This is a genomic window from bacterium (assembly GCA_041649255.1).
In the GTDB taxonomy this organism is placed as follows: Bacteria; Hydrothermota; UBA3073; order JACQXS01; family JAQTXJ01; genus JAQTXJ01.
Genome location: JBAZNK010000002.1, coordinates 173,015 through 288,357 on the forward strand (window position 1 = coordinate 173,015; position 115,343 = coordinate 288,357).

Here is a 115,343-nt window from a genome sequence, read left to right on the forward strand (position 1 = left end):
TCTCTTGTAACGTCATAAGGAGCGTTTGTCGGAATTAATGCCGCTCTCGCTGCAGCTTCGGTTAAAACAGAATGCTCTCCACACCTCCCCCTATGCAGATGATAGATTCTTACAGGCTGGCCTGAACGTTCGCCATTCCACATATCTCCCGGGAAAAAATTAAAAACCATAACGTCTCTAATCCATTGTGAAACTTTACCAATAGCGCCGTTATTCGGAATGGTATCTATTATATTATTATAAAGAATTTTTTCACCTGCAAGTTGGTCTCGCAATATAGGAGAAACATATCCTGCATATATGGTATCGGTATCATATCCACCCCAGACGGTTTTTTCGGCAGTATCGGAGTAATTAAATAAATAGTCTCTCCAAAAATAAGCAGGAACACCGCTTCCATTTTTGGGGTCTACATAAGAAGGAGCTTCCATTTGGAGAAGGGGATGAACGATATCCCAGTAATACCTTTCTTTTGGAATCTCTATTTCCGTAGTATCGTTATTATGGTCTGCTATTCTATATTTTGCCGTAGTATAATCCGAATATTCCACAAGTCTGACATAGTCAAGCATACTATCATTTTTATAAATAAGTTTAATGTTATCTATAAATATTTTAGGATCACTTTGGTAATGCTTTAATACTACGGGATCTATTCTTGCAACCTCAAATGCAAGTTCATCCGTATAAGGATAAGGAGTGGAAAGGATAAGCGATGCATAAGCAGCTTGACAAGCAGCTTCCATACGGGCAAAATTATCCCACAGCGGTATTCTAATCCATTCGGGAGACGCTTCAACTGCCTGAGTTGCAAGAGTATTAAGAGTGTCGGACAACACAGGATAAAGTTTTTCGCTGTCAATTTGTACATAATAGCGCCCTTTTGCCTGAATTCTGCCATAAAAAGAGCAACTATCTATAAGAGCCCACTTTATTACTGATTTATCTTTTCTTGAAATTATTGTATTCCCCTTAGGGGCAGAAAAATTACCTATCTTTACTTTATTGGTCTCATCTCCTGCTATTTCCATTTTTTCAGGGGATTTATACCCCCAGTATTGTCTTGGTTGTATATCAGAAGTCGTTGTAATTATAAGCAATAATAGTAATACCATATACTGTGATTATGTACGCATATTAAGCTCTCTGTCAAGTAAAAATCCCTTGATGTCAAAAAGCTTGACTTCTTTTAAAATATCTGTTTAATTTACTCTTATGTTACCCGATAAAATAATCATTAAGGGCGCAAGAGTTCATAACCTGAAAAACATAAGTCTGGAAATTCCCAAAAATAAACTCGTAATCATTACGGGACTTTCTGGATCAGGCAAATCATCACTTGCTTTTGATACAATATACGCTGAAGGACAACGCAGATACGTAGAATCCCTTTCTTCTTATGCAAGACAGTTTCTCGGGATAATGAAGAAACCCGACGTTGACTACATAGAAGGGTTATCTCCCGCGATTTCAATAGACCAGCGCGCATTATCCAAAAATCCACGTTCAACTGTCGCCACCGTCACTGAAATTTACGATTATCTGAGAGTTCTTTTTGCAAGGATCGGAATCCCTTTTTGTCATAAATGTGGAAGACAGGTTACTTCACAGACAGTCGACCAGATTGTTAACCGTATTCTTGAATTCCCTAAAGACACTCAAATTAAGATTCTTGCACCGGTAATAAGAGGTAAAAAAGGTGAATACCACGAGTTGTTTACTAAAATAAAAAGAAAAGGATTCATAAGTATCCGAGTTAACGGCAAAATATGCGATATCGATACACCACCACCTCTTGACCGTTATAAAATACATAATATCGAAATTGTCGTTGATAGATTGACGGTTAATCCTGACATTAGATCTCGTTTGGCTGATTCTTGTGAAATAGCGCTCCATGAAGGAGAAGGAATAATTTTTATTCTTGAAGGCAAGCCTGCCTGCCGAAGTCTTGACGTAGGAAGGGATGAAAAACTTCACATATTCAGCACTAAATTATCCTGTCCTATATGTGATGTCTCTTATGAAGAATTATCGCCAAGATTGTTCTCTTTTAACTCTCCTTATGGCGCATGTCAGGAATGTGGAGGGTTAGGAGTAAAACTGGATATCGACCCGGAATTACTAATCGTAAACCCAACTTTAACAATAAATGAGGGCGTGATAGAACCGTGGGGGGAACCAAGAAAGAAATTGCACTGGGAATTAATGGGGCTTTTCTCAAGGCATTCTATTGATAAAAAAATTCTTGATATACCTTATGAGAAAATAAAGGAAGAAGTTAAAAAGTTGCTTATTTATGGGGATGAAGATTTTGATGGAGTAGTTCCTTTCTTATTGAGAAAATACAGGGAAACAGAATCTGAATGGGTAAGATGGGAAATAGGAAGATATATGGTAACTACTCCCTGCCCAAAATGTAAAGGCACAAGACTAAAGCCAGAATCCCTTTCAATTAAAATAAGAGATAAAAATATAAGTGATATTACCAGGCTTACAATAAAAGAAGCTTATAAAGTCTTTGAGGAACTAAAACTAACCCCTTCGGAAGAGAAAATCGCTCCCGAAATAATAAAAGAAATAAAACGAAGGCTCAAATTTCTGCTTGATGTCGGACTGGATTATCTTACACTTTCAAGAAACGCAGATACCTTATCCGGCGGGGAAGACGAAAGAGTTAGACTTGCTACGCAAATTGGAGCAGGGTTGACCGGAATACTTTACATACTGGATGAACCCACAATAGGACTGCATCAAAGAGACACGGAAAGACTGGTAAATACCTTAAAACATTTAAGAGACGTGGGAAATACGCTCATAGTCGTTGAACATGACCAGTCCACGATTCTTCAGGCTGACTGGATAGTTGATATGGGACCCGGAGGTGGCGAAACAGGCGGAAAAATAGTCGCCCAGGGAACACCGGAAGACATAATGAGAAGTAGAAATTCCTTGACCGGAAAATATTTATCAGGCAGATGTGAAATCGAAAAACCCGAGGTTCGCAGAAAACCCAAAGAATACCTTGAAATAAAAGGGGCAAAACATAATAACTTGAAATCTATTGATGCTAAAATTCCGTTACATTCATTTACTGCAGTAACCGGAGTATCGGGTTCGGGGAAATCAAGTCTCATAAACGATACCCTGTACCCTGCTCTTGCAAGACATTTCTGGCACTCAAGAGTCGTACCCGGAGAGCATACGTCAATACAAAATATTACTGCAATTGATAAAATCGTAAACATAGACCAATCCCCAATAGGCAGGACACCCCGCTCTAACCCGGCTACTTATGCAGGAGTTTTTACCCATATAAGAGAATTATTCGCGCAACTAAAAGAATCTCAAGTAAGGGGATATGATATGGGAAGGTTTTCTTTTAATGTGCGGGGCGGAAGATGTGAAGCCTGTGAAGGGGATGGCCTTATAAGAGTGGAAATGCACTTCTTAGCGGATATTTATGTTGAATGTGAAGCCTGTAAAGGAAAAAGATTTAATCGTGAAACATTGGAAATCAAATATAAATCCAAAAACATATCCGAAATTCTTGAAATGACCATCACTGAAGCGTTGGAACACTTTAGCGAGATACCCAAAATCGTAAATAAATTACAACTTCTTTGCGATGTAGGGCTTGGATATGTCAAACTAGGACAATCCGCGCCTAAATTATCGGGCGGGGAAGCGCAAAGAGTTAAACTGGCAAAAGAATTATCTAAAATGGCAACGGGAAATACTTTGTATTTACTGGATGAACCTACTACGGGACTGCATTTTGAAGACGTAAAGCTGTTACTTTCCGTATTAAACAGACTTGTAAATAAAGGAAATACGGTTGTAGTTATTGAGCATAATCCTGAAGTCATAAAATGCGCTGATTGGATAATTGACCTTGGACCGGAAGGTGGCGACGCAGGCGGGGAAATAGTCGCTCAGGGAACACCTGAAGACATTGCGAAATGTAAATCCTCATATACAGGACAGTTTTTAAAGAAAATTCTAAAAAAATAACTGCCGAATATTATGAAAGTCAATAAACTGAAAAGAAAAACGATTGTGAAAGCAATTGTAGAAACTTTGCAACCATTGGGTTTTGTTCAAGCAGTATGGGAAGGTGGCGCAGCAGCATTCAATCGAATAGATGAATGGAGTGATATTGATATTATGGTTGCCGCAAACGATGACGCCGTTGATAAAGTTTTTCAATATACGGAAAAAATATTAAAAAAATTATCCGGCATAGAAATTGTATGCGAAATGCCTTTAGCCTCTTCAGGAGGTTTCTATCAGAAATTTTATAAGCTAAAAAATACCGATAAGTTTCTTTTGATTGATTTTGCCATAGCAAAAATCAGCAAACCCGATAAGTTTCTCCAGAAAGAGATTCATGGTAAGGCACTGGTTCACTTTGACAAAAATAATATAGTTCAATGTAAACCTATAAAACCTGAGGATTTCAATAGGCAATTAAAAACTTATCTAGACACTTTGAAAATAAAATTTGAGTTATTCCACAATGTTTTTTTTCTAAAAGAAATTAACAGGAAAAATTACATTGAGGCGCTTGATTTTTATATGAATTTTATGCTAAGTTACCTGCTTATAGCATTAAGGATTAAATATGCTCCTTTCCATTACAATTTCAGGGTAAAATACATATATTACGATTTACCGAAAGATATCGTAAAAAAGCTGGAAAAACTCCATTTCGTCAAAGATGTTAATGACTTAAAAGCAAAGCATAAAGTTGTAAAAAAGTGGTTTTATTCCACAGTAAAAGACTTGAATTTATAATTTTTCATCTACCAGTTTCTCTTTTACCGCATTCAAAAAGTCTTCTATCCCTTTCTCTTTTAACGCGGAAATTAGTATTGCTTCTTCTATCGGGGAACGAAACTTCTTCTTGCCTTCTAATAAATCTGTTTTATTGAGTAAAACGATTGACGGCTTTTTTAGAAGATCGGGATTATACTCTTTTAATTCATTTTGTAAATTCATATACTGGTTTAATATATCCTGATTTGCGTCAATTATAAAAACAATCATACCCGTTCTATCTATGTGTCGTAAAAAGTCCAATCCTAATCCTTTCCCGTTATGCGCTCCTTCTATTATTCCCGGTATATCGGCAAAGGTTACTTTTCTATCATTTATCTTTCTTACGCCTACATTTGGAATTAAAGTTGTAAACGGGTAATCTGCAATTTTGGGATGTGCATTTGATATTTTAGATAGTAAGGTGGATTTCCCGGCATTCGGGTACCCGACAAAACCAACGTCTGCGATTAGTTTTAGTTCAAGAAACAGCGCAAAAGCTTCTCCTTCTTTTCCTAATGTTGCCTTACGAGGAGTTCTATTTGTGGAGCTTTTGAATGTTGTATTTCCTTTACCGCCTTTTCCTCCCTTAGCAATTATAAATCTGTCTCCCTGATGAAGAAGGTCTACTATTAAGTTCTTTTTATCATCAAAAACAACTGTCCCTGGGGATACTTTTATTATTTTATCTTCACCTGCTTTACCATAACAATTGTTCCCCTTTCCGTGTCCACCGGACATTGCTTTTATGTGAGGAGTATAAAAAAGATCGGATAAACTGTGCTGTGCTTCGTTAACTTCCAAAATTACGTCCCCGCCTCTACCACCATCTCCACCATCCGGTCCGCCTTTAGGGACATATTTCTCTCTACGAAAACTTACACAACCGTTTCCGCCGTTTCCGGCTTTTACCGTGATTCTTACATGGTCAATAAACATAGATATCCTTTTATATGGGAACAATAAATCCAGTCAATTAACAACTATTGACTTTAAGTAATATTCGCTTTCAAAAACTACTTTTTACTAAATATCCTAAGCTTATGCTGTGAATTTATTTACTTCCTCAGCAATAAAGCGTACCTGCTCTTCCGTTAATTCAGGAAACATTGGTATAGATAACGCATTATCGCAAAATTCTTCGGATATAGGGAAACTACCTTTTTTATGCCCTAATCTGTTATAAGCAGGTTGTAAATGCAAAGGTATAGGATAATGGACACCGGTTAAAATACCCTTAGATTTAAGATATTCTGCAAGTTTATCTCTATTTTTAACCTTCATTACATATAAATGATAGACATGCTTCGCATAACTTTCTTCTGTTGGCTTAATTACATTCTTTAATAACGAATTATATAAGGCAGCATTTCTTCTTCTGTTTTCATTCCATTTTTCCAGGTGTTTTAATTTTACTCTTAAAACGGCAGTTTGTATTGAATCTGCTCTATAATTAAACCCTTCTTCCTGATGTTCATATTTATCTTCCCTGCCGTGATTTGCAAGTAATCTAACTCTATCGGCAGTTTTCTTGTTATCAGAGATTACAATTCCGGCATGCCCATAAGCGCCAAGATTTTTTCCGGGATAAAACGAAAAACAGGCGGCAGCGCCAAATTGACCAACTCTTTTGCCTTTATACTCTGCTCCGTGCGCCTGTGCGGCATCTTCTATTACAATCAAATTATGTTTTTTGGCAATATCAAGTATAGCTTCCATATTGCAGGAATGCCCAAATAAGTGTACAGGAAGTAAAGCTTTAGTCTTAGACGTGATTTTCTTCTCTATTTCTTTTGGGTCAATATTGTATGTTCCCGGCTCTACATCTGCAAAAACTACTTTCGCGCCTACATGAGTTATAGCTTCTGTAGTAGCAATAAACGTACAAGGTGTAGTAATAACTTCGTCGCCTGCGCCTATGCCAAGTGCCAGCAAAGTTAAATCCAATGCGGTAGACCCCGAAGATACTGAAATGCCATATTTTACACCACAAAATTTTGCAAAATCATCCTCAAACCCTGTCATCGGTTCCCCGCCTACAAATGAAACCGTATCAATAACATTTTTAATTGCACTGTTGATTTCATTCTCTATTGTCTTGTGCTGTGCAACTAAATCAATAAGTGGTATTGCCATCCTTCCTCCTTTTTTTATTCTTAAATATTAATTTTTATACCTGCTTCTACAGATGTCCCATAACCATCTAAACCTTTAATTATCTCATATTTCGTATTTGTCAAATTACTTATTTCCCCCCATATTGTAATATTATTAAATTCTTTTGCAATAACCATATTATGAATCCAGTATTCAGGTAAAGTATCCCCCACCAGATAGGCATAATACATACCCCTTTTTCCCATATATTTGCTTTCCATACCTAACTCTATACCATATGGGATAGAAATTGCAAGGAAATTTTTTCCACTGAATTCAGGAATAGAATACATTGCAAAAATTCTTTCCCTTCCAAAATCAGGGAAAGGCAAATAATAATCAGGCTTTGTGGGCATGTATTCAAGAGATACTTTCTCTTTAAACTTTGACACTATAAAACTTAAATCCCAATTCCACTTGTTTAATTTATAAAAACCTATATTCACAGGTTCTAAGGAATCATTTATTTGGCGGAAATAAATTCCATTTTCTACTTGCTTATATTCAAACTCAGTATTTACATTATTGGCAAATAAAAACTTAATTTTAATCGCAGACATGTAATTTTCATTTCTTAAGCCAGGATTTACTTTCGAATAAGGCTGTAAAATATAAATATCTTCGTTCGTATTTGTTGCTTTTTTACTGTTGTAACTGCTGTTTATTACCAAATTACAATTTACATTCCAGTTAATTTGAATAGCCGGTAAAATATAAGGGGCACTTATCCCTACTCCTATAAATATCTTTTCCTTGATATTTCTTCCAAAGAGTATTATTGCATCCCATAAAGCTTCATTTTCATATAACAATGAGCCTGAAGTTTTAAGGATATTATTCCCCATAAAAATCTTTTCATTTAGGTCAAATATACAATTTTTATACCATTCATTATTAAGACTATACGCAAAAGCTTTTGTATTAAATTCGGTTAAATTATTACTACCAATATGGTTTAGCCTAATGTTTCCACCAATTAGGCTTTTATCTTCAACCTTTTCGGCTTTCAAATCAAAGGATTTATTAATCTTTTTACTGCCTAAATTAAGACCATATTCTTTACCCCATTCAGTGTTCCCATATTTGAAATTAATATACGTTTCAAACAAGTGTTTCGGAATAATTATCTTTGTAGTATCGAGTTCTTTTTGCTTGATTTCAGGGGATACCAGTTCTAGTTGAGCTTCAGGTTCATTCCCTTCAATGGCATATAAGCATACAGGTAATAAGAATATAATCATGAAACACCAGTTAAAATTATTTAATACCAACTTGCTAATCCGCCTCTCCTGTTTGTCATTCAGGTGAAAGTCACAGACCCCGCCCTGGCGGTGGTAGGAATCCATTGCTTTATCTGTTTTTCTTTTCATCCCTGTCTGCCTGTTTGGCATAAACTCACTCAACTTATAAGAAGCTCTTTCCGCCTCTGGCGGATTAGAGATTCCTATCCAGCTCCGCTGGACTCAACTCCTTGTTAACGGTTTGTTGCAAATGGTGGTTTTTGTATTCCATTTTCTGTTATAAATGCAGTTATATATTCTGCAGGAGTCACATCAAAAGCAGGGTTAAGCGCTTTTATCTCTTTAGGCGCAATTTCAACTCCTTTTATCTTTTTTATTTCTTCTTCTCCTCTTAATTCAATATCTATTTTATCTCCGGATTCAATAGAAGTATCAATAGTTCCATATGGCGCTGCAACATAAAAAGGAACATTATTTGTCTTTGCCAATACTGCAAGCGCATAAGTCCCGATTTTATTTGCAGTATCACCATTTCTTGTGATTCTGTCTGCCCCTACTATACATAAATCTACCATTCCCTTTGACAACACATACCCCCTGGCGCTATCGCATATTAATGTTGCAGGTATATTATTACGAGTCAATTCCCACGCCGTAAGTCTCGCTCCCTGTAGAACGGGTCTGGTTTCAGGAACAAAAACATTGGATATTTCGTCTCTTGCAAGATAAATCGGTGCAAGCGCAGTTCCAATACCTGCGGTAGCAAGAGCGCCTGCATTACAATGAGTCATACATCTGGCATTTTTCGGGATTAGACTAACTCCATATTCTCCTATTTTAAAACAAGTCTCTTCATCCTCATTTTTTAACTTATCCGCTTCTTCAATAAAAGCTTGTAAATCGGTTGTCTTAGATAACACTTTTTTAACTCTGTTTAGACTATAAAATAGATTATAAGCTGTAGGACGAGTACTTTCCAGTAATTTAATTGCAGATTCTATTTCTTCTTTCTTGTTAGTGTTTTTTACCGCAAGAGCAACTCCATAAGCAGCAGCAATGCCTATTAAAGGAGCGCCCCTGACTCTAAGACTTTTAATAGCTTCTGCCATTTCAGAAGGCGTTTGGATAATTTTGTATGTCTCCTCATTGGGCAATAAAGTCTGGTCGAGGATCTTTACTATTCCATTTTCCCACGAGATTGTGGAAAAATTTAATTTCATATGGCTTTCTTGATCAAATCAGGAATTTCTGATAAGGTTTCCGAAATTATAGCGCCGGCTTCTTTTAATGCAGTTATTTTGCTTTCTACCGTTCCCATATTACCTTCAATTATAGCGCCTGCGTGTCCAAGTCGTTTACCTTTTGGAGCTGCTTTTCCTGCTATGAACGCAATTACGGGTTTATGCATATTCTTAATAAATTTAGCTGCTGTTTCCTCGCAAACACCACCAAGTTCACCTGCCATAACGACTGCATCAGTATCTTTGTCTTCATCAAACAGTTTCAATATGCCGTCAAAATTAGTTCCAAGAACAGGGTCGCCACCTAATCCCACGGAAGTTGATTCTCCCATTCCTGCAAGAGTCAATGAGTTCGCTATGTAATACGTTATCGCTCCACTCCTTGCAACAGTTCCTATTCTTCCTTTTGAAAAAGTTATTCCCGGCAGCATACCGACAAGGGATTCCCCGGGTGAAATAATACCCGGCGTATTTCCTCCGATTACTAGAGTCCCTTTTTCTTCGGCTATTTTTCTTACATATAACATATCGTGAATTGGGATTCGTTCGGTTATCACAATTACAGTTTTTACGCCCGCATCTATAGCTTCAAGGATCGCATCTTTTGCAAATCTCGCGGGCACCCATATAGAGGACACTTCAATATCTGGATGTTTCCGCATACATTCGCTTACAGTATCATAAACAGGAACATTATGAACTTTTTCTCCACCTTTTCCGGGAGTAACACCGCCGACAACTTTTGTCCCGTATTCGAGCATAAATTTAGTATGAAGTTGCGCATTAGCTCCCGTAATTCCTTGAATAATAGTTTCTGTACCTTTTTTTATGATTACCGCCATTTTATTTAAAAATAAGGAGCAGACTTTCCAACACCTGCTCCTAAGTTAATTTCTATTTTATTCCTTATAAATTTACCATTTAATAGCATACGTAACGCCAGCTATTAGTCTTACATTCCATTGAGTGTTTGTTCCTTCTGTTGTATATTCATATGTAGTTGAACCTTCTGTTTCTTCATCAATAAAATTTGATATAGACTTTGTAAAATAATCAAACCTTATCCCGACATCTGCGCTAAGCTTAGGAACTTGAGGAATCCATATTCTTGCTCCGACTTCTCCGGTTATTCCCATATTAACAGTAGCATTTTCCTTATACATAGATTCGTTATTCGATGTATATTTTATACTATGGGTATTAAACCCAACAAACGGTCCCGCACCTATCCACGGGTAAACAGAAGGTATGTTTCTTATAAAAATTCTTCCCAATGCGCCTAATCTTGTAGAACCAATAAGGTATTTATAATCTACTACAGTGTCCATTCCAAAACCCAAATCTATGGTATCATTACCCGAAAACTTGGAATTATAACTTCCTGCGTTTACCTCTATACCTATTGGCAACCCAGGAACTGCTAAAACAAACTCCCCCATAACCTCAAACCCCATTCCCATAAGAGTTTTTGCTTCTGCGAGACTTCCCGTAGGAGCAATTGTAGTATCAACTCCCTTATCTGTACAAGTAATATGAACTTCTTTCAATTGAAGATTTTCATACTGATATCCAAACTTCGCTCCTACGTTAACGCAAGTAATGTCTTCATAAGGAGCAGTAATACATAAAAGTATATTTAATATAATTGTATTCATAATATGATTTAATTAGTTATAATCTTGTATATTGTCAAGTTTTTTTGTGATTTCGTTTTATATTTTATATAATAAAGAATTATTAATTAACTGGCTTTTAAGATTGGATGTCTTATCTCTATAATTTTATAGGTTTTATACATATTCCATATGTTTTAGGTGTAATGAATGCCCTATAAAAAAAAAGTGTTGACAAAAGTCCAAAAATGATACATGTATATACCCTAATTAAAAGTTTGCTTTAAGGAGGTGAGGACTGAATGGTAACTGAACACGTAAAGGATGACGAGTCCTTTGAATCTGCCTACAAAAGATTTAAGAGACGTTGTGAAAAAGAGCAAATTTTTTGGGAATTTAAAAGGCACGAGCATTACGAAAAGCCGTCACAAAAAAAGAGAGAAGCTTTTAAAAACAGAGATAAGTGAAAATTTCCCAGGAAATAATAACCCAAATTAAAGAAGCTAATCCAATTGAAGTAGTATTAGGTTCATATCTGTCCCTGAAGAAGGCAGGGAAAAATTATAAAGCGTTGTGTCCTTTTCATAACGAGAAGACGCCTTCTTTTCTTATATCTCCTGAAAAAGGCATATACCATTGTTTCGGGTGTGGAAAATCCGGCAATGTATTCACCTTTATAATGGAACATAACAACCTTAACTTTAATGATGCCGTAAAAACCCTTGCGGAAAAAGCAGGGATAAAGTTACAAACCACCGCTTCAAATAATGAAAACGACGAATTATACAGGGCAAATGAATTTGCTGCGGAATTCTTTCATTCTATACTTCTAAAAAACAAACAGGGACCTGCGTGGAGTTGGATTAAAAGTCGGGGAATGAATGAATCTACCATAGAAACATTTATGCTTGGGTATGCGCCCGTAGAACCTATACTTTTAGAAAAAGCTAAAACTAATAAAATAAATACTAGAGATTTAGAAAAACTTGGGCTTATTAATAATGGAAGACCATCCTTTAGACATAAAATCATATTTCCTATTAGAAACAGATGGAACAAAGTATTGGGCTTCGGGACAAGGGTTCTTGATGACTCTGAACCCAAGTATATAAACTCTATGGAATCCCCCTTATTCAAAAAGGGAAATATATTATACGGATTATACGAGACGGGCAAATTCCTTAAAGAAGAAGCTATTCTTGTAGAAGGATATATGGATTTAATTACTCTGCAACAAGCCGGAATAAACAATGTAGTAGCAAGTATGGGAACTTCTCTTACTGAGACGCAAGCAAAAGCATTAAAACTCTATACAGACAAGGTAATAATTCTTTACGATGGTGACCAGAGTGGGATTAAAGCTGCAGAAAGAGCTATAGATATTTTATTAAGCGCTTCACTTGAGGTAAAAGTATTAATCCTCCCTGATAATGAAGACCCGGATTCATTTATTAGAAAATTTGGCAAAATAGATTTTTCCAAAGCACAAAGTTTTGAGGAATTTAAATTTAAAAACTGCGCAACTGTTGAAGAAAAATCTGCCTTAATAAAAAATTTCCAGCAAACTTTATCTAAAATACCTGATGAAATAAGGCGAGAACTATGGGCTACGGAAATTGCTCAGAAACTAAATATAAATAAAAAATTTTTATTAGAATCTTCTCAGCAAAATCTGCATCTAATAAAAAGAACAGTATATCATAAAAACATGGAAACTTTAGAAGCTGAATTACTTGGACTTGCATCATCATCGTCTAAAGTATCTGAGATACTCATGAAAGAGTCGTTTGATGCTACAACAGTCGAATTGAAACCCTTTTTTGATATGGTTTACAAAGGAATAAAATGTTCGGAATTACTCAATGAAATATCGGACGAAACCCTTAAAAACACTGTTACAACTGCTAGCTTTTTACTTGAGAACCCGGAAGTAGATTTAGAGAAAATGACCAGAGACTATGTTAACCGTATAATCAAGATGAAAAAAAACATACGGAAAGATGAAATTCGTAAGATAATAGAAAAAGGAACAGTTTCTGAAGAAACTTTAAGAGAATATCAACAACTTATAAATTCTTAATTCTCGTTTATAGAAAGGAAAAATATGATACAATATATAGAAAAAATACTCAAACTTGTGGATGAGAACAATGAAGTAACTTTTAAACAACTAAATGACCTGCTTCCAAGTGATGTAATATCTCCCCAGGCATTTGAGAAAATCATTGCCGAACTGGAAACGGTTGGTATTAAAGTCGTAGAAGAATTGCATATAAAAAACATCCCAAAGAAAGTAGTTGTTGAAACAGAAAAGTTTGAAAACCCTACAAAAACTTATTTCAAGGAAATAGGAAGCGTTTTACTACTATCGCGCGATGAAGAAGTAAGACTTGCAAAATCCATAGAAGAAAAATACAGAACTTTAGCGATGGCAGTGTTTTCAACCACGTTTACTATAAATGAGTTGTTGAAATACCAGAAGAAAGTCGAACAACGAAAGATTCCGCCTGAAGAATTCATCAGGATAACTATACCTGCCCCATCTGCAGAATTCATAGAAAAGGAAAGAAGGCGCATACTGGATACTATGAATCTTGTCAGAAAAAAAAGAAACGAAATTGCTCCATTATTAAATAGAAAGAACGCAAATCCTCTTATTATCAAGCAAAAAAAGCGTGGTATAAAAGAAGCCCTTCTAAAACTTGATTTGCAATACGGATATATAGATGAAATCCTTTCAAGACTTAAAATATTTTCCGAAAAAATAGGACTCAAAGAAGAAAAAGTTAAATGTACAGGTAAAAAGTTACTGCTCAAAAAAGTAATTAAACAATGTGAAGAAGAAATCGGTATGAAAAGACCGAACTTTGATAAACTCCTAAAAGAAATAGAAAATTATGAACTTATATTAACGGGAGCTAAACAACAGCTTGCTTACGCTAACGTCAGATTGGTGATTTCAATAGCAAAACGCTATATGAACAGAGGTCTTGAATTTACCGATTTAATACAGGAAGGTAACGAAGGGCTGATGAAAGCCGTTACCAAATTTGATTATAGAAAAGGTTACAAGTTTTCCACCTATGCAAGTTGGTGGATTAGACAGGCTATTACGAGAGCAATTGCTGACCAGGCAAGAACAATAAGAGTCCCAATTCATATAACGGAAATAATTCACCGCGTATTAAGGGAAACACGTCTTTTATTACAGGAGTACGGTAAAGAACCTACACCGGAAGAGATAGCATCAAGACTTGATATTCCGGTCACTAAAGTAAAATCCGTCTTCCTTATAGCACAGGATATTATTTCTCTTGATCGACCAATCGGTGACGACGGGGATTCTTTCCTCGGAGATTTTATTGCAGACGGAAGCGAAGCATCTCCTACTTATTCCATATCAAGAGTTTTATTAAAAGAAAGATTGGAAGAAGTATTAAAAGACCTTAGCAAAAAAGAACAAAAAGTAATAGAATTGCGATTCGGTCTACACGGGCATCAACCTAAAACTCTTGAAGAAATAGGCTTAATTTTTGACGTAACAAGAGAAAGAATAAGACAGATAGAACAAAAGGCACTCAAAAAGCTAAAATACAAAGAAAGAAGAAAGAAGTTAGAGCCTTTATTGGAATTACTCCAGGATACTCCTTTACCGAGACAGTAATTTTTCTTGCCGGAGTAGTTTATTAAATGCGGTTTTAATTGTGTGGTTTTTTATATCTCTACAAATTCTCTTTTTCTTCCGGTAAATTTGACACTTTTAGTATATCCTACTTCTCTAACCAATTTTGCGGCATAATCAAAATCTGCGCCAACTCTTTCCGGCAAATGAGAATCCGAACCAAAAGTAATAGGCACTCCTTTGTTATGGCACATCTCTAATAATCGCTTCCCCGGGTAAATCTCTTTACAGGGTTTTATTAATCCGCTTGTATTGATATCTATACACACGTTACCCTCTTTGAGCGCTTTGGCGGTTTCTTCCAATATACTATCAATGTTTTTCGTAGGTCTATGCCCAAATTTTTTTATGACATCGGGATGTGCTATAATGTCAAATAATCCTGTCCTGGCAGCTTTTCTGACTAAATCAAAATACAAAACGTATAATTCATATATGTCCCATTTATCGTATCCTTTGACTTGTTTGGGACTGTCGAAACACCAATCATCTATATGGTGAACTGACCCGATTACATAATCAAAGGGGTATTTTTCTATAAATTCTTTTATTTCGTTTTCACGTCCGGGCAAAAAATCCATTTCAATGCCAAGTTTAATTGGGATTCCCGATTCTTCGTTCATATTTTGAATTTTTTCAATCACAATAGGCATATCCGAAGTTTTCATAGTCCATTCGACTTCTTTGAAACATATATGGTCTGAAAATCCGATTTCTGTTACCCCGTTCTTTATAGCCGCTTTTAGATATTCTTCATGCGTACCGCTCCCATCCGAAAAAATCGTATGTATGTGATAATCTATCATATTATTTCGCAATATTTTGATGTGTTATTTTTGCTTTTTAATATTTGATATTTAATTTTCTTCTAACAGCTCACCACTCCAAGCGCTATGGAATTCAGTTTAGTATCTTTCGAATCCGAACGTGACAACATTACGCACGGCAATTTCGCCCCCATAACTGCTCCGGCAATAGATGCTCCGCCAAGATAAATCATAGATTTTGCGGATATATTTCCTGCCGCTATGTTAGGCATAATTAAAATGTCCGCATCTCCGCATACGGAATGCTTTATTCCCTTTAATTCACAAGCCTTTGATGATACCGCAAGGTCAAGCGCAAAAGGTCCTGCCACCTCGCAAACGCCAAATTTCTTGTCCCCTGCCATTTTCACAAGTTCAACAGCATCCATAGTTTCGGGCATATCCGGATTCGGGACTTCTATTGCGCAGACTATCGCTACTTTAGGGCATTCTATACCCAATTTGTGCGCAAAATCAACCGCATTCATTAAAATATCTGATTTCACTTCAAGATTCGGATAAATGTTCATCCCGCCGTCGGTTATGAAAAGCAACTTATCATAAAACTTCGTTGACATAACTGCAATATGAGACATTGTCCTGCCAATTCTGAGCCCTGTAGACTTGTCCAGAACTCCCTTAAGAAATGCCGAAGTTGATACTTTGCCTTTCATAATAATATCCGCCTCTCCCCTACCCGCGATTTGTGCCGCAATTAAAGGAGTTTCTTCGGCGCTTGCAGAAACAACTTCAAAAGAAGTCTGGAATTTTCCTATCTTTTCTTTATCTCCGACGAGAAAAACTTTATTAATAAGTCCGATTCCTTTTGCAACTTGAAGTTCTTCTATCGCAACAGCATCGTCTCCGCCACTTACTACAATATTTTTCGGTCCTTTTGCTTTTGCTTCCTTTAATAAAGCTTCAAAATTCCTTATCATCTTTCCTCCTTTTGAATTTCCCCGCACAATACCAACCGCCAAAGACAACTCTGCCTTTGGCGGATAAGTTTCTAATTTCCCTATCTTCTATATGTTATTTTCGTTTCTCTCTACTCGGAACTCTTTACTCCCAACTCTTTTACCCTTTATTCGTAGGAATTTTCTCTAAAAACGGTCTCACAAGTTCCAACGGTAATGGGAATATAATCGTAGAGTTCTTTTCAGTTGCAATCTCGGTCAATGTCTGCAAATATCTTAACTGCAATGCTGCTCCGGATTTGGCCAAAACGTCCGCTGCTTCTCTTAATTTTTCCGATGCTTCAAATTCACCAAGCGCGTGTATGACTTTGGCTCTTCTTTCTCTTTCGGCTTCTGCCTGTTTCGCCATTGCACGTTTCATCTCGTCAGATAAATCAACGTGTTTTATTTCCACAAGCGATATCTTTATACCCCACGGATCTGTCTGTTCATCTATTATTACCTGTATTTCTTTGTTGATTTTATCTCTATTTGCAAGTAATTCGTCCAAATCTACCTGTCCTAAAATACTTCTTAATGTAGTCTGGGAAATCTGCGATGTTGCATAAAGATAATCCTGAACCGCTATAAGCGCTTTACCGGGGTCAACTACTCTATAAAAAACAACCGCGCTTACTTTTATTGAAACGTTATCGTGAGTTATTACGTCCTGTGGCGGCATATCAAAAGTTACGACTCTTAACGGAATTCTCGTAAGTCTGTCAATACCGGGAAATATAAGTACAAATCCGGGGCCTCTTACTCCAACAAACCTACCGAGTCTGAATACTACGCCTCTTTCATATTCGGGCAGTATTCTTATTGCGTTCGCAAGTATTATAATTGCGAAAATCACAACAAACATTATTGCAGGTGTTAAACCAAACATTTTCCCCTCCCTTGCCAAATTTGCCAAAATTTCTCATTGAAATTTTGCTCCAAATTTGAGCTTCCCGCCTTGGCGGGATTGTCTATCTCTTTTTTATTTTGTTTTATCTTATAACTGTAATCTTTTTCGTTGTCTTAAATGTCCCCGTAGTTAATTGCACAAAATATACCCCTGTTTTAAGTTCTTTCGCGGTCAAATTAATACTATAACTTCCTGCCCCTTTCTCAGCGTTAACTAATGTCTTCACACAACTTCCCGAAATATCATAAATCGCCAATGAAACTTTACTTGTAATCGGAATTTGATAGGTGAGAACCGTTGACTTCACAAACGGATTTTGACTTGCCATAAGCGTAATCGAAGGGGTTTCGATGTTTAATTTTTCTTCCACTCCTACCCCTGAAAGCCTTATTAACCATAAATCATATGAACCGGCTCCGGAAGAAGCTGTCCACCCTGTCATTATGTAACCCTTATCTTTGGTCTCTTGAACTGAATATCCCCTATCCTGAGCGCTTCCGCCAAAAGTCTTTGTCCATAACGTGTCACCGGATGCATCCGTTTTTATAAGCCATGCATCATAATTACCTGCGCCGTAAGATTTTGTATATCCTATTAGTACGTACCCGCTATCAGAAGTTTGTTGAACTGAATAACTTATATCCGAAGAATTCCCGCCAAAAGTCCTTGTCCACAAAGTGTCTCCGTTTGAATCTGTTTTTATAAGACAAATATCTTCGGTATCGGCAATAGTATACCCTATTACAATATACCCGCTATCAAAAGTTTGTTGCACTGCCCGACCCTTGCCCCAGGGAGTTTTGTTCAGGGTTTTAGTCCATACGGTATCGCCCGATGCGTCTGTTTTAAGTAACCAGATAACACCTTCATTATTAATAGTTGTACGTCCTGCTATGATATACCCATTATCAAAAGTCTGTTGAACGGATTCTCCCCAGTTTTGTGCAGTATCGCCAAAAGTCTTTGTCCATAATGTATCTCCTGAAACATCCGTTTTTACAAGATATAAATCATAGTCTGAAGCTCCATGCCAACATCCCGTTACGATATACCCACTATCCGAAGTTTGTTGCCCTGAAAAACCATAATCGCAGTAACCCGGTGTTCCCCAACTCCTTGTCCAAAGAGTATCACCTAAGGAATCTGTTTTTACAAGCCAAAAATCACTTGTGTCGGTATCATAAATATCCGTATATCCTGTTATAATATATCCTCTGTCAAAAGTCTGTTGAACTGTATACCCCATATCGTTACCACTATCACCAAAAGTCTTTGTCCATAAAGTATTTCCGGATGCATCCGTTTTTACAAGCCAAACATCACTGCCACCGGCACCGTAAGAATTTGTACTGCCTGTCATAACGTATCCGCCATCAATAGTCTGTTTAACGGAATAACCCATATCAGTAGATGCCCCGCCAAAAGTTTTTTCCCATAATGTAGTTGGCGCATCGGCAAAACTATAGGATAAAGCTATGCATATACCAATTCCTACAAATAAACCTCTCATCTTTCCCCCTATGCTAAATTTACAAAAATTTCCCATTAAATCTTGCTTATTAAACCATATCTTTTCCCTTTTGTCAACACTTCTCTCTCTAATCTGATCTTCCGATATACTATTTTTTTATGCCTTTTTCTTTTTTATATTTCTTTTCCATCTGTAACCAAAAATTTAATCCGAAAAAGTATCCTCCGATAAGCCCTAATACCAGCATAATTCCTAAGTCTTCTAAAAAATCGTGACTTGTAAAAGATAAAAAAGAAAAACCCTTGCCCTTTATTATAATATAACAAATAGGCATTCCTATTATTGCCATCAAAAGTCCCCATCCCAACCCAATTTTTAATATACATCTATTTTTCCCCTGTGCCCTAAGTTTTTCCCATTTTTTCCCAATATTTCTGTTTTTCCTCTTCTGAATAAGCCATTTTTCTATACTTATTCATCACAAACTTCAAAATAACCATCATTATAAGAAAGAAAATTAGTGTAGCCGTAAGATTAAACATTTTCTCTCCCTGTTTTCTTTTTCCTTTCTACTATTTCTTATCCTGCCTACCTACCATTTTTCTTGTAGTTTCTATTTTTCTATATTCTGCAGCTTTTAGTTCTATGTTAATCTCTTATAGTCTCTTCAAGTCCCTGTTAAAACTCTTTTTGTTATCTGCTTTTCGTTCGTTAATCTTTTAATCCTTCTGTTCTCGTGTGTTAATCATGCCTGTCCGCCATTCTTTTTGGAGGATGCAATCGTGTGGTTTCAATTTTCATTTCTTTTCTATTTTGGTTTTCTTTTCCACCCATCCCCAAAGCTGCATTGCAGAAAAGTATCCCCCGGCAAAAGATACTATCGTAAAAATAATTATTAATCTTATAAAAAAATAGTCCGGGAGAGAGGAATTCTTTTTCAGAACCATCGCAAATATAATAAAACCTATCATTCCACTAACCCCGGATGATAAAGTGTGCTTCAATAGATATCTTTTTTTCCCCTGCGAGCTAAATTTGTCCCACCATTTCTGTTTTTCCTCATCCGAAATGTTTATTTTTTTATTATTTGTCCTCTTTATCACAAATAAACAAAGTACCATAATTATGCCAAAAAAAATTAGCATACCTGTGCGACTAAACATTCCCCCTCCTATTACCTAATCCACTCTACTTTCTCAGGTTTTCATTAATCTTTTTTATCCTGTTAATCCTGTCTAAATTCTCTGTATTCTGTATATCTGCTTTTCTTCTCTCTTGTATTCTCTTTCAATCCCTGTAACCCCTTTTTTATCTTATAACTGTCAGTTTCTTCGTCGTTTTGTAATTCCCCGCATTAAGTGTCACAAAATACACTCCCGTTCTCAATTCTTTCGCGTTTAAATTAATACTATAACTTCCTGCCGCTTTCTCCCCATTTACTAATGTCTTAACACAACTGCCCATTATGTCATAAATCGTTAATCGTGTATTAGTATAATCGTTATTCGGAGGAATAGTATAACTAATAACGGTTGACTTTACAAACGGATTTTGACTTGCCCTGAGCGTAGTCGAAGGGTTTTTGATTTTTGATTTTTCTTCTATTCCTACCGTATTATATACTGCAAGCCCACCATAAGTGCCAACCCAAATATTATTCCCTTCTATCGCAAGTGCAAGTACCCCGTTATGAGGCAACCCGGAATTTGATTCATTGAACACAGTCCAGTTAGTACCGTCAAACCTCACAAGCCCGCCTCCCTGAGTTCCAATCCAGATATCGCCAGTCGTCCCTTCTATTGCAAGAGAATTGACATAGTTAGAAGACAAACCGGAATTTGAAGCGTTGAATACAGTCCAGTTTGTGCCATCAAATTTTACAAGACCGCCACCATAAATTCCAATCCATATATTAGTTCCTTCTACCCCCAGAGCATAGACCATATTATAAGGCAAACTGGAATTTGAGGTGTTGAACACAGTCCAGTTCGTGCCGTCAAACTTCGCAAGCCCGCCATTCAAAGTACCAACCCATATATTGCTTCCTTCTATTGCAAGCGCAAAGACATAGTCATCGGGCAAACCTGAATTTGAGGTATTGAACACAGTCCAATCCGTGCCATCAAATTTTATAAGACCAGCATATGTACCAATCCATTTATTACTTCCATCTATTGCAATTTCAAGGACACCAAGGACATTATCAGGCATCCCGGAATTTGAAGTATCATATAAAGTCCAATTTGTATCGTCAAACTTCGCAAGCCCGCCACCATCATAAATTCCAACCCATTTATCGCCAGTCGTTTCTTCTATTCCAAGAGCATCAATAATGTTACCTGATAACCCGGAATTTGAAGTGTCATAAACAATCCAATTTGTATCGTCAAACTTTGCAAGTCCACCCTTCCAGGTGCCAATCCACTTTGCGCCGCTAGGCATCCCTTCTATTGCAATAGCAACGACACGGTTATTCGGTAACTCAGAATTTGAAGTGTCATATACAGTCCAGCCTGCCCCCTGAGAAAATCCATTACACGCAATTATATTAAAAACAATATAAAATAATAAATTATATTTTTTCCCACCTGAGGCGGATTTCACTTTGTTCAACATTTTTTCCCTCTCCGTTTTTCTTTTCTTTATTTTTTTACTCTATAACCTCAATTGTCTTTCTGCTCTCCGCGTAAGGATTTCAGTTGTCTGCGTTAATCCAAGTCTGTTAATCCCAATCATATCCATTTTTCTTTTCTCTTCGCTACTCCCTGTCCACCAGTCTGTTTGGCGGAACCCATCGCTACTGTATTTTCTTTCCGTTCCTCGTTCCTCGCTACTCACCCCTTGCTACTGTAGTTTCTCCACTTTCAACACCAGTCCTTCCACATCCAAAATCTTCACCCTTTCCCCCGCTTCTATCGTCTCATCTGCTGTTGCATTCCACCATTCCCCGACAATAAAAACTTTTCCTTCTTTTCCCGGGACAATTTTCTCCTTTACCTTTCCTATTTGTCCTATAAGCCCACGTTTCCCGGTTACAGGTTTCTTTTTCATCGCCCGAACTGCCGCACTCAACACAAAAACAAAAAATGCAGTAATTGAGCCTATCACCACAAGAATCGAAACCCACGATATACTCCAGAAACTTGTCTTCACTTTTATAAGCATCATTGAACCAAGTAGCATAGAAATCACCCCTCCTATTGTTAATGGCCCGCTTGTCGGGATAAAAAGCTCAAGTATGAGCAACGCAAACCCCAGCAAAATAAGCCCTAACCCCGCATAATTTATCGGTATTATTTGAAATGCATAAAACGCCATTATTAAAGAAATTCCCCCAAGCACTCCCGGCAATACGGCTCCGGGATGCGAAAACTCCAGTATCAATCCCCAGATTCCCAGCATCATAAGAATATACGCAAAGTTCGGATGCGCAATATGGGATAAAAAACTCTCGCTGAATCCCCATTTTATTTCTTTTATAGGTTTGTTTTTCGTATTCAAAACCACTTTCCCCGATTCCAAATTTACTGTTTTCCCGTTAATGCTGTCCAGAAGCTCAGTTACATTTGCCACAACATAATCAATAACCGTATCTTTCAATGCCTCTTCAGCCGTAATGCTTACCGACTTGCGAACTGCATTTTCAGCCCATCCCTCGTTTTTCCCTCTTTTGTTGGCGATAGATTTTATGTATGCAACGGCATCGTTTTCTGCTTTAGTTCTTGAATCGTCAGCCATAGTTCCGCCAACTCCGACAGGATGCGCCGCGCCAATATTTGTTCCGGGAGTCATTGCAGTTATTGGAGCCGAAAGCAGGATAAAAACGCCTGCGGAAGCGCATCTTGCTCCGGAAGGATGAACGTATACGACTACCGGAATCTTTGCATTCAGAATCGCTTTAGTTATGTTCCGCATAGACTCATCCAGCCCGCCCGGTGTGTCCATTTCAATAATCAGACACTCCGCTTTTTCGGATTCCGCCTGTTGAATCGCCCGCACAAGGTAACCCGCAGAAGCAGGATGTATCACGCCGTCAACTTTTGCTATGTTAATCGCGCCCGTTTGTACCGAACTCAACCGCAAAACTAAACTCAATAAAAATATCATCATTTTCTCCTCCTAAGGTTTAAGATACCATTTGTTGGTATTATCTTTTTTTATTATAAAATATCCGTCTGTGCCTCCATAACAAATAAAATATTCTCCATTCGGAGACCATCTCAACCCAGCACCACTACTAACTTGTAAAGTATCTTGTTTATTAGAAGTAAGGTAAAAGATAATTCCTTGAAACCAAATGTCATTCGCAGAAATAGCGTTTGAATCAGAAGGTCCCCAATCTGGATAGGCTACCTCAATAGTAGAATCTCTTTGCAATAAATTACCAGTAGAGTCAAATATGGATAGGAAACCAAATTCTCCCGATGTATGTTTAATTGCAGCAATTCTTCCACTATTGCTTGACCATGATGGAAAAGTAATGGTTATATCTGTTATTATTTGCTTATCTCCGGTTCCATCTTTATTCATAATCCACAATCCTTGCCCGGTTTTTTCATAAACAAAATTAGATGTATCCGGCGAAAAATCAGGATTTCGTCCGGAGCCAACTTCTCTTAGTTCCGAACCATCCCGTTTAATTACATACATCACAGGATAATGCTCACCACGGTCCCAATCTTCTATACTTAGTGCTATCCAATCTCCAATACTTGATGAACTAATTCCTCCTAAACAAGGTCCATAGTTAAATTCATTTTCTTTTACTATGGCAAGTTTTTTAAGCCCTGTTCCGTCATTGCTAATCTCGCATACTGTTATTTTTTCACTTCCGCCTACCTGAGCATCTCCTGTTGCTGTCTGTTTCCATTTTTGCACATAATAATGTTCTAAAAACACAACTTTTCCATCTGATGTCCAATTTGGCGCTTCCCAGACTGTAATCTTCTCTTCCCACCTTTTCTCACGATTACAACCAAACAATATAGAAAGTAAAAGTACGCCTAAAATAATCTTTTTCATACAGTTCTCTTTATACCTTACAATCTATTTGATTTTTAATTTTTGATATTCCCTCTTACACCATTCTTTCAAACCGTTCGCAAGTATTATTAAATTCTTTTAACGTATGATGTATTTTACACGTTCTTTTTAATCCAACTTTACTGTGCTTACAATAAAGACAAATCTTATACTCATACGGTTCCTTATCCAGAACATCCAAATACTTTGCACTAAATTGTTCGGACAGCGAAATCCCTTTACGGGTAGATTCCCATTTCCGCCATCGCCACATCGTCTCCGGGCTTTTCTTTTCCTCTAATTTATACGTAACAAAAACACCTATTAACGCGATTACCCAAATTAACATCCCGATATTTTCACATTTAGGTAGATGAGATATGCCAAAAGATAACATTCCTATTCCCCAAAGTGCTCTTTTTATAGCAGTATAAAACATATTTGTTCTCTTCCATAACTGTATTGCTTCCACAAAATATCCTATTCCGGCTACCCAAAAGAAAATTATCAAAATTATATGTCCCCACGGTTTCCATAGAGTAAAAAGTAAAACTGTCCCACCTACTACGAGAATAATAGTTAATATTACTATTAGCCAACTCTTACCATCAATACTATCTTCCCCTATTCTTTTATCAAAAAGTCCCATAGTCTCCTCCGGTTTTTTTAAACATTCAAACTCTCTGTTCTTTTTTTAATCTTCTAATCTGCGATAACTTGGAGTTTGTTCCATCAGGAACATTACTCCAAGTTATCCAGCTTTGCTGGGCTATCCATGTAAGAATCTTCTTTTATTTGTTTTTTCGATACTCTAGTATTCTTTCTGCTTTCTTTTTTTTGTTTTAATCCTGTTTTTATCTGCGAAAATCTGCGTCCAAAAACTTTCTGTTCTTTTTTTGTTTCTCTGTTACTATAAGTTACTATGAATTACTATATGTTACCGTTCTTACTATCTCTTCTTTTGTTTTGTGCAATGTTTTGTCTTCTCTTAACTCTCTATCTCTCTCCTCAAATAAATCGGTTCCAGACTATTCACATCATCCTTTTCCCCATCCATCAGTTTCATTCCCCCGACACTCGCTACCCAACTCCCACAGGGGAAACTTGCTACTTTATCAAGAAAATGAGCTTTCGTACCCATACGAGACACAATTAAATCGCGATGTACAAAAACGCCATTCCCAGTAAATATCGTGTTTTTAGAATAATTCTCTTCCAATAATTTGTCAATACTTATTATCCTGTAATCCTCTACCTTCTTTATTCTATTTTCCATTTCTTGTATTCTATTCTTATCTGTATTTTTGATATTTGATTTTTGATATTTAATTTTACTTTTCACTATCTCATAGCTTGCCGTATATACATTTCTGTAACGTGCATCAAGGATAGGAACAATTTTATACCCATCTATATCAGTTTTATGACACACGCTCATCTTCTCTATATTTGCTCTATCTGATACGGATTTACTTTTTAATTTTTGATTTGTATTTTTGATATTTGATATTTGATTTTTAATATTATGCTGGCATATCTTTTCATCTATGGAATCTATCATTACTCCATACGCAAGCGATTCCAACGTACACACCCCGATAATTGGTTTATTCAATCCGAAAGCAAGTCCTTTGGCAACGGATAATCCGACTCTTAGCCCCGTAAACGAACCCGGTCCTATACTCACGGCAATCCCATCAAGGGTTTTAGGCGATTTCACATTCGAACTCATTAACTCAACCAAATCATCACTCTTGCTTTCTGTCTTCCCTGTGGACAGGATTGGTGCATCCACTACCACATCCAACTCCACTGTTATATTTTTATCTTCTGTTTTCTGTTTTTCATATTTTTGATTTTTGATTTTTGATTTTTGATTTCTTTCCAATCCGCAATCCGCAGCCCAAAATCCAAAATTAACAACTCCCAATCCCACTCCCATCGTAGAAGTATCTATCCCTATAATTCTCATTTTCCTATTCTAATGTATACAACTTTATTTGTCAATTATTTCCCAACTTTTGGATTATTCTTCTATGTCCGTTTGGTATACATCATCTATTTCTTTAACCTACAACTTTCTTTATTTTTGGATTCTGCGTTAATCTGCGGTTACTAATTTTTCTTCTCTATTCGTTTCTTCTCTGCATTCTCCACAATTTAATTGACAACCTTATATTTTCCTGTTAACTGTGAACTACTATGTCTCGTATTCTTGTAATAGATGACGATAAAGGAGTATGCGATTTTTTTGACCTATTCCTTAATAAAGAAGGTCATGAAGTCAAAACCATCCAACTCCCCTCCCTCGCAATGTCTGTTCTGCAAAGCTGGACACCCGAAATAATCTTTCTTGACCAGCGGATGCCGGAAATGGACGGTTTAACATTACTCCCCGAGATAAAAAAAGCCTCTCCTTCAACCATTGTCATTTTTATTACCGCCTTTGCTTCCGTTGAATCAGCAGTAGATGCCATACGAAAAGGCGCTTTTGACTACATTACCAAACCCTTCAAAATTGACGAAATAAGACTCGTCTTGAAAAGAGCCCTGGAAACTTATACACTGCGGGAAGAAAATATTACTCTTAAAAAAACTCTGGAACAAGTAACTTCCTATTCCCTAATCGGGGAATCAAAAATCTTTATGGATATCCTTGAACTTGTCCATAAAGTCGCAAACACGGATTCAACTATCCTCCTTTACGGCGAATCCGGTACAGGCAAAGAACTTATCGCAAGAGAAATTCATAATGTCTCTTTAAGGAAAAATAATCCCTTTATTCCCATAAATTGCGGAGCTTTATCGGAAAGCCTCCTGGAATCAGAACTTTTTGGGTATGTAAAAGGCGCTTTCACAGGTGCAGTAAAAGATAAAATCGGTCTATTCCAGGCAAGCGATAAAGGAACGTTATTTTTGGATGAAATCACATCCGCAACTCCTAAAATCCAGGTTGAACTGCTCAGAGTTATAGAATCGAAAGAAGTTACACGCGTAGGCGCTACCGGAACTATCCCGGTAAACGTAAGATTGATTCTTGCCACAAACCAGAAATTAGAACAGCTTGTCAAAGAAGGAAAATTCCGTGAAGATTTGTATTACAGGATAAACGTAATACCTGTGACACTCCCCTCTTTAAGAGAACGCAAAGACGATATCCCCCTACTGGTAGAGTATTTCTTAAATAAGTATTCTACCAAACATAAACTCGGCATCAAAAAGATGCACCCCGATACAATGAAATTGTTGAATAACTATAACTGGCCCGGTAATATAAGAGAACTCGAAAACGTAATAGAAAGAGCGGTAATTTTGGAAAAATCATGCATTATACTGCCAGACAGCTTACCTGATAAAATAAAACAAACGACTGTAATAGCACAAACGCTGTCTTCTGATTATCGCAGGTTTTCCGAAAAGTATGCTCAGGAAGATTTACATAAAACAGAAAGCTTTATCTCCAAAGAACAACAAATACTTGATTATCTGAAAGAGAATTCAAAGATTACCAGTAACACCTGTAGTGAAATGCTTGAAGTATCCCCGCGTATGGCAAGAAACTATCTGCAGGGACTTCTTGATAAGAAACTTATACTCCAACAAGGCACTGCAAAGAAAAACACCTTCTATACCCTCGCAAATTAGATTTGAATCTTTTAAGAAAGACTCTTCTACCCTTGACATATTCTCTCCTATTCCAATTTTTTTGTAGGCACGAATTCAATTCGTGCTTTTTCTCTCTGTAAACGCAAATTCAAATTCTACTTGCTTTATTTTTAATTCGTATTATTTATTTGAAAATAATGATAAATTATAAAATTCGGAAAATTAAACTTAAACGTTTTTACCTGCCGGGAGAGATGTATTTCATTACATGTGTGACTGAAAATAGAGAAAAAATATTCAAGGAAGATAAAAACGTACGAATACTTTTGAGTGTCATAAAATATTATAAAGAAAAATATGAATTCAATATTGCAGCTTATTGTATATTGCCCGACCATTTTCATTGTCTTGTTGTCCCTTCTAAAAAGGCAAACATTTCTATGATAATGAAAGGAATTAAGGGATATTCAACAAGACTTATTAATAAAACAAATAATGCAAATGGTAGTTTGTGGCAACATCAATTTCTCGACCATATAATTAGAGCAGATGAAGATTACCATTCACATATTGATTATATACACGAAAATCCTAAAAAACATCGTATTGTGGATGAAACAAAGAAATATAAATGGTCAAGTTACCATGTTTATTACGAAGAAGAGCACGAATTGAATTCGTGTCTACAAGTAGACAAAATATAATTGAAATAAAAAATATATAAAATCTTTTATACGCCAAACCTTGATGGGGCGTTACTATCCTCAAAGAAAAATCTCTGTAGGCACGAATTCAATTCGTGCTTTTTATTCCATGTGCTTTTCCTCTTTGTAAACACTCAGCCTTGGCAGTGGCTGAGTTCAGCGGGGTCAAAAATCTCTATTTTCTAATGAAAAAAAAATCATTGACAGTAAAATCTTTGTAGGCACAAATTCAATTTGTGCTTTTTTGTGCTAAAATTTTCTAATAAAAAACAAAAAATCATTGACAGTATTGATATATTAAGGATAATTAACTCATTATGAATATTAAAAAGAACATTTTCGCAGGATTAATGGCTTTATTCCCCATAGGCCTTACTGCTTTTGTTATATGGTTTGTAGTTAATAACTTTGGTGGAATATTTAAGATAATATTTCAGAAAATTCCGATATTCTCGACCTTGCCACCTTTTGTCCATTCATTGCTTGGATTTATAACTTTAGTAATTCTCGTTTATATCATAGGCGTTATAACACGGAACTTTATAGGGAAAAAACTTCTCCAAACTGCAGAAAAAGTTATTAGAAAAATTCCCATTATTCAGTCAATTTACAACGCAGGACGTAAGTTAACTGATGGGGTATTTGTAGATAAATCTGCTTTTAAAAGCGTAGTTTTTGTTGAATTTCCACGTAAAGGTATGTACGCTATTGGCTTTAAGACAAGTAAAGAGGACTTCCAAATTGGCGATAGCCCTGACAACGTCAGCGTTTATGTCCCTATCCCGAATGGGTTCTACCTCGCAGCCAATAAATCCGACCTGATTGAGACTTCATTGTCCGTAGACACAGCCTTACAAATAATCATTTCAGGAGGAATAATATCCCCTACAGGCCAAACCGCTAAAGAAACCCCTCCCGAAACCCCTTAAACTTTCTGTATTTTTAATCTGCAGCTATCTATATAAAAATCTTCTTTTACCGAAAATCCTTTCCTTATCTGTAGGCACGAATTCAATTCGTGCTTTGTTTTTTTTATCCGTGTAAATCCGTTTACAAACTCTTGGTAATACCCCTTAGAGTTTGTTATCCCGCTCAGCTGGAGTCTGTCATCCGTGGCTAAAACCTGTATTCTGTTTCCCCGATAAACTATCTCTGTTTTTCTCTTTTGATTTTTGAACTTTGCGTTTTCTGCGATAAGAAGCTCTTGTACGAAGTCATTAGAGATTCCTATCCTGCTTTGCTGGACTCTGCGGTGAACTTTTCTGTTATCTGTTCCCCTATCAAAACCCGTAAAACGTCACCGATACAAACGGCTCCGACAATTTATTGTTCTTAAAAAGAAGCCCTGCCCCGGCATTAAAGAAACTTGTATCCAGATGTAAACCTACAACCGAGCTTTTTTTCGAGAATGTATGTTCATTAAGCGAAAAACCTTTCCACCCCTCCAACACATAATAAGACGTTTCAAAATGAACTTTTGCCTCAACTCCCAACAAGGATATATTCAAAAAAGTAAACCGCGCTAAACCGCCTGTCATAAACATTATTCTTTCCGTAAGCTCATTTCTGCTGTATCCCGGAAAATATTCGGAATCAAACAACTTCAACTGATGACTCCCCGCAATGTTTAGTCCCCCAAAATTATACCGTTCATAATCAGGCGTGTGTTCGGAATATTCCGTTCCTATAATCTGCCCCAAAAAAGTAAATTTTTTCAAAGGCCGCCACGGACAAACTCCAATCATATTCGCCCTTGCATGCAAAAAAGATTTACCATCTGATAAAAAATCTTTCCACTTCTTTAAATCCCCGTAACCCTTAAAATCAACACTACCCTTACACCCGTATTCAGGGAAAATAATCCTGTCAAGGTTATCCCACTCAAATTCAACAGTCCCTTTTGTTTTCCAGTCAAAAACCCCATCCTCATACTTCCCGGCTTCTTCTATACCGGGAGTAAGAATAAAATGTTTTCTGGAATGAATAGGCATTTCTATTTGCGCCCCTAACGTATGAAAACTGTTTTCATACGAAGAATCAAATATCTCACCCCAGTATAAGTTCGCCTGAGGAAGGAATGACCGACACGCCTGGACACCAAAATTAAACTGTTTCCCCATAAGAAGTTCTTCCGCCTGTTTCAAGGGATAATTAGAAGTCCAATTCAGATACGGAGACCATTCTCCATACCCAAAAAACTTGCTCCTTTTAGTTACTATTTCCGCAAAAAAAGTAGCTCCTTCATCATACCAAAAAGTAAGAACGGGAATCCGCACCGTAGAAGTACTCCTTCTCTCTGCCGTTACAAATAAAGAATCTCCCCTGACTCCTTCAACCGCAATTGTCTTGAGAGCAAGAGTTTTATAAGCAGATGAAATCACACCTAAAACATTTGACGGGTTTATCACTTTCAGCGAGTCAAACTCCTTTTTCAAAGCATCCTTTGCTTCGGGATTCCTGCAGGATATTATTATCCCTTTAAGATGAACCCCTTTCCCTATATAAACAAATACCGTATCCTTTTCCGTCGAGCGTACGAAATTAACGCTGTCAACCCTCAAACCAATAGTCCCATTATTTACGGAACTTTTCTCCACTAAATCCTTTATTTCATAAAAATTAATGGCTTTCCTTTTGCTGCAAATTTTATCCGTAAGTATCTCCTCTATTACCGAATTGTGAGGAAATTCAGGCAATAACTTAACGGCAACTCTATTCACGTCGGGCAAACAACTTCTCTTCCCTTCAAAATAAAAAGCTACTTTACAATACCGAATCGAATCATTGACTGTATTTTCAACCGAATCGTATTCCATTTTTGCGGTAATTTTCCCAAAATCTCCAAGCTTATATAGCCTTGCCATCGCGTCACAAATATCGTTCTTCTCTATATAACTTCCTTCTTTTAATCTAATCGCTTTGAGATGCTTCTTTTTCTTTCCCTCTACCCCATTTAATTCAATAGACGAAATACAATAAATGTCGTTCTTGGACAACCCTTCTTTTATGCATATATCCTCTTTTATTTGTCTAATTTGTTTTCCTGCCGTGCTATATCCTGCCTCTACCATTTTATTTATTTTTTCCGAAGAAAAGTCAAAACCTCCTTCCACGTCTAAATCAATTTTGGCATCGGCGTTATTCCAGCTGCTCTGTAAATAGTAATCCCGTGAAATATAAAAAACCTTAAACGCTATGTCTACCATAGAAAAACCTGAAACTTCCCTGTTTATTTCTTTTTTCCCTATTTTATAAGGATACACTGCTATAATGTAATCAAAAAGTTTGTCCCCATTTTTTATGGTGTTTTGGGGTGCTCTGATAGAATCAAAAGGTATAAACGCATCCACAGGAAGGTCATCCAAAACTCCGCCGTCTATATAAAGCTTATCCCCGATTTTCATCGGTTCAAATACCATCGGGTATGAGCCACTGGCACGTGCCGCCGTGGAAACCGTTCCCTTCCGCATTAACTCTATGTTGCCGCCTTTTACATTCATTAACAATGCCCCAAAAGGAATATCAAGATTATCAAAATCAAACCCCGCTTTATAATCGGCATCCAGAGATAACCCTACAAATTTGTCCGTTAATTTTTGAGCCGTTCTGAACCCTGATATCTGGTTAAACCATTTATCGGGACGCGACCACCTTATGTCTAAATTTACTCTTGGTTCTTTAGGTTCCTCTTTTAACCTTTCCCACAACGGAAAACTTTCTCTTGGAAGCTGGTCTGAAAATAAATCGTCCCAGTTTATGGTTCTTGTAACCTTTTCAATGGAATCAGGTGAATACCCACAGGAATAAAGCCCTCCGATAATCGCTCCTATGCTTGTGCCGGTAATTCCGTTTATGGGGATGTTATTCTCTTCCAGCACCTTCAACACCCCGATATGCGCCATTCCTCTAATCAATCCCCCACCCAAAACCAACCCTACTTTGATGTTTTTATGTAAGTCGGGAATGTCTTGCCATTTGGCACTTGTCTTTGTAGATTCTTCCGCCCATACGGGATTTTCGGTAGGAATTTGTTGTTCCCATATACAATTAGAAGAATCCGATGATTTCTTATCAAATTTCAACCTGAAATAACAAGGAAACTCTTCTTTTATGTTGCCGTTCGTAGGACAATGCTTAAGCCTTGCGTCTGTTATTTGTTTTTTTTCTTTTATCTGATTTCCTGATCCCCTGATATTCTCCCCACTGATCTTCTGATAACCTGATATACTCCCTCCACCCTTTACGTCTGCCCTCAACGGCATTCCTAATAATATAATCCATCCTACATGAAAATATGTTTTATAATTCATTGGTCAGTAACTATATCTATAACTTATATCTTTGCAACTTAATTCTTAATTTTGTTCTTTAGAATGGGTATGTTTTTAATTGGGTAGTTAGGAGCCCCTGTCTTATATGTCCTGTCCTCCGTTTTTTTAGTGCCCCCTGTAGGCACAAATTCAATTTGTGCTTTGGTTTGATTTTTTCTTTTCTATGGAAATCCCTGCCCGCCGTTCTGTTTGGAGGGTGCGTCCAAGAAATTCTTTGTCTTCTAATCTTTTCTTAGCGCCTTTGCGTGAGAAATTCTCTCTGCGCCCTCTGTTCTTGTCCTCTGTGACCTCTTCTATGATCTGTTTTTCGTGTTTTAGTTTTTTTGTGGCAAGATTGTAGGTTTATTTGTTCTCTGTGGTCGGAGTTTACCCCGCAATTTGCGGGGTGTTTCGATTTTTCTTTATTCTGTTATCTGGGACCTTTCACTTCTTTCAATATTCCCCCAATCTGTTCAGCCAACTCAATAAGATTCTTTCCCACAAACCACTGCCCGTGCGCTTTAACCGAAACACCAAAAGTCTTATGTTCCTTCAACATCCCGGCGATTTCTTTCCCGATTTCCTCTGTCGAATACGAAAACTTAGTTATAACGGGAATATACACGGATTTCAACTTTATATTCGAGTGCTCCGAAATCTTTGTCATCCGGTCATTATGAATATGTATAATACTCCAACATAACGGATTTTTATCTTTATGCAGCGTAGAATGTATTACCCAGTGCGGAGCTGATTCGGCAGAAGGTTTTATCAAATAATCCCCATAATAATAATACTTCTTATCCTTCGTTACAATGGGCGTTTCCGAAAACATACTTATCTTGTCTTTTGAAGTGTTTGTCGCCGTGATTATCATAAAGTTTCTGTCTTTGCATTTATAGAATGAACTAATCACGATATGTGTCAACGAAGTCGTAGCTTCTGCCTCGACTAACATCTTTGCGGATTTCTTTATTTCTGCCATTCTTTCAAACAGGGAATAAAGTTCTTCTTTGCTCAAAGACTCCGGCAAAACGCCTTTATATTCTATCTCCGGAACTTTAATTTTCCCCGGCATCAAAGCGACTTTAGTTTCTATGAGCCCCTTTTTTCCAAGACAACTCTTATTCTCAATCATAAGTTCATTTTGATGCCCTTCAAATATATCCCTGACGGAAAGAAGAGTGATTTTTGGGTTCTTGAATTTATTATATATATTCTGAACGGCAAAAAACAACTGTTTGGGAGGATTTGATATACAAGCATCAATGTACTCATATACCGTCATAGGTTTGGTTATAAAATGCCCGTACAAAATCCTGAATTTTCTGTTTCCCCACCCCTTCTTTTCCAATTCTTTCAAACAAGTATGTATTTTCTTCCCCCATTCCTTATCCTTTTGTTGAATCATTTCTAAGTTTTTAAGTATTTCCTTCTTCATTTTTTCTCCCCAAGGTCCAAACTATCTTTTCATGACTTTTCATTTGTCATTCCCGCGAAAGCGGGAATCCATTTTGTCTGTTTCTGCAATTGGAGTAGCCAACATCCCGCTTTGGCGGGACTGATATTCTGATTTCCTGATTCTCTGCCTATACGAAGCCCTTGAACGATAGTGATTAGGGATTCGTATCCAGCTCAGCTGGACTGATTCCCTGATATTCTGATACCCCATTTTCCAATCTGTAATTAAGCAGTTCTGCCCTCTGCGGTGAAAAACCTATAATCCTCTCCCCCACTCAGGTTTTAAAGACTCTCCCCCTTCTTTAATCACCGAATCAATATCTCGTAAAAACTTCTCCTTATCATTCGGAAACCTTCCTGACAACGGTAAATAATTTGACGCATGATTGGTACGAAAAATACAACCCGAAGAAACGTTTACGTTCTCTATAATAAGTCTCATTTCCTTAATCATATCAATAGGTTCAGGCAAAACAAACTTCTTTTCTTTCCATTCTGTATAAAGCTCGGTTCCTTTTACTATCATTACCGTTAAAAGTGAAAAATAAAGTGGCTGCATAGCGGTTATTGCTTTGCCGGTATCTATGGAATGCTCTTTCCATAAATCCGTACCCCCTAATCCCAGCAACCCTATAACCGAAACCTTAAACCCTGCTTTCTGCGCCTTCTGCACTGCCTCTATCATTGATTCTACCGTTGTTCCTTTGTGTATTCTTTCTAAAACCTTATTATTCCCACTTTCAAGCCCGATATATATCATAGAAAGCTTCTTTTGTACCAAATCCTCAAGTTCTTTATTTGTTTTTCGCAATATATCATCCGCATTTGCGTAAGTTCCTATTCTTTGAAGCGTAGGAAATCCGGAATTTAAAGCATCCAGAATGGGAACAAGTTTTTCATTACTTAATACCATTGCATTTCCATCTGCCAGAAAAACCCGCCTCGTATAAGATATATCCTTTTCTGCTTCTTTTATGTCCTTTAGTATACCATCCATTTCCCTAACCTGAAAAGGTTTATCCAAATAAGTGGGGCAAAAACTGCATTTATTATGTGAGCACCCGTAGGTAACCTGTAAGATAAAACTATCCGCTTCACTCGGCGGTCTTATAACCATCCCTTTATATTTCATTTCTGTCTGGTTATCTATTTTCCATTTGTAGGGCAAACTTTTAAGTTTGCATCCGTTATTTGTTTTCTTTGCCTCTTATCTGCGTTCCCCTACCTATTTCTTACTCTCCCACAATCTTCTTGAAATCTTTATCTCCCCATAATTTTTCAAAATCTTTGTCCTTTTTAGCATCTTCTCTAAACTTTGCATCTAATTCTATTGCTCTGGATAAGTTTTTAAGCACATTCGCTTTATCACCTTTTAACGAATACATACAAGCTTTATTATACCATGCGTTTGCATAATCGGGTTTTATTTCTGTCGCTTTATCAAGAAGTTTAACTGCTTCATCATATCGATTTAGTTTGCCCAACATATATCCCTTATTATCCAATGCTTTTACGTCATTAGGGTTAATTTTAATAACTTCGTCTAAATCCTGTATTGCCTTGTCTAGCTCTCCTTTTTTGTAATAAGCATTTCCACGACTGTAAAAAGCATTTGCATAATTAGGATTAATACTAATGGCCTTGTTAAAATCTTGTATTGCTTTACTGAACTCACCTTTCTTATGATAAACATTCCCACGACTGTAAAAAGTGTACGCATCGTTAGGATTAATACCAATGGCTTTGTTTAAATCCTCTATCGCCTTGTCGAACTCTCCTTTGTCGGCATAATCAAGTCCACGAGTACAAAAAATTTCTGCTTCATTGGGCTGATTAACCTTTGCTGGTTCTGTTTTTTTTATGGAGTCTGCTTTTAGGGAGTTTTCTTCAGCCTGACTATTACCTGCAGAAACAAATAATAAAACAAACCCTAATAAAATCCACACTCTTCTCATATATTCACTTCCACTACCTTTCAATATTTCATTTCGAAGATAGTTTTAACAAATACTTTGTCAATTCCTATTTATTTTATCAGCTTTATTACCTTAAAACAACTTCTTTTCCCTGCCGTTTTTACAACAAGAAAATAAACTCCCTGTTTTATCTTGGAAACATTTATATCTAATTTCCCTTTTATTAAACTCTCTCCCCTCGTTAAAAGAACTCTCCCGCAAACGTCATAAATCGCATATTGTATCTTCTGTTCAACAGGCAATAAAAGAGTTATTTTATTAACAAATATTGAACTCCCAATAGACACGATTTGTCTGTTTGTTATTTGTTCTTCTACTGCCGGAGGTGCTTCCAAAGCTAAACTATGAAAATCTCCCGCAGAAATTCCCCATGCAATTACTCCTATCTGAACGGGAACCTTTACACTGTTATCTTCCCCATTACCTATTTGCCCCAAATCTCCTCGACCCCAAGCTTGAACAGTTGAGTTTGATAACAACGCAAGACTGAACATTGAACCCGCAGATACTATTACTGCATTACTTATTCCCGGGATTACAACAGGCGTATCCGTATCAATAAATGTCCCGTTTCCAAGTTGTCCGCAACCATTATATCCCCACGCTTTTACTGCCCCATCCGATAATACGGCAAGGTTATGAGAAGTTCCCGCCGAAACTCCCTTCGCATTATTTATTCCCGAAACTATGACAGGCGTATCGCTATCAACGGTTGTCCCATTTCCAAGTTGCCCGTATTTATTAAGTCCCCATGCTCTTATCGTGCTGTCCGATAATAACGCTAACCCGTGAAGTACTCCCGCAGAAATCTCTATCGCATTATTTATCCCATAAACTACAATAGGCGTATCGCTGTCAATCTTCGTCCCGTTGCCTAATTGCCCGGAATTATTATATCCCCAGGCTTTTATTCTTCCATCCGACAAAAGAGCCGTACCATATTCCCATCCGGCAGAAATCTTTACAGCATTATTTATTCCTAAAACCGTAACAGGCGTATCCCTGTCAATAGTCGTCCCATCCCCGAGCTGCCCATACTCATTATTTCCCCAGGATTTTATCGTCCCGTCCGACAAAAGAGCTAAACTGTGCTCACCTTTTGCAGAAATTGCTACGGCGTTTTTTATCCCGTATACGACAATAGGCGTATCGCTATCAACGGTTGTTCCATTTCCAAGTTGCCCGTCCGCGTTATACCCCCATCCCATTAAAGTGCTATCAGATAATAACGCCAAACTATGTTCTCCGCCCGCAGAAACAGAAACGGCATTCCATATTTGCACAATCCGCTCAGGTGTATAACCATTAGCTTTTGTTCCATTGCCAAGTTGCCCGTAAGTATTATATCCCCAGGATTCAATCGGCGCCGCATTAATACTCCCGGCTAATAATAAAACTACAGAAATAAAAAACATTTTTCTCACTTCTTCCCCTCTTACTTTCTATCCTGTTAATCCTGTCTAATGCTCTGTTTAATAGGACACTATCTAAACTATCTTCTCTTTTTCCCGGTATCAGGATGCGTTGCAATAAAATTCCGCACACTATCAAGAGCAGGTCTATGCGAAAAATCTTCTTTCATCATTCCCCAATAATCAGTTGAAGTACGTAAAGAATCTGCATACTTATATGCCCCAAAATCCTGTAACGTAAAAATAAATATTTTATTAAGCCATACTCTTTGTTCTTTTGCTTCGCATATTTTAAGCAAATACTCTGCCTGTTGTGCCTCGGTTATAGTATCTGAATATGCATCAATAATTGTTGAATCCGGCAAGCTTATTACAGGATGTGTCCGGTTGCATCCTATTTCTGTTATCCATAAAGGTTTCCCCGGCACATATTTATCAAGTACAGGCTTTATTTTTGTATCAAGATAGGAAAAATCCCCATAAGTATAAATGTGTAAACTTATTACATCAAAATAATTTCCACACCTCTCAAGAACCATTCTTAACAATGCGGAATCCTCTCCCGATATTGTATAAATTGCATTAACCCTCCATCCCGCGTCTCCTCCGGTTGCTCCCATAACCGGACCAATAACCTGGGCAGACAGGTCTGCAGATTTTATTGCCTGGTACGATATTCTGGCATACCTGGCAAAATCATCAATACTCCCGTATCCCCCATATTCAGGTTCGTTACAGATTTCCCAACTTTTAATCGGTTTGGTAAGCCCCGGCAGATCATTGTTCCCATCACCATCATACCTTTCAATGGTGTTCTGCCAATATTTTTTACATTTTAACGTGTCGTCACGCCACGGAGCCCAGTTCGGTGGACCGGTACATATCAATAAATTTAGATTCCGCTCCTGCATAAAAACTACAAGCGAATCCATCATATCCGTCCTAAAATGTGTAGTCCCAGGTAAAACATTATACGGCGCACAATTAGGTCTGTTCCACGTAAAACCATAACTCTTTGCTGAATCAAGCCCACGGGCATATAAATCACGCAATCTGTCGGGACGCCACTGGTCAGGCCGATTATACGGCGAAGCCCCATATGGCCATACATCTATAACTCCCCACGGAGAATCCGCATCCTTTGATTTAACAGGCTTAGCATATAAAAAATTACCCGATATTATTATGCACACAATAACACTAAAAAATTTCAACATAATACCCCCAAAAATCAAATCTATTATTTTTATTATATTTTCATTACTTTAGCTTTGCAAGTTTTTTAATAAAAAATTTAAACTTTACAAAAACACTTAATATACTAATATAAGAAACTATGCCTCACGCACACTTTGTTCACTTACACGTTCATACGGATTACAGCCTTCTTGACGGCGCCTGTAAGATAGAAAAACTGGCAAAACTTGCTCAGGAATACAGACTGCCTGCCCTCGCAATAACAGACCACGGAAATATGTTCGGAGCTATTGAATTCTACAAAGCAATGGAAAATGCAGGAGTCAAACCAATTATCGGGCAGGAAGCCTATATGGCTCCGGGACCAAGAACGGACAGACAACCCGTCGATGGCGTTTCCTACTTTCACCTTACCTTACTTGCAAAGAATGAAAAAGGATATCGAAACTTAATGAAATTATCCAGTGCAGGCTGGCTTGAAGGTCATTACTATAGACCCCGTATTGATAAAGAAATATTAAAAGAATATTCCGAAGGTCTGATTGGACTCTCAGGTTGCCTGAAAGGTGAAGTCCCTTACTGGATTATAAAAGGAAAATTAGACATAGCTAAACAAATTGCCTCGGAATACTTATCCATCTTTGGAGAAGGAAATTTCTATCTCGAACTAATGCGGCTTGGACTAGAAGAAAATGATATTGCTAATGGCGAACTAATAAAAATAGGTTCCGAATTAAATATTCCCTTAGTAGCAACGAATGACTGCCATTATTTAAATCAGGATGACGTTGAAGCACATGATGTCCTTTTATGCTTACAAACTCACAGTGAAAAAGATGACGTAAAAAGATTAAAATTCGGCTCCGATAAACTTTACTTTAAATCTCCCGAAGAAATGACAGCTCTCTTTTCTGACCATCCTGAAGCTATATCAAACACATTAAAAATAACAGAGCAATGTAACTTAAGACTGGATTTGGATTCGAAAAATATCCGTTTGCCTGGCTATAAATTACCAGAAGGCTACGCTTCAATAGAAGATTACCTTACATTCATTGCTAAAGAGGGATTTGACGCCAGATACCCAACCCCGGCAAAAGTAATACAGGAAAGGTTTGAATACGAACTTAATACCATAAAAAAGATGGGATATCCCGGATACTTTTTAATGATTAGGGATATCGTAGATGAAGCGAAAAAAAGAAACGTCCCGGTAGGTCCCGGAAGAGGTTCCGCAGTCGGAAGTCTCATTTGCTATTGCCTGGGTATAACAGAAATTGATCCGATAAAATATGGCCTACTATTTGAAAGATTTCTAAACCCTGAAAGAATAGCTATGCCTGATATTGATATTGATATTGGTGACGAAAGAAGAGATGAAATCGTTACCTATATTACTGAAAGATACGGCAAAGATTCGGTATCCCAGATTATAACGTTCGGAACTATGGGCGCAAGAGGAGTCGTCAGAGATGTTGCAAGGGTTTTAAAAATCCCATACCCGGTAGCCGATAAACTTGCAAAACTAATTCATCCAACTTCATCCATTGCGGAAGCAATGGGAACTCCCGAAGTTAAATCTTTTGTTGAAAAAATGGAAGGCATTCCACATCTTATTCAAATAGCATCCAAACTCGAAGGACTTGCTCGCCACGCATCAATGCACGCATCCGGCATACTCGTAGCCCCCGATAAACTCATAGACGTCGTTCCATTATTCAAATCGGAAGGGGATACAATATCTACTCAATACTCTATGGAATCAGTAGAAAAAATCGGATTGGCAAAAATAGATATACTTGGGTTACGAACATTGAGCGTTATATATCATACCTTAGAGAAAATAAACAAAAAAGACCCTAAAGAGATTCCACTCGGAGATACGAAAACATTCAATATGTTAAAAAAAGGACACTCAATCGGTGTATTCCAGCTTGAATCCGAAGGTATGAAAGACATATTACGAAAACTCAAACCCGAAAACTTCACTGATATAATGGCGCTAATTGCTCTTTACAGACCGGGTCCCCTTGGAGGCGCAACAAAAGATAGCATTATAAAATGCAAGCACGGCGAAGAAACCCCCAAATATCTGCATCCCTTACTTGAACCAATATTAAAAGATACCTACGGTACCATACTCTACCAGGAACAGGTAATGCAAATAGCTTCCAGAGTGGGAGGTTTCAGTCTCGGAAAGGCAGACATTCTTAGACGCGCAATGAGTAAAAAAACTCCCGAAGTAATGGAAGAACAGAAAAAATCATTTATTGAAGGCAGTATAAAAAATAATGTCCCCGAAAAAATAGCAAATCAAATATTTGAACTAATCGTTCCATTTGCCGGTTACGGATTTAATAAATCACACTCCGCAGGCTACGCATTACTCGCATACCAGACTGCATACCTTAAAGCTAACCATCCAAACGAATTTATGGCATCTCTTCTTACTTCCGAATACCAAACTACCGACAGGATAAAATTCTTGATAGATGAATGCAAGAGAATGAAAATTGAGATATTGCCCCCCGATATAAACACTTCCGAAGTAGATTTCAAAGTAGAAGGCAACAAGATAAGGTTTGGGTTTGCTACTTTAAAAAATATAGGCAAAAATGCCGCAATAGAAGTTATGAACAAGCGTCCCTTTAACTCATTTGCCGATTTTGTTGCCCGCGTAACACCAAACAGAAAAACCGGTGAATCTTTAATAAAATCAGGAGCTTTCGATTCTCTGGATAAAGACCGTAAAGGTTTAATGGATATCCTTAATAATAAAACAACTTCTCAATTAGGGTTATTCTTTGAGTCCGAAGAAAAAGAGGTGGATGAGGAATGGAATAAAGCAGAACTCCTGTCGTGGGAAAAAGAAGCTTTTGGATTTTATTTCTCGGGACATCCCCTTGAAAGATACATAGATGAAATTGCCGCTATGCGTATTTCTACAATAACCGACCTTGCAACAAAATCTCTTGGCGAAGAAATAACCATAGGAGGTGTCGTAACAAGGAGAAAAGTATTAAAAGATAAAGAATTCAACTTTATTACCGTAGAAGATTTTTCAGGAATAATAGAAGTTATGGTTTATAATAATGTTTTTGACATATCTGCTATAAACGCAGATGAACCATTAATAATAAAAGGAAGACTATCCGAACGAAATGAAATTCATTCCGTAAAAGCTTCAAAAATAATAGCGCTTGAAAAAATAAGAAAAGAAGCTATAAACAAAATAGATATTTATATAGATATCTCAGGGTTAGAAGAAAAAGCCTTAATTGATTTAAATAAAATATTGGAAGCTTCACCGGGCGAATGTGAAGTGTATATACACCTTACGAATGAATATGATGATGAAGCTTTATTAAAAAGTAACCTACGAATTAAACCCATTCGTAACGTTCTATTGAAAATTAAAACCTTATTAGGAGAAGAATCCGTTAAACTTGGACTTGACCACAGTATGATGACTTAATACAACTTAATGGAAACAAATAATACATCCCCTAACCCACCCCGCATTACTGCAAAACAACTAAAATCAGGAATGCGAATATTCTTCATAATCACAACCCTAACCGTTACCGTTATATTCATATTCACCGCAAGTAAAGAAACTTTATCCGCTCTAAAACAAGTAAATTATTTGTTTTTAGGATTAACGACTCTGGTTTGCATACTCAGACTATATTTTGAATGCCTGCGATTACAAGTTTTAGGCTCGGTGCTCGGGAAAAAAATCAGTCTGAAAAGAACTGCCGAATTTACTTTTGGAGGATATTTCTTATCCATTTTGCCTTTTGGAGTTGGAGGTCTGCCCCTGCAATTCTATATTCTGATGAAAGAAAAGTTTTCTTTCGGGGAATCCGGTACCGTTATCGTAATGCGCGGAATTACATATTTGCTTGCATTCGTATTCGCAATTCCGGTTATTATATATTATAGAAACATTTTTGAAAGCTCCGGTCTAAAAATGCTTTCGGGGTATATTCTGGTCGTTTATAGCATATTCTTAATACTTTTCACCCTTGCTATGTGGAAAACGGAATGGATTAAAACTCAAATCAACAAACTTTCTATTTTTTTTATTCTTAAACATAAAGATAAACTCGCAAGCTGGATAAACAAACTTGCAGATGAAATAGAAAACTTCAAACTCGGATTCAAAAAATGCTGCACTCACGGGATATATAAATTTTTGCTCGTAATACTTTTGTCCGGTGTTTCCTTGTTGTGCTTTGTTCTTATGGTGCCTTTGTTATTCAGGAGTCTTGGAGTGTCCGTTCCGATTGTGGAGACCTCAATAATCCAATTTATTCTTACATTCTTGCTGATGTTTTCTCCTTCCCCTGGTGGCTCGGGAATTGCAGAAGGTGCCGGGTTTCTCCTGTTTAACTCTTACTGCCCAAAATGCTTAATGGGTGTTTTTATTGTTCTTTGGAGGTTTTTTACCTACTATACAGGCGTGATAATCGGAGGAATATTTATATTAAAATTATTAACCGAAACTAATAAAAAATGAAAATACTCGGAATTATCGGTAGCCCACACAAAAAAGGCAATACGGATATACTTGTGTCTAAAATATTGCAAGGGATAAAATCAAAAAATGCCGTTGTCGAAAAAGTTCACCTGAATGACTTGAATTTATTTCCCTGTAAAGCTTGTTTTAAGTGTTCCAGAAATGGAAAGTGCATATTAAAAGATAATTTTAATTCTCTATTAAATAAAATAAGACAGGTTGATATAATAATATTGGGTTCACCTGTTTATTGTGAGACGGTAACTGCCCAGACTAAAATTTTGATTGATCGAATAGACTCCAGTCAGGTTATTGTTACTAAACTTAAAGGAAAAACTATCTTAAAAAGAAGAGCAGAATGGAATACATATACCAAAAAAGGAGTAATCGTATGTATCGGCGACTTATCCCCTATGAAAGAAATAAAACAAGCTTCAAGCGTTATGAAACGATTATTCGGAGACCTAAATATCAAATTAGTAGATGAACTTTTGGCCCGCGGATTAACAAAATCAGCTGATGTCTTGAAAAGACCGACTCTCCTAAAAAAAGCAATCGGAATAGGAACAAAACTTACCTAAAATGATTATATTATTGAATCTTTTAATTTGTAGCACTTCAGAAACGGCATTGAGAATGCCTGCACTCGATATGACTACCCCAGCAAACATAGTTACATTATCAACCTCTATTGATAATTATGAAGATTTTTTCTTCTCTTATCCTTTTATAACCGATAATTTCTTAATACTATGCGATGGAATTCCAATTTCCCGGGATAAAATTCCTATTTTCCCCTCCATAGAAAAAATAGAAGTCATAAACGAAAATGTAAGTTCTACCTACGGAAATTATGCCTGTCTGCCGGAAGGCACGAAAGGAGTAATAAATATAATAACAAAACGCTTAAAAACAGAAAGAGCTTATTCAAATATTAAATTAGCTATAAATCCGAATTACTTTCAGTTTGAATTTGGTAGGCAGATTTTCATACCTAATATCAATATGTATCTGACAGGAGACCTTGATACAACCCTAAAAGCGACTTCAAACTTATGTTACAACTCATCTCTTATAAACTTACAGGCTTTTTATAGAGATAATAATACTTTGGGAATATCCACTTCCATCGGAAAAGCCAACCGTTCTAAACTCATACTGACAAGAGATTTTTACTCTATTACACAAGGATTCAATATATCCAATCATAAAATACTTCTCGGCATAGAAGACGAAAATGGATATTTTCTTCAGGATTATTGGGAACCATTCAGATTATTATATTTACTCCCCAGCATAAGATACGGATACGATGCTAAACTATACCCAAAACTGGGACTCGGGTATGTTCCTATGTTTAATGTCACTTTGTTCGGAAGTGTTACTGAAAAAGAACAAAATGCAGGAATACGAATACTTGAATCATCAATAAATTATTCTACAATAAATGGGATGACAACAAGACTCGTAAGCCCAAGTTTATATAACTTAAGAATAGGCGCATTCTTTTGCAGAGACTCAACCGAAGGATTTACAAGGTGGACTCTCTGGGGAGAGTACAATAAGTATTTTCCGTCTAAAGAAATAGGAATCCATATAACGGGAGACATTCTAACCCAAATGCTAAGAATGGAATTCCAAATAATAGACGTTAAAGTAGCCTATACCTATAAAATAACACCCTATGATTATTATTATTCTTATAGCATATTTTGGGAATTCTGGGATTAATACCAAAATGAATATTATATTTGTAGGGGCAGGTCGGTGACCTGCCCGTGATATGAAAAAACAAATAGAAAAAAAATGAAGTTAATAAAGATATTTCTTCTTGGTAGTCTAATTTTTTCTTCCTTATATACTGAACAACTTATAGGCAGAACGATAAGGATAGGCAAACAGGAATGGAGGGCAGAAAATCTGGACGTAAATCATTACCGCAATGGCGACTCCATTCCTCAAGTGCAAGATGCCGAAGAATGGCAAAACTTAACTACAGGCGCCTGGTGCTATTATGAAAATAATGCCAAAAACGGTAAAACTTACGGCAAACTCTATAACTGGTATGCCGTGAATGACCCGCGCGGTTTGGCCCCCAAAGGATGGCATATACCAACTGATGAAGAGTGGACAACACTTGTTAACTATTTAGGCAATGAAGACGTTGCAGGTGGGAAAATGAAAGAAACAGACACAACACATTGGTTAAGTTCTAACACCGAGTCAACCAACAAAAGCGGTTTTTCGGCGCGCCCGGGGGGATACCGTTATTCCGATGGTATATTTAGCTATATAGGATACTACGGATACTGGTGGTCGGCTACCGGATACAATAATACAAAAGCAGGCATACGTTATATAGGCTACGGCAGGATTAGCTGCAATCATGACGACTATAATAAAAAAATTGGGCTTAGCGTTAGATGTGTAAGATAATTATATACTTTTAAGGAGGAGAAAATGAAATTTTTTTCTTTTTTGCTACTAATATTGCTTTTGGCACAAAACGTAGAGGGAATAGAATTAAAAGGTAAATGGGATATCGGAGCAAATTTATCAGGCTTCGCTTGGAGCGGAGGAGAAGGAGAGTTAGCCTATGGGATAACTCCACGCATCTTATTTGTGGGAGGCCCTTATTTTTCATTTGTTAAAAAAGAAATAGAAAATTATGGTTTCGACGTAGGATTTCGCTGTTTTATAAGGTCTCCTCAAAAAATAGCTCCTTACCTTGAACCGAATTTTAATTTTTATCATTCAAAAACATATAATTATTCAACTGCAAACATAAACTTAAACGGTGGAGTGGAATACTTTATTAATGATTACCTTGGATTGGCAGTTTATGCGCCTGTAATTCATATTCATAAATACTCTAATGGGACTTATTCTGGTTCTTTTTGCCCGGAGTTGACAATTTTCCTCAGGTTTTATTTTAAAATTTAAGTTTACTATTATATATATGAAAAGCAAAATAAAATTGTTAATGAGGTTATCTTTGAAATTTGGATTTTGACATTGGGATTTTAATAAATATATGTCTATAATACTTTTTATATTTGGATCTTGTTTGGGTAGCTTTTTTAATGTCTGCATATACAGGATACCTCGTGGGAAATCTATTGTTATGCCACCCTCAGCCTGTCCTAAATGCAAGCACAGGATTATGTGGTATGACAATATCCCGATACTCTCATACCTCCTGCTTAAAGCGAAATGCAGGTTTTGCGGAGAAAAGATTTCTATAATTTATCCCGTGGTAGAACTCCTTACTGCAATAGTTTTTCTTGTCACTTACCTGAAATTTGGTCTCTCTGCAAAACTCGTCATATATTTAATCCTGTTTTCGTTATTTATTATAATAGGTTTTATTGATGCCGATACGGAAACGATTCCCGATGTCTTATCAATCCCGGGAATTATAATCGGACTCGGAACGAGTTTCTTTACTATCGGAATTAAAAGCTCCTTATTAGGAATGTTAGTTGGAGCAGGAGTAATCGGTTTTTTTATAGGATTCTGGTTGCTGGTGTTCAAGAAAGAAGGAATGGGAATGGGAGACTTAATGTTAATGGCTATGATAGGCAGTTTTACAGGATGGGTAAGTGCGCTTTATACTATTTTTTACGGTTCAATTATAGGTTTGGTTTTTGCAGCTTCCTTACACAAGAAGAGCCTTCAGGATAAACTCTACTTCGGTCCCGCTCTGGTTATCGCAAGTTTTTTGATTATTATGTTCGGCAAAAATATATTGATACTATAATCAGTCTTTAATTATCTCCCCCACTGGCGTCCACCCTTTTAAACCGGTTATTTTTACTTTTACTATCTCTCCGGGCAGAGTTTTTCCCTCAACCACCACGATTTTATTTTGTTTTGTTTTTCCACGCCAACCATTATGTTTCCTGCCTTTATACTCAACCAACACCTCTTGAGTCGTCCCGATAAGCTGCTCGTTTTTAATGCGAATTATCTTATGCTGTATCTCTATCAATTCTGAAAGCCTTTTTGTCTTTACCAATTCAGGAATTTTAGGTTTTAAGTTATATGCCGTCGTTCGTTCCCTGTCCGAATACTTAAACATATACGCAAAATCAAACTGTATTTTTTTCATTACCTCCATAGTCTCTTGAAAGTCTTTATCCGTTTCCCCAGGGAAACCAACTATAATATCCGTAGTCAATGAAATATTTGGTATCTTTTCCCTTGTTTTATAAATTAACTCCATATACTTTTCTTTTGTATACTTGCGGTTCATCTTCTTTAGAATCTTATTGCTCCCCGATTGGAGTGGTAAATGTATCCATTTGTATATGTTTTCAGCTCCCGCTATTACGTCAATTAATTTTTGAGTAGTATAATAAGGATGCGAAGTGAAAAAACCAAGTCTTGATACAGAAGTCTCGGATACCATTTTTAATATCTCCGGAAAATCAACCTTACTGCTATCATATTGGTTTACGGATTGCCCTAATAATATAATCTCTTTTATGCCCTTTTTTAACAAACCTTTTACCTCATTAAGAATATCTTTTGAGGAACGCATCTGAAGTCCAACTCTCACATAAGGAACAATACAATAGGTACAGAAATTTTCACATCCCCGCATAACAGGCACAAATGCGCTAACGCTATTATCCTGTCTCCCATATACCCCCTCATAAAGAATGGTTTTTTCTTTTTTTATCACCCTGGCTAAACTATCTAAACCATCTATAATTCTTGGAATTTCTTCATAGTTGTCTGGTCCAACCATAAAATCCACACCCTTTATTTTTTCTCCTTTATCAATAAGATTTTGCGCCATACATCCAACAAGTCCTATAATCAAATCGGGTTTATCTTCGCGTAATCGTTGTAAGTCACCTGTCCTTCCTACTACTCTTTGTTCGGCATGTTTCCTAACGCTACAGGTATTCATAATAATAATATCCGCCTTGCTTTCATCTTTTACTTCTTTATATCCATCCTTGGATAAAATCTCGGCAATTAACCTTGAGTCATACTCATTCATCTGACAACCATACGTCAAGAGACAAAAACTCTTTTTCCTCATATTTTAATATCTACCTTCAATCCCTCATCTTGACAAGTTATTTTTTTGCCCCTTTCTAAGACACCATAATTATCAATGTTTTTCTACCAGACCCCATTCAATTCCCGCTTTTAAAAGCTCAATCCAACCCAACAAAATCTTGTTGACAAGATTTATATTTTTGGTATCCTACATATAATTAATTTTGGGTTGTTGTGTTATCTGAACTCTGCCTTGGGACGAAATTATTACATTCGTTTCAAGGCAGATGCTTTAAATACCTTCTTAAAAAGAAAAATCTCTCACGTGTTCCCACAAAAATACCAATTTTTTACCCTGAAAATACCCCTTTATAAAATATTATTGACAAGACTTGCAATTTGAGTATTCTCGAAGACATATTACTATTTAGACAGGAGGAAAAATGAAATATGAAAGCATTAAAGAATTAAAAGACTCTCTTAAAGGCATAGTTGAATTCGGTGCCAATATTAAAACAAACGTATTGGACATCAAAAAATTACAAGAAAAAATCATAGATAGATTGGTTTTCAATGCTTCCCTTAATGAAGACAACACCATAAAAGAAGCATCCAGATACCTGATTGCCGAAATTGCCGCTTCTCTTGGAATCAAACCTGCATCAATTCAACGCATATACGAACTTATGGGCGAAGGAAAACTTAACGGAATTACTGTCCCGGCTACCAATATCAGAGGACTTACCTATGACGTCGCAAGAGCTATGATACGGTCTGCCATAAAACTTAATGCAGGCGCTTTTATCTTTGAAATAGCCCGAACTGAAATTGAATACACAAAACAAAGACCTGCCGAATATACGACAGTAATATTAGGTGCCGCAATAAAAGAAAATTACCTCGCGCCGGTATTCATTCAAGGCGACCATTTCCAGGTAGGATTAAAAAAATATCAACTTGACCCTGCGCAAGAAGTCAATGCCGTAAAATCCCTTTCCAAGGAAGCAATAGAAGCAGGATTTTACAATATCGATATTGATACTTCAACCCTTGTTGATTTATCCAAAAAAGACATAGACGAACAACAACGACTTAATTCCGAAACCGCAGCATCGCTTACTACTTACATCAGAACTCTTGAACCCAAAGGCGTTACAATATCCGTTGGCGGTGAAATCGGGGAAGTCGGCGGGAAAAACAGCACGGTAGAAGAATTTCGTTCCTATATGAATGTTTATAAAAAAGCGCTCAATGGAAATCTCAAAGGAATTAGTAAAATAAGCGTCCAGACCGGAACTACACACGGCGGCATTCCTATGCCGGATGGATCTATCGCTAAAGTAAAATTAGATTTTCAGGTATTGGAAGATATTGCAAAAGTATCAAGAAAAGAATACGGTTTGTCAGGAACGGTTCAACACGGTGCTTCTACTCTTCCCGATGATGCTTTTGACAGGTTTCCTCCTACCGGAACATCAGAAATACACCTTGCAACAGGTTTCCAGAATATGATATTTGATAGCGAATATTTTCCTTCTCAATTAAGAGATAAAATCTATAACCACCTTGAAGAAACCAATCCAAACGAGAAAAAACCTGACCAGACAAGAGAACAGTTTATCTACAAAATGAGAAAAAAAGGATTCGGACCATTTAAAAAAGAAATATGGGATATACCCGAAGAAAATAAAAAGAAAATAAGGGATGCTCTTGAGGCAAAATTCGACTTGCTATTCACAAAACTAAACATTAAAAATACACTTGAAACTGTAAAAAAATACGCTCTTACTTCGGAAGTAACAAGAAAAATACCTGATACTCTTTTATAATTCATAATATAACATAGGTTGTAGGCACGAATTCAATTCGTGCAAAAAAAGAAAAAACAGGTTGTAGGTAGAAATTTACTTTGTCAAATTGGAAACTTTTACCTACAAAGAGACCAAAAAACTTGTTTTCATGAAATAGAAATTATTATACAACGTATCGTTAGGAGGATAACACTATGTCAAAAAATTATAGAAAAACATTGGCCATAGTAGTTGGTGGTGGGCCTGCCCCCGGAATAAATGGTGTAATCAGCGCAGCTACTATTGAAGCAATAAATAATGGGATAAAAGTAATTGGCATTTATGATGGGTTTAAATGGCCTGTAAATGGAGATTCTACTCACATCAAATATTTAGAAATAGCCGATGTTTCCAGAATACATTTTATGGGTGGTTCTATTATCAGAACATCCAGAGAAAACCCGACTAAAAGTCCGGAAAAGGTTAAAAATGTTATCAAAGCTTTAGAAGAACTAAAAGTTGATTATTTAATTACTATCGGTGGAGACGATACTGCATTTACATCAAGCACCATTGAAAGAGAATCCAAAGGGAAAATCAAAATCGCTCACGTGCCAAAAACTATTGATAACGATTTACCCCTTCCCGGTTGCCAATCTACTTTTGGTTACCAGACGGCAAGACATATCGGAACATCCCTCGTCCAGAATATAATGGAAGACTCAAGAACTACAGGAAGATGGTATTTTGTTATATCAATGGGAAGAAAAGCCGGGCATCTTGCACTTGGAATAGGAAAAGCCGCGGGTGCAACACTAACCATTATTGGGGAAGAATTTAAAGGAAAATATGTCAGTTTAAAAAACCTTTGCGACATCATTGAAGGCGCTATAATTAAAAGAAAAAGTATGGGAAGAAGCGACGGCGTAGCGGTCCTCGCAGAAGGATTATTGGAGAGATTTGATATTGACGAACTAAAAGAAGCCGGTGATGTGGAACTTGATGAGTTTGATAATATAAGGATGTCTGAACTTGACTTAGGAAAAATAGTCAAAAAAGAGATTAAAAAACGGTTTGAAGAAAGAGGACAGTCAATTGCTACACCCGTGACAAAAGATATCGGGTACGAACTAAGATGCGTTTCCCCTATTCCTTTTGATATGGAGTTAACAAGAGATTTAGGTTTTTGCGCAGTAAAATTCCTATTAAACGGAGATTCAGGAGCTCTAATTAATGTGCGGGAAAATAAAGAACCGCCTATCTTACTCAAAAACATCATAGACCCCAATACCGGCAAAATAAAGGTACGATTTGTAAATACAGAAACGGAATCTTACGAAGCCGCTCTCCACTATATGATAAGACTAAAACCGGAGGATTTTGAAGATAAAGAACAATTGGAAAAACTTGCAAAAACTGCCAACCTTACACCTGCCGAATTCATAAAGAAATTCAAATATCTGGTAGAATAACAAAAAATTCTTTACTCGTACAGTTTAATAGAATATGGATTTAATAAAAAATGTTCCCAACGAGGATGCCAAACATAACACTCGAAAGCAAATAATTATATGGTGGGAAAAGAAAAGGTTGTATTACAATTTGATTATGCTCACTACGGGAGTGCCACTTCTTATAATTGCTCTAACTAAAATAAAAGCAGCTTTGTCCCCTTCCGACAGTTCTCTTATTATTATCTATGGTGTTTTTGCAAATATCCTTTATTCGTCCGGCAGCGTACTTGAAATATTAATTTTAAAAAACATAAAAAACAGGAAAATAACGAGAATTGGACAATTACTTTTTATAACGGGAACCGTAATTTCTGTTTTGATCAACTTTTACGCATTCTCACAATTATGTATATTTTAATAAAAATGTAATAGCATTTCTCCCGTAATTACTCTTCCATAAATGGAAAATAAAAAGATTAAAATTTGGGAATTTTGGGGTGTTATTTTTATATTTTTATTCGGGGCATTATTACATTTTGCTTATGATTTTAGCAATTCTTGGAAACCGCTTGCGCTTATCAGCGCTGTAAATGAAAGTACATGGGAACATCTGAAAATAGCTTTCTGGCCTGCCTTTATTTATAGCACTATAGAATTTTTTGTATTCGGGCAAAAAGTAAAAAACTTCTGTTTTGCAAAAGCTTGTTCATTCCTGATTATACCTATTGTAATAATAGTTATCTTCTACTCTTACACTTATTTTACCGGAGATAATATTTTATTCGTTGATATATCCACATTTTTCATTGCTATTGCCGTTGCCCAGCTTGTCGGATACAAGTTAATGTCTCTAAAAAAAGAATACTCTTTTCTGAATATTATAGGCATCATAATTATTATAATTAACCTTTATTGTTACGCTTTTTTTACATATTTTCCTCCAAAATCAAAACTCTTCCTTGACCCTGTAACAGGGAAATATGGTATAGTAGAAAAAATTGAGAACGTCCGGTAATCGGGTATTGAAAGATTAGGGATATCCGCAGATTCTAACGCGCGACAAAAAGAATACTCGTTTCCGAATATTCTAATTATTACACTTAATATCTTCTTTGCTGAAATTTTTCTTCCATATAGTCATATAAAATTTTTGTCTCTTTTTTAAGAAAACATTTGACTTTAAAAAATATTATTTTAGCATACTTTACATATGTCTAAAAAGAAATTTAAGATTTCCATTTTAGAGGTATTGATAGGTATTAGTTTTATTGGTGTCGGAATCGCCTTTTTAGCTTTTTCTAAAAACCTTTCTAAAAAAGAACAACCCAAAGAATACGTTCAATTCACCAAAAAGATAGACCCCGTTTGCGATTCTATCGTAGGTTCAATGAAATACTCCGTTGAAGCAGGAATAGCTTTGGATATTTCAACAGGTGAAATCTTCTGGGAATACAATAGTGAAAAACCCTGTGAAATCGCTTCTTTAACCAAAATTATGGTAGAACTTCTGGCAATGGAGAAATTAGAAGCAAGACAGGTAAGTCTCCGTGATACGGTAACCGTTACTCCGGATGCAAGTTGTATCGGAGGTTCACAGGTGTATCTAAAAGCAGGAGAAAGATTCGTATTGGAAGACCTTTTAAGAGCAGCAATTATTTACTCCGCAAACGATGCCGCTTACCTCGCAGGTTCCTATATAGGTGGCTCAAAAGAGAATTTTATTAAAATGATGAACGATAAAAGTACTGAATTAGGACTACATCACACTAAATTCTGGAATATGACAGGTTTGCCTCCGGCTAAAGGATATGAAAATGAAGTAAATATGTCCGATTGTATTGATATAGCAACTATTTCTATGCAAGCTTTAAAATATCCTTACGTGAAAACATGGATGTCAACAAAGTTATCTTCTTTCCGCAATGGAAAATTCACAATGCGAACACGTAACACCCTGATGAGACATTGCGATTTGGTTGATGGACTTAAAACGGGATATTATCCAAAAGCCGGATGGAATATAGTAGCTACTTCACTTTGTGGCGAACGTAAAATAATGGTAGTTTTGCTTGGTTCAAAATCAAGAAGGGCACGCGACTCTATTGCTAAAAATCTTATTCTCTATGCTAAAGATAAACCTTCTGGATTAGTAGCAAGTAAGTAGTTTCAATCTATTAGAAACATTAGAATAGCCTATCCCCAATCCGCCGTATTAAGAAAAATTTCTTTACATATTAAAAACATCCGCCTGATTTCTTCTTGTAAGTCATTCCAAAACGAACAGAAGGCCCATTTGGATATCCATCTGTAAAGATAATGTTATAATTTGCACTGAGAATAAAATGGAAATCATACGTCCTGAAGAATTCAACCCCTATCCCGGCGTTTGCTAGCATCCCATCAAACGATTCTGTTATAGGTTCGTAATATCCGGAACTTGAGTCAATCCCTGTAAGTTTGTTACCGAAAAATACTACTCCGAGTCCTCCACCGACAAATGGAGATATATCTCCCAAAGATAAAAAACGATACCCGGAAAATTCAAGATTTACAAATCTGCTGGTTGCATCCTTGTAATACCATGTCCCGGCTGCCTGTCCCATATAACGAGCGGTTTCGTAAATATAATAAACGCCCCATCCCGGGATTGAAGTTAAATCTCCTTTGGGGATAACAGTATTAAAAATGATATTTGTCGTTTGGGCATATTTCCCCAGTGAATTTCCTAATGGGAAAAGGTATCCTACTATTACACCAAACGTGCTGTAAGTTTCCCTTCTTAATTTCGGCTTTGCCTCATCTTCTGTTATGTTTTCAACATTAACGCTTCCCTTTGATTTCTTCTGCTGGCACAGTGCCAATGCAAGTCTTTTAACCGTCGCATCCAAATCTTCAATACTTGAAGCAGTAATCTTATCTTCAAATATTCTTATCTTTTCCCACCTGTTAATCAAGGCAACCGAAATAATAAGTTTGCTCCCTAATTTAACCATATTTCCCGTAACCGCATAAGATGCTCCTATTTTTCCACATATTTTTGATACCTCTTCTGTACCACCATTGACCAAGAGAATACTGTCCGGCATATCTGCTTTACTCATAACTATATATTCTCCACAATCTCCCATATCAATACGCAGTAAATCAGAAACTGTCGTGAGCAATTCTTTTTCCACACCGGTTCCACTTAACTCAAACACGGCAACTTTTATTTTTCCCGGCGGGCATTTCGGACAATTCCCGGCAAAAAGCAACAAAGATAAGAACATTCCTACCATTTTATCCTCCTTAACAAAACCTCATTGTTTGTTGATATCTCTTTAATCGTCAATTCTTTTCCTTTTCTTATAAAATATTTAGAAACCGCAGCAATTACTTTCACCGGACTTTCTATAAATTAATCCAAAGCGAATTACCAAACCATTCGGAGTTCCTGATGAAAAAATAATGTTATAGCCCGCGCTTACAATAAAATGGAAATCATAAGTTCTGAAAAACTCAACTCCCCCACCGACACTTGCCATCATACCGTCAATCCGGTCGGTGACTTTTTTCTCATAGGTATAATAGGAATAATAAGTTGAATCCGGATAATAGGAATAATGAAGAGAACTATCTTTAATTACAATTACTTCAGTAACTTTATCTCCCCATGCCATTCCCAATCCGCCGCCTATAAATGGAGATACGTCTCCCAATGACATAAAACGATAACAGGAAAAATCAACAATTCCCATAAAAGTACTTCCTTTACTTCCCACGCTTGCAAAAAGCTCGCCCATATAATAAGAAGTTTCGTAAAGATAGGCCAGACCGAATAATGGGAAAGAACCAATGTCGCCTTTTACTCTGGATGTATAACCTTCATAACCATAACCATCATAACCATAATCCACTTCTTTTCCAAGGGATTTTCCCATCGGAAACATATATCCTACCATTACTCCGCCTGTGCTGAAACTTTGCCTTCTTAATTTCGGTTTGGCTTCTGCTTCCGTTATGTTATCAACCGTAACATTTTCTTTGGCTTTACTTTGTTTGCACAGCGCTTCCGCAAGCCTTTTGATTGTTGTTTCAAGGTCTTCCATATTCGAAGCCGTAAGCCTATCTTCAAATATCCTTATCTTCTCCCACCTGTCAATCAAAGCAACCGAAATAATAAGTTTGTTGCCAAGTTTTACTACGTTTCCTGTAACTGCGTATGATACTTTTATTTTTTCGCATACTTTCGATACTTCTTCTGTTCCACCGATGACTGAAAGATTTCCATTCAATGCCCCCATCATATCTTCTTTACTCATAATTATATACTCTTCACAATCTTCCAAGTCAATCCGCAATAAATCAGAAATTGTTGTGAGGAATTCCTTTTCTATTCCTGCACCGTTTATTTCAAAAACAGCAAGTTTTATTTTGCCCTCAGGACATTTAGGACAATTACCCAAAAAAAGCAATAAAGATAAAAGTATTATCATCTTACCCCCTAAATATTTACCAAATATACGTGTTCATAATATTCGTTTACCTCTTTTTGTCAAGCTATTTTTCTATCCTCTAGAAAAGATCACTCGCGGTTTGTTATGCTGGGTTTTATAATATCCGGAACATATCGTTCAAGCTCCTTTAAATGTTTTTTCTTTAATGTTTTATTATATTTATTAACGGACGCCAGTGCATTTCTCATTCCACCTTCATAAAACCTATTCCACAATAACATTATCACAAGTGTACCATCAAGATACCTGCGGTCACGAAACGACTCGACTGCCCAAAACCCCGTAATTCCATTGAATAAAAATGTTAACATCCCGTTTTTGAAATTACGCGTATAGAATTCCCCACTGCCAGGGATAAATGTAGATAATAAAATTGCCTTGTCCTCTGATTTATACGGAAGAAGGTTGAATTGACTTACCTTTTGCTTTAATTCACTGTCCTCAAAACATTCATACGCATCGTCATAATTATCTTCAAGAATGTAAATCCATCCTGCTAATTCGCTTCCCCTATTAAATTTATCGCACACAAACCTCGCAGAAGAATAATCCCCGGACTTAAGATGTGCGCCGATCAAATCATAATAAGCGCAGCCCCCTGATTTTTCGTAATAGTTTACTGCATTTTCCATGTCACCTGCTTTTTCATAACACTGCCCAATCCGATATTGAAAATTGGAATCAGGAGTAAAGAAATTCAACCGTTTATACTCGAGAATCGCATTTTCGTACTTACCTTCAGAGAAAAGCGTATCCACAAATGCTTTATAACCGGTTGCCCATTTGATAAGAGTATCGTTCTTAACCGGAATTCGTGTCTTAGAAGAGTTAATAAATCTTTTTTTAAAAGAATAAAATTCTTTTTCAAAAACTTTTTCATTATACCGTTTAACGGATTCACTGCTGCCATAAATACCACCGAAATAAAACGATAATCCTAATCCCCCGAATATAGTCGCAGGAATAAAATCTTTTGTCTGAAAATACCTGTAACTTACTGCCGCACTTCCTATCGTAAGCACAAAAGAAAATATCCCATCCCCTGCCCTACCTGCATACGCTCTCCCAAGCCCCGGAATAATCGCAGATAAAAAACCCGCAGTTGCAGGACTTTTATAAGGCATATTCAACATTTTGGAATACTCTGCCTGTAACTTAAGACTTAAAGAATCATCATCTACTTTCATAAACCATTCTTCAGCTGTTTCTATATCACCTTCTTTAAGACAGGAAATCCCGGTCAATGTATACGCAGTATCCTCAGTTAAACGACTTAAATAGTTATATGCAAGATTGTTTTTCCCAAGACTAAGATAAGATTTGCCGATTTTACGAACAAGTGTAAGCGTATCATTGGGAGAATATGTCAGGAGTGTTTTATATTCGGTTATTGCCGAATTGTAATCCCCTGTCTCGTATAACCAATCCGCAAATTCAGTCGTATGAACTATTCCTGCCGTATCAGCTGTTGACTGCACTTGTAGAAATAATATTACCGCAAATAAAACACAATTCATAATTTACGTTTCAACATTTTTATTATCTTTTAATCCTGTAAATCCTGCTTGCCTACCGTTCTGTTTGCCTGTCCGCCTCAGGAGGAGCAGGTCTAATTCTTTTGTATCCTTTTATTTGTTTCTTCACTCCCAACTCTTCTTCCTTTTATCCTGTTTATCTGCGACAATCTGCGTCCCACAATTGGTTTTTAATTTGTGATTCGGCATTTTATTCCACCGGGTCATACAACTTATTTCCCCGAATCGCATCAAATTTTGTTTTATAATACTTATCCTTATACTGCCATGCAAAATAATTGCACCTTTCAAGCCTGTCGGCAGTCATTAATATCCCTTTGAATATCCCTTTTTTTTCAATTGCGTCACTGCTATAATGGGAACAGGATGGAACAAAATTACATACGTCTCCCTGACGGGGAGATATTACAATTTGGTATATGCGAATAAGTCCTGTAGCAATGGAAGTAAATAAATTATTTCCTTTTTTATTTTCCATAGTATCTGCAAGCAGTTCTTCCGTAATAACGGATGTTTCCTCAATACTCGTATCCACTATGTTTGTATCTACATCCGTTACCTGAAAAAATAAAGAAAAAAATAATATATTTATCATGAAATTATAAATTTCGGGAAACTGTCCAAAAGAAGATACCCTCCCATATAAAATAACCTACAACACAACCGCCGGTAGTTCCTAAAAGAGCATTCGTTTTCTTCTTCCGTCTATATCCTTTTGAAAACCCCCTTTTGTAGTCTTCCCCCTTGTTTTTTATGTTCGCTTTTATGTGTTCAGGAGGATTTCCGGAAACAATTACGAAAGGATAGACATATCCCAAAACACTAACCACCCCACCCACCACAGCACCAACTAACATCTCGTTCCCTTTGCCTGCTTTTGCACCGGCTTGCTTTCCTTCCGAATATGTCCCGCTGTCTTGCAAAGTTGTGTTTTCCGGATTCTCTCCGAAAACACTTCCTTTAGTATCATACCATTCTTTTTTCTTTGGTGCGAAAACATTACTATCAGAAATACTGCTGTCGGATATAGACATACTTTTTAATTTTTCTATAAGACTGTCTTTTTTAGAATCTTTTCCCTCTATTTTTTCTGATTTAGTAGTATTTGTATCAGGCGAGGTTATGCTTTTTAACTTCGACACAAGACTATCTCTTTGAGCTTCTGTATTTCCTGCCTCAACAGCCAGCAACCTGGAACTTACAAAACAAAAACATACAAATAATGTTACCTTTTTCATCTCCATCCTCCTCAATACTTTAAATTCAAAATTCCTTTCCCTTTTTCTTCTTCCATGTAGACTGGTTTTCACAATAATCCAATTTTCTATATAAGTCAATAAAATTATCTTGCATTCTTATACTAACTTGCTAATTTCCCCTTCTGGCATTCTCGCAAAAGCGGATATACACTCTATGCTATCTGTCTTTTTTAATCCGTGCTAATCCTGTCTAATTTTTCTGTACTCTGTTCTTCTCTTTTACTATTTCCTTTCTACTACCTACTGGATTTTATCCTGTTTATCTGTTTTTATCCCTGTCAATCTGTGATTACAAGCTCTTATTTTTATCATAGAGCTTGTTATCCGGAGGGAAAATCTGTGTGCAAATTCTTTCTGTTGTGCTTTTCCCAAAATCTCTAAAGAATTTCATAAAACCAGCGATAATAAAAGATATGGTAGGAAATACTATTGCCGTATCTAATTCAACCGCTCCCTATTCTTACAAAGAATATGTTGCCGCAAATAACCAACAAAATTCTAACTCCCTAACCATAAATCCTTCCGATGAAGTGACAATTTCACCTGCCCTAAAATACCTTTTATCTCAAGGGGTAAATGTAAACGAGTCCGAAGCTTCCATTTTAAACTCCATTACAAATTTCAATCTTATTTTTGAAGCCAAAAATAAAGAACAACTTACTGCAGATGGATATTTTTCAGAAAAATCAAGAAGTATGGATCTGTCTTTTACTTATACTTTTCAACGAGAGCTAATTAATAACGGAGTTAAAGAAATGCATACTTTTCAAGCTGATTTCTCATTGAAACTTCAAAACATTGATAATAAATCAATAAAACCATTTGAAAAGAAAGAAGATATAATGGATTTTGTCAGAAGACTGGTAAAAGAAATAATGGAAATCGCAAAAGACAAAGATAAATTACTCGGCGGAGTTATTTTTGACCAGGAAGACCTCGAAGAATTAAGTAAAATTGAAAACGGAAAATTAATGCAACAAATACAGGAATTAATTGCAACCATTATAATAGTTGCAAAAATGCAAGCGATGATGGAACAAAATAAAGACCAGGAACTTGTTCTTCTGCAACCCCAGAGAGAAAAAACTTCAGGAATAGACATTAATATAGAAAAAAATAATATTTCTGATTTCAGTTTAAGTATCAAAGACATCACGGATAAATCCGCTTTGACAGAAGGAAACTCAACAGAAGTTGCTCCCACGGAAACTACTGAAACAGAAATATCTGATACAGAAGTAGCTTCCCCTAAGGAATAAACAATCTAAAATAAATTAAAATTTACTTGCAAAGTTTAAATTTAATTCTAAGTTTCTACCTTTATGGAGGGAAAAATGAGAATTGGAATTATGTTTGGTGGAAAATCAACGGAGTCTGAAGTCTCTATTAAATCGGTCAGAAGCGTGTTCAACGCCATAGATAGAAAAAAATATCAAGTAAGTTTAATCTTTATTGATAAAAAAGGTCAATGGCACCTGAATGAAAACATAAAATCTTTTCCGGATAACTTAGGGACAGGTCGCGACCTGTCCGACAAAGTATTTAAGGACATAGCCATAGTCCCGGGAAAAGACAAGAAACAAATAATATATATATCAAATTCTTTACCTGTAAAACAAATAGACGTAATTTTCCCAATACTACACGGTGCATTCGGTGAAGACGGGACGATGCAGGGGTTGTTAAAATTAATAAACATTCCATTTGTAGGTGCCGGAGTGCTTGGCTCTGCAGTTGGAATGGATAAAGATGCAATGAAAAGACTGCTCAGGGATGCAGGAATCCCGATTGCTAAGTTCATAGTATTTGAAAAACAGTCGGATGCCAATTTTAATGAAACAAGTAAATCGCTTGGATTACCCCTATTTGTAAAACCCGCAAATGCAGGTTCATCTGTGGGAATAAATAAGGCATCTACAAAAAAACAGTTTGATGAAGCTGTCAAAGATGCATTCAAATATGATACCAAGATTATAATAGAAGAAAATATTAATGGTAGGGAAATAGAATGTTCCATTCTTGGAAACGAGAACCCTATTGCATCTGTCCCCGGCGAAATCATTCCACAACACGAATTTTACTCATATAAGGCAAAATATCTTGATAAAAAAGGCGCCGTCCTGAAAATACCTGCTGATTTACCTACAAACACTATTAAAGAAGTCCAAAAAATTGCCATTAAATCATATAAATTACTCTGTTGCGAGGGAATGGCAAGAGTAGATTGTTTTTTGGTAAATAATAAAAAAATACTCGTTAATGAGATAAATACTATCCCGGGATTTACCATCATTAGTATGTATCCCAAATTATGGGAAGCAAGCGGACTTTCTTATTCCAAACTGATAGATAGGTTGATTCAACTTGCAATTGAACGGTTTGAAAAAGAAAATAAACTTCAAACTTCCTATTTCTAAGAGATGGTATAGAAACATATATTTCCTTTTATTTCGGAGTTTACTCTGCCAAGGCGAGATACCTCTCTAGTTAATCTTTCCGTTCTCTGCGAGTTCCGCGTCGGAGTTTATCCCGAAGGAGGCGGGGCGGTGAGAATCTCATTTATATATAACAATTTTTCATTTTATCCTTGACATATTTGTAATATAAGTTATTTATATCAAACTTAATTAAAAATCAGGAGGAGGTAATTCCTGTCTGACGACAGGTAAAAAAGTATGAGAAGAAGAAGCGCAGAACTAAGGGAAACAGCACCTGACCCTAAATATAATGAAATATTGGCAGGTAAATTCATAAATTATATGATGATGGGTGGTAAAAAATATACATCCGAACGGATATTTTATGAAGCGTTAAAAATAGCCGAAGAAAAAACCGGAAAGCCGGGTATCACAGTCTTTAACCAGGCAATGAACAACGTTAAACCCCTATTAGAAGTAAGACCAAGAAGAGTAGGCGGAGCAACATACCAGGTTCCTTACGAAGTAAGACCCAACCGCGCAATTGCACTTACAATAAGATGGGTAGTCGGAGCTGCAAGAGCAAAGAAAGGCAAACCAATGTCCGGGAAACTCGCTGAGGAACTATTGCTTGCACTTGAAAACAAAGGCGATGCATACAAGAAAAGAGAAGATATGCACAAAATGGCAGATGCTAACAGAGCGTTCGCACATTTCAGGTGGTAGCAGGTAACATTTTTCCCATTATATAAAATACAATGCCCATAGAGGATATTCGTAATATAGGCTTAATCGCTCATATAGACGCAGGTAAAACCACTACTACCGAGCGTATTCTTTATTATACCGACAGCACCTACAAAATAGGTGGGGTAGATGAAGGCACCACCGTAATGGACTGGATGCCGGAAGAACGGGCAAGAGGAATTACAATAACTGCCGCATCAACTACCTGTTACTGGAAAGGCAAACAAATAAACATCATAGATACTCCCGGACATATTGATTTTACAGGCGAAGTGGAACGGAGTCTCGTAGTTCTTGACGGCGTAGTTATGATTTTTAGCGCAGTAGAAGGAGTAGAATCTCAGTCCGAAGCCGTGTGGTATCAGGCAAACAAATATAACGTTCCTCGAATAGTTTTAATAAATAAACTCGACAGAATTGGAGCGGAACCTTTCGAATGCATTAAGATGATAACCGAAAGGCTAAATAGCAATATATTAAAAATGCAATTTCCGATTGGTATAGAAGATAAATTTTCTAGTATATGCGATATACTAGAAGAAAAAATAATAGAATGGGATAAGGGCTCGGATGGTAAAGAATTTGTGGTAAAACCTATTCCGGAGAATCTTATGCCGGAATTTAATAAAGCTCTTAAGGAATTAATAGAAACTATTGCCGACAATGACGACCATATAGGAGATTTATACCTTGAAAATAAACCTATAAGCAAACAAGAATTAATCGCTGCCATTCGCAGACTTACAATCGAAAAACAATTTGTGCCTATATTTTTTGGCTCTTCATTAAGAAATATTGGAGTCCAACCTTTAATTGAAGGAATAGTAAATTTCCTACCATCTCCCCTCGATAGGAATTTAGACCATATACCCGACAAAAATAAATTCTGCGGACTGATTTTTAAGCTTTATTCCGATGCACACGGGACTCTTGTTTATTTAAGAATTTATACCGGGACAATTAACGCCGGTGAATACGTAATGGATGTAAATTCCGGCGTGAAAGAAAGAATTTCTCAGATATTTTTAATGCAGGGAGATAAAAGGGAATCAATAAAATCTGCTAGTGCAGGGGATATTGTTGCAATTTATGGTCCCAAACAAGTAAAAACAGGTCACACTCTTGCAGCACTGGATTCGAAAATAATATTAAAATCCCCCGATTTCCCCGAACCTGTTATTTTTGCAACTATTAAGCCAAATACTCATCAGGACGAAGAAAAACTTGGGATGGTATTACAAAAATTAGTGTTGGATGACCCGACCCTTTTTATAAGAACAGATACTGAAAGCGGAGAATTAATACTATCCGGTATGGGAGAATTACATCTTGAAGTCCTTCTCCAGAGAATGGAACGGGAATTTTCAATAAAAGCACGATTGTCGGCTCCACAAGTAAGTTATAAAGAAACAATTACAAAAAGCGCAAGTGAACGCGGCGAATTTATAAAACAAAGTGGCGGTAAAGGACAATATGGAGACGTAGAACTCGAAATCAAACCGCTTGAAAGAAGCGCAGGATTTGTATTTAAAAATAAAGTGCGGGAAGGCTCAATCCCGAGAGAATATTTTCCTTCCATTCGTAAAGGTGTGGAAGACTCGCTTAAAACCGGAGTCCTTGCAGGGTTTCCTGTCGTAGATATAGAAGTGACTATAACTGACGGTTCTTTTCATACCGTAGATTCATCGGATATCGCTTTTGAAACTGCGGCTTCTATGGCAGTTAAAGCAGCTATAGGAAAGTCAAATCCAATACTCCTTGAACCAATAATGAGGTTGGAAATAATTGCTCCCCCCGAATATATAGGCGCAATAATAGATGATTTAAGCGCAAGAGGCGGTAAAATCTTATCTATGGCAGGAGTAGGTATAAGACATAATATTTTCGCTTCCTGCCCTATGAGAAAATTGTTCGGATATGCAACTGCAATCAGGTCCGCAACACAAGGCAGAGCAATATATATAATGAAATTTGATAGCTATTGCGAATTACGTAAAGATGAAGAAATTGAAGTGTTAGAAAAATTACGAGGCTACTAAACGAAAATTAAAAATAAAATATCAAATATACCACAAAACCACTACCGTTAGATAGCTCTTTCCCCCTCTAACAACGAACTCAATTCGTACATCTTCTCCTTGTAGGCACAAATTCAATTTGTGCTCTTTCTCTGTCAACGCAAATTCAATTTATACTTTTTCTACGAATTCAATTTTTGCTTTTCCTCTTCGTAGGCACGAATTCAATTCGTGCTCTTTCTTCTTATAAATATCCACCTTTACAACGTATTGCTCTCCCCATCAAATTCAGGTTGACAAATTAAGAAAAAAGATTAGGTATAAACAATATTGAAGACAACGAAATAGAAACGTTTATGGAAAACCTAAAAGGGAACTGAAGTGTTTGATGAACTTAAGAAGATAAAATATTTGATTTTTAATATTTCATATTTAATTTGATTATAGGGGGTATTATGGACAGCATTGTTTGTATAAAAAGAGTTCCCCAGACAACGGATTTAGAACTAAAAATAGATTCTTCAGGCAAAGATATCCAAAAAGACCGCTTAACTTTTGACATTAATGAATCCGATAGCTATGCAATTGAAGAAGCTATCAGGCTTAAAGAAAAACTCGGCGGGACCGTTACCCTTGTCTCCATCGGGGAAATAGAAAATGACGACATCATAAGAATGGGGCTTGCAAAAGGCGCGGATTCGGCAATACGAATAGAATACACCGGCGAATTAGACGGCTTTGCCACCGCACAATTATTAAAAAATACCATCAAAGACTTAAAATTTGACATTATATTTACGGGTTGTATGGCTCAGGATGATGGGTATTCTATGGTAGGACAAACACTTGCAGAACTGCTTGGCATACCTTATGCAAGTTTAGTAGTAAAACTTGACGTAGAAAACAATTTGGCAACAATAAACAGGGAACTTGAAGGAAGTTTAATTGAAAAAAGTGAAATCAAACTACCTGCATTATTCACAATCCAAACGGGCATCAATGAACCCCGCTATGCTTCATTGATGGCAATAAGAAAGGCAGCAGGCAAAGAAATAAAAATCGCTGACGCAAAAAATACTGAACTTGCTAAAAATACGACTATAACAAAATTATTTACCCCTCCCCCATCGAAACAGGCTGAAATATTGGCAGGGACTACGGAAGAGAAAGCCTTAAAATTGACAGAAATACTCAAAGAGAAGGGGGTACTATGAAAGACATCTTTGCACTGATTGAACATAGACGCGGGGAAATAAGAAATATATCTTTTGAACTGTTAACCAAAGCCAGGGAATTGTCCGAAAAAACAGGCGGCAAAGTCACTGCTATTTTATTAGGACATCAAACCGAATCTTTTATAAACGAAATCAAATCTTCAGCCCATCGCATTATTGTTATAGAAGACGAAAAACTTAAAGATTTTAACTCCGAATATTATAAGACTACGCTTTTCAACGTATTAACTACCGAAAAACCTTTTCTTACATTGATAGGACATACTGCATTCGGTATAGATATTGCTCCTGCCCTTGGAAGCAAACTTAATATCCCGGTTGCCACGGATTGTATAGGAATCGAAATAGACAATAACATAATTGCAACAAGACAGATGTATGGCGGGAAATTAAACGCTACGATAAATTTTAAAGATAGTTCACAGTTTTTACTTACAGTCAGACAGGGAGCGTTTCCGGTAAGCGAGACGAATCTAACCGCCGAAACAACAAAAACTCCGTCTCCATTAACAGCAGACCTTACTGCAATTAAGTTTATTGAATACATAGAAGCCGCAACCGGTGGAGTAGACATAACCAAAGCTAATATTATAATAGGAATAGGACGAGGGGTAAAAGAGCAAGAAAACTTAAAAATAATAGAAGACTTTGCGCAGGCAATTGGTGGGGTAGTTGGATGTTCCAGACCGGTAGCAGATTCAGGATGGTTACCAAAAGACAGGCAAGTAGGTTCTTCCGGTAAAACGATAAAACCCAAACTTTATATTGCAATGGGAATATCTGGTGCATCCCAGCATATATCCGGTATGAAAGGTTCGGAAACTATAATAGCCATAAACAAAGACCCTAACGCTCCCATATTTAATGAAGCAAATTATGGAATCGTAGACGATTTGTTTAAAGTCATACCTGCACTGAAAAAGAAAATAGAAGAACTAAAACAATAACAAGCGAAAGCATCAAAACTATAGAACAAAACATAACAGAAAACACAATTATTAGCCACGGATGAAAGACACGGATTTTCACGGATAAAAAAACTTTCAGAAGGATTTCTGCATCATCAATATAGTGTCTACGATTTTCACAAGAATGACAAATGCTAACAGAAAAATAAATTTCTACTACCACACCGTCTTATGGAAATCAATAAAAACACGAAACATATTTGATTTATCTTGACGAACAGAAAAGATATTTTATTTTTAATATTTGATATTTGATTTTATAATAGGGGGGAAAGATGGAAATATTAAACTTAATTAAAGAAAGACGAAGCATAAGAAAATACAAACCAATACAGGTTACCGATGAACAGTTAAATCAGGTTCTTGAATCCGCCAGATGGGCGCCTTCATGGGCAAATACTCAATGCGTAAAATTCATAGTTATTAAAGACCCGTCTATGAAAGAAAAACTCCAAAACACGCTTACACCACGAAATCCTTCAAGAGAAGCTATGATTCAAGCCCCAATAGTAATAGTAGCTTGCGCAGAAATAAATAAAGCAGGTTATAAAGAAGGAAAACCTACTACGGATAAAAACGAATGGTTTATGTTTGATACTGCGCTTGCACTCCAAAACCTAACACTTACTGCGCATTCACTCGGTCTGGGAACGGTTCATATAGGCGCTTTTGATGCTAAAATGGCAGGCAGTTTGCTTGAAATTCCTGAAGGCATAGCAGTTGTGGAACTTATACCCCTTGGTCACCCGGATATTACCCCCACTCCTCCACCACGAAAAGAATTGAAAGAGATTGTGTTTAATGAGAAATACGGCAAACAAAATCCATAAACTTAAAAAAGCAACAATAGTTTTAAGACTTTAGTGAAAAATATTATGAAATTAGAAGATATTGTAAGCAAAAATGAAAAGATAATTCCTTTGCTGGAATATGCATGGGAAAATATGCTTCCGGAAATAAAAAAGGTTATAACAAAAGAAGACCCCATTGTAGCAATAGGCGCACAAATAGAATCCATAAAACAAAAATCCAAAGATTTCGTAAGAGCAGAGAGCGGACAAATAAGAGGTATTCTACCGGAACTTGAAACATACTACAGTCCACCTATCGGTAAAATTGAAACTAGAAGTCTGATTGCAGAATTTTGGTCGAAATTTTATAACCTGAAAGGGTTAACTTATAAGAATGTCGCAATAACAAACGGTGCAAGTCAGGGATTATCTTTTATGATAGAAATGCTTGGACATAAACAGAAAATAATTCTTACTTCTCCCTATTGGCCCAATACTCCTGCCGTAATTACAAGAATGGGAGGAAAATATATAGAATTTGAATTAACCGATAAAAAAGGCAACCTGAAACTCGAAGAATTAGAAACATTAGTAAAAAAAGAAACCCCCCGTGTTTTATTGATTAATTTTCCTAACAACCCATCGGGAATCACTCTGGATAAACAGCAAATGAAAAATTTAGCGGAGTTTTCAAGGGAACATAATCTTGTGATTATTTCGGACGAGGTTTACAACAGAATTCGTTTTAACGGCAAACCATTGACAATGTTGTCTTTTGCTCCTGAACGCACCGTATCAATTTGTTCTGCGTCAAAAGAATATCTTATCCCGGGAGCACGGATGGGATATGTTATATGCTATTCCGAAACTATCACAAATGTATTTCTTAAACAACTTATGAGAATAGATTGCTCATGCGTAAACACAATCGGACAGGATATAATTTCTCCTCTCATAAAAAAGGAATTAGAAGAGATTAGAAATGGCATACCCCCAACTTTCTTACCCCCAATAATTAAGGAATTAAAAAAACGCAGGAATGCAATGGGAGAAAAATTAAAAAAAGTAGGTTTTGAGCTTGCAGGCGATAAACTGCCTGATGGCTCTATATTTATGTTTGCAAAAATACCGGAAACAATAAAAATAGGCGATAAAGAATTCATTGAAAAAGCAATCCAAATGGGAAAAATAAGCGGGATTCCCGGAAGCGAATGCGGCAAACCCGAATGGATAAGATTTTGCTTCGGATTTGTAAAATTAGAAGATATCGAGAAATTCGGCAAAAACTTGAAAGATGTAGTCAACGCCGTAAAATAAGTTCTACTATTATCCGTAGGGAACAGGATGTCTGTTCCCTACGAACAAAAAACACAATAATCTCAAAAAAACACTTGAAAAATAAAATATATGGTTTAAGATGCTGAAAAATGAATTACAATCTTGCGTTTATTGGATTTGGAAACATAGGAAAGGGTTTCGCAGAACTCTTGCTTGAACAGGAAAAACAACTCAAAGAAAAATATGCTATTGAATACAAAGTAGTCGCTATTTCTACCCTCACAAGAGGAACCGTTTACAACAAAAACGGACTTAACCTCAAAGAGATTTTGAAGCTTATCCAAAAAGAAGGAACTCTAACAAACCACTGTGACGTAAAAAAAGGCTGGGACACTCTAAAAACAATAAAAGATAGCAATGCGGATATAGTTTTAGAACTTACGCCCACAAATATAAAAACAGGAGACCCTGCAATTAAACATATAGAAACTGCTCTATTGTCTAAGAAAAACGTAATTACAGTCAACAAGGGACCGATAGCGTTAAAATATAAACAACTAATTAATATTGCCCAAAAAAATAAAGTAATGCTTAAATTTGAAGGAACTGTTTTAGGTGGGACACCTGCAATAACTTTAGGAACGGAAGCGCTCGCAGGGGCTAAAATTACAGAAATAAAAGGCATTTTGAACGGAACTACAAACTTTATTCTTACGGAAATGGAAAAAGGCAGGGATTACAAATCTGCGTTAAAAGAAGCCCAAAAATTAGGATATGCAGAAACCGACCCGACAGCGGATGTTGAAGGATATGACACGGTTGCAAAGCTTGTGATTCTTGCAAATGTGCTTATGAATGCCAATATAAAACCTTCCGACGTAAAAAGGACAGGTATAACAAAAATTTCTCTTGCCAATATAAAAAAAGCAAGGCAAAATGGGCAGGTATGGAAATTAGTAGGACATATAAAAACGGATAATGGAATTGAAGCAGAGGTTGCTCCTAAAATGCTAAACTCGAATGAACTTTTGGCAAACATTAACAAGGGTATGAACGGGTTATGCATAAAAACCGATATTGTAGGAGAAATCACAATCATCGGCGCAGGCGCAGGTCCAAAAGGCACGAGTTTTGCCATATTGAATGATTTAATAAGTATAAACAGAACACTTAAAGGAATTTAATATTTGATATTTTAAGAAGCCCTTTCCAGCTTTACTGGATTAGGGATTCTTATCCAGCTCTGCTGGGAATTTTTGATTTGAAAAAGGGGGATTTATGAAGATGAACGACATCGCAAAAATGGTGGAAAAAGTTGGAATTCCGGGCAGTGACCGTTTTGATTTGCCCACCAGCAAAAAAAGATTTCCGGATGGCGCATGGTACCGTATGGAAATTTCCGGTATTGAAAGACCTAACGTTTTGGAAGCGCTTATTGATGAAATGGATAAAAGAAAAACTCCCATACATAGAGCAATTTCAATGGTAATGGGAGCAACTTATCTTGATAAAAAAGAACTCAAAGATTTTGCAACTATAGCAAAAGAAGCACAAATTGAAGTAATCGTAACTCCCGGCCCAAGAGCGGCATGGGATATCGGAAGACAACCCGTAACCCCGGAAGGCGCATTTTCAGGTGCAAGATTCAGGGGAGCCGAGCAGGTTAAAGCTTATATTGCAGATATGTTCCGATGTATAGATGCAGGTTTCAAGGGATTTCTTGTTACGGATGAAGGTTTAATGTGGTTACTTAACGAAATGAAAATTAAAGGTGATGTACCAAAAGACATAACATTTAAAGTATCCGTATATGCAGGGCATGGTAATCCTGCAGGCGCCAAACTACTCGAAAGTATAGGAGCAGGAACTTTTAACCCGGTAGGCGACCTTACGATACCACAATTTGCGACAATAAGACAAACGGTAGACATACCTATGGACCTTCATATCTTATTGGCAGAATCTTTTGGAGGATTTACAAGATTTTATGATGCACCTGAAATGGTTCGCACCTGTGCGCCTTGTTATTTCAAAATTGAACCCGGACCGGCTTGTCTTGTAGGCCCCGGAGCAATGTATAAACCCTGGACAGATGCAGGTATGCTCGCAAATTTCGCAAGAGAAAAAGTTAAATATGCACAGACAATTATCGAAATAATACAGGAAAATTTTCCTGAAGCAACAATGTCGAAAAAAGGTGCTAAAGGGTTAGCTATACCTACACCGTAAACAAAGAGTAATTAAGTGTAACAAATTCGTAGGGGCGTATTGCAATACGCCCGCCAAATAAGGAGGAAAAATGGAACCTAAAAGAAAAATAAGTATTAATGACCTTGCCAAAATGAAAAAAGAGAAGAAACCCGTTGCGTGGATAACATCTTATGATTTTCCTTTTGCTTATGTTTCTGAACAGGCAGGCGTTGATATGATTCTTGTCGGAGATTCAGGCGGTATGGTTCAATTGGGATACGAAGCTACCAACCCCGTAACAATGGATGAAATGATACACCTTGCAAAAGCTGCTCGTAAAGGCGCCCCGAATACGTTTTTAATCGGTGATATGCCGCAGGGCGCTTACGAACCCGGTGAAAGAGACGCCGTAATAAGCGCATTAAGGTTTGTTAAAGAAGCCGGCTGTGATGCGATAAAATGTGAAGGTGGAATTCGTGTCATATCAAAAGTAAAAGCAATGGTAGATGCCGGGATATTGGTTATGGGACATTTAGGGTTAACTCCCCAAAGCAGCGCTTCTTTTGGTGGATACAGAGTACAAGGAAAGAGCGTTTCCAGTTTTGAAAAAACGGTGGAAGATGCGCTTGCGCTGGAAAAAGCAGGCGTTTTTGCATTATTGCTTGAAGCTATGCCTTCGGAACCTGCAGGACAAATCGCCAAATTATTAAAAATTCCCGTTTACGGAATAGGCGCCGGAACAATGGTAGATGGGCAATTAATCATTATGCACGATACTATGGGGTTTTATCATCCTTTTAGACCTTGGTTTGCAAAATGTTATATCCCGGATGTCATATCGGAATTTCAGAAATATATATCCAATATAAAGGATTTAAGAAAAGTAGGAAAAGACGAACGGAAAGATGGGTTACTTGTTCTTACAACTATGGCAGTCACGAAATACGTAGAAGAAGTAAGAAACGGGAAATTCCCCGGCTCGGAATATAGCTACCCCATACCTGTAGAAGATTTAAGATTACTCGAGAAATCTAAATTCTGGAAATAATAACGTAGGGAACGGTTTCCTGCAAAGCGGGATAACTTGGAGTAATCCGTTTTAAGCGGAAACTCCAACTAATCAAACGTTCCCTACAATATAGAGCTACAAACAAAGGAGCAAAATGAAAATAGAAACAAAAGTCGTTCACGGGGGACAACACCCTGACCCCGTTACAGGTTCTTTAATTCCTCCACTATACCAGACATCTACTTTTGCATTTAAGGATGCAGACCATGGCGCAAGATTATTCAAAGGTGAGGAAAAAGGGTATATTTATACAAGACTTGGAAATCCTACGGTAGACCTTTTAGCTGAAAAAATGGCACTTCTTGAGGGTGGAGATTATGCAGAAATATTTGCATCCGGGTGCGGAGCTTTATTCTGTACTATACTCAGTATTGCAGAGAGCGGAAGTAACATAATATCCGACAAGATAATATATGGCGGGTCTTACGGGCAGTTTAAACAGGAATTACCTATTGTAGGAATAGATACAAAATTTGTTGATACTACAAATCCAAAAGAGTTGGAAGCTGCTATAGATAAAAAAACAAAATTGATTTTCATAGAAACGCCCGCAAATCCGACTTTAAAAATAGTAGATATAAAAAAATGTGCTGAAATTGCCCACAAACACAAAATTCCATTAGTAGTTGATAATACTTTCTCTTCTCCTTATTTACAAAGACCTATAGAACTTGGCGCGGATGCCGTAGTTCATTCAGCTACAAAATATTTGGGAGGACACGGTGATTTGATAGCGGGAGTCTCCGTTGTCAAAAAAGAATTCGCAGAAAGCCTGAGAAAAAGGTCACGCAACATAGGCGCAAACATATCGCCATTTAATGCATGGCTAATTTTACGAGGACTTAAAACTCTGGCAGTAAGAATGGACAGGCATTGTGAGAATGCGCTAAAGATAGCAGAATTTCTTGAATCGTATCCAATGATAGAAAAAGTGTATTACCCGTTCCTTAAATCTCATACCGGTTATGAGATTGCCCGCCAACAAATGAGCAACGGAGGCGGAGTAATCGGTTTTGAAGTAAAAGGCGGCAGAGAAGCAGGAAAAACACTTATGAATTCAGTTAAACTCTGTATCCTTGCAGTAAGTCTTGGAGATCCGGATACTCTTATACAACATCCTGCAAGTATGACTCATTCCGCATATTCGGAAGAGGAATGCATAAAAGTTGGTCTGACACCCGGATTCGTGAGATTATCTGTAGGAATAGAGAATGTTGAGGATATAATTGACGACCTGAAACAAGCAATGAATAAAATTAAGAAATAATTAGTTTTATTCATTGAGGGGGACAAAATGATTCTTGATATCGTGTTAGCTGTTGTTATAGTTGCATTTTTGCTCATAGGTTTGGCGAGAGGAATTATTAGAAGTGTGTTCGGATTAGTAGGTATAATTATCGGTCTAATAGTGGCTTCCCGCTTTTATGCAAACTTTGTTCTCGCAACAGAATTGAAATGGCAATACGCGAAAATATTAAGTTTCATAGTTGTATTTTTGATTGTATTTTTGTTAATATATCTTATAGGAGTTATAATTCAGAACCTTTTAAGTTCTTTTAAGCTTGGATTTCTTGACCATATACTCGGTGCGGCATTAGGGTTAGTAAAAGGCGGGATATTGGCATGGCTTATATGTTTTATTATATTAATGTTTCCGGACGGAAGTGAAAAAATAAAACAGTCAAGAATTGCTCCTTTTGTATTCAAACAACTAAAATGGGTTGAGGGCTTTTGCCCGCCCGAAGTAAAGGATAAATTAAAATTGGATAACCCGCGCACAATAATTGATGTGTTCACACCGGATACTAAAACAATTGCAAATACCGAAAAGGCAAGAAAAAACACTAAAAGCATAAGCAAAAGAGGCAAGACAATGGACAGTTTGTATAATGAGACAAAATAATCCCATACTTCACTTATGAAAACAGCGGTCGTAGCAATCGGTGGCAATGCTATTTTACTTGCCGGTGAAAAAGGCAGCAAAGAAGAACAAATTAAGAACCTTAAAATAACCTGCAAATACTTAGCTCAACTTATTCGTGAAGGTTATGACCTCGTAATTACACACGGCAACGGGCCACAAGTTGGTAATATTCTTCTCCAGAATGAACTTGCGAAATCGGAAATTCCTCCGATGGCATTGGATGTCTGTAACGCGGAAAGCCAGGGACAAATAGGTTACCTCTTACAACAGACTCTAAACAACGAATTACAAGCTCTTAAAATCAATAAGACCGTAGTTTCAGTAATAACTCAGGTACTGGTAGATAAAAAAGACCCTGCTTTTAAAAACCCCACAAAACCCATAGGGCAATATTATAAAGAAAAAGAAGCTAAAAAACTCAAACACGATAAAGGGTGGGAAATGCGATTTGATTCTAAACGAGGAGGTTGGCGCAGGGTTGTAGCGTCTCCTGTTCCTCAAAAAATACTGGAACATGATGCAATTCTAAGGCTTATATTCAGTGGCACTTCAGGGATAGTAGTAATTGCGTCCGGTGGCGGCGGGATACCCGTAATAAAAACAAAAAAAGGTTATGAAGGGGTGGAAGCGGTTATAGACAAAGATTTGGCAGCAAGCGTGCTTGCAAGAAACATAAATGAAAAACTATTTATAATACTGACTGACGTCCCCAATGTATCAATAAACTTTGGGAAACCAAACCAGAAAAACCTTGATAAAACGACTTTAAAAGAAGTAAAACAATATTTAAAAGAAGGACACTTTGCCGCCGGTAGTATGGGACCAAAAATAAAAGCAGCTATAGCATTTTTGGAAAATAAAGGTAAAAAAGTAATTATTACATCCCCGGAAAATCTATTACAAGCAATAAAAGGAAAAGCAGGAACAGAAATAACAGGGTAGGAAAAGATTTAAGAATTCCTCACGCCAAGCCGCAAAGACGCAAAGAACGCAGAGTTTAAAGATGCAAAGTGGGTTAGTATTAAAATTTTACTATCTTCAGAGGATAGGTAATTCCATCTGTTCGTAGTATTGCAAAGTATATTCCGGAGTGATTAATTGTCGGAGTAAAAGTGTAGCTGCCGGAAGATAAACTACCGTCATAAATTATATTTAATAACCGACCGGTAATATTATATAAACTCAATTTGACAGAAGCTGATTTTTGAAGTGAAAGATAAACTTTATCTTTAATTGTTTTTGCAGTTACCGGGAATTGTTTATTATTCGCTGTTGACTGTTCTTCCACAGCGAATGGACCACAACCACTTGAATTTGCCATATCATCTAATACCCATACCTTCTTCGCACCCGCTGTTCCGACCACTAATTCCACACACTCATCACCGTCTATATCAGCAATTGTTATGTCATGAACATCATTTGATAATGTCTTTGTCCATAAGAGTGAACCGTCCTCACCATTCAAGGAAATAAGTGAACCAGTAAACCCATAGTTTGGGAGAAGCACTTCAATTTTATTGTCACCATCAATATCTGCAATTGATATACCACGATGAATCCAACCGGAAGCAACGTAACTCCATTTTACTCCACCTGTTACTCCATTTAAACAATAAACTTTACCGTCACAACTTCCAATAACCACTTCGTAACTTCCATCCCCATCTACATCAGCCACTGCTGGCGAAGACCATACTTCACTTCCTGTTGCATAACTCCATTTCGGGACGCCAGTTAAACCAGTAAGACAATAAACATTACCGTCAAAACTTCCAACAACCACTTCTACACTCCCATCCCCATCTACATCACATAAGGCTGGCGAAGACCCCACATACGCTCCTGTTGAATAACTCCATTTCGGGGTACCTGTTGAGCCATTAAGACAATAAACTTTAGAGTTATAACTTCCCACAATCACTTCGTAACTTCCATCCCCATCTACATCACATAAGGCTGGCGAAGACTCCATACCTCCTGTTGCGTAACTCCATTTAGGAATACCTGTTGAGCCATTAAGACAATAAACTTTAGAGTCACAACTTCCAACAACCACTTCTACACTCCCATCCCCATCTACATCAGCTACTGCTGGCGAAGCCCACACCTCATCCCCTGTTGCATAACTCCATTTAAGGAGACCTGTTACGCCCTCAAAACAATAAACTTTAAAGTCAGAACTTACAACAACCGCTTCTATACTTCCATCCCCATCTACATCAGCAACTGTGGGACCATAACTTTCAATCACATCTCCTGTAACATAAGACCACTTAACGTCAGGCGTGCTACTCATAGCACCTTTCATCGACTGGAAATGTGTATTTTCAAGTGTTCCACCATATTTAGACCAATTCTCATAAGTAGAGGTAACGCTTAAAATAAATAATATTACGAACATCTTAACTTCCTTATATATTTATAATAGTGAAAGTCAAGAAGAAATCAGGAAATGGTTGAAGGAACTGGAGTAGTTCCGTATCTTTAAACTTTGCGTCTTGGCGGCTTTGCGTGAGAATCTCTTTTGTCCGTATCCCTGTTGCTATTATGTATATTGAAGGTTATATAATACTGCGTAGAAGCCGTCGTTTTTGATTAGTTCTTCGTGGGTTCCGTTTTCTATGATTTTACCATCGGAAATAACGATAATACGGTCAACATTCTTAATCGTAGATAACCTATGCGCGACTACGATTGCGGTTCTGTTTTCCAGCAATTTATGCGTAGCGTCCTGAATTAATCCTTCCGTTAAGGAGTCAACTTCTCTTGTTGCTTCATCCAAAATCAATATAGACGGGTTAACGGCAATTGCCCTTGCAAACGTCAACAACTGACGTTCTCCGCTTGAAAGGTTTGTACCTCTTTCTTTGATTTCTTCATCGTATTTACCGGGCATTTTATCAATAAATTTAGTTACATTCGTTATCTCGGCGGCTCTTTGTATTTCCTCTTCCGTGACTTTTGAATCCCTTAACTTTATGTTATCCCTGATAGTTCCGCTGAATATATAACTATCCTGCGTTACAAGCGCAAGTTTGCTCCTGAGTTCAGCATGTTTTATGTTTTGAATGGGGATACCGTCAATTAATATTTCCCCTTTTTGAGGGGTATAAAACTTAACAATCAATCCGATAATTGATGTCTTTCCCGCACCCGTTGGTCCCACAACGGCAATTCTTTCTCCCGGTTTTATGCGTAAATTGATATCTTTCAGAACCCAGTTCTCCGGGTTTGGAGTATCTTCATAAGAAAACCATACATTTTTAAATTCTATTTCTCCTTTTGTCTTCAAATGCTGGGAAACGGCTTTTTCATCATCGTATTCAAAGTCTTTCGTATCCATAAGCAAGAATATTCTTTCAGCCGCAGCAAGAGAAGACTGGACGGTATCAAGTTTGTGGGAAAAATCTATTATCGGCTGGAACAACAAGCGGATATAACTCGTAAAAGCGACAAGCGTTCCTATGGTTATTTTTGATTGAAGCGCTTCGCCTCCCCCCCACCATATAATAAGAGCAGTCCCGACCGAGAGAAGCAATTCCGTTATGGGCATAAAAGTCCCGTATACAATAACCTGTTTCATATTTGAGTTGTAATACTCTTTATTAACGGCGGTAAACTTATGACAATTTTCCTGCTCGCGATTGAATAGTTTCGTCGTTTTCATTCCCTCGAAATATTCACTAAGTAATACGTTTATTTGCGCCAGCCATTTACGGACGGTGCGGTAAGCCTTTTTTGCTCTAATACGGAAAAGATTAAGGCTTATAACAAGGGGAGGAATTACCAGAAAAGTAATAAGGGATACTTTCACATCCAACTGAAGCATAAGCCATATTGCGCCAATGACCGTAAATATATTCGCAAATATCGTTGCCCCCACATTCGATATCATATCGTTAAGAGCTTCTTCATCATTCGTAACTCTCGTAACGAGTCTGCCTACCGGATTAAGGTCAAAGAATTTTATTTTTAGTTTTTGTAAATGCGAGAACAAAGCTACCCTGATGTCTCTTATTACGGATTGCGCAGTAAAAGCAATGGAATAATTCATTCCCCACGAAGAAAGCCCACCTGCAAAGAGAAAAGCCGCATAAATAAAGACCAGTTTTTTCAGTCCTTCAAAATCGCCGACCATTATGTATTTATCTATTGCGATTTTGGTAATATGTGGCAATACGAGCGCGACGGCAGTACTAATCAAAGATATGAAAACGGCAAACCAGAAAGTCCATTTATAAGGAGCCAGATAAGCGAAAAAACGATTTAAAAGTTTTATATCATACGACTTATCTATATCCTCATCACTATAAAAGTGCGAATGTCTGCTCATTTATTAAACTCCTGATATCTGAACAAGTGGAAATAAATTCCCTGCAAAGCAAGAAGTTCGTTATGGTTTCCTTTTTCTGTAATTTTGCCGTGTTCAAGAACTATTATCTTATCGGACTCCATAATGCTTCTTATGCGATGCGAAACAACGATTAATATTTTATCTTTCAAGGTATGTCTAAGGTTATGCAGAATTTCCATTTCTTTCTCTATGTCTATACTCGCGAGAGCGTTATCAATAATAAGAACATCCGGGTTAAGAAGCAAAGCTCTTGAGAGGGCAACTCTCTGGCACTGTCCTCCGGAGAGAGTAACGCCTCTTTCACCGATTACATCATAATAATTATTCGGAAAACTCATAATTTCATCGTGTATTTTGGCAATTTTTGCAACTGTTTGTACTTCTTCCAGAGTAGCATGAGGTTTACCAAAAGCTATATTGGCAAAAATCGTATCCGAGAACAAGAAAGAATCCTGGGGGACAAAAGAAACAACTTTTCTGAGATTATCGAACGGAATGTTTTTTAGGGATACGTCATTTAATTTGATTTCTCCTTTATCAGGGTCATACAGACGGGTTATAAGATTCAAAAATGTAGTTTTACCTGAACCGATTTTACCCGTTATACCGAGTGAATCGCCTGCGTTAAGAGATAGATTTATATTATCAAGGACATGTTTTTCTTTGTAATAGAAGTCAAGATTAACGATTTCAAGTTTTTTAACGTTAGAGATTGTTTTTATTTCCACCGGGTCTGAAGGAGCTTTTATTTCGGGCAAAGTATTTAATATTTCATTTATCCTGCTCATAGAAGCTGAACCGCGCTGGATTGTATTAAGTAAGAGTCCGATTGCTATTGTAGGCCAGATAAAAGTTGCGAGATAAGACATAAAAGCAACAAGGTCACCCATTGATATGGCGTGGGAAATAACGTATTTTCCCCCGACTAACAAGACAATAGCTGTTGAGATACTTGTAAAGAAGAATATCATAGGCGAAAATATGCTGTGAATTTGTGTAAGCCGCATATTTTTGTCCATATAATCCTGAGATTTATCCGTAAAATTAGATATTTCACCGTTTTCTTGATTAAAGACTTTTATTACTTTGATACCTTCAATGTTTTCTCTTGCATTAGCAGTAAGAGCGGAAAAAGAAGCTTGGACATTTTTAAATCTCGTATAAATTAATTTGCTAAATCTCATAATCATTATGGAAACAAAAGGCAGGGGAATAATTGCAAATAGAGTAAGTTTGACGGATATAAATAGCATAAAAGCAAGCGAAAATGGTCCCCATATAATAATATCAAGAAATTGAATCATACCGTGACCGAGAGTTTCCCTGATAGCATTGACATCATTAGTAGCATGAGCCATCAAGTCACCGATTTTGTGATTATTAAAGAATTTCATATCCATATTCTGGATATGGGCAAAAAGCTTATTACGGATTTGTTCTTCTATTTTCCTTGAAGTCCCTATGATGTAGTATCGCCAAAAGAACCTTAAAATAGAGACTACAATGGCCAGAGCGACAATTAATAACGCATAGCGAAACAAATCGGTTTTGGTTATAGTGCCTTTGGTTATGCCGTCAATGGCATATTTTATTATTCTCGGTATAAAAAGATGAAATATATCAACCAAAAAGAGGGCAACAATACCAATCCATAATCTATTTTTATATGGGGAATAACATCGGTATAAAGATTTAAAACTGTTCATTAATTAACTTGTAATCTTGGATTATATATATAAAAAGTCAACTAAAATTATTGAATAGTTATAGAGTAAAATTTTAATTGACAATTATAGATTAGAAGTTATAAACTTTTATAATTATTTAATAAAAAATAGTATAATTTAAGGAGGAAAAAATGGAATTTCCGGAAAATTTAAAATATACCCCCACTCATGAATGGTTAAAAGTAGAAGGTGACAAAGGAAGTTTCGGAATTACGGATTTTGCCCAGTCCGAACTTTCGGATGTAGTATTCGTTGAATTCAAACCCGTAGGAACAAAAGTAGAAAAAGGCAAATCTGTCGGAACAATTGAAGCGGTTAAAGCCGTCTCGGATATTTTTGCTCCCGTATCCGGAGAAATTATTGAAGTGAATACGAAAGTTACAACTAGCCCGGACCTTATCAATAAAAGCCCGTATAATGATGGATGGCTGGTAAAAATCAAAATTGCAAATTCCAATGAAGTAACAACATTACTTTCTAAATCAGACTACGAAAAAATAGCACACCATTAAATTTTAACAGCAAAAAGAGGATAAAAAATATGAATTACGATATAAAGGATAAAAATTTACATAAATCAGGTAAAGCACGAATAGAATGGGCAGATGCCTTAATGCCTGTTTTAAAGCAAATAAGAGAAGAATACGCAAAGTCGAAACCACTAAAGGGCGTGAAAATAAGTGCTTGCTTGCATGTGACTACCGAAACTGCCAACTTAATGCGGACACTCAAAGCAGGTGGAGCAGACGCAATGTTATGCGCTTCGAATCCATTGTCCACGCAAGACGATGTTGCCGCATCTCTGGTTATTGACTATGCCATACCCGTATTTGCGATAAAAGGCGAATCTAATGATGTCTACTATAAACACCTAAATCAGGTGCTTGATAACAAACCGCATATAACTATGGATGACGGAGCTGATTTAGTATCTACAATACACTCTAAAAGAAAAGAGTTGTTGAAAAATATAAAGGGTGGAACAGAGGAGACAACGACAGGAGTCATAAGGCTTAAAGCTATGGCTCAAAAAGGAGCACTTAAATTTCCCATCATAGCGGTAAATGATTCCAAAACAAAATACTTATTTGATAATCGCTATGGAACAGGACAATCTACTATAGATGGGATATTAAGAAGCACTAATGTTCTGCTTGCAGGTAAAAACTTTGTCGTTTGCGGATACGGATGGTGCGGACGTGGAGTTGCGATGAGAGCTCACGGGCTTGGTGCAAATGTGATTGTGACTGAAATTGACCCTGTTAAAGCATTGGAAGCAAGACTTGACGGGTTCAGAGTAATGCCATCAAAAGAAGCAATAAAAATAGCCGATATTGTGCTTACGGTTACCGGTGATATAAATGTCGTGGATAAACATCATTTCTTAGATGCAAAAGATGGAATTATACTTGCAAATTCAGGACACTTTGACGTAGAAATAAATAAAAAAGAATTACAGAAACTCTCCGTAGAGACTCGCGAGGTTAGACCTTGTGTCCAATTATACAAATTAAAATCAGGCAAACGAATCTATTTATTAACGGAAGGCAGACTTGTTAATTTATCGGCAGCAGAAGGACACCCGGCAGAAGTAATGGATATGTCGTTTGCAAACCAGGCATTAGCTGCTAAGTATACCATAGAAAACGCCCAAAAACTAAAAAATCAGGTCTATAAAATTCCTGAAGAACTAGATGCTCGCATAGCACAATTAAAATTAAAAGCCCTTGGAGTAGAAATAGATACGCTTACAAAAGAACAGAAAGAATATCTACAATCCTGGGAAATCGGAACATAAAAATTGAAAGTGTTACTACCTGTATCAATTTTATCCCTATAGAACAATTGATTAATACTCTATGCCTAATTTAATTCATAAAAGCGCAATCATAGACAAATCTGCAATTATTGGAGATAACGTAACCATAGGTGCTTATAGTATTATAGAAAAAGGCGTAGAAATAAAAGATGGAACGGAAATAGGTCCTTTTGTCAGAATAACCGGAAATACAAAAATTGGTTCGAAATGTAAAATATACGAAAATGTATCAATAGGCAATCCTCCCCAGGATGTAAAATTTAAAGGAGAACAAATTTATATTGAAATCGGAGATAATAATATCCTGAGAGAATCTGTAACTATTCACGGTGGAGCCGGAACTCCAACAACTATAGGAAATAACAATTTTTTAATGTGTTATGTTCATATAGCGCATAATTGTAAACTTGGGAGTAATATAATAATAGCCAATGCGACTCAAATTTCGGGAGTGGTAGAAATAGAAGACTATGCTTTTATATCCGGTCTATGCCCTGTTCACCAATTTACACGAATCGGTGGACATAGTATGATTGCCGGAGGATATAGAGTTCCAAAAGATGTTATACCCTACTCCTTAGCCGCATCTGACCCCTTAAAGATTCACGGGTTAAACATTGTAGGACTTAAAAGACGTAACTTCCCACCAAAGACTATTAAAACATTAAAACAAGCATTCCAGATTTTATTGTTCTCAAACTTAAACACTTCACAAGCACTTAAAGAGATGAAAAAAGAATTACCCTTAATCCCCGAAGTCAAACATCTCTTAAAATTTATAGAAACATCCAAACGCGGAATAGTAAAATAACATACCCAAAAAGCTTTTTAACAGTCTCCAAAAATAAAGAATTTGACTTCTGCTTACATTGATATAAATTACATAAATTATGTTATTTTTCTTGTTTTTAAGCACAATTGAATTAAATTTTTCTTACCATACCGGAGTCTTTCTCAATAAAGACAGCACGGAAGGACTAAGAATATTTTATGAAATTCCGTCTAATCAATTAATTTACATAAAATCAAACAATAACTTTTTTGCAAACTATGAAATTTCAGCTATTCTTATCCGGAACAAAAAGGAAATTGGTGATATCTGGACGGAAAAATTTCAACAAGACAGTACCATAAAAAAAATAAAGAATAAAGTAGAATTACCTGTTTCCCCCGGAACGTATTATTTAATACTCAAAATAAGAGATTTGAATTCACAAAAAACAGGAGAGAAAAAAGACAAAATAACCGTTGAAAAAATAGAAAAGTCCCTGTTATCTTTTTCAAGTAGAAATTTTAATTCCGAGACTAAAAGGTTGAATTTGGAAATATATAATTTCTGCAACTCGCCCTTCAAAGTCTTATGTAAAATAGATAATATCACAGATAGTATAATAATCGACAATACCAATTTTATAAATGAAGTTTCGTTCAAGTTTGATTCTCTTAAATCAGGAACACATAATTTTTTGCTCTCGGCTTGCCCATCTAATGGAAACACCTGTGATTTTGTAACCGACACACTATACGTTAAAGAACCTTTCTGGGTAAAAGATTGGGGGTCAAAAGTAAAACAGCTTTTTTATATCGCAAACAATAAAGAAATAGACTCGCTTATTAAAACACCTGTATTAAAAAGAGAAACAGAATGGTTAAATTTCTGGCAAAAAAAGGAATCGCAATACAAATACGAAGGAATTGAAACGGAATATTTTAATCGCGTAGATTACGCGAATGCTAATTTCGAGAAAGGGAAACAAGGATGGCAAACAGATAGAGGGAAAATATATGTACTATTGGGAGCGCCTGACGAAATAGAATCACACCCCTTTGAAATAGGTGAAAACCCTTACGAAATATGGCATTATTACTCAATAGAAACAAAATTTATTTTCGAAGACAGAAACGGATTTGGAGATTATGTAATCACATATCCGGCATTTATAAATGTCAAATTTAGAGTCAATTAACCCCGATAAACGGGAAAAAGTAAAAAAAATAATAAGCACACTCCAATTGAGATATGGAACAACCACTAGAAGAGACAGCCCTTTCTATATACTTATTTCTACCCTTCTTTCCCAGCGAACAAAAGATGAAACTACAGATAAAGTAAGTACCCAATTATTCCTGAAATATAAAACACCGGACAATTTTAACAAAGCACCTGTTAAAGCAATAGAATCCTTAATAAAAAGCATCGGGTTTTACAGGGTAAAAGCACAACGAATAAAGGAAATATCAAATATTCTGATAACTAAATTTAATTCAAAAGTCCCCAATAATTTTGACGACTTGGTTTCTCTTCCGGGTATAGGGCCTAAAACCGCTAATTGTGTATTGTTTTACGGTTTTGGCATACCTGCTCTCGCAGTAGATACACACGTTCATCGCATATCCAACAGGTTAGGTCTTGTAAAAACAACTAAACCGGAAGATACTGAAAAACATTTAAAACCCATTATTCCTCAAAAATACTGGGGATGGATAAATTACGCTCTGGTAAGCTTTGGAAAAGAAATTTGCCGACCAATAGGACCTAAATGTATAGGATGTAATCTCACAAAAATATGTAACTACAAAAAACAACAGGAGAAAAAATGAAAATAGGAATCGTAGGACAAGAAACTTCAGGAAAAACAACAATATTCAAGTTGCTTACTTCCCAGATAAATATGCCACCATCCGCTAAACCACTAATATGGACAATGGACATTAAAGACTCGAGACTTGATTTTCTTGCCTCTGTCTTTAAACCCAAAAAACTTACCTATGTGAAGCTTGAACTAAACGATATCCCCGGATTTTCAAAATCCGGCTTGGCATTACTCCAGACAATGGATGCTCTGATTTACGTCATCCCATTCTGGGGGAGTTTTAATAACCCCCTAAAACACCTATCCGACCTGCAATCTGAACTTATTTTAAGAGATATTGAAATGTGTGAAAATGCAATAAAGAAGGCTGATTCTCCTCAAACATCCGAATTACTAAAAAAATGTAAAGCCTCGCTTGACGAATCAATCCCTTTAAGCAAAATAACTCTAACTGAGGAAGAAGAAAAATCCTTACGGGGATTCGGCTTTCTATCACAAAAACCGTCAATCGTTATATTAAACACGGATAATCAGGAAAAAGATAATAAAGAACTCTTAGCATTCCAAGAGAAGAATATTCTCCCATTGCTTATTATTAATGCATCTATTGAACTTGAAATTTTAGAACTTGATTCGGATGACAGAGTAACATATTGTAAAGAATTTGGCATAGAAAAGCCCATCATTGATAGATTTTCGGAAACCGCTTACACTCCATTCAAATTAGCAGTCTTCTTTACGGTAGGAGAAGATGAAGTCAGGGGGTGGCAAATAACGGCAGGAGCGAAAGCATCCGTAGCCGCAGGAAAAGTCCACTCTGACATAGAACGTGGATTTATAAAAGCAGATATAATAGGATTTGAAGACTTTAAAAAAGTTTTAGCTACGGTTTCTTCACCCGCAATTGCCCTGAAAACAGCAAAAGGCAATGGATTATTACAAGTCGTAGATAAAGACTACATAGTTAAAGATGGGGATATTATAGAATTCAAATTCAACGTATAACAGGTGTCAATTATTTAACTACAATAAGCTTTTTAACCTCTGTACGCTCTGATTTTAACACGCAAAAATAAGTTCCCGCTGAAACTTTAACACCTTTACTATTTTTTGCATCCCAGCTTACAATACCATTTCTCTTAAGAGGTTCAAATGTCTTAACAACTCTTCCTGCTTCGTCCTGAATCAGGATTTGCCCTGTCTTGTATTCGCTTGCAACTGAATACCTGATTACAGTAGTATTTTTTACCGGGTTAGGAAAACATACCAATTCGGTTTTTACAGGTTTTACCACATCTTCTATCCCTGCTTCCGAACAAACATCAGCCGTTTGAAGCGCCGGAGTACCCGTTGATACTGAAGGAGAACTATTAGATGGTGTACAAATTGCCCCCGTGCTAATTGAAGTCCCGGTTATCCCCGGAGTATTAACCGTTACCGGAGCATCAACCCATGGACAATCAGGCGCCATTCCACCGGCAGAATTTACTTTTAACATCAAGAAATCATAATTTCCGGCACCAAAAGATACCGTTTCTCCTGCAATTATACAGCCGCCATCGGCGGTTAAACGCACACCATTAGCACAATCGTTCTGTGCGCCTCCAAAAGCTTTTGACCACAACACACTCCCTGATACATCCAATTTCATAACTAAGAAATCTGAATTACCTGCGCCATAAGACTTAGTTTCTCCAACTAATATATAATTATTACTTCCATCCTGTTGAATATACCACGGACAATCAAGCGCTGCACCTCCATAGGTTTTTACCCATGAGACTGCTCCACCGGAAGTTAACTTTGAAAGCATAACGTCACCCTGTCCTACCCCATAAGAATTAGTTATTCCAGCCACTACATAACCACCATCTGAAGTTTGCTCTATTGCATTTGCTTCGTCGTCTTGCGCACCTCCTAAAACCCTTGTCCATGAAACAGCACCGGTAGATGTTAATTTTACGACTAAAAAGTCTTCTCCTCCTGAACCGTAAGAAACAGTAAACCCATCTACTATGAAACCTCCGTCTGAAGTTTCCTGAACCCCATTTGTTCCTATTTCCAAATCCCCACCACCTAAAGTTTTTGCCCAGGAAACATTACCTGTTGCATCTAATTTTATAACTAAAAATTCTCCACCACTTGCAACTGAAGGATAAGAAAAACTATAACCTAATACTATATATCCACCATCTGAAGTTTGCTGTATTGCATTTGCGCCATCTATGCTTGTCCCGCCATAAGTTTTTGACCATGAAATAGCCCCCGTGGAAGTTAATTTTATAAGAAGAAAATCGGAGTTCCCTGCACCATAAGACTTGGTTCCCCCAGCTACTATATACCCACCATCAGTGGTTTGCTGAACAGAAAAAGCTTTGTCCATAAAACCTCCGCCAAAAGTCTTTGCCCATAAAATATTAGCTGTTGAATCGAGCTTCACAACCAAAAAATCTTCCTGCCCTGCCCCAAACGAAGCAGTATTACCGGTCATTATATAACCTTTATCGGTAGTTTGTTGAATATAAGCCCCATAATCGTCACCCGTTCCGCCAAAAGTTTTTGCCCATGAATCAGCATACAAAGAAGAACTTATAAAATTTATAAAAATATAACAAAAAACTCCTCCCAAAACAATTTTTTTCATCTCCCCTCCTATTTTTATTAACTAATGTTATTATGAATATGATTTCAAAATCAAATTATGTCAACCTTTTTTTAATTTAACTGGATAATCACAAATAGCGCTATTTTTTAATCCGATTACTCTTTGGAGTTTATTCTATACTATTTTATTAATTCTATGCTAATATCGTAGGGACACAATTTACTATTCGAACTCACGAATTCTCTGCTTTAAGTTCTCTTGCCATCAAAGCTTCTATCGCTATTAAAGGGGGTTTTTTATTAAAAAGCACTTCGTATACCTCCTGTGTTATAGGCATACTTACATTATATTTTTCAGATAACTCTACTGCCGCCGAAGTTGTATCTATTCCCTCTGCCACTTCAACCATTTTTTCACGAATGTGTTCCATAGAATAACCTTTCCCAATTAATTCTCCTACTCTATGATTACGTGAATCCGTGCTGAACGATGTAGTTATAAGGTCTCCTATACCTGAAAGCCCAGAAAATGTATCAGTATTTGCGCCCATAACTACACCTAAACGAATAATTTCCCTTATTCCTCTTGTAAGTAACGCCCCTTTAGTATTGGCTCCAAGGCCCAATCCATCACAAATACCGGATGCTATGGCAATTATATTTTTTAATGCTCCTCCAAGCTCCGCACCAATCACATCCGAACTCGTATAAACCCTGAATGTTTTAGCATTCAAAATGCTTTGCACTAATTTTGCATTCTCTTCGTTCTTACACGCACAAACACAACTCGTCGGGATACCGCGAATTACCTCTCTTGCTATACTCGGGCCTGCAAGAACACAAATGTTGTCTTCCGGAACTCCGGTTTCTTCCAATAAAACTTCTGACATCCTTTTAAGCGTAGTTTTTTCTAAACCTTTTGAAACACACAATAACACGGCATTTGTTTTTTTATATAATAATTTTGCCACATCTCGCATCACCTGTGAAGGAACAGCAAAAATAATAATAGAACAAGAGTCTATTGCGTCATTAAAATCATAAGTAATATTTACTTTATCTGGTATTTTGTAGCCGGGTAAATATTTAGTATTTTCCCTGTTTTCTATTTTTTCTATCGTCCACAAACTTACATCTGCTTTATCACTAAGCATTATCGCCAGTGTGGTTCCCCAGTTTCCTGCTCCAAGAATACCTATTTTCATATTTTTTATTTTATATATATTCTTATAAAAGTCAATTTTTTCTTGATTTTTTTCATTATTCCAGTATTCTACATTTAACATATAATGAAAATATTATTTGTAGGTGATATAATAGGTACCACTGGCAAAGAAATCGTCATAAAAAAACTTCCTGCCCTGATAAAAGAACATACTATAGATTTTGTCATTGCAAACGCTGAATGCGCAAGTAAAAGCGCAAATAGTATTACGCCTGAAGATGCTTTGCTTCTGACGGATAGTGGTGTAAATTGCATAACTACAGGCGAAAGAGTGTGGGGAAAACAGGAAATGATAGAATTTCTTACGACTAATTCTACTTCAAATTCTACCATGGCAAAATGCTCAATATTGCGACCGTTAAATTATCCGCCCGGCGTTCCTGGTATCGGTAGCGCTATTTATCCTGAAGGCATAGCAGTAATAAACTTGCTCGGAAGAGCTTTTCTTGCCAATATTGACTGTCCTTTCAGAACAGGACTTTCGGAAATAGAAAAGCTTAGTTCTTCCACTAAAATAATTATTGTTGACTTCCATGCTCAAACTACTGCAGAAAAACAGGCTTTTAGCTACTGGATAGACGGTAAAGTATCGGCAGTAATTGGAACACATACAACGGCACAAACTAATGACGAAAAAATTATGCCTGGCGGAACTGCTTATATATCAAGCGTAGGAATGACAGGAGTACAAGATTCAATAAGTGGAATAGTCAAAGAACTATATATCCAACATTTCATTACCGGTATTCCTGTAGAATTTAAACCTGCCAAAGGAGAAGGTAATTTAAACGGGGCAATTATAGAAATTGATGTTGATACCGGAAAAGCACTAAAAATCCACAAAATTAGCAGATTGTCCTGACATTTATATTATACTTGCTGCTTATAAAGTTTGTTTAATTCCTACACCTAAACCATAAAATATACTGCCATAACTAGTTTGAGCACTATTCCCATTAGCGCCGAAATTAAAACTTAGCTCTCCAAAGCAGATAAATCTGGTCTTCTCACTGATTCTATACTCAACTCCTACAGGAGCCATAAATTTCATTTCCGTAATAGGAGTAGTAGAAGAACTGTCATTTACTGTTATCTCTTTATCATACATTCTAAATTTAGGGCCACAAGACACAAAAGGACACCATTTAGCTTCTTCTTCTAAAGGAAAATAATATTTTACCAGCAAAGAAAATACATTACCTGTCTCTTTATATTTAATTGATTCATAAGTAGTTACGCTAGTATCATTACCGCTGCTTGTTTCATAATTGTAATTGAATTCAATACCAAAAGTAGGTATTGCACTGAACATTTTTGTATATTCTTTTCCACATTGAGGACAATTAAATTTACGATTCAAAAAAAAGAAATTACCTTCAATAGAGACGCCTCCACCGAACCAGTATTGATTTCCGTTTGAACTTGTCGCTGTTTTATGCAATCCATTAAATGGAACTTTAACACCCACGCTTATTGGAAATACCCGGGTTGCTCCCAAAATAATCAGCACCAATCCAAAAGCTATCTTTTTCATAATTAACCTCCTGATAATTAAAGGTAATAGTTTAGTTTTTCCTGAAGTCAAACTGTGGCACACAAAATCAAAACATCTACGCTTGAGACCTATACTGCTTCACCCTTGAGTCTTTTTTCTTCTTTTTCTTTCCGTTTAGTTTCTCTTGCGTCTATCTTTTTCTTTCTTTCTTCATCAAACCCTAACAGTTCAATGAATGCAAGCTGTGCTCCATCACCTTTGCGAGGCGGCAACCTAACTATTCTTGTAAAGCCACTCTTACGTTCACCAAGTTTAGGAACAATAGCCGTCAAAAGATGTTTTATTATCTTTTTATCATTTCTCAATATTTTATTCAACTCATAACGACTGGCATCTCCCTTTTTGGCAAATGTAAGCGTCCTGTCTATAACCTTACTTGATTCTTTGGCTTTTAAAATGGTAGTTACAATCCCGTAATGTGTGAAAACATTTCTCATCAAATTAAACAGCGTTGCTTCTCTGTGAGATTTTGTGCGATTTAATTTTTTTACTTTATTCCCGTGTCTCATTTTCTCCTATCTTAAATGGAAGTTTTGCTCCAAATATAAGGTTATATCTAGCCAATAATTCAATAAGCTCCGCTAACGATTTGCGACCAAAATTAGGATATTGTAACATATCCGCTTCAGTCTTCTGAACAAGATCTCCCAATGTTCCAATCTCAGCAGCCTTTAAACAATTATGAGCTCTTACCGAAAGCTCGAGTCCATCTATCCTTATTGCAAGAGTATCCCTTAATTTTTTCTCTGTTTCATCCATTTCCTGAACTCTTTCAATCTCTTCTTCTTTTCTTAATAAAGTAAATATGTTAAAATGGTCATTTGCAATTGTAGACGCCAATGAAACTGCATCCTCAGGAATCATCTGTCCATTTGTCCATACCTCTAAAATTAATTTATCATAGTCGGTTCTCCGTTCAATTCTTGTATGATCAATCTTATATTTAACTCTGCGAACCGGGGAGTAAAATGCATCTAAATAAATTAAACCTACTTCGGATTCTTTCTTCAAAAATTCTGCGGCCACATAGCCTCTTCCGGTAGTAACAAAAAGTTCCGCACTGAAATCTTTTATATCATCCGTAACCGTCAAAATAAGCTGTTCGGGATTTATTATCTCACATTCACTATCTTCCTTAATATCTCCTGCTTTTATTTCTCCCTTTTTATTTATTTTGAGAGAAAGCTTTTTCTCCAGTTTATTTATCAATTTTATGTTTATTTTCTTTAGATTAAGAATGATTTGAGACATATCTTCATAAACACCGGGAATTGTAGAAAATTCATGCGGAACATTATCGAATTTAATGGCTGAAATAGCCGCTCCTTGTATCGATGATAGAAGAATACGTCTCAGCGAATTTCCTATTGTCATACCAAAACCAGGTTCAAGAGGAGAAAAAATAAACTTACCGTATTCATCAGTAGATTTTTCCACTTCTACCGCTTGAGGCATTTTAAATGGTAATAGTTTCATATAATTTTACCTCCTTAAATAGTCCAAATTTTTATAATTGTCAAGATAAGATTTTAATTTGCTTAAATATTTTTGGTTTTAATGCCCTTTCTATTAACGGGACAAAACAATTCATAATCAAAATTGCATAACAGACGCCTTCAGGTTGCGCTCCCCATAGTCTGATAAGCACAGTTATGATTCCACATCCTACGCCAAAGACCCACCTCCCTTCACGAGTTATAGGAGATGTTACATAATCCGTAGCCATAAAAAACGCCCCGAGAAATAATCCCCCCACAAGAATATGAAAAATACCATTCACGGGAGTTATCCCAAACATATAAAACATCTGCATTAAAATTCCTACAGTGCCTATATATGCCAATGGAATACGCCAATCAATATATTTCATTGCTATGAGAAAAATTCCTCCAAGCAATAGAAAAAAAGAGGACACTTCACCTAATGTTCCTCCACATACCCCTAAAAATAAATTTTTAATTGAGTCTCCTGAGTTTAACATTGATACTATTGCAGGATTTCCTGAGTTTACTTTTAATACCCCTAATGGAGCCACATTTGTAATTACATTCATATCACTTATAGCTCCAAATTTAGGTGCCGACCATAAACCACTCATTGCCTGTGGCCACGAAGCCACTATAAAAGCTCGCCCGGCAAGAGCAGGATTTATAAAATTATACCCTAATCCGCCGAAAGCTTGCTTCGCAACGACTATGGCAAAAATAACTCCCACTATTGGTATCCAGAAAGGAACTTTCACGGGTAAATTAAATGCAAGTAACATCCCTGTCAATATCGCACTTCCATCAAAATAAGTTCGTCTTTTTTTTATAAGTATTTGAACTATCGCTTCCGTTAAACACGCCACTCCACAAGAAACAATAACAAGCCATAATGCGCGAATACCAAATGAGCATATCGACCATATAAAAGCAGGCACTAATGCAATTATTATCGTATACATTATACGGGGGATAGATATATCCCTATGTATATGAGGAGAAACAGAGACTACTAATTTCATTATTTAGTGAACTCTACCAGCTTGCTTTCCTTACACCCGGAATTTGACCACGAAGTGCAAGTTGTCGGAAGCAAATCCTGCATAGCCCAAACTTCTTATAAACACCTCTTGGGCGACCGCATAGCTGACAGCGTTGATAACGACGGGTTTTATACTTAGCTGCCCTTTTTTGTTTTATTACCAGACACTTTTTTGCCATAAGATTTCTTAAATGGGATATTAAAAGCGGTTAATAGCTCTAATGAATCCTCTCTATGTTTACATCTAATTGTAAATGTTACATCCATACCTAAAACAAGTTTTACTTTATCATAAGAAATTTCAGGAAATATATTCTGCTCTACAATCCCAAAACTGTAATTTCCCTTTTTATCAAAAGAATCAGGATTTAATCCCCTGAAGTCACGAACACGGGGAAGAGCAAAAGTTACTAACCTTTCTAAAAACTCATACATACGCTCTTTTCTTAATGTTACTTTACAACCAATCGCCTTACCTTTCACTAACTTGAAAGAAGATATTGATTTATGCGCTTGTGTTATTAAGGGACGCTGTCCTGTTATCGTAGCTAATTGTTCACACGCTTCATCAAGTATTTTCGGTTCCTGAACGGCTTCCCCGATTCCCATATTTATCGTAATCTTTTTTAATTCCGGAACTTCATAGGCATTAGTATATTTAAGTTGCTTCATCAATTTCGGAACAATGTTTTTAGTATATTCTTCTTTTAAATTCACTCCCATTTAATCTCCTATTTTAACAAATCATAATTTTCTACTACCTTTACGTCTTTGCGAAGCCCCAATAATAAAGAGTCTACTGCTGCATTTCTTCTCGGGACAGTAAGCGCATTATGAATCTTTTCTCTCATATTTTCATAAGTTACTTCCCCATCCTTAATTGGCTTCGTTCCAAGTAGTTTTATTATATGATACCCATACATCGTCCGGATAGGAGCACTCACTGCACCAATTTCTTTTAACGAAAATAATGCATCCTCTAACTCCGGGATAGAAAGATCTCCCGCTCGGACATAGCCCATTACACCACCATTAACGGCAGATTTGGAATCAATAGAATATTCTTTCGCAAGCTTGGAGAAATCAAACCCTTCTCTGAGTTGAGACATAATCTTATTCGCTTCTGCCTCATCTCTCAGTATTATTTGTGCAATTTCCCTTTCGGTATTATAATAATCTTTTCTTTCATCAAAATACCTCTTTACATCCTGTTCGGTTATACCACTTATTTTGGACAAATACTTTTCAAGGTAATCATTTGCCAACATTTGCTTCTGTAAAGTAACAAGTTTTAACTTCACATCTGCTTCTTTATTAAGTTTGGATTTCACCGCTCCTTCATATAAAAGTTCCGTATTAATCCACATCTTTACCAACTCTTTTTTCTGGTCTATGCCTAAAGAAGCAGCATATTCCGGTGGAATAAGAGAATAAAATTGTTCTTCCGTAAGAACAGATTTCCCAACTTTCGCTAATACTTTACTATCATTTTTTTTACAACTTGCAGAAAAAACAACTAGCATTGCACAAATCACTAAAGCTTTATTAAACATGAATAACCTCTTTTTTACGGCTTATTGAAATTGTTATACAGTCTATTAAACATAAATTAAGTTTTTTACTTTAGCTAATTTTTTCTATAAGTCAAGGAAAATTTTCAAAATACTTATTAACTTTCAAACACTTAAACCTCAAAAATGTTCAAATTTTATGTATAATCCGTGCCCATTCGTGCCCGTCCGCATTCGTGAATACTATCTATGTCCTTTATCTCTTACTTTCTCTTGATTCAGTATTTCATTACAGCGAAATTTCTCCGTTTTCTGTTTTTTCTTGACACTTACACAAAAATAAACTAAAAAATGAATATGCTTAAAAGAATTCAGGTCGAAAGAGAAGCTCGCGCTTATGTAGTAATCGGTGAATGGGAAAAAGCTATCGCCTTATACCGTGAACTCTTAGAAGAAAGCGAAGATCCTAATATATACAACCTCATAGGAGATGTTTATGTCCGTATGAGTAGCTTAAATGACGCCCTTCCAGAATATTTAAGAGCTATTGACCTCTACGAAACCGAAGGATTATTTGAAAATGGTATTGCAGTATGTAAAAAAGCTCTCCGACTTATCCCGGGATATACAGAATTATACTTTAATCTTGCCGTCTTTTATGCAGAAATAGGTTTATTAAATGAAGCTGCAGAAGCTTTTAAGCATTATCTCCAGTCCAATTCCAAAAACAGAGGGCCACTAAAAAAACCTGTCCACTATAGAAAACTTATGTCCTTACTTTCAAGTGACCAAAAATTAAAAGTAGAAGTAGAAGACTATTATAAAAAATCTAACATTCACGACAACGAACTAGATTCAATATTCTCGACTTCCGCTGATAGCAGAACAGATTCCCCAACTCTTGAAAAACAACCGGAGCCAATAATAGAAAAAATTGTTACCCCTGAATATGAAAAGGCATATGAACCACAAAACGCCCCTGTAAAAATTCCAGAACCAACTTCTTCATACTCGGAATCTCCTGCCCCGCCTACAAAAAAAGAGCCTGAAATTTCTATACCGGTTAAAACCAATATTCCCCCTCAAACTACTCCCCCATTTAAGACTAATACCCCTGAAAATGTTCCCAGACATACAATGACAAGAAGCTCTCCTCCTCCCACAAAAGCACAAGATGATAGTAATCCCCTAGATAACGAAAAAGATTTTCAATTACTTCTTCACGCTATAAACGAAATTAAAGTAGCAACGAATACTCCCCAAAAAAGAGACCATTACAAAATTGGATTGGAATACAAAAACCTGGGTTTCTATGATGCTGCAATAAAAGAATTCCAGCTCTCAACATCTACTCAACAGGAAAGATTGAGATCCTTAAAAGAACTCGGGTACTGCTTCTTAAAAAAGGATAAACCCGATGTTGCCATTAATGCCTTTAATCGCGCACTTGAGGAAGAAAACAAGTCAAATGATGATTATTATACTCTGAAATATGGACTTGCTATAGCTTATGAAACTTTAGGTTACGCTGAGAAAGCAATTAATGCCTTTGAAGAAATATACCTCTATAACATTGACTATCTTGATGTCAGAAACCACTTAAAAAAACTTAAATCCACAACCTAATATCTCTATTTCTTCAACTTTACAATCCCGTTATCCGTTCCAAAATATACATAACCTTTATCCACAACAACGGAATAAACAATCCCATTCATATACGAATTTTTTTCGTCATACCTGTTCCACGACTTGCTGTTCTTATTAAAAACCCCTACTCCCCTATCCGTCCCAACATAAAGCGTATTTTCATCCGTTCCAAAACACATAATTCTCTCGCCCGGCAAAACCGTAGGATAATTAAACCTATCCCAATTATTATCTTTTTTATATACCAATAAACCTTGTTTAGCACCAAACCATTTTCCGTATTCGTCAAATAATAACCTATAAACCCCATGACTCATAATTTTATCTGGGTCATTAAACTGAACCCAGCCTGTATCATTCAAAGAAAATACACCCCTATCAGTAGCTATCCATACCACCGTAGAACAAACCGCTACATCGTTCACGCAGATATTTTTAATTACCGTTCCCATATAGCCATTAGTCAATTTTAACAACCCGCTATTAGTCCCAATCCACAACTCGTCTCCTTTTACCGCAAGCGAAAATACATCACTCGCTTCTATAAAATTATACCATATATTTCTTGATTTATTAAACTGTGAAACTCCTATTTGGCTGCCAAACCACATATATTTATCATTAAAAGCCATTGCCGTAATTTCCGAATTCAAAAGATTGATTGTGTTGGAAAACAGATACGAACTAAAAGCCCCCTGTCCGATAGCATAATTTCCTATCTCTGATAAAGCACCAAACCATAAAGTATCTCCCGTTTTAAACAACGACATTATTCGTCCTGAAGGAAACCCGTATAAACAATGTTCCAGTAAATTAAAGCCCGCGGCACTGTATTTATAAATCCCGTCCCCGGAAGTGCCTACCCACAAGAATTGTTCATCTACTTCCGAACAAACAACGGGATACCTGTTAAGAGATTTATCCATTGTATACCACGGTGCCAACCACGAATACTCCTGCGGAGAATTTTTAGGTTCCCAACTTATTTGTTTAGGCACCGAATCCGTAAAATCCGAAGACCCCGAAAATTTATCAACTTTAATGTATTTATTCCCGTTTCGTAAATATATATATCTATCTGAAACCCCAAGAGAACATACTCCTGCGATATTATTCATATCTATAAACTTATAATTCTCAAAAGTAGGCGTATATTTACCAAGCCCTTTAGGTGTAGTAAACCAGACTTCTCCCGTATAAATATCCTGTTGAATTAATTTAATATCCAATGGAAGAGCATCTCTTGAAACCGGGACTTCATACTTTTGAAAAAGCTTATCATATCTTAATATCCCTTCTCCCGCAAAATAAACATACCTGTTCCCTGCACTGATGGAATTCACCACCCGCATATTCCTTAATAGTTGCCAATCGGAAGGGTTACTAATATAACAAAAAATCATTAATATAATCATTTCTACTAAAAATCAGACAGAATGCCTCGTCCTGATGGGGTTATTTACTGTCTTCTAATTTCACATGTGTGGTCAACATTGCTTTATGTAACTTTTTTGCAAACAATTCTTTTGGTGGTAATTTGGTTAAATATTCAGCAATTTTTATCCTATCTTGCGGTAAAAATAATAACTCAATCTGCTCTTTTCCTTTTTCAGAACAAAGAATAATTCCAACAGGCGGATTTTCGTCTTCATCCATTTCATATTTTTCTATGTATCTTAAATAAAGTTCCATCTGACCTTTATATTCTGCCTTAAACTTGCCAAGTTTTAAATCTATCACAACAAAACATCTAAGTTTTCTATGATAAAATAGCAAATCAATATAATAGTCTTCATTATCAACAGTAATCCTTTTTTGTCTTGCAACAAAATAGAAATCTTTTCCTAATTCAAGAATAAATTTTTCCAGAGTATTCAATATTGCTTTTTCCAAATCTTTTTCACTATAAGTATCGTTGAGTTCAAGGAAATCAAGGACATAGGGGTCTCTAAAAACTAATTCCGGGGTTATCTTATCTTTTTCTTTCAATTCACTCAATTGGTTTTTAATGGTTTTCTCCGGAAGTTGTGATAATGCAGTCCTTTCATAAAGCATACTGTTTATTCTTTCCTGAAGTGTGCGGGTACTCCAGTGTTCTTTTATGCATAAAGTAGCATAAAATCTCCGTTTTAGGTTATCTTTTATAGGCAAAATGGTTATTATATGTGTCCAGCCTAATCCTTCAAATTCTCCAAGTAGTGCACGGAAGATTGGGTATGCTTCATATAGCTGAATCATATACCATAAGTTCCGTTTTGAAAATCCTCTTCCATAAACAGGAACTAATTGTGCAGTCAGTGATTGCACTATTTGTTTTCCATATTCTGCCCTATCAGATTTTATTATTTCTTCCCTTATATTTTTACCAATATTCCAATAAAGAATAACCATTTCTTCATTAATTGTAACAGCAATTTTTCTTTTTGCCAGTTCAATTAAACCGGAGATTTTATCAAAAAGACCTTTATTTTTTTCAATCTTATTAAGGTTTTTCATAACTATTAATACCTTATTAATAAACTTTCATTCAGTCAAGTTATATTTTACACCCCAAAAATGCCCCTGCCCTGCCCATTGAACATACTCTCCAAGTTTCAAATATCCTATTTTATCTATTACTCCAACAGTTTTGTTATATCTTTAGGTAATCCCCAAAAATCATTTGACAAGATTAATACTATTAATACTTAATGATAAAAGTTAATACTTGGGGGTGTAAAATGAGAAATTGTATTCATGTGTCAACTACTCTTGAAAAAGGTCTATTGCAGAGGGTAAACGATTTTTGTGCGCAGGAAGAACGTTCAAAATCATGGTTGATTTCAAAAGCAGTAGAAAGATTATTAGACGAATTAGAAACAAAAACTTCATTTTCTACAGATGAATTGGAAAAACTTGAAAAAATAGCGAATCAAAAAGGAAAATCGTATTCAACTCCTAAACAAGCAAAGAAGCATCTACTTGCTCTATGAAATTTGAATTTAAGCCTTCTTTTGACCATTCTGTAATACCAAGTTGCTAACAATCTGTTTAGTTAGAGTTCGTGACGAAGGAGCGTTACTCTAACTTATCCAGTCTTTATTAGCTTACTTGGAATTATAGAAAGCCCTTGAGCAATAGCGATTAGGGATTCCTATCCAGTCTGTTTGATACGAAGCCCTGGGCAATAGCCCTTAGGGATTCTTATCCGGTTAGATACCAATAAGCTCATATAACCATTTGTTATCCTGAGTTTAATAGGTTATCATTTTAATAGCGATTTGGTATAAAACGACTGGATTCCTCAAGAAAAGAAAAAGTAAAAGAAGCAGTTTTAAGAACTATAGATTTTTTTGAAAACCACATAAAGCCCAAAGGGTTGGGGTTAAAGTGTTTCAAAGGGGATTATTGGGAAATTAGAGTAACCCTAAAAGACAGGGTAATGTTTCGTTTTCAGAAAAATCTCGTAGAATTTATCATTGCCGGGACACACAACGAAATAAAAAATTTCCTGAAGCATAGCTAACATTCTTTATTATATAAAATTTACTTTTTTATGAATTTCTTCTGTTTTCTATTTCTTATAAGGACATAGTGTTTTGCACGAACAATACTCGCATACCCCGGGATAACTTGGACGCGTATCAAAATCACCTGACCTTATTCCATCTGCCACTATTTTAATCGTATCCCGCGTTTTTTCTATCTTCTTTGGAATATCTTTTAACTCTCCAATTACCCCACCTTCAACAAAATGAAACTCTACCCGGCTCGGTACATTTTTAAATCTTTCAAAATACGCTAGCGCATAAACCGGCAGTTGCACGCTCCCGCGCACCCGCTGGTTTGCTTTAATAATAGTATTAACATCCCCCGTTTTATAATCTATTATTATCCCGCCTTCATCTACCCTGTCCCAGCGTCCTCTTACTTTGACGTAGTCACAAATAAATGAAAATTCTTCTTCCACATATAAAGGACTCCCGCCGGATTGCTCTTCCTGTTCCCAGAATTGTCTTATAACTTCTTTTCCTTTTTGATAACGTTCATCCTCGTGTTCCCTTGAAATAAACCCCTCGCTCTCCCACGAAGACTCAAAAACACGAATAGTAGCTTCTAATGATAACGTTCTTCCTGATTTTTTGTATTTCAAGTAAGATTCTATTGCCTTGTGAACCGAGCCTCCGTAAATCATTGCATGATGTTTCGGGGTCGGAATTCTGAGCCAGTGCAAATACCAGTATTTACGCGGACAACTTAACCAATCATCTATGCCGGTACTTGACAGTTCAACCAGCTGAATATCTTTGAGCAAATTCAACTGTATTGCTTTAACATCTTTATATCTCGATATTTTTTTAAGAGTCTCGGCTTTCTCAGTCATAAGCTCTGCTTTTGGTATATCCAAGGTCTCCATAACGAACTGGGAAAGTTTCTTTTCCCGCTTTCCACCGTAATCTACCCCGGAACTTAAAATCAGTGTTTCTTTTGCTCTCGTCAACCCTACATAAAATAACCGCCGTTCTTCCTGTAAATGAATCTCCTCTTCCGACAACTGCAACATCTGCTCTTTTATCAACTCCAAAGGTATCTCTACCAGTGTAGGCATTTTATAATGAGGGAAATTATCCGTTACAAGCGCAGGTAAAAAAACAACCTTAAACTCAAGTCCTTTTGCTTTGTGGACGGTTAGAATACGCACTGCTTCGGCATCAAAATCCGCCTGCGCACACGGAGGGCTGCTTCCCAATGAAATTAAACTGTCTATATAATTTATGACAAAAGGTAATTTGTTGTTTGAAATCACATCCATTATATATTCAACTAATTTGAAAAACTCCGAAATGTTTTTCATACGAATTTCCGTCTCTATTGAAGGCTTTGCAACAAGACTGTTAAGCCACCCCGTCCGGACAAGAAACTCGTAAAGAACTTTACTAACCGAATTAACCGAAGCTAATTTGCTAAAAAACTCAAAATCATTCAAAAACTTTTTAATAATAACTGCTCCCTTTTCAGAGATTTCTAACTCTTTATTCAAAGCATCATATAAACTTAAGTGACGCAAATGAGCAAAACTCATACATTTATAAAGGTCAGGCGAATTAAGTTTATATGCAGGGGAACTTATAACATCATATAAAGCCTGGCTGTCGGAAGAATTACTGATTACGCGTAGAAAATTAAGTAAAACTTTTACCTCTTCCCTATCGTAAAGACTCTCTCCCCCATCCGAAAGCCACGGGATTCCTTTCAAATTCAAAGCATCCAAAAAATGCGCCGCTCCGCCGTTAGTCCGAACAAGTATCGCAAAATCACTGTATTTATATCCTTTTGCAACGTTTTCTATAATATAGTCAACTATCGCGTCCGCTTCTTCCGAAACAGTAGGATACTGACAGTATTTCACTCCATTACGCTTGCTTTTTGAATCAGCAATAATGGATTTGTCGATTTTTAACTCTGTTTCCAACCTATACGGATTATTAAACGTAATAAGTCTATGCGCAACGTCAAGAATGGATTGAAGACTGCGGTAATTCCTGTTTAGAATAACGGTATGGGTATCGGGATAAGTCGTTTTGAACCCTAAAATATTCGAAAGACAGGCGCCTCGAAATTTATAAATAGACTGGTCATCATCACCAACTACGGTCAAATTAGGATTTTCGCCTGCTAAAAACTTAAGAAACTGGAATTGCGCATAATTAGTATCCTGGAATTCATCTACTAATATATACTTAAACTGCGATTGAACACGCTTTAATATACTCGGTCTGGTACGGAAAAGCTTTATCGGTAAAGCTATTAAATCTTGAATATCTACATATCCCGTATTCCTTAGTAATTCTTCATAACTCTGATACCAGTTGGCAATCTCAACTTGTCTTGTAAATCCTTCTTTCAATTCAGTCTCCCTATTAATGTCTAAATTAGTTTTCGCATATTTTAAATACTCTTCCACGTTTACATCCTCATCTTTTACCCTTGAAATTAAATTCAAAAAAGCGTATAAATATTTTGTAGGATTGGATGGCGGACGAAAATAATTCAACGGGAACTCAAACAGTTTTTCCTTTAAGAGAAAGAGCAATTCCGTAGTTGATAACACTTTAAAATCCGGGTTTATCCCTAATTCAAACGCAAATTCCCTGATTAACCTTTGCCCGAAAGAATGAAAAGTGCTGATTTTAGTTCCAACCCATCCATAAGGGACCAATGAATCAACCCGTCTTTCCATTTCTTCCGCCGCTTTATCAGTAAAAGTAAGCGCAAGAATTTCACTCGGTTTTGCTTTCTTTGAAGAAATAAGGTATGATATACGGTGAGTAATTACACGAGTTTTTCCTGTTCCTGCGCCTGCAATAATCAATAAGGGACCTTCTCCAAAAGTTACTGCCTCAAGTTGTTGTGGATTAAGCGCAGATAGAATTTTATCTTCTTTTAAACTCATAATTTTTTAATATACTTAAAGTTTTTAAACATTGCAAGTGATTTTTTACAAACTCTGCTGATAGTCCTTAATACTATAGTCCAGAGTTTGTTGCAAAATCTACATTCCGGAACGCAAAGCAACGCACTGCAGTGGTTTGAAATTTGGATTTAACTTTTACGCCCTATTTCGAGGATTTACTTCACCAACAAAAGAAACCTTGATACAAAAAGACCTATCAATAAGGATAATATTCCTAATATAAGAACACAGGTAACCATAGTCTTACTCAGAGTAATATCAAATTTTTGTTTCAAATCTCCAACAAATACTGCATCAAATAAACGCCATATATAGAACAAAGTTAACATTGCAGAGAAAATCGCCAACACTGCAATCCATATGTGTCCGGCAGTTAGAAGTCCCATAATTATCATCAATTTCGCCCAGAATCCGCCAAACGGAGGTATTCCTGCAATGGAAGCTGCGCAGAACAAAAACCCTATTCCTGTAATCGGACTCACTTTAATAAAACCACCTAATTTACGAATATCCCTTGTATGAAAATACTTTTCTACAACTCCGGCGCCAAGAAATAAACCACCTTTTCCAAGAGCATGGGCAAAAGCATAAAGCAACGCCGCATTTGTTGAAAACTCATTTAACAGCGCAAACCCGAATAAAATATAAGCAATCTGGGATATGGTAGAATACGCTATTATCTTCTTCATATCGCTAGATACAAGCGCTGCTCCACCCGCAATAATAGATGAAATTATGGCAAGAGGAATAACCCACTGGGCAGTGTAATTAAACGTACTAACCCATATCTTTGCAAACGCAAGAACTCCGATTTTTGTAATTATCCCGGAAAGTAACGCAGATGAAGGCGACGGTGCAACAGGATGAGCATCCTGAAGCCATGTATATATCGGCAGGCACACGGATTTCGCAATTAACCCAAGAAAAATAAGATTAAATATCAATTCCGGGGAATCAAGAGTCTGTCCTCTCAATAAATCAAGGTCAAGCGTCCCTTTTTGAAGGTAAATAAATATAAACCCTAATAACATCAGTGATGACCCCAATAAAGTCATCATAAATGATTTATCGGCAATTTTAATGTTCGCAGCTTTTCTCGTAAAACCAATAAGACGCCAGGTGCAGAATGCCGCAATCTCCCAAAAAACATAAAGCAAAATAAGGTTATTGGAATACGCCACTCCCATAAGCGAACCAATTAATAATGTAGTTATGAAATAATATTCGTTGGCATTTTCTTTTATATAATTTACCGAGTAAATAAGCGCAACTAACCCAAGAAGTGAAAACATAAGCGCAAATACAAGTCCAATTTTATCCAATTCAAAACTTACACTGAAAAAATCCGCATTTAATAGCGATATCCAGTATGTTTGCCCATTCATAACAGCAGGAATAAGCAAAACAGTTAGAATAAAAGAAACAGCAACCAATACGATAGCACACGCTTCTCTTGCGCGAGGTTTAAGAACTAAACATAAAGCCGAACCAAACAAAGGAATCGCGATTGATAAAATCAATAACATCATAATTTGTAGGTTTTACATAAAATTAAAACAATGTCAAGGAAAAATCTGGGGCGTATTTAAAAAACTTAATCCCCCCAGAATAAAAAAAGGCTTCACCTTTTGGATGAAGCCTTTTTCTTTTTAATTTATTAATCATTCATTCGTTTTTCTTTCAAACCTTCTCTCTTCATTCGTTCATCTTCGCTAATAAGCCTATCCTTCTCCGTAATCTTGAAATCTTTCTTGTCCACAGCCCATTTTATCACGCCATGTTTATAATTCGTTATATACCGATATACCAGTTTATCATAATGCCCATAATAATCAGTATATTTAAGAATAATGGTATCTACAGCTGAAACTCTTATCCTGTAACTGCAAGAAAACCAATCAAGGGGGATTATAATTTTATATGAACCCCATTTATCTGTTGTTGTCTCCCATTTTGTATCTGAAAGCCAATCCAACCCCTTGCAAATGTCAACCATTACCTTAGCATTAGCTGCCGGGTCCTTACCAATTCTAACTCTACCCTTAATAATACACTGTGGCTCTTTTCTTTTTGGCGCACAACCACCGGCTACTAACACAACCAATACTAATAAAAGAATTCTGCGCATATACCCCCCTATTATTTTAATACAGTCAATTTCCTTGTTTCTTTATAATTTCCAACCTCAAGACTATAAAAATAAATACCTGATTTCATATCCCTTTTATCCAAAGATACAGTATGCGAACCTGCCGCTACTTCTCCATTTAAAATAGTTTTTATCAATTTCCCTGCTAAACTATAAACCTTTATCGCTACATTACTCTTGTTCGGCACTTTATACTCAATAACAGTCCCATCCGAAAACGGATTAGGATAGTTTTGATATAATACATAATTATTAGATATGCTTTTGTCAATTTCTTTTATTCCCACTGAACCCATTCTTATGATATACATATCTGTTTGCCCGGAAGTAAAATACTCTCCTACCCCTGCAACTACATACCCGTTATCCGAACATTGTACAATAGAATTTCCTCTATCGTCTCCGTTCTTTCCAAAAGTTCTTGTCCACAAAGTATCCCCGGTGGAATTCGTCTTTATAACATAAACGTCTTCCCATGTGCCACCTAAAGTCGAAGTATATCCACTAATGACAAATCCATTATCACTACATTCCCGGACAGAATATCCCCTGTCATCCCCGGTTTTACCATAAATCCTTGTCCATAGAGTATCCCCGGTCGAATTTGTTTTTATCAAATATACCTTTTCGCTTCCTGTTTTCGTATATCCCGTAAGAATAAACCCACCATCACCACATTGCTTAACATCATACGCACAATCATTGTTGCTCTTTCCAAAAGTCCTTGTCCATACCGTATCTCCGCTTGAACTTATTTTTATAAGATAAACATCATCATAAGTAGTAACTCTGCTGGAACCTGCAATTACAAAATTACCATCTGCGCATTTCGCTATGGAATAACCATAATCGTCTTCTGCTCCTCCAAAAGTCCTTGTCCATATCGTATCTCCAAAAGAGTTTGCTTTTATAACGTACACGTCATTTTTACCTGCGCCAAAAGAATTCGTATACCCTGCAATTATAAAACTTCCATCATTACAAACTTGAATTGAACGTCCAAACTCACTTTGACTTCCGCCAAAAGTTACGGCCCATGACGAATCGCCATCCTCATTGACTTTCAATAAAAGCACATCCGTAGATAGACTTCCTATTTCACCTGCAATTATATATCCTCCGCCACATTTTTGCACACAACGTCCTTCTTCATAATCTGTCCATCCGTAGTTCTTTGCCCAAACCGAATCGCCTGATGAATTTGTCCTCACAAGATAAACATCCGATTTCCCCACCCCAAATGACCACGTTCCTCCGGTAACTATATATCCACCCGTTCCTGAACACTCCTGTATGCAATTTCCCCAATCCCATTCATCCCCGCCATAAATTCTTGTCCATAAAGTATCAGGTCCGCTTGCATATACCGGCATAACAATCAAACCAAAAACAATCGCTAATAATGTTTTCTTCAGAAAACTTTTTACATTCTTACTTTCACAAACCATTTTCCCCCCTGTTTTTTGTTGCTGCTTTACTTGCTTCCATTAATTCTCTAAAACTGTCTAACGTTTTTTCTGCTTCTTTTTCATCTATTATCTCTATGGCAAAACCGGCATGTAGAATAACCCAGTCACCGATTTTGACCTGAGGAACAAGCTGAATATTGATTTCTTTCTGCACACCCGTCAATTCAATAAGCGCAGTTTCCTCATCGTTTATTTTTACGACTTCTACAGGTATTCCAAGACACATATCTCAAATCCAAAGTCTCTTTTGTTTATTAGTTTTCAACCTTTTTTGTTTTCTGTTTATTCCGCAATCCAAAATCCACAATCTAAAATTTAAATTCATTCCCACTCAATGGTTGCAGGTGGCTTATGTGTTATATCATATACAACACGATTAACTCCTGTCAACTCATTAGTTATTCTTGTCGACATTCTTTCAAGTATTTCATAAGGAATATCCACAAACTTCGCAGTCATAGCTTCACGGGAATCCACGGCGCGAATGGCAATCGTATATCCATACGCACGACTATCCCCTTTAACCCCGGTAGTATAAGTATTCGTCAAAACCGCAAAATATTGCCATAATTTTAATTTACTTCTATCAAGTTCATATCTGACAATTGCATCCGCTTCCCTGAGCAATTCCAACCGCTCTTTAGTAATGTCTCCAATAATCCTGACCGCTAAACCGGGTCCCGGAAACGGCTGTCTGTTAATAATAAAAGGCGGTAAATTTAACTTTTTCCCAACCCTGCGTACTTCATCTTTATAAAGTTCTTTCAAAGGCTCTACTATTTTCTTAAATTTTACATTCAAAGGTATTCCACCGACATTGTGATGAGTCTTTATAACGGCAGAGTTCTGGGAACTTCCTGATTCAATCCTGTCAGGATAAATAGTTCCCTGCAACAGGTAATCCGCATTTACTTTTTTTGCCTCTTCTTCAAATACCCTTATAAATTGTTCCCCGATAATTTTTCGCTTCTTTTCAGGGTCAACAACTCCTTTTACGGCAGACAAAAAACGGTCTTCTGCATTAACTTTTATAAAATTCACTTTTAATTTTTTGATTACTTTTGCAACTTCTTCCGCCTCATCTTTCCTCATAAACCCGTGGTCAACAAACACTGTTGTCAGATTATTTCCTAAAGCTTTTGCGCCAAGCGCGCCTGCTACTGATGAATCTATGCCTCCGGAAATGGCAAGAATAGCTTTACGATTCCCAATTTCGGCTTTTAGTTCGTTAACGGAACGGGTAATAAAATCTTCGAGTTTCCAGTTGGGTTTACAATTACTTATGGCAAAGATAAAATTAGATAACATCTTATCGCCATATTCGGTATGTACAACTTCAGGATGCCATTGTAAACCATAGAGTTTATAGGTTTTATGCTTAAACGCAGCAACAGGACAATTTTTTGTATGCGCAAGAATTTCAAAATCTTTTGGAAGAGAAACTACACTATCTCCGTGACTCATCCACACTTTAATGGATTTTTTCAACCCTTTCAACAAACCGACAGGCTTTTTTATCGTTACTTCCGCAACACCATACTCCATTTTATTACTTCGTTTTATTTTCCCGCCAAGATGGTGCGCAATAAGCTGATGTCCGTAACATAAACCCAGAATTGGAATTCCTTTATATAACAATTTAGAAGAAATTTGAGGAGCGTTTTCACAATATACGCTCGATGGCCCGCCGGATAATATTATCCCTTTCACATTTGTAGGCAACTCCTCAGGAATAGCTTCCGGACTTACTATTTCAGAATAAACATTCTGCTCTCTTACTCTTCTGGCAAGTAAATGGCAATACTGCCCTCCGAAATTTACTATATAAATTGTATCAGGATTTTTCATTTATTGTAAGTCAAGCTTCCAGCTTGATAATGTTTTTTCAACGGTAGGCAGGCAACTTGATAATATTTTTTCATTTATTTCACTATTGTTATTTTCTTCGTCTCTTTGAACTTATCGGTTTCTAATCTACAAAAATAAACACCTGAAGATAAGTCTTTAGTGTCCAAGTTAACAGTATAACTTCCTGCCTCTTTTTCGCCATCCACAAGCGTTTTTACAGTTCTACCGCTTAAATCGTAAATCTTCAATGACACTTTGTTTTTTACTGGTAACTGATAATTGATAACTGTTGACTGGATAACCGGGTTTTTACTTATTTTTAATTCCGCATTCCGCATTCCAAAATCCAAATTTGACTGTTCCTCTATTCCTTTTCCATCATCCTTAAGTACCCAGACTCCCCCTGTAGAATAATAACTGCCCCAACAACTAACATATATTAAACTATCCTGCGGATTAACTGCAATAGATACTGGTTGCGCTCCAACTTGCACTGTTTGTATAACCGAATCGTTTGCCCCATCAATTATTGAAACACTACCACTGCCACTATCTGCCACATAAATTTTATTTGTCACAGAATTTACACATATACCATGAGGGGAACGCCCAACATTTATGGTAGCAATTATCATATCATTTGTCCCATCAATTACTGAAACACTCCCTGAAAAATAACAATTTGCCACATATATTTTATTTGTGCTCGGATTTACGCAGATGCTTCGAGGACAAGATCCAACGGCTACTGTTCCAACCACTGTATTATTCGTCCCATCAACTACTGAAACACTATTATTCTGCCAGTTTGCTACATATATTCTATTTGTTGTTGGATTTACACAGATAGCTTGGGGATAATCAATATTATAGAAGATTTCAGTAATAATTGAATCATTTACTCCATCAATTGCCCAGATTCTACTGCCCGAATAATCTGTGCTATAAATTTTATTTGTGTTTGAGTTTACACATATACTCTCCTGAAAATAATAGCATGAGGCTATGGTATCAATCAATAGATTATTTGTCCCATCAATTACTGAAATATTACCAAAGCTTTGGTCGCCCCAATTATGACAATTTGCCGTATAGATTTTATTTGTTGCCGGATTTACACATATACCCCAAGGTCCGGCAGACATGACAATTTTTATATCAATAATTGAATTATTTATCCCATCAATAACTGAAACTCTATTACTATTCCAATCTGCCACATAAATTTTATTTGTATTTGGATTTACACATATACCTTGAGGATGATTCATAATGGCTATGACATTAATCAATAAATTATTTGCTCCATCAATGACTGAAACATTATCAGTTCTCTCGTTTGCCACATAAATTTTATTTGTTGTAGAATTTACACATATACCAGAAGACTTAGAACCAGCAGCTACATGAGCAATAAATGTATTACTCGTTCCATCCATTACTGAAACACAGCCTTCTCCATATACTAAATAGTCATCCCATATCACATAGATTTTATTTGTTTTAGGATTTACACAGATACCAGAAACATAATTCACGAAAAATGTGGATATAGGTGTTTTAGTAACCACTGAATTAGTTGCCCCATCAATAACTCCAACATAGCTTATGTCATTATATCTCCATGCTACATAAATCTTATTTTTTGTTGGGTTTACACAGATATCCATAGGACAAGCATTAGTCCCAAGATTTACTGTAGCAACTATTGAATCATTTGTCCCATCAATTACTGAAATATTATTGCTCCATTTATTTGCTACATAGATTTTATTTGTATTAGGATTTACACATATACCATAAGAATCAGAGCCAGAAGTAATTACAGTATCAATGATTGAGTTATTTGTTCCGTCAATTACCAAAACATAACTAATGCTCCCAGTTAAATAACCTGTCATATAAATTTTATTTGTTGTTGAATTTACACATATATCATAAACCTCCATCCCCGCAGCTATAGTAGCAAAAACTGAATCTTTTGCCCCATCTATTACTGAAATAGTATTATTGTCATTTGCCACATAAATCTTATTTGTTGTTTGATTTACGCATATATTATGGGGATATCTACCGACAGCTATTGTATCTATGACCGAATCATTCGTTGCATCAATTACTGAAACATTATCACTATAGTAATTTGCTACATAAATCTTATTTGTTGTTTGGTTTACAGCTACCGCAGTCGGGTGAGAACCCCATTTTTGTGGTCTTAAGGATATATTTTTAATCACCGTCACATTCGCCCATCCTGTTTCCACACCCAACACCATCAACATTGCAATTAGTATTAGCGGTTTCTTCATTTTTCTTTTCGCTCTTTTATCTCTTAAAGTTCTCTTAAAATCCTTGTCAATCCTGTCAAAATTTTCCGTTCAACGTTTTAATAAGCAAGCAAGATGCTTGCATTACATTGTACTTCAAGCTTCCAGCTTGATGACATTTTTTCATTATTTTACTAATGTTTTTTCATCTGTAACTCAAGCTTTCCTGCCTACTGTAAGACAGGCAGCAAGCAAGTCAACGCCACAGCGGACTCCGCAAAAGGCGGAGATGCTTGCACTACAATAATTACAGGTACTTTTCAAAATCTTTATCCTCGCCAATTTGGCGAACAAGAGATTTTATCTCATCTATCCGATTTCTATCACATACGAAAACAACATTATCACTCTGAACTATAACAAGGTCGGATACCCCGATAGTAGCAATAGCCCCATTTGTAGATACAATAATACAATCCTTTGTATCTATACCGCTGTGAAGTCCCAACTTTACATTATTATGTTTATCAAGAGAATGAAGCCTTTCCAACGAAGTCCAGGAACCGACATCGTCCCATGTAAAATTACTTTTTACCACGGCTACATTCTGGCATTTCTCCATTACACCATAGTCAATGGAAATATTTTGCGCCTTATTATAAAGCTGTACCAATGAAATTTGTCTTCTCTTTAATTTCATCAAATCGTCATAAAGTTCAGGCATACAACTATGAAAAGCCTGTAAAATTTTATCTACTCTCCATACAAAAATACCCGAATTCCATAAAAACCTACCCGCGTGAATAAACTCCTGCGCTTCTTTTTGATTTGGTTTCTCTTTAAAATTCTTAACTTTATAAATGGAACCCGTAATCTCATCGCCGACTTCTATATACCCATATCCTGTTTCTGCTCTTTTAGGAGTAATACCAAACGTAACAAGCCACCCCTGGTTCGCAATTTCTACCGCCTTTTCTATAGCATTGAGAAACTCTCTGCCGTCAGGTATCCAATGGTCTGCCGGCAACACGGCCATAACGTCATTTTCTTTTAAGTTTATTGCAGTATACCCAATAGCGCAAGCCGTATTCCTGCCAAAAGGTTCCAAAAGTTTTTTAACCCCGGGAGTCAGCTTTTTAAGTATCGGATTCAATTCTTTATTAGCCACTACAATAATTTTTTTTCTGGGTATAAGAGGTAATATCCTGTTAACGGTTTCGACAATCATAGGTTTGGAAGAGGCAATTGGTATGAGCTGTTTGGGGTGTTTTCGTGTTGAACAGGGCCAGAACCTTTCTCCTCTGCCACCTGCTATTATTACACCATATAACATAATAGTATTTATTATTGTTAAAATTCAATAAGTCAATAAATTTTTTCCTTTTTAGGGCAAGATTATACTCTAATTAAAAAAATTTATAGTCGCTGAATAGTTATATATGATTATGAAAATAAAAAACCTTGACAGGTGTTTTTTACTCATTAAGGTAGCAAAATTATTGTTAAAAATAAAAAGATAACTTTTTGTCGGAATAGAGTCACTGGAAATCTGGTATTTAGTTTTCTTTTATTCGTATTTGTAAAAAGGAGGGTACAATGGGAAAATTTCTGAAGGACAATCTTTCAGCGAGAATTAAAGTTGCCAAACGTTCTACATTACGAGAATTGCTGAAACTTATTGAAAAACCCGATATTATATCCTTTGCAGGAGGAATGCCGGATCCAGCTTTATTTCCTGTGGACCTTATTAAAGAAGCTTGTGACCATGTGCTAACAAATCATAGTAGATTTATATTACAATATGGAACATCCGAAGGATATTTGCCACTAATACAGGAAATTGCAAAAAGGATAGAACTTAAGGAAAAAACCAAAGTTAACGAAGACGAAATGATTATAACTGTTGGCTCACAACAAGGATTAGACCTTATAGCTAAAATATTCCTGAATTATGGAGATATTGTTATCGTTGAAGAACCTACATATTTGGGTGGACTACAGGCTTTCAGGTCTTATGGAGGACGCTTTATAGGAATTCCTTGTGATGAATCAGGAATGCAGGTAGAATTAATAGAGGATAAACTAAAAGAACTCGGCAAACATGAGATTAAAAGAATAAAATTTGTTTATGTAGTACCTGACTTTCAAAATCCTGGCGGAAGAACTTTGTCTCTTGAAAGACGGAAAAAATTGATTGCTCTTGCAGAAAAATATGATTTTTTAATAGTTGAAGATAGTCCTTATAAAGAATTGCGATACCGCGGTGAACACAAACCATCTTTATTCGCTCTTGCTCCAAGAGGTAGAGTCGTTATGCTTTGCACGTTCAGTAAATTGTTCTGTCCGGGATTCAGAGTTGCTTATGCTATTGGAGAAAAAGATGTTATATACCAGATGGTTACGGGAAAACAATCTACCGACTTGTGCACACCGGCATTCAATCAGGCAGTTCTTTCTTATGTCCTCAAGAAAAATGCTTTAGAACCACATATTGAAAAACTCATTACTGCTTATCGTGAAAAACAGAAGTGTATGCTTAATAGTCTTGATAAATATATTCCTCCACTGGGGATGCCTTCAATAGAGTGGACAAAACCGGATGGCGGATTATTTCTGTGGATGATGATGCCGGAATATATAGATACGGAAAGAATGTTCCCGAGAGGGTTAGAAAATAACATAGCATACGTAATGGGAGCAGATTTTTTCCATGACAGTTCGATAAAAAATTGTATGCGATTAAATTTTTCCCTACCTACACTTGAGAAAATAGAAGAAGGCGTAAAAAGACTTGCTGAAGTTATAAATGCGGAAAAATAATGTTTTATTAGTGCTGTTTTTAAAAAGGATTCGAGAATTCTTTTTAATGTAAATCACTTGGAGCTGCTATCTTTTTAGCGCAGGTGCTTTCACCAGAAAAGTCAACATTGCTATTGCCAGACAGAGTCCCCCTACAACAACAAATATTAACGAATAATTATTGTTTGTTGACTGCAAAACTTTTGGCGCAAAAAGATTACTAAGCAATCCGCCGAATCCATAAGCAGTAAACATAAAGCCATAATTTACGCCCGAATTTTTTGTCCCATAATAATCGGCAGTAATTGCAGGAAAAACGGCAAAATAACCTCCGAAACATAAACCAACCAAAGAAATACCAATCCAGAAATAAACAGGAAATACGGGAATTGTATTTAATAAAAGTATCGTTATCCCACAGATAATAAGTATAAAAAACAATGTCTTAATTCTCCCAATTAAATCCGATACTTTACCCCAGAATATTCTCCCGCAGGCATTAAATATTCCAAGCACCATTACCCCAACCGTAGCAAGACTTACAGGAAGTTTTGCCACATCCTGCCCAATCGGTGAAGCTTGTCCTATAATCATTAGTCCTGCCGCACAACCTATGAAATACATTATCCAGAGAAGATAAAATTCTTTTGTCTTTAACATTTCACGGAAAGAAAAATCATATTTTGTTACACCTGTTTTTGCCGATGGATTAAACCCTGCAGGACACCAACCAATAGGTGGATTCTTCAAAAATTGAGCTCCGGTAGTAACGACTACAAAAAAAATCATACCGAGTGTAATAAACGTAAAACTTACCCCCTTAGATGTAATAAGAAATTGCGCAATAGGTGCAAAAACAAGAGACGATGCCCCTAAACCAAATACCGACAATCCGGTAATTAATCCTCTTTTATCGGGAAACCACTTTACACCGGTAGAAATAGGACAGACATAAGCCAAACCGACACCAATACCACAAATGACCCCATAAGAAATAGCAATACCAACAATCGTTTTAGATAAGCCTGCTAAAATAAGACCAATAGCTAAGAAAATACCTCCGGTTGTGGCAACAACTCTCGGTCCTTTTTTATCCTGCCACCTTCCCCCAACAATTGTAGAAAGAGCACAAAACATAAGAACTAATGCAAATGGCAAACTTGCCTGTGTTAAAGAAAAATTAAAAGGTTCCGCCTGTAACGGTTTACGAAATACACTCCATGTATATGTTATACCAAGACACATTTGGATTGAAATCCCAGCTATGACTACCAACCAGCGATTCGTTTTTTTTTCACTGTTCATTTTCTTATTATACCTATCGTTTACCAAAATAATTGTCCTGAGACTATACTTTAAATGGTATATGTCAAGGAATAAAACCTATCCCCACAACTAACTCAAATACATTTTAATCTCCCTGAAGGAGATTAATGGTGAGAATATCTTCAAACAAAAATATATTGACAAATTACTATTTTTATGGCATTTAACAAGACAATGAGTAAGTTGTTAGGTTTCATTTCAATATTAGATTAATGATTCGGCTTTTATTATTGCCTCTTGTTTTCTTACTCACTCTATTTGTTGATGGTTGTTCACCTAAAAAAAAATCCTGCATAACGATTGCCGGGTCCACTTCTGTCCAGCCTTTCATTGAAAAACTTGCTGACCAGTTTATGGCAAAACATCTAAATATGAAAATTGATGTCCAAGGGGGCGGGTCTACTGCAGGAATACAAGCTACATTCAATAATACCTGTAATATCGGGACATCTTCAAGAAACTTAAAACAAAACGAACAAGAATTAAAAACATTCCTTATGTGCTACGATGGGATCGTAATTATACTCAATAAAACAAACCCAATCAATGATTTAACCGAAGAACAAATAAGAGCTATCTTTGACGGCACAATTACTAACTGGAAAGAAGTCGGGGGCAAAGATTCTAAAATCATCCCGGTAACAAGAGAAGAAGGCTCAGGAACAAGAGGCTCTTTTGAAGACTTGATTATGGAGAAAAAAACAATAAGTGACGCTTGTCTTGTTCAGGATTCAAATGGTTCGGTACGAGAAATAATAGCAACTACTCCTCAAGGAATAGGTTATATATCTGCCGGACTCGTTGATGAAAGAGTAAAAGCAGTTAACATTAATGGAATTTCCGCAAATACTGAAAATTTCCTTTCTCATAAATATAAATTTATGCGGCCATTTTTACTATTAACAAAAGATGCTCCAACGTGTAATTCAAAAGAATTCATTGATTACACGTTGTCTTCGGAAGCACAGGATATATTAAAAAAATATGGGTTAATTTCCATAGAAATAAAAGAATGAAAGATAAAATAGCCAGGTGGACACTATTAGTTATTGCTTTTTCTGCCGTCCTTGCTCTTTTATTGATTACATTTTTTATATTTCAACAGGGCGTCCCTTTAATATTCAAAGCCGGATTGAAAAACTTTTTCTCTACTCAATGGTCGCCAACTCACGGGAAGTTCGGAATATCCTCAATGATTGTCGGTTCACTAATGGTAACTTTTGGCGCACTTTTAATTGGTGTCCCTTTAGGACTTTCCTGCGCAATTTTTTTAACGGAATTCTCTTCCAAAACACTCCAGAGAAACTTAAAACCTGTAATAGAATTACTTGCCGGTATCCCATCCGTCGTTTACGGCTTTATCGGCATTATTGTTTTAGTCCCATTTATAAGAGAACATATAGGAGGACCGGGATTTTCGGTCCTTGCATCAAGCATTATTCTCGGTATAATGATTTTACCCACAATCGTAAGTATCTCGTATGACTCTTTACTTGTAGTTCCGGGAACTTACCGTGCAGGCTCATTGGCGCTCGGCGCAACAAAATGGCAGACGGTTACTATGGTATTGATCCCTGCTGCCCGTTCAGGCATAATTACTTCCATAATCTTAGGAATGGGAAGGGCAGTCGGTGAAACTATGGCAGTAATTATGATTGCCGGGAATGCTTTAAAAATTCCACATTCAATACTTGACCCGGTACGCACAATTACTTCAACAATTGCACTTGAATTGAGCTATTCCGTAGGTGACCATAGAATGGCTTTGTTTGCTTGCGGAACAATACTTTTTATTATTATAATTATCCTGAATATTATTGCAACTAAGCTTACAAGACGAACATAATGTTTAAAATTAAACCTAAAACAACTCAAATCATTGCTTATTCCATTTTATTAGCTTTAACTATTGTTACTATTTCCATTCTTGTTTTTATTATTTTATTCATTTTCAAAAATGGCATCAGAGAATTAAGCTGGAGTTTCTTAACTCAACCTACTAAAGAAATGGGTAAAGAGGGCGGGATACTGCCTGCTATTGTCGGAACTCTGCTTGTTACCCTGTTTTCAATTATCATTGCCACGCCTATAGGAGTTGGAAGCGCAATTTATCTATCCGAATATACTAAAGGAGGAGTAATCCGTAGAATAATAAGTTTCGGCGCGGATTGTCT

General features: G+C 36.5%; 102 protein-coding genes (2 of these 102 running past the window's edge). 47 read left to right on the plus strand and 55 right to left on the minus strand.

Features of this window, described 5'->3' with window-relative positions; all coding sequences use genetic code 11:
• Window positions 1-1,115, minus strand: the 5' end (the start) of a protein-coding gene (locus tag WC614_02280; protein ID MFA5031822.1) for a T9SS type A sorting domain-containing protein. 1,144 nt of this gene lie to the left of the window's left edge; only the first 1,115 of its 2,259 coding nucleotides appear in the window; it begins with the start codon at window positions 1,113-1,115; its stop codon lies beyond the left edge, outside the window.
• A gap of 100 nt (window positions 1,116-1,215) precedes the next feature.
• On the opposite strand from WC614_02280, the gene uvrA reads away from it, so the two are divergent.
• Window positions 1,216-4,014, plus strand: coding sequence for an excinuclease ABC subunit UvrA (gene uvrA / locus WC614_02285; GenBank protein ID MFA5031823.1), 2,799 nt, complete (start codon window positions 1,216-1,218; stop codon window positions 4,012-4,014).
• A gap of 12 nt (window positions 4,015-4,026) precedes the next feature.
• Window positions 4,027-4,797 (plus strand): hypothetical protein, encoded by a 771-nt coding sequence (locus WC614_02290; protein MFA5031824.1) that lies wholly within the window; start codon window positions 4,027-4,029, stop codon window positions 4,795-4,797.
• On the opposite strand, the gene obgE is transcribed toward WC614_02290, so the two are convergent.
• From obgE to WC614_02320, 6 genes are all read right to left on the minus strand, one after another.
• A complete protein-coding gene (obgE, locus tag WC614_02295; GenBank protein ID MFA5031825.1) occupies window positions 4,792-5,757 on the minus strand; it encodes a GTPase ObgE in 966 nt (321 codons plus the stop codon). The two genes, WC614_02290 and obgE, sit on opposite strands and share 6 nt — an antisense overlap.
• A 102-nt stretch (window positions 5,758-5,859) precedes the next feature.
• Window positions 5,860-6,954, minus strand: coding sequence for a DegT/DnrJ/EryC1/StrS family aminotransferase (locus WC614_02300; GenBank protein MFA5031826.1), 1,095 nt, complete (start codon window positions 6,952-6,954; stop codon window positions 5,860-5,862).
• 20 nt (window positions 6,955-6,974) lie between these two features.
• A complete protein-coding gene (locus WC614_02305) occupies window positions 6,975-8,345 on the minus strand; it encodes a hypothetical protein (GenBank protein ID MFA5031827.1) in 1,371 nt (456 codons plus the stop codon).
• Between the two features lie 104 nt (window positions 8,346-8,449).
• A complete protein-coding gene (gene mtnA, locus WC614_02310; GenBank protein ID MFA5031828.1) occupies window positions 8,450-9,436 on the minus strand; it encodes an S-methyl-5-thioribose-1-phosphate isomerase in 987 nt (328 codons plus the stop codon).
• Window positions 9,433-10,299 carry a succinate--CoA ligase subunit alpha gene (gene sucD / locus WC614_02315; protein ID MFA5031829.1) on the minus strand — a complete coding sequence of 289 codons (867 nt, stop codon included), beginning with the start codon at window positions 10,297-10,299 and terminating at the stop codon, window positions 9,433-9,435. The genes mtnA and sucD overlap by 4 nt, the downstream gene beginning before the upstream one ends.
• 72 nt (window positions 10,300-10,371) lie before the next feature.
• Window positions 10,372-11,112, minus strand: a complete 741-nt coding sequence (locus WC614_02320) for a hypothetical protein (GenBank protein MFA5031830.1) — start codon at window positions 11,110-11,112, stop codon at window positions 10,372-10,374.
• A 260-nt stretch (window positions 11,113-11,372) separates the two neighbouring features.
• Here WC614_02320 and rpsU point away from each other — a divergent pair, with 260 nt between their 5' ends.
• Genes rpsU through WC614_02335 form a run of 3 tightly spaced genes read left to right on the plus strand, consistent with a single transcriptional unit; the run spans window position 11,373 to window position 14,734 of the window.
• A complete protein-coding gene (gene rpsU, locus WC614_02325; protein MFA5031831.1) occupies window positions 11,373-11,537 on the plus strand; it encodes a 30S ribosomal protein S21 in 165 nt (54 codons plus the stop codon).
• Window positions 11,534-13,150, plus strand: a complete 1,617-nt coding sequence (dnaG, locus tag WC614_02330) for a DNA primase (GenBank protein MFA5031832.1) — start codon at window positions 11,534-11,536, stop codon at window positions 13,148-13,150. The genes rpsU and dnaG overlap by 4 nt, the downstream gene beginning before the upstream one ends.
• Before the next feature lie 24 nt (window positions 13,151-13,174).
• Window positions 13,175-14,734 (plus strand): sigma-70 family RNA polymerase sigma factor, encoded by a 1,560-nt coding sequence (locus tag WC614_02335; protein MFA5031833.1) that lies wholly within the window; start codon window positions 13,175-13,177, stop codon window positions 14,732-14,734.
• Window positions 14,735-14,784: 50 nt separating this feature from the next.
• Here WC614_02335 and WC614_02340 read toward each other — a convergent pair whose 3' ends face one another.
• The 13 genes from WC614_02340 to tsaB all read right to left on the minus strand — a co-directional run bounded on the left by WC614_02340 (window position 14,785) and on the right by tsaB (window position 25,889).
• Window positions 14,785-15,558: a histidinol-phosphatase HisJ family protein gene (locus tag WC614_02340; GenBank protein MFA5031834.1), complete on the minus strand. Its 774-nt coding sequence runs from the start codon at window positions 15,556-15,558 to the stop codon at window positions 14,785-14,787.
• 62 nt (window positions 15,559-15,620) lie between these two features.
• Window positions 15,621-16,496, minus strand: coding sequence for a phosphate acyltransferase (locus WC614_02345; protein MFA5031835.1), 876 nt, complete (start codon window positions 16,494-16,496; stop codon window positions 15,621-15,623).
• A gap of 139 nt (window positions 16,497-16,635) precedes the next feature.
• Entirely contained in the window at window positions 16,636-17,403 is a 768-nt protein-coding gene (locus WC614_02350; GenBank protein MFA5031836.1) for a slipin family protein, read from the minus strand.
• Between the two features lie 103 nt (window positions 17,404-17,506).
• Window positions 17,507-18,934: a T9SS type A sorting domain-containing protein gene (locus WC614_02355; GenBank protein ID MFA5031837.1), complete on the minus strand. Its 1,428-nt coding sequence runs from the start codon at window positions 18,932-18,934 to the stop codon at window positions 17,507-17,509.
• Between the two features lie 109 nt (window positions 18,935-19,043).
• A complete protein-coding gene (locus WC614_02360; GenBank protein MFA5031838.1) occupies window positions 19,044-19,244 on the minus strand; it encodes a hypothetical protein in 201 nt (66 codons plus the stop codon).
• 55 nt (window positions 19,245-19,299) lie between these two features.
• Window positions 19,300-19,437 (minus strand): hypothetical protein, encoded by a 138-nt coding sequence (locus WC614_02365; protein ID MFA5031839.1) that lies wholly within the window; start codon window positions 19,435-19,437, stop codon window positions 19,300-19,302.
• 255 nt (window positions 19,438-19,692) lie between these two features.
• Complete coding sequence (locus WC614_02370) at window positions 19,693-20,058, minus strand: hypothetical protein (GenBank protein ID MFA5031840.1); 366 nt, start codon at window positions 20,056-20,058, stop codon at window positions 19,693-19,695.
• A gap of 145 nt (window positions 20,059-20,203) precedes the next feature.
• Window positions 20,204-21,511, minus strand: coding sequence for a T9SS type A sorting domain-containing protein (locus tag WC614_02375; protein MFA5031841.1), 1,308 nt, complete (start codon window positions 21,509-21,511; stop codon window positions 20,204-20,206).
• 39 nt (window positions 21,512-21,550) lie between these two features.
• A complete protein-coding gene (locus WC614_02380) occupies window positions 21,551-21,733 on the minus strand; it encodes a hypothetical protein (GenBank protein ID MFA5031842.1) in 183 nt (60 codons plus the stop codon).
• Between the two features lie 6 nt (window positions 21,734-21,739).
• A complete protein-coding gene (locus WC614_02385) occupies window positions 21,740-23,005 on the minus strand; it encodes a nodulation protein NfeD (protein MFA5031843.1) in 1,266 nt (421 codons plus the stop codon).
• 9 nt (window positions 23,006-23,014) lie between these two features.
• A complete protein-coding gene (locus WC614_02390) occupies window positions 23,015-23,917 on the minus strand; it encodes a hypothetical protein (GenBank protein MFA5031844.1) in 903 nt (300 codons plus the stop codon).
• Between the two features lie 55 nt (window positions 23,918-23,972).
• Complete coding sequence (locus WC614_02395) at window positions 23,973-24,566, minus strand: hypothetical protein (protein MFA5031845.1); 594 nt, start codon at window positions 24,564-24,566, stop codon at window positions 23,973-23,975.
• A gap of 339 nt (window positions 24,567-24,905) precedes the next feature.
• Entirely contained in the window at window positions 24,906-25,889 is a 984-nt protein-coding gene (gene tsaB, locus WC614_02400) for a tRNA (adenosine(37)-N6)-threonylcarbamoyltransferase complex dimerization subunit type 1 TsaB (GenBank protein MFA5031846.1), read from the minus strand.
• Between the two features lie 230 nt (window positions 25,890-26,119).
• Between tsaB and WC614_02405 the strand changes: the two genes are divergently transcribed.
• The 3 genes from WC614_02405 (at window position 26,120) to WC614_02415 (ending at window position 29,156) form a co-directional block, all read left to right on the plus strand.
• Complete coding sequence (locus WC614_02405) at window positions 26,120-27,562, plus strand: sigma 54-interacting transcriptional regulator (protein MFA5031847.1); 1,443 nt, start codon at window positions 26,120-26,122, stop codon at window positions 27,560-27,562.
• A gap of 158 nt (window positions 27,563-27,720) precedes the next feature.
• Window positions 27,721-28,227, plus strand: coding sequence for a transposase (locus WC614_02410; protein ID MFA5031848.1), 507 nt, complete (start codon window positions 27,721-27,723; stop codon window positions 28,225-28,227).
• A gap of 317 nt (window positions 28,228-28,544) precedes the next feature.
• Window positions 28,545-29,156 carry a DUF502 domain-containing protein gene (locus WC614_02415; protein MFA5031849.1) on the plus strand — a complete coding sequence of 204 codons (612 nt, stop codon included), beginning with the start codon at window positions 28,545-28,547 and terminating at the stop codon, window positions 29,154-29,156.
• 351 nt (window positions 29,157-29,507) lie between these two features.
• Here the strand turns inward: WC614_02415 and WC614_02420 are convergent, their stop codons facing one another.
• From WC614_02420 to WC614_02445, 6 genes are all read right to left on the minus strand, one after another.
• On the minus strand, window positions 29,508-32,537 hold the full coding sequence (locus WC614_02420) for a patatin-like phospholipase family protein (GenBank protein MFA5031850.1): 3,030 nt from the start codon (window positions 32,535-32,537) through the stop codon (window positions 29,508-29,510).
• 430 nt (window positions 32,538-32,967) lie between these two features.
• Window positions 32,968-33,978, minus strand: a complete 1,011-nt coding sequence (locus tag WC614_02425; protein ID MFA5031851.1) for a class II aldolase/adducin family protein — start codon at window positions 33,976-33,978, stop codon at window positions 32,968-32,970.
• Between the two features lie 276 nt (window positions 33,979-34,254).
• Window positions 34,255-35,130 carry a radical SAM protein gene (locus WC614_02430; protein MFA5031852.1) on the minus strand — a complete coding sequence of 292 codons (876 nt, stop codon included), beginning with the start codon at window positions 35,128-35,130 and terminating at the stop codon, window positions 34,255-34,257.
• Between the two features lie 100 nt (window positions 35,131-35,230).
• Window positions 35,231-35,977: a tetratricopeptide repeat protein gene (locus WC614_02435; GenBank protein MFA5031853.1), complete on the minus strand. Its 747-nt coding sequence runs from the start codon at window positions 35,975-35,977 to the stop codon at window positions 35,231-35,233.
• 47 nt (window positions 35,978-36,024) lie between these two features.
• Window positions 36,025-37,389 carry a T9SS type A sorting domain-containing protein gene (locus tag WC614_02440; GenBank protein ID MFA5031854.1) on the minus strand — a complete coding sequence of 455 codons (1,365 nt, stop codon included), beginning with the start codon at window positions 37,387-37,389 and terminating at the stop codon, window positions 36,025-36,027.
• 77 nt (window positions 37,390-37,466) lie between these two features.
• Window positions 37,467-38,603 carry a glycosyl hydrolase gene (locus tag WC614_02445; GenBank protein ID MFA5031855.1) on the minus strand — a complete coding sequence of 379 codons (1,137 nt, stop codon included), beginning with the start codon at window positions 38,601-38,603 and terminating at the stop codon, window positions 37,467-37,469.
• Between the two features lie 119 nt (window positions 38,604-38,722).
• Between WC614_02445 and dnaE the strand changes: the two genes are divergently transcribed.
• From dnaE to WC614_02480, 7 genes are all read left to right on the plus strand, one after another.
• Window positions 38,723-42,058 (plus strand): DNA polymerase III subunit alpha, encoded by a 3,336-nt coding sequence (gene dnaE, locus WC614_02450; protein MFA5031856.1) that lies wholly within the window; start codon window positions 38,723-38,725, stop codon window positions 42,056-42,058.
• Window positions 42,059-42,067: 9 nt separating this feature from the next.
• On the plus strand, window positions 42,068-43,105 hold the full coding sequence (locus tag WC614_02455; GenBank protein MFA5031857.1) for a flippase-like domain-containing protein: 1,038 nt from the start codon (window positions 42,068-42,070) through the stop codon (window positions 43,103-43,105).
• Window positions 43,102-43,686, plus strand: coding sequence for a flavodoxin family protein (locus tag WC614_02460; protein MFA5031858.1), 585 nt, complete (start codon window positions 43,102-43,104; stop codon window positions 43,684-43,686). Before WC614_02455 ends, WC614_02460 begins: the two co-directional genes overlap by 4 nt.
• Window position 43,687: 1 nt before the next feature.
• The gene (locus WC614_02465; GenBank protein ID MFA5031859.1) at window positions 43,688-44,836 is read left to right on the plus strand and encodes a hypothetical protein; all 1,149 of its coding nucleotides are present in this window, start codon (window positions 43,688-43,690) and stop codon (window positions 44,834-44,836) included.
• 75 nt (window positions 44,837-44,911) lie between these two features.
• Window positions 44,912-45,541: a fibrobacter succinogenes major paralogous domain-containing protein gene (locus WC614_02470; protein ID MFA5031860.1), complete on the plus strand. Its 630-nt coding sequence runs from the start codon at window positions 44,912-44,914 to the stop codon at window positions 45,539-45,541.
• 24 nt (window positions 45,542-45,565) lie between these two features.
• Entirely contained in the window at window positions 45,566-46,048 is a 483-nt protein-coding gene (locus tag WC614_02475) for a hypothetical protein (GenBank protein MFA5031861.1), read from the plus strand.
• A 91-nt stretch (window positions 46,049-46,139) separates the two neighbouring features.
• Window positions 46,140-46,865, plus strand: a complete 726-nt coding sequence (locus WC614_02480) for a prepilin peptidase (GenBank protein ID MFA5031862.1) — start codon at window positions 46,140-46,142, stop codon at window positions 46,863-46,865.
• On the opposite strand, the gene miaB is transcribed toward WC614_02480, so the two are convergent.
• Window positions 46,866-48,158, minus strand: coding sequence for a tRNA (N6-isopentenyl adenosine(37)-C2)-methylthiotransferase MiaB (gene miaB / locus WC614_02485; protein MFA5031863.1), 1,293 nt, complete (start codon window positions 48,156-48,158; stop codon window positions 46,866-46,868).
• 403 nt (window positions 48,159-48,561) lie between these two features.
• Here miaB and WC614_02490 point away from each other — a divergent pair, with 403 nt between their 5' ends.
• The 5 genes from WC614_02490 (at window position 48,562) to WC614_02510 (ending at window position 53,526) form a co-directional block, all read left to right on the plus strand.
• A complete protein-coding gene (locus WC614_02490) occupies window positions 48,562-49,947 on the plus strand; it encodes a class II fructose-bisphosphate aldolase (GenBank protein MFA5031864.1) in 1,386 nt (461 codons plus the stop codon).
• 176 nt (window positions 49,948-50,123) lie between these two features.
• Entirely contained in the window at window positions 50,124-51,380 is a 1,257-nt protein-coding gene (gene pfp, locus WC614_02495; GenBank protein MFA5031865.1) for a diphosphate--fructose-6-phosphate 1-phosphotransferase, read from the plus strand.
• A 34-nt stretch (window positions 51,381-51,414) separates the two neighbouring features.
• A complete protein-coding gene (locus WC614_02500; protein ID MFA5031866.1) occupies window positions 51,415-51,780 on the plus strand; it encodes a hypothetical protein in 366 nt (121 codons plus the stop codon).
• A gap of 42 nt (window positions 51,781-51,822) precedes the next feature.
• The gene (locus WC614_02505; protein ID MFA5031867.1) at window positions 51,823-52,377 is read left to right on the plus strand and encodes a DUF6512 family protein; all 555 of its coding nucleotides are present in this window, start codon (window positions 51,823-51,825) and stop codon (window positions 52,375-52,377) included.
• Window positions 52,378-52,572: 195 nt separating this feature from the next.
• Window positions 52,573-53,526, plus strand: a complete 954-nt coding sequence (locus WC614_02510; GenBank protein ID MFA5031868.1) for a serine hydrolase — start codon at window positions 52,573-52,575, stop codon at window positions 53,524-53,526.
• Between the two features lie 70 nt (window positions 53,527-53,596).
• On the opposite strand, the gene WC614_02515 is transcribed toward WC614_02510, so the two are convergent.
• The 5 genes from WC614_02515 to WC614_02535 all read right to left on the minus strand — a co-directional run bounded on the left by WC614_02515 (window position 53,597) and on the right by WC614_02535 (window position 58,631).
• Window positions 53,597-54,640, minus strand: a complete 1,044-nt coding sequence (locus tag WC614_02515) for a hypothetical protein (GenBank protein MFA5031869.1) — start codon at window positions 54,638-54,640, stop codon at window positions 53,597-53,599.
• Between the two features lie 78 nt (window positions 54,641-54,718).
• Window positions 54,719-55,837 (minus strand): hypothetical protein, encoded by a 1,119-nt coding sequence (locus WC614_02520; GenBank protein MFA5031870.1) that lies wholly within the window; start codon window positions 55,835-55,837, stop codon window positions 54,719-54,721.
• A gap of 89 nt (window positions 55,838-55,926) precedes the next feature.
• Window positions 55,927-57,375 (minus strand): tetratricopeptide repeat protein, encoded by a 1,449-nt coding sequence (locus tag WC614_02525; protein MFA5031871.1) that lies wholly within the window; start codon window positions 57,373-57,375, stop codon window positions 55,927-55,929.
• A gap of 208 nt (window positions 57,376-57,583) precedes the next feature.
• Window positions 57,584-57,988 carry a membrane protein insertion efficiency factor YidD gene (yidD, locus tag WC614_02530; protein MFA5031872.1) on the minus strand — a complete coding sequence of 135 codons (405 nt, stop codon included), beginning with the start codon at window positions 57,986-57,988 and terminating at the stop codon, window positions 57,584-57,586.
• Between the two features lie 4 nt (window positions 57,989-57,992).
• Window positions 57,993-58,631: a hypothetical protein gene (locus tag WC614_02535; GenBank protein ID MFA5031873.1), complete on the minus strand. Its 639-nt coding sequence runs from the start codon at window positions 58,629-58,631 to the stop codon at window positions 57,993-57,995.
• Window positions 58,632-58,993: 362 nt separating this feature from the next.
• On the opposite strand from WC614_02535, the gene WC614_02540 reads away from it, so the two are divergent.
• The 14 genes from WC614_02540 (at window position 58,994) to arcC (ending at window position 74,231) form a co-directional block, all read left to right on the plus strand.
• Window positions 58,994-59,911 (plus strand): hypothetical protein, encoded by a 918-nt coding sequence (locus tag WC614_02540; protein ID MFA5031874.1) that lies wholly within the window; start codon window positions 58,994-58,996, stop codon window positions 59,909-59,911.
• A gap of 75 nt (window positions 59,912-59,986) precedes the next feature.
• Window positions 59,987-61,069, plus strand: coding sequence for a D-alanine--D-alanine ligase (gene ddlA, locus WC614_02545; GenBank protein MFA5031875.1), 1,083 nt, complete (start codon window positions 59,987-59,989; stop codon window positions 61,067-61,069).
• A gap of 258 nt (window positions 61,070-61,327) precedes the next feature.
• Window positions 61,328-61,795, plus strand: coding sequence for a 30S ribosomal protein S7 (gene rpsG, locus WC614_02550; protein ID MFA5031876.1), 468 nt, complete (start codon window positions 61,328-61,330; stop codon window positions 61,793-61,795).
• A 32-nt stretch (window positions 61,796-61,827) separates the two neighbouring features.
• Window positions 61,828-63,855 carry an elongation factor G gene (gene fusA, locus WC614_02555; GenBank protein ID MFA5031877.1) on the plus strand — a complete coding sequence of 676 codons (2,028 nt, stop codon included), beginning with the start codon at window positions 61,828-61,830 and terminating at the stop codon, window positions 63,853-63,855.
• A gap of 434 nt (window positions 63,856-64,289) precedes the next feature.
• Window positions 64,290-65,048, plus strand: a complete 759-nt coding sequence (locus tag WC614_02560; protein MFA5031878.1) for an electron transfer flavoprotein subunit beta/FixA family protein — start codon at window positions 64,290-64,292, stop codon at window positions 65,046-65,048.
• On the plus strand, window positions 65,045-66,016 hold the full coding sequence (locus WC614_02565) for an electron transfer flavoprotein subunit alpha/FixB family protein (GenBank protein ID MFA5031879.1): 972 nt from the start codon (window positions 65,045-65,047) through the stop codon (window positions 66,014-66,016). The genes WC614_02560 and WC614_02565 overlap by 4 nt, the downstream gene beginning before the upstream one ends.
• Window positions 66,017-66,312: 296 nt before the next feature.
• Window positions 66,313-66,867: a nitroreductase family protein gene (locus tag WC614_02570; GenBank protein MFA5031880.1), complete on the plus strand. Its 555-nt coding sequence runs from the start codon at window positions 66,313-66,315 to the stop codon at window positions 66,865-66,867.
• 45 nt (window positions 66,868-66,912) lie between these two features.
• Complete coding sequence (locus WC614_02575; protein MFA5031881.1) at window positions 66,913-68,145, plus strand: pyridoxal phosphate-dependent aminotransferase; 1,233 nt, start codon at window positions 66,913-66,915, stop codon at window positions 68,143-68,145.
• Window positions 68,146-68,255: 110 nt separating this feature from the next.
• The gene (locus tag WC614_02580) at window positions 68,256-69,290 is read left to right on the plus strand and encodes a homoserine dehydrogenase (GenBank protein ID MFA5031882.1); all 1,035 of its coding nucleotides are present in this window, start codon (window positions 68,256-68,258) and stop codon (window positions 69,288-69,290) included.
• A gap of 94 nt (window positions 69,291-69,384) precedes the next feature.
• Complete coding sequence (locus tag WC614_02585) at window positions 69,385-70,335, plus strand: hypothetical protein (GenBank protein MFA5031883.1); 951 nt, start codon at window positions 69,385-69,387, stop codon at window positions 70,333-70,335.
• A 70-nt stretch (window positions 70,336-70,405) separates the two neighbouring features.
• Complete coding sequence (panB, locus tag WC614_02590) at window positions 70,406-71,344, plus strand: 3-methyl-2-oxobutanoate hydroxymethyltransferase (protein MFA5031884.1); 939 nt, start codon at window positions 70,406-70,408, stop codon at window positions 71,342-71,344.
• Window positions 71,345-71,459: 115 nt separating this feature from the next.
• Window positions 71,460-72,632, plus strand: coding sequence for an aminotransferase class I/II-fold pyridoxal phosphate-dependent enzyme (locus tag WC614_02595; GenBank protein MFA5031885.1), 1,173 nt, complete (start codon window positions 71,460-71,462; stop codon window positions 72,630-72,632).
• A 27-nt stretch (window positions 72,633-72,659) separates the two neighbouring features.
• Window positions 72,660-73,268 (plus strand): CvpA family protein, encoded by a 609-nt coding sequence (locus tag WC614_02600; GenBank protein ID MFA5031886.1) that lies wholly within the window; start codon window positions 72,660-72,662, stop codon window positions 73,266-73,268.
• A 15-nt stretch (window positions 73,269-73,283) separates the two neighbouring features.
• Window positions 73,284-74,231, plus strand: a complete 948-nt coding sequence (gene arcC / locus WC614_02605) for a carbamate kinase (GenBank protein MFA5031887.1) — start codon at window positions 73,284-73,286, stop codon at window positions 74,229-74,231.
• Window positions 74,232-74,310: 79 nt separating this feature from the next.
• Here the strand turns inward: arcC and WC614_02610 are convergent, their stop codons facing one another.
• From WC614_02610 to WC614_02620, 3 genes are all read right to left on the minus strand, one after another.
• The gene (locus WC614_02610) at window positions 74,311-75,693 is read right to left on the minus strand and encodes an FG-GAP-like repeat-containing protein (GenBank protein ID MFA5031888.1); all 1,383 of its coding nucleotides are present in this window, start codon (window positions 75,691-75,693) and stop codon (window positions 74,311-74,313) included.
• Window positions 75,694-75,837: 144 nt separating this feature from the next.
• Window positions 75,838-77,625 carry an ABC transporter ATP-binding protein gene (locus tag WC614_02615; GenBank protein ID MFA5031889.1) on the minus strand — a complete coding sequence of 596 codons (1,788 nt, stop codon included), beginning with the start codon at window positions 77,623-77,625 and terminating at the stop codon, window positions 75,838-75,840.
• The gene (locus WC614_02620; protein MFA5031890.1) at window positions 77,622-79,352 is read right to left on the minus strand and encodes an ABC transporter ATP-binding protein; all 1,731 of its coding nucleotides are present in this window, start codon (window positions 79,350-79,352) and stop codon (window positions 77,622-77,624) included. Before WC614_02620 ends, WC614_02615 begins: the two co-directional genes overlap by 4 nt.
• A gap of 152 nt (window positions 79,353-79,504) precedes the next feature.
• Between WC614_02620 and gcvH the strand changes: the two genes are divergently transcribed.
• From gcvH to WC614_02650, 6 genes are all read left to right on the plus strand, one after another.
• The gene (gene gcvH / locus WC614_02625) at window positions 79,505-79,885 is read left to right on the plus strand and encodes a glycine cleavage system protein GcvH (protein ID MFA5031891.1); all 381 of its coding nucleotides are present in this window, start codon (window positions 79,505-79,507) and stop codon (window positions 79,883-79,885) included.
• 29 nt (window positions 79,886-79,914) lie between these two features.
• On the plus strand, window positions 79,915-81,171 hold the full coding sequence (locus tag WC614_02630; protein ID MFA5031892.1) for an adenosylhomocysteinase: 1,257 nt from the start codon (window positions 79,915-79,917) through the stop codon (window positions 81,169-81,171).
• A gap of 61 nt (window positions 81,172-81,232) precedes the next feature.
• A complete protein-coding gene (gene lpxA / locus WC614_02635; protein ID MFA5031893.1) occupies window positions 81,233-82,003 on the plus strand; it encodes an acyl-ACP--UDP-N-acetylglucosamine O-acyltransferase in 771 nt (256 codons plus the stop codon).
• Window positions 82,004-82,082: 79 nt separating this feature from the next.
• Window positions 82,083-83,159 (plus strand): GWxTD domain-containing protein, encoded by a 1,077-nt coding sequence (locus WC614_02640; GenBank protein ID MFA5031894.1) that lies wholly within the window; start codon window positions 82,083-82,085, stop codon window positions 83,157-83,159.
• On the plus strand, window positions 83,137-83,793 hold the full coding sequence (gene nth / locus WC614_02645) for an endonuclease III (protein ID MFA5031895.1): 657 nt from the start codon (window positions 83,137-83,139) through the stop codon (window positions 83,791-83,793). Before WC614_02640 ends, nth begins: the two co-directional genes overlap by 23 nt.
• Window positions 83,790-84,791 carry a DUF933 domain-containing protein gene (locus tag WC614_02650; GenBank protein ID MFA5031896.1) on the plus strand — a complete coding sequence of 334 codons (1,002 nt, stop codon included), beginning with the start codon at window positions 83,790-83,792 and terminating at the stop codon, window positions 84,789-84,791. Before nth ends, WC614_02650 begins: the two co-directional genes overlap by 4 nt.
• Before the next feature lie 10 nt (window positions 84,792-84,801).
• Here the strand turns inward: WC614_02650 and WC614_02655 are convergent, their stop codons facing one another.
• Window positions 84,802-86,430, minus strand: coding sequence for a T9SS type A sorting domain-containing protein (locus tag WC614_02655; protein ID MFA5031897.1), 1,629 nt, complete (start codon window positions 86,428-86,430; stop codon window positions 84,802-84,804).
• Between the two features lie 193 nt (window positions 86,431-86,623).
• Window positions 86,624-87,595: an NAD(P)H-dependent glycerol-3-phosphate dehydrogenase gene (locus WC614_02660; protein MFA5031898.1), complete on the minus strand. Its 972-nt coding sequence runs from the start codon at window positions 87,593-87,595 to the stop codon at window positions 86,624-86,626.
• Window positions 87,596-87,679: 84 nt separating this feature from the next.
• Between WC614_02660 and WC614_02665 the strand changes: the two genes are divergently transcribed.
• Window positions 87,680-88,477, plus strand: a complete 798-nt coding sequence (locus WC614_02665) for a TIGR00282 family metallophosphoesterase (GenBank protein MFA5031899.1) — start codon at window positions 87,680-87,682, stop codon at window positions 88,475-88,477.
• Window positions 88,478-88,498: 21 nt separating this feature from the next.
• Here the strand turns inward: WC614_02665 and WC614_02670 are convergent, their stop codons facing one another.
• The 7 genes from WC614_02670 to WC614_02700 all read right to left on the minus strand — a co-directional run bounded on the left by WC614_02670 (window position 88,499) and on the right by WC614_02700 (window position 93,249).
• Window positions 88,499-89,149 carry a hypothetical protein gene (locus WC614_02670; protein ID MFA5031900.1) on the minus strand — a complete coding sequence of 217 codons (651 nt, stop codon included), beginning with the start codon at window positions 89,147-89,149 and terminating at the stop codon, window positions 88,499-88,501.
• 89 nt (window positions 89,150-89,238) lie between these two features.
• Complete coding sequence (gene rplQ / locus WC614_02675; protein MFA5031901.1) at window positions 89,239-89,679, minus strand: 50S ribosomal protein L17; 441 nt, start codon at window positions 89,677-89,679, stop codon at window positions 89,239-89,241.
• Window positions 89,663-90,646: a DNA-directed RNA polymerase subunit alpha gene (locus WC614_02680; protein ID MFA5031902.1), complete on the minus strand. Its 984-nt coding sequence runs from the start codon at window positions 90,644-90,646 to the stop codon at window positions 89,663-89,665. Before WC614_02680 ends, rplQ begins: the two co-directional genes overlap by 17 nt.
• A 40-nt stretch (window positions 90,647-90,686) precedes the next feature.
• Complete coding sequence (locus tag WC614_02685; protein MFA5031903.1) at window positions 90,687-91,676, minus strand: RnfABCDGE type electron transport complex subunit D; 990 nt, start codon at window positions 91,674-91,676, stop codon at window positions 90,687-90,689.
• A gap of 13 nt (window positions 91,677-91,689) precedes the next feature.
• Window positions 91,690-91,875 (minus strand): type Z 30S ribosomal protein S14, encoded by a 186-nt coding sequence (locus tag WC614_02690; GenBank protein ID MFA5031904.1) that lies wholly within the window; start codon window positions 91,873-91,875, stop codon window positions 91,690-91,692.
• On the minus strand, window positions 91,832-92,419 hold the full coding sequence (gene rplE / locus WC614_02695; protein MFA5031905.1) for a 50S ribosomal protein L5: 588 nt from the start codon (window positions 92,417-92,419) through the stop codon (window positions 91,832-91,834). Before rplE ends, WC614_02690 begins: the two co-directional genes overlap by 44 nt.
• Before the next feature lie 8 nt (window positions 92,420-92,427).
• Window positions 92,428-93,249 (minus strand): peptidylprolyl isomerase, encoded by an 822-nt coding sequence (locus tag WC614_02700; GenBank protein ID MFA5031906.1) that lies wholly within the window; start codon window positions 93,247-93,249, stop codon window positions 92,428-92,430.
• A gap of 315 nt (window positions 93,250-93,564) precedes the next feature.
• Here WC614_02700 and WC614_02705 point away from each other — a divergent pair, with 315 nt between their 5' ends.
• Window positions 93,565-94,833, plus strand: a complete 1,269-nt coding sequence (locus WC614_02705; protein ID MFA5031907.1) for a tetratricopeptide repeat protein — start codon at window positions 93,565-93,567, stop codon at window positions 94,831-94,833.
• A 5-nt stretch (window positions 94,834-94,838) separates the two neighbouring features.
• Here WC614_02705 and WC614_02710 read toward each other — a convergent pair whose 3' ends face one another.
• Window positions 94,839-96,260 carry a hypothetical protein gene (locus WC614_02710; protein ID MFA5031908.1) on the minus strand — a complete coding sequence of 474 codons (1,422 nt, stop codon included), beginning with the start codon at window positions 96,258-96,260 and terminating at the stop codon, window positions 94,839-94,841.
• A gap of 52 nt (window positions 96,261-96,312) precedes the next feature.
• The gene (locus WC614_02715; protein MFA5031909.1) at window positions 96,313-97,353 is read right to left on the minus strand and encodes a PDDEXK nuclease domain-containing protein; all 1,041 of its coding nucleotides are present in this window, start codon (window positions 97,351-97,353) and stop codon (window positions 96,313-96,315) included.
• Between the two features lie 224 nt (window positions 97,354-97,577).
• On the opposite strand from WC614_02715, the gene WC614_02720 reads away from it, so the two are divergent.
• On the plus strand, window positions 97,578-97,829 hold the full coding sequence (locus WC614_02720; protein MFA5031910.1) for a hypothetical protein: 252 nt from the start codon (window positions 97,578-97,580) through the stop codon (window positions 97,827-97,829).
• A gap of 581 nt (window positions 97,830-98,410) precedes the next feature.
• Here WC614_02720 and WC614_02725 read toward each other — a convergent pair.
• From WC614_02725 to WC614_02760, 8 genes are all read right to left on the minus strand, one after another.
• The gene (locus WC614_02725; protein ID MFA5031911.1) at window positions 98,411-101,290 is read right to left on the minus strand and encodes an ATP-dependent DNA helicase; all 2,880 of its coding nucleotides are present in this window, start codon (window positions 101,288-101,290) and stop codon (window positions 98,411-98,413) included.
• A gap of 176 nt (window positions 101,291-101,466) precedes the next feature.
• Entirely contained in the window at window positions 101,467-102,840 is a 1,374-nt protein-coding gene (locus tag WC614_02730) for a proton-conducting transporter membrane subunit (GenBank protein MFA5031912.1), read from the minus strand.
• A 128-nt stretch (window positions 102,841-102,968) separates the two neighbouring features.
• A complete protein-coding gene (locus tag WC614_02735) occupies window positions 102,969-103,439 on the minus strand; it encodes a hypothetical protein (protein MFA5031913.1) in 471 nt (156 codons plus the stop codon).
• An 11-nt stretch (window positions 103,440-103,450) separates the two neighbouring features.
• Complete coding sequence (locus tag WC614_02740; protein ID MFA5031914.1) at window positions 103,451-104,908, minus strand: T9SS type A sorting domain-containing protein; 1,458 nt, start codon at window positions 104,906-104,908, stop codon at window positions 103,451-103,453.
• A complete protein-coding gene (locus WC614_02745) occupies window positions 104,898-105,155 on the minus strand; it encodes a HypC/HybG/HupF family hydrogenase formation chaperone (protein MFA5031915.1) in 258 nt (85 codons plus the stop codon). The genes WC614_02740 and WC614_02745 overlap by 11 nt, the downstream gene beginning before the upstream one ends.
• 95 nt (window positions 105,156-105,250) lie before the next feature.
• Window positions 105,251-106,777: a glutamine-hydrolyzing GMP synthase gene (guaA, locus tag WC614_02750; GenBank protein ID MFA5031916.1), complete on the minus strand. Its 1,527-nt coding sequence runs from the start codon at window positions 106,775-106,777 to the stop codon at window positions 105,251-105,253.
• Window positions 106,778-106,851: 74 nt separating this feature from the next.
• Window positions 106,852-109,086 (minus strand): T9SS type A sorting domain-containing protein, encoded by a 2,235-nt coding sequence (locus WC614_02755; protein ID MFA5031917.1) that lies wholly within the window; start codon window positions 109,084-109,086, stop codon window positions 106,852-106,854.
• Window positions 109,087-109,351: 265 nt separating this feature from the next.
• A complete protein-coding gene (locus WC614_02760; protein ID MFA5031918.1) occupies window positions 109,352-110,377 on the minus strand; it encodes a sugar phosphate nucleotidyltransferase in 1,026 nt (341 codons plus the stop codon).
• 263 nt (window positions 110,378-110,640) lie between these two features.
• Here WC614_02760 and WC614_02765 point away from each other — a divergent pair, with 263 nt between their 5' ends.
• A complete protein-coding gene (locus WC614_02765) occupies window positions 110,641-111,864 on the plus strand; it encodes a PLP-dependent aminotransferase family protein (GenBank protein ID MFA5031919.1) in 1,224 nt (407 codons plus the stop codon).
• A 66-nt stretch (window positions 111,865-111,930) separates the two neighbouring features.
• On the opposite strand, the gene WC614_02770 is transcribed toward WC614_02765, so the two are convergent.
• Window positions 111,931-113,148, minus strand: a complete 1,218-nt coding sequence (locus tag WC614_02770) for an OFA family MFS transporter (protein MFA5031920.1) — start codon at window positions 113,146-113,148, stop codon at window positions 111,931-111,933.
• A gap of 233 nt (window positions 113,149-113,381) precedes the next feature.
• Here WC614_02770 and WC614_02775 point away from each other — a divergent pair, with 233 nt between their 5' ends.
• The 3 genes in view from WC614_02775 to pstA are tightly spaced (each overlapping or abutting the next) and all read left to right on the plus strand, a layout consistent with a single transcriptional unit that may run on beyond the window.
• The gene (locus WC614_02775; protein MFA5031921.1) at window positions 113,382-114,185 is read left to right on the plus strand and encodes a phosphate ABC transporter substrate-binding protein; all 804 of its coding nucleotides are present in this window, start codon (window positions 113,382-113,384) and stop codon (window positions 114,183-114,185) included.
• Complete coding sequence (pstC, locus tag WC614_02780) at window positions 114,182-115,015, plus strand: phosphate ABC transporter permease subunit PstC (GenBank protein MFA5031922.1); 834 nt, start codon at window positions 114,182-114,184, stop codon at window positions 115,013-115,015. Before WC614_02775 ends, pstC begins: the two co-directional genes overlap by 4 nt.
• Window positions 115,015-115,343, plus strand: partial view of a phosphate ABC transporter permease PstA gene (gene pstA, locus WC614_02785; protein ID MFA5031923.1) — the 5' end (the start) only. Its footprint extends 511 nt past the window's final position; the window shows 329 of its 840 coding nt (coding positions 1-329); the start codon lies at window positions 115,015-115,017; its stop codon lies beyond the right edge, outside the window. The genes pstC and pstA overlap by 1 nt, the downstream gene beginning before the upstream one ends.

Coding starts and splice junctions, on each gene's coding strand:
- WC614_02475 (MFA5031861.1), top strand. CDS start 45,566: ATGAAATTTTTTTCTTTTTTGCTACTAATATTGCTTTTGGCACAAAAC.
- WC614_02430 (MFA5031852.1), bottom strand. CDS start 35,130: ATGAAATATAAAGGGATGGTTATAAGACCGCCGAGTGAAGCGGATAGT.
- mtnA (MFA5031828.1), bottom strand. CDS start 9,436: ATGAAATTAAATTTTTCCACAATCTCGTGGGAAAATGGAATAGTAAAG.
- WC614_02420 (MFA5031850.1), bottom strand. CDS start 32,537: ATGAATTATAAAACATATTTTCATGTAGGATGGATTATATTATTAGGA.
- WC614_02405 (MFA5031847.1), top strand. CDS start 26,120: ATGTCTCGTATTCTTGTAATAGATGACGATAAAGGAGTATGCGATTTT.
- WC614_02640 (MFA5031894.1), top strand. CDS start 82,083: ATGTTATTTTTCTTGTTTTTAAGCACAATTGAATTAAATTTTTCTTAC.
- WC614_02335 (MFA5031833.1), top strand. CDS start 13,175: ATGATACAATATATAGAAAAAATACTCAAACTTGTGGATGAGAACAAT.
- WC614_02575 (MFA5031881.1), top strand. CDS start 66,913: ATGAAATTAGAAGATATTGTAAGCAAAAATGAAAAGATAATTCCTTTG.
- WC614_02690 (MFA5031904.1), bottom strand. CDS start 91,875: ATGGCAAAAAAGTGTCTGGTAATAAAACAAAAAAGGGCAGCTAAGTAT.
- WC614_02610 (MFA5031888.1), bottom strand. CDS start 75,693: ATGTTCGTAATATTATTTATTTTAAGCGTTACCTCTACTTATGAGAAT.
- sucD (MFA5031829.1), bottom strand. CDS start 10,299: ATGGCGGTAATCATAAAAAAAGGTACAGAAACTATTATTCAAGGAATT.
- WC614_02445 (MFA5031855.1), bottom strand. CDS start 38,603: ATGTTGAAATTTTTTAGTGTTATTGTGTGCATAATAATATCGGGTAAT.
- WC614_02410 (MFA5031848.1), top strand. CDS start 27,721: ATGATAAATTATAAAATTCGGAAAATTAAACTTAAACGTTTTTACCTG.
- lpxA (MFA5031893.1), top strand. CDS start 81,233: ATGCCTAATTTAATTCATAAAAGCGCAATCATAGACAAATCTGCAATT.
- WC614_02440 (MFA5031854.1), bottom strand. CDS start 37,389: ATGTTTTTTATTTCTGTAGTTTTATTATTAGCCGGGAGTATTAATGCG.
- ddlA (MFA5031875.1), top strand. CDS start 59,987: ATGAGAATTGGAATTATGTTTGGTGGAAAATCAACGGAGTCTGAAGTC.
- WC614_02525 (MFA5031871.1), bottom strand. CDS start 57,375: ATGAATTGTGTTTTATTTGCGGTAATATTATTTCTACAAGTGCAGTCA.
- rplE (MFA5031905.1), bottom strand. CDS start 92,419: ATGGGAGTGAATTTAAAAGAAGAATATACTAAAAACATTGTTCCGAAA.
- WC614_02765 (MFA5031919.1), top strand. CDS start 110,641: ATGGGAAAATTTCTGAAGGACAATCTTTCAGCGAGAATTAAAGTTGCC.
- WC614_02700 (MFA5031906.1), bottom strand. CDS start 93,249: ATGTTTAATAAAGCTTTAGTGATTTGTGCAATGCTAGTTGTTTTTTCT.
- WC614_02300 (MFA5031826.1), bottom strand. CDS start 6,954: ATGGCAATACCACTTATTGATTTAGTTGCACAGCACAAGACAATAGAG.
- WC614_02375 (MFA5031841.1), bottom strand. CDS start 21,511: ATGTTGAACAAAGTGAAATCCGCCTCAGGTGGGAAAAAATATAATTTA.
- WC614_02320 (MFA5031830.1), bottom strand. CDS start 11,112: ATGAATACAATTATATTAAATATACTTTTATGTATTACTGCTCCTTAT.
- WC614_02500 (MFA5031866.1), top strand. CDS start 51,415: ATGGATTTAATAAAAAATGTTCCCAACGAGGATGCCAAACATAACACT.
- WC614_02600 (MFA5031886.1), top strand. CDS start 72,660: ATGATTCTTGATATCGTGTTAGCTGTTGTTATAGTTGCATTTTTGCTC.
- WC614_02460 (MFA5031858.1), top strand. CDS start 43,102: ATGAAAATACTCGGAATTATCGGTAGCCCACACAAAAAAGGCAATACG.
- WC614_02735 (MFA5031913.1), bottom strand. CDS start 103,439: ATGCGCAGAATTCTTTTATTAGTATTGGTTGTGTTAGTAGCCGGTGGT.
- rpsG (MFA5031876.1), top strand. CDS start 61,328: ATGAGAAGAAGAAGCGCAGAACTAAGGGAAACAGCACCTGACCCTAAA.
- uvrA (MFA5031823.1), top strand. CDS start 1,216: ATGTTACCCGATAAAATAATCATTAAGGGCGCAAGAGTTCATAACCTG.
- WC614_02680 (MFA5031902.1), bottom strand. CDS start 90,646: ATGAAACTATTACCATTTAAAATGCCTCAAGCGGTAGAAGTGGAAAAA.
- guaA (MFA5031916.1), bottom strand. CDS start 106,777: ATGAAAAATCCTGATACAATTTATATAGTAAATTTCGGAGGGCAGTAT.
- miaB (MFA5031863.1), bottom strand. CDS start 48,158: ATGAGGAAAAAGAGTTTTTGTCTCTTGACGTATGGTTGTCAGATGAAT.
- pfp (MFA5031865.1), top strand. CDS start 50,124: ATGTCAAAAAATTATAGAAAAACATTGGCCATAGTAGTTGGTGGTGGG.
- WC614_02355 (MFA5031837.1), bottom strand. CDS start 18,934: ATGAGAGGTTTATTTGTAGGAATTGGTATATGCATAGCTTTATCCTAT.
- WC614_02365 (MFA5031839.1), bottom strand. CDS start 19,437: ATGTTTAATCTTACGGCTACACTAATTTTCTTTCTTATAATGATGGTT.
- WC614_02620 (MFA5031890.1), bottom strand. CDS start 79,352: ATGAACAGTTTTAAATCTTTATACCGATGTTATTCCCCATATAAAAAT.
- WC614_02740 (MFA5031914.1), bottom strand. CDS start 104,908: ATGGTTTGTGAAAGTAAGAATGTAAAAAGTTTTCTGAAGAAAACATTA.
- fusA (MFA5031877.1), top strand. CDS start 61,828: ATGCCCATAGAGGATATTCGTAATATAGGCTTAATCGCTCATATAGAC.
- WC614_02730 (MFA5031912.1), bottom strand. CDS start 102,840: ATGATGTTATTGATTTTATCAATCGCGATTCCTTTGTTTGGTTCGGCT.
- WC614_02770 (MFA5031920.1), bottom strand. CDS start 113,148: ATGAACAGTGAAAAAAAAACGAATCGCTGGTTGGTAGTCATAGCTGGG.
- WC614_02465 (MFA5031859.1), top strand. CDS start 43,688: ATGATTATATTATTGAATCTTTTAATTTGTAGCACTTCAGAAACGGCA.
- WC614_02480 (MFA5031862.1), top strand. CDS start 46,140: ATGTCTATAATACTTTTTATATTTGGATCTTGTTTGGGTAGCTTTTTT.
- WC614_02305 (MFA5031827.1), bottom strand. CDS start 8,345: ATGAAAAGAAAAACAGATAAAGCAATGGATTCCTACCACCGCCAGGGC.
- WC614_02725 (MFA5031911.1), bottom strand. CDS start 101,290: ATGAGTTTAAAAGAAGATAAAATTCTATCTGCGCTTAATCCACAACAA.
- WC614_02705 (MFA5031907.1), top strand. CDS start 93,565: ATGCTTAAAAGAATTCAGGTCGAAAGAGAAGCTCGCGCTTATGTAGTA.
- gcvH (MFA5031891.1), top strand. CDS start 79,505: ATGGAATTTCCGGAAAATTTAAAATATACCCCCACTCATGAATGGTTA.
- WC614_02290 (MFA5031824.1), top strand. CDS start 4,027: ATGAAAGTCAATAAACTGAAAAGAAAAACGATTGTGAAAGCAATTGTA.
- WC614_02710 (MFA5031908.1), bottom strand. CDS start 96,260: ATGATTTTTTGTTATATTAGTAACCCTTCCGATTGGCAACTATTAAGG.
- WC614_02505 (MFA5031867.1), top strand. CDS start 51,823: ATGGAAAATAAAAAGATTAAAATTTGGGAATTTTGGGGTGTTATTTTT.
- WC614_02630 (MFA5031892.1), top strand. CDS start 79,915: ATGAATTACGATATAAAGGATAAAAATTTACATAAATCAGGTAAAGCA.
- WC614_02385 (MFA5031843.1), bottom strand. CDS start 23,005: ATGATGATATTTTTATTGAGTTTAGTTTTGCGGTTGAGTTCGGTACAA.
- WC614_02520 (MFA5031870.1), bottom strand. CDS start 55,837: ATGATAATACTTTTATCTTTATTGCTTTTTTTGGGTAATTGTCCTAAA.
- rpsU (MFA5031831.1), top strand. CDS start 11,373: ATGGTAACTGAACACGTAAAGGATGACGAGTCCTTTGAATCTGCCTAC.
- WC614_02745 (MFA5031915.1), bottom strand. CDS start 105,155: ATGTGTCTTGGAATACCTGTAGAAGTCGTAAAAATAAACGATGAGGAA.
- obgE (MFA5031825.1), bottom strand. CDS start 5,757: ATGTTTATTGACCATGTAAGAATCACGGTAAAAGCCGGAAACGGCGGA.
- tsaB (MFA5031846.1), bottom strand. CDS start 25,889: ATGAGAATTATAGGGATAGATACTTCTACGATGGGAGTGGGATTGGGA.
- rplQ (MFA5031901.1), bottom strand. CDS start 89,679: ATGAGACACGGGAATAAAGTAAAAAAATTAAATCGCACAAAATCTCAC.
- WC614_02560 (MFA5031878.1), top strand. CDS start 64,290: ATGGACAGCATTGTTTGTATAAAAAGAGTTCCCCAGACAACGGATTTA.
- WC614_02650 (MFA5031896.1), top strand. CDS start 83,790: ATGAAAATAGGAATCGTAGGACAAGAAACTTCAGGAAAAACAACAATA.
- WC614_02395 (MFA5031845.1), bottom strand. CDS start 24,566: ATGGGACTTTTTGATAAAAGAATAGGGGAAGATAGTATTGATGGTAAG.
- nth (MFA5031895.1), top strand. CDS start 83,137: ATGTCAAATTTAGAGTCAATTAACCCCGATAAACGGGAAAAAGTAAAA.
- WC614_02755 (MFA5031917.1), bottom strand. CDS start 109,086: ATGAAGAAACCGCTAATACTAATTGCAATGTTGATGGTGTTGGGTGTG.
- WC614_02660 (MFA5031898.1), bottom strand. CDS start 87,595: ATGAAAATAGGTATTCTTGGAGCAGGAAACTGGGGAACCACACTGGCG.
- WC614_02580 (MFA5031882.1), top strand. CDS start 68,256: ATGAATTACAATCTTGCGTTTATTGGATTTGGAAACATAGGAAAGGGT.
- WC614_02360 (MFA5031838.1), bottom strand. CDS start 19,244: ATGGCAATAATAGGAATGCCTATTTGTTATATTATAATAAAGGGCAAG.
- WC614_02775 (MFA5031921.1), top strand. CDS start 113,382: ATGATTCGGCTTTTATTATTGCCTCTTGTTTTCTTACTCACTCTATTT.
- WC614_02425 (MFA5031851.1), bottom strand. CDS start 33,978: ATGAAGAAGGAAATACTTAAAAACTTAGAAATGATTCAACAAAAGGAT.
- yidD (MFA5031872.1), bottom strand. CDS start 57,988: ATGATAAATATATTATTTTTTTCTTTATTTTTTCAGGTAACGGATGTA.
- WC614_02760 (MFA5031918.1), bottom strand. CDS start 110,377: ATGTTATATGGTGTAATAATAGCAGGTGGCAGAGGAGAAAGGTTCTGG.
- WC614_02715 (MFA5031909.1), bottom strand. CDS start 97,353: ATGAAAAACCTTAATAAGATTGAAAAAAATAAAGGTCTTTTTGATAAA.
- WC614_02390 (MFA5031844.1), bottom strand. CDS start 23,917: ATGAAAAAGATTATTTTAGGCGTACTTTTACTTTCTATATTGTTTGGT.
- WC614_02615 (MFA5031889.1), bottom strand. CDS start 77,625: ATGAGCAGACATTCGCACTTTTATAGTGATGAGGATATAGATAAGTCG.
- WC614_02490 (MFA5031864.1), top strand. CDS start 48,562: ATGAAATATGAAAGCATTAAAGAATTAAAAGACTCTCTTAAAGGCATA.
- WC614_02570 (MFA5031880.1), top strand. CDS start 66,313: ATGGAAATATTAAACTTAATTAAAGAAAGACGAAGCATAAGAAAATAC.
- WC614_02370 (MFA5031840.1), bottom strand. CDS start 20,058: ATGTTTAGTCGCACAGGTATGCTAATTTTTTTTGGCATAATTATGGTA.
- panB (MFA5031884.1), top strand. CDS start 70,406: ATGGAACCTAAAAGAAAAATAAGTATTAATGACCTTGCCAAAATGAAA.
- WC614_02565 (MFA5031879.1), top strand. CDS start 65,045: ATGAAAGACATCTTTGCACTGATTGAACATAGACGCGGGGAAATAAGA.
- WC614_02720 (MFA5031910.1), top strand. CDS start 97,578: ATGAGAAATTGTATTCATGTGTCAACTACTCTTGAAAAAGGTCTATTG.
- pstC (MFA5031922.1), top strand. CDS start 114,182: ATGAAAGATAAAATAGCCAGGTGGACACTATTAGTTATTGCTTTTTCT.
- WC614_02340 (MFA5031834.1), bottom strand. CDS start 15,558: ATGATAGATTATCACATACATACGATTTTTTCGGATGGGAGCGGTACG.
- WC614_02455 (MFA5031857.1), top strand. CDS start 42,068: ATGGAAACAAATAATACATCCCCTAACCCACCCCGCATTACTGCAAAA.
- WC614_02665 (MFA5031899.1), top strand. CDS start 87,680: ATGAAAATATTATTTGTAGGTGATATAATAGGTACCACTGGCAAAGAA.
- WC614_02595 (MFA5031885.1), top strand. CDS start 71,460: ATGAAAATAGAAACAAAAGTCGTTCACGGGGGACAACACCCTGACCCC.
- WC614_02515 (MFA5031869.1), bottom strand. CDS start 54,640: ATGGTAGGAATGTTCTTATCTTTGTTGCTTTTTGCCGGGAATTGTCCG.
- WC614_02345 (MFA5031835.1), bottom strand. CDS start 16,496: ATGATAAGGAATTTTGAAGCTTTATTAAAGGAAGCAAAAGCAAAAGGA.
- WC614_02670 (MFA5031900.1), bottom strand. CDS start 89,149: ATGAAAAAGATAGCTTTTGGATTGGTGCTGATTATTTTGGGAGCAACC.
- WC614_02470 (MFA5031860.1), top strand. CDS start 44,912: ATGAAGTTAATAAAGATATTTCTTCTTGGTAGTCTAATTTTTTCTTCC.
- WC614_02655 (MFA5031897.1), bottom strand. CDS start 86,430: ATGAAAAAAATTGTTTTGGGAGGAGTTTTTTGTTATATTTTTATAAAT.
- WC614_02585 (MFA5031883.1), top strand. CDS start 69,385: ATGAAGATGAACGACATCGCAAAAATGGTGGAAAAAGTTGGAATTCCG.
- WC614_02685 (MFA5031903.1), bottom strand. CDS start 91,676: ATGAAATTAGTAGTCTCTGTTTCTCCTCATATACATAGGGATATATCT.
- WC614_02535 (MFA5031873.1), bottom strand. CDS start 58,631: ATGAAAAAGGTAACATTATTTGTATGTTTTTGTTTTGTAAGTTCCAGG.
- WC614_02350 (MFA5031836.1), bottom strand. CDS start 17,403: ATGTTTGGTTTAACACCTGCAATAATGTTTGTTGTGATTTTCGCAATT.
- WC614_02510 (MFA5031868.1), top strand. CDS start 52,573: ATGTCTAAAAAGAAATTTAAGATTTCCATTTTAGAGGTATTGATAGGT.
- arcC (MFA5031887.1), top strand. CDS start 73,284: ATGAAAACAGCGGTCGTAGCAATCGGTGGCAATGCTATTTTACTTGCC.
- dnaE (MFA5031856.1), top strand. CDS start 38,723: ATGCCTCACGCACACTTTGTTCACTTACACGTTCATACGGATTACAGC.
- WC614_02415 (MFA5031849.1), top strand. CDS start 28,545: ATGAATATTAAAAAGAACATTTTCGCAGGATTAATGGCTTTATTCCCC.